Origin of the sequence: Colwellia sp. TT2012, from assembly GCF_001440345.1 — a bacterium.
Classification (GTDB): domain Bacteria; phylum Pseudomonadota; class Gammaproteobacteria; order Enterobacterales; family Alteromonadaceae; genus Colwellia.
Genome location: NZ_LJYX01000003.1, coordinates 1 through 96,256, shown reverse-complemented (window position 1 = coordinate 96,256; position 96,256 = coordinate 1). Strand labels below are relative to the sequence as shown.

The 96,256-nt window shown below is 39.1% G+C and carries 89 protein-coding genes and 1 pseudogene; 35 read left to right on the top strand and 55 right to left on the bottom strand.

What is annotated here, in order from left to right:
• Positions 1-647: 647 nt before the first annotated feature.
• The 5 genes from purD to dusB form a co-directional block, all read right to left on the bottom strand.
• Positions 648-1,943: a phosphoribosylamine--glycine ligase gene (gene purD / locus ASU03_RS01760; RefSeq protein ID WP_057830193.1), complete on the bottom strand. Its 1,296-nt coding sequence runs from the start codon at positions 1,941-1,943 to the stop codon at positions 648-650.
• Between the two features lie 38 nt (positions 1,944-1,981).
• Positions 1,982-2,836 (bottom strand): class I SAM-dependent methyltransferase, encoded by an 855-nt coding sequence (locus ASU03_RS01755; RefSeq protein ID WP_057830192.1) that lies wholly within the window; start codon positions 2,834-2,836, stop codon positions 1,982-1,984.
• Between the two features lie 448 nt (positions 2,837-3,284).
• Positions 3,285-4,886 carry a bifunctional phosphoribosylaminoimidazolecarboxamide formyltransferase/IMP cyclohydrolase gene (gene purH, locus ASU03_RS01750; RefSeq protein WP_057830191.1) on the bottom strand — a complete coding sequence of 534 codons (1,602 nt, stop codon included), beginning with the start codon at positions 4,884-4,886 and terminating at the stop codon, positions 3,285-3,287.
• A gap of 192 nt (positions 4,887-5,078) precedes the next feature.
• On the bottom strand, positions 5,079-5,366 hold the full coding sequence (gene fis / locus ASU03_RS01745) for a DNA-binding transcriptional regulator Fis (protein WP_011041412.1): 288 nt from the start codon (positions 5,364-5,366) through the stop codon (positions 5,079-5,081).
• Positions 5,367-5,407: 41 nt separating this feature from the next.
• Positions 5,408-6,445 carry a tRNA dihydrouridine synthase DusB gene (dusB, locus tag ASU03_RS01740; protein WP_057830190.1) on the bottom strand — a complete coding sequence of 346 codons (1,038 nt, stop codon included), beginning with the start codon at positions 6,443-6,445 and terminating at the stop codon, positions 5,408-5,410.
• Between the two features lie 892 nt (positions 6,446-7,337).
• On the opposite strand from dusB, the gene ASU03_RS01735 reads away from it, so the two are divergent.
• The 3 genes from ASU03_RS01735 (at position 7,338) to ASU03_RS01730 (ending at position 8,340) form a co-directional block, all read left to right on the top strand.
• A complete protein-coding gene (locus ASU03_RS01735) occupies positions 7,338-7,778 on the top strand; it encodes a hypothetical protein (RefSeq protein WP_157465787.1) in 441 nt (146 codons plus the stop codon).
• A gap of 123 nt (positions 7,779-7,901) precedes the next feature.
• The gene (locus ASU03_RS22025) at positions 7,902-7,985 is read left to right on the top strand and encodes a diguanylate cyclase domain-containing protein (protein WP_269432982.1); all 84 of its coding nucleotides are present in this window, start codon (positions 7,902-7,904) and stop codon (positions 7,983-7,985) included.
• 1 nt (position 7,986) lies between these two features.
• The gene (locus ASU03_RS01730) at positions 7,987-8,340 is read left to right on the top strand and encodes a GGDEF domain-containing protein (RefSeq protein WP_197411168.1); all 354 of its coding nucleotides are present in this window, start codon (positions 7,987-7,989) and stop codon (positions 8,338-8,340) included.
• Between the two features lie 214 nt (positions 8,341-8,554).
• On the opposite strand, the gene prmA is transcribed toward ASU03_RS01730, so the two are convergent.
• Complete coding sequence (prmA, locus tag ASU03_RS01725) at positions 8,555-9,436, bottom strand: 50S ribosomal protein L11 methyltransferase (RefSeq protein ID WP_057830187.1); 882 nt, start codon at positions 9,434-9,436, stop codon at positions 8,555-8,557.
• A 171-nt stretch (positions 9,437-9,607) separates the two neighbouring features.
• Between prmA and ASU03_RS01720 the strand changes: the two genes are divergently transcribed.
• The 3 genes from ASU03_RS01720 to ASU03_RS01710 all read left to right on the top strand — a co-directional run bounded on the left by ASU03_RS01720 (position 9,608) and on the right by ASU03_RS01710 (position 12,383).
• Complete coding sequence (locus tag ASU03_RS01720; RefSeq protein WP_057830186.1) at positions 9,608-10,099, top strand: putative 4-hydroxy-4-methyl-2-oxoglutarate aldolase; 492 nt, start codon at positions 9,608-9,610, stop codon at positions 10,097-10,099.
• Positions 10,100-10,238: 139 nt separating this feature from the next.
• Complete coding sequence (locus tag ASU03_RS01715) at positions 10,239-11,204, top strand: NAD(P)-dependent oxidoreductase (protein WP_057830185.1); 966 nt, start codon at positions 10,239-10,241, stop codon at positions 11,202-11,204.
• A gap of 291 nt (positions 11,205-11,495) precedes the next feature.
• Positions 11,496-12,383 carry a THxN family PEP-CTERM protein gene (locus ASU03_RS01710; protein ID WP_057830184.1) on the top strand — a complete coding sequence of 296 codons (888 nt, stop codon included), beginning with the start codon at positions 11,496-11,498 and terminating at the stop codon, positions 12,381-12,383.
• Positions 12,384-12,506: 123 nt separating this feature from the next.
• Here ASU03_RS01710 and ASU03_RS20525 read toward each other — a convergent pair whose 3' ends face one another.
• Positions 12,507-12,644 carry a hypothetical protein gene (locus tag ASU03_RS20525; protein WP_157465786.1) on the bottom strand — a complete coding sequence of 46 codons (138 nt, stop codon included), beginning with the start codon at positions 12,642-12,644 and terminating at the stop codon, positions 12,507-12,509.
• 694 nt (positions 12,645-13,338) lie between these two features.
• On the opposite strand from ASU03_RS20525, the gene ASU03_RS01705 reads away from it, so the two are divergent.
• Together ASU03_RS01705 and ASU03_RS01700 are read left to right on the top strand one after the other, a co-directional pair.
• On the top strand, positions 13,339-14,610 hold the full coding sequence (locus ASU03_RS01705; protein WP_057830183.1) for a S1 family peptidase: 1,272 nt from the start codon (positions 13,339-13,341) through the stop codon (positions 14,608-14,610).
• On the top strand, positions 14,601-15,647 hold the full coding sequence (locus ASU03_RS01700; RefSeq protein ID WP_057830182.1) for an FHA domain-containing protein: 1,047 nt from the start codon (positions 14,601-14,603) through the stop codon (positions 15,645-15,647). Before ASU03_RS01705 ends, ASU03_RS01700 begins: the two co-directional genes overlap by 10 nt.
• Before the next feature lie 78 nt (positions 15,648-15,725).
• On the opposite strand, the gene trpS is transcribed toward ASU03_RS01700, so the two are convergent.
• Both trpS and rpe read right to left on the bottom strand, forming a co-directional pair.
• Positions 15,726-16,733: a tryptophan--tRNA ligase gene (trpS, locus tag ASU03_RS01695; RefSeq protein WP_057830181.1), complete on the bottom strand. Its 1,008-nt coding sequence runs from the start codon at positions 16,731-16,733 to the stop codon at positions 15,726-15,728.
• Between the two features lie 41 nt (positions 16,734-16,774).
• Positions 16,775-17,455 (bottom strand): ribulose-phosphate 3-epimerase, encoded by a 681-nt coding sequence (gene rpe / locus ASU03_RS01690; RefSeq protein WP_057830180.1) that lies wholly within the window; start codon positions 17,453-17,455, stop codon positions 16,775-16,777.
• 308 nt (positions 17,456-17,763) lie between these two features.
• On the opposite strand from rpe, the gene ASU03_RS01685 reads away from it, so the two are divergent.
• Together ASU03_RS01685 and ASU03_RS01680 are read left to right on the top strand one after the other, a co-directional pair.
• Positions 17,764-18,444, top strand: coding sequence for a TorF family putative porin (locus tag ASU03_RS01685; protein ID WP_082627099.1), 681 nt, complete (start codon positions 17,764-17,766; stop codon positions 18,442-18,444).
• 427 nt (positions 18,445-18,871) lie between these two features.
• Positions 18,872-19,060: a DUF2970 domain-containing protein gene (locus tag ASU03_RS01680; RefSeq protein ID WP_057830178.1), complete on the top strand. Its 189-nt coding sequence runs from the start codon at positions 18,872-18,874 to the stop codon at positions 19,058-19,060.
• A gap of 11 nt (positions 19,061-19,071) precedes the next feature.
• Here the strand turns inward: ASU03_RS01680 and ASU03_RS01675 are convergent, their stop codons facing one another.
• The 9 genes from ASU03_RS01675 to ASU03_RS01635 form a co-directional block, all read right to left on the bottom strand.
• Complete coding sequence (locus ASU03_RS01675) at positions 19,072-19,890, bottom strand: Dam family site-specific DNA-(adenine-N6)-methyltransferase (RefSeq protein ID WP_057830177.1); 819 nt, start codon at positions 19,888-19,890, stop codon at positions 19,072-19,074.
• 58 nt (positions 19,891-19,948) lie between these two features.
• On the bottom strand, positions 19,949-21,397 hold the full coding sequence (locus tag ASU03_RS01670; protein WP_057830176.1) for an SPOR domain-containing protein: 1,449 nt from the start codon (positions 21,395-21,397) through the stop codon (positions 19,949-19,951).
• A 63-nt stretch (positions 21,398-21,460) separates the two neighbouring features.
• The gene (gene aroB, locus ASU03_RS01665) at positions 21,461-22,525 is read right to left on the bottom strand and encodes a 3-dehydroquinate synthase (protein ID WP_057830175.1); all 1,065 of its coding nucleotides are present in this window, start codon (positions 22,523-22,525) and stop codon (positions 21,461-21,463) included.
• Between the two features lie 36 nt (positions 22,526-22,561).
• Positions 22,562-23,080 carry a shikimate kinase AroK gene (aroK, locus tag ASU03_RS01660; protein WP_057830174.1) on the bottom strand — a complete coding sequence of 173 codons (519 nt, stop codon included), beginning with the start codon at positions 23,078-23,080 and terminating at the stop codon, positions 22,562-22,564.
• Positions 23,081-23,322: 242 nt separating this feature from the next.
• On the bottom strand, positions 23,323-25,401 hold the full coding sequence (locus ASU03_RS01655; RefSeq protein ID WP_057830173.1) for a type IV pilus secretin PilQ: 2,079 nt from the start codon (positions 25,399-25,401) through the stop codon (positions 23,323-23,325).
• 11 nt (positions 25,402-25,412) lie between these two features.
• Entirely contained in the window at positions 25,413-25,970 is a 558-nt protein-coding gene (locus tag ASU03_RS01650) for a pilus assembly protein PilP (RefSeq protein WP_057830172.1), read from the bottom strand.
• Positions 25,967-26,569 carry a type 4a pilus biogenesis protein PilO gene (locus tag ASU03_RS01645; RefSeq protein ID WP_057830171.1) on the bottom strand — a complete coding sequence of 201 codons (603 nt, stop codon included), beginning with the start codon at positions 26,567-26,569 and terminating at the stop codon, positions 25,967-25,969. Before ASU03_RS01645 ends, ASU03_RS01650 begins: the two co-directional genes overlap by 4 nt.
• Positions 26,569-27,144 carry a PilN domain-containing protein gene (locus ASU03_RS01640; protein WP_057830170.1) on the bottom strand — a complete coding sequence of 192 codons (576 nt, stop codon included), beginning with the start codon at positions 27,142-27,144 and terminating at the stop codon, positions 26,569-26,571. Before ASU03_RS01640 ends, ASU03_RS01645 begins: the two co-directional genes overlap by 1 nt.
• Entirely contained in the window at positions 27,132-28,211 is a 1,080-nt protein-coding gene (locus ASU03_RS01635; protein ID WP_057830169.1) for a pilus assembly protein PilM, read from the bottom strand. The genes ASU03_RS01640 and ASU03_RS01635 overlap by 13 nt, the downstream gene beginning before the upstream one ends.
• Positions 28,212-28,336: 125 nt before the next feature.
• On the opposite strand from ASU03_RS01635, the gene ASU03_RS01630 reads away from it, so the two are divergent.
• Complete coding sequence (locus ASU03_RS01630) at positions 28,337-30,892, top strand: penicillin-binding protein 1A (RefSeq protein WP_057830168.1); 2,556 nt, start codon at positions 28,337-28,339, stop codon at positions 30,890-30,892.
• Positions 30,893-31,025: 133 nt separating this feature from the next.
• Here the strand turns inward: ASU03_RS01630 and argA are convergent, their stop codons facing one another.
• From argA to argC, 6 genes are all read right to left on the bottom strand, one after another.
• The gene (gene argA / locus ASU03_RS01625; RefSeq protein ID WP_057830197.1) at positions 31,026-32,336 is read right to left on the bottom strand and encodes an amino-acid N-acetyltransferase; all 1,311 of its coding nucleotides are present in this window, start codon (positions 32,334-32,336) and stop codon (positions 31,026-31,028) included.
• A gap of 82 nt (positions 32,337-32,418) precedes the next feature.
• The gene (gene argH / locus ASU03_RS01620; protein ID WP_057830167.1) at positions 32,419-34,353 is read right to left on the bottom strand and encodes an argininosuccinate lyase; all 1,935 of its coding nucleotides are present in this window, start codon (positions 34,351-34,353) and stop codon (positions 32,419-32,421) included.
• Positions 34,354-34,355: 2 nt separating this feature from the next.
• Positions 34,356-35,618 (bottom strand): argininosuccinate synthase, encoded by a 1,263-nt coding sequence (locus ASU03_RS01615; RefSeq protein WP_057830166.1) that lies wholly within the window; start codon positions 35,616-35,618, stop codon positions 34,356-34,358.
• Positions 35,619-35,689: 71 nt separating this feature from the next.
• Entirely contained in the window at positions 35,690-36,631 is a 942-nt protein-coding gene (locus ASU03_RS01610; protein WP_057830165.1) for an ornithine carbamoyltransferase, read from the bottom strand.
• A gap of 82 nt (positions 36,632-36,713) precedes the next feature.
• Positions 36,714-37,496, bottom strand: coding sequence for an acetylglutamate kinase (gene argB, locus ASU03_RS01605; RefSeq protein WP_057830164.1), 783 nt, complete (start codon positions 37,494-37,496; stop codon positions 36,714-36,716).
• A 35-nt stretch (positions 37,497-37,531) separates the two neighbouring features.
• On the bottom strand, positions 37,532-38,584 hold the full coding sequence (gene argC, locus ASU03_RS01600) for an N-acetyl-gamma-glutamyl-phosphate reductase (RefSeq protein WP_082627096.1): 1,053 nt from the start codon (positions 38,582-38,584) through the stop codon (positions 37,532-37,534).
• A gap of 122 nt (positions 38,585-38,706) precedes the next feature.
• On the opposite strand from argC, the gene argE reads away from it, so the two are divergent.
• The gene (argE, locus tag ASU03_RS01595) at positions 38,707-39,855 is read left to right on the top strand and encodes an acetylornithine deacetylase (protein ID WP_057830163.1); all 1,149 of its coding nucleotides are present in this window, start codon (positions 38,707-38,709) and stop codon (positions 39,853-39,855) included.
• Positions 39,856-40,100: 245 nt separating this feature from the next.
• Here the strand turns inward: argE and ASU03_RS01590 are convergent, their stop codons facing one another.
• The 3 genes from ASU03_RS01590 to metB all read right to left on the bottom strand — a co-directional run bounded on the left by ASU03_RS01590 (position 40,101) and on the right by metB (position 46,175).
• The gene (locus ASU03_RS01590; RefSeq protein ID WP_057830162.1) at positions 40,101-41,480 is read right to left on the bottom strand and encodes a hypothetical protein; all 1,380 of its coding nucleotides are present in this window, start codon (positions 41,478-41,480) and stop codon (positions 40,101-40,103) included.
• 423 nt (positions 41,481-41,903) lie between these two features.
• The gene (gene metL, locus ASU03_RS01585; RefSeq protein WP_057830161.1) at positions 41,904-44,450 is read right to left on the bottom strand and encodes a bifunctional aspartate kinase/homoserine dehydrogenase II; all 2,547 of its coding nucleotides are present in this window, start codon (positions 44,448-44,450) and stop codon (positions 41,904-41,906) included.
• Between the two features lie 558 nt (positions 44,451-45,008).
• Positions 45,009-46,175 carry a cystathionine gamma-synthase gene (gene metB / locus ASU03_RS01580; protein WP_057830160.1) on the bottom strand — a complete coding sequence of 389 codons (1,167 nt, stop codon included), beginning with the start codon at positions 46,173-46,175 and terminating at the stop codon, positions 45,009-45,011.
• Positions 46,176-46,686: 511 nt separating this feature from the next.
• Here metB and metJ point away from each other — a divergent pair.
• Positions 46,687-47,016 carry a met regulon transcriptional regulator MetJ gene (gene metJ / locus ASU03_RS01575; protein WP_057830159.1) on the top strand — a complete coding sequence of 110 codons (330 nt, stop codon included), beginning with the start codon at positions 46,687-46,689 and terminating at the stop codon, positions 47,014-47,016.
• 352 nt (positions 47,017-47,368) lie between these two features.
• On the opposite strand, the gene ASU03_RS01570 is transcribed toward metJ, so the two are convergent.
• The 8 genes from ASU03_RS01570 to ASU03_RS01530 form a co-directional block, all read right to left on the bottom strand.
• The gene (locus ASU03_RS01570) at positions 47,369-48,274 is read right to left on the bottom strand and encodes a hypothetical protein (RefSeq protein WP_057830158.1); all 906 of its coding nucleotides are present in this window, start codon (positions 48,272-48,274) and stop codon (positions 47,369-47,371) included.
• Positions 48,274-49,131, bottom strand: coding sequence for an ABC transporter ATP-binding protein (locus ASU03_RS01565; RefSeq protein WP_057830157.1), 858 nt, complete (start codon positions 49,129-49,131; stop codon positions 48,274-48,276). Before ASU03_RS01565 ends, ASU03_RS01570 begins: the two co-directional genes overlap by 1 nt.
• Complete coding sequence (locus ASU03_RS01560; RefSeq protein ID WP_057830156.1) at positions 49,128-49,505, bottom strand: GntR family transcriptional regulator; 378 nt, start codon at positions 49,503-49,505, stop codon at positions 49,128-49,130. The genes ASU03_RS01565 and ASU03_RS01560 overlap by 4 nt, the downstream gene beginning before the upstream one ends.
• Positions 49,506-50,014: 509 nt before the next feature.
• On the bottom strand, positions 50,015-51,082 hold the full coding sequence (gene hemE, locus ASU03_RS01555) for a uroporphyrinogen decarboxylase (protein ID WP_057830155.1): 1,068 nt from the start codon (positions 51,080-51,082) through the stop codon (positions 50,015-50,017).
• Positions 51,083-52,303: 1,221 nt separating this feature from the next.
• Positions 52,304-52,600, bottom strand: coding sequence for a nickel-type superoxide dismutase maturation protease (gene sodX / locus ASU03_RS01545; RefSeq protein ID WP_057179475.1), 297 nt, complete (start codon positions 52,598-52,600; stop codon positions 52,304-52,306).
• Positions 52,601-52,643: 43 nt separating this feature from the next.
• Complete coding sequence (gene sodN / locus ASU03_RS01540; RefSeq protein WP_057830153.1) at positions 52,644-53,147, bottom strand: superoxide dismutase, Ni; 504 nt, start codon at positions 53,145-53,147, stop codon at positions 52,644-52,646.
• 26 nt (positions 53,148-53,173) lie between these two features.
• A complete protein-coding gene (locus ASU03_RS01535; RefSeq protein WP_057830152.1) occupies positions 53,174-53,356 on the bottom strand; it encodes a hypothetical protein in 183 nt (60 codons plus the stop codon).
• A gap of 25 nt (positions 53,357-53,381) precedes the next feature.
• On the bottom strand, positions 53,382-53,810 hold the full coding sequence (locus tag ASU03_RS01530; protein ID WP_057830151.1) for a DUF2753 family protein: 429 nt from the start codon (positions 53,808-53,810) through the stop codon (positions 53,382-53,384).
• Positions 53,811-54,100: 290 nt separating this feature from the next.
• On the opposite strand from ASU03_RS01530, the gene ASU03_RS01525 reads away from it, so the two are divergent.
• Both ASU03_RS01525 and ASU03_RS01520 read left to right on the top strand, forming a co-directional pair.
• A complete protein-coding gene (locus ASU03_RS01525; RefSeq protein ID WP_057830150.1) occupies positions 54,101-54,577 on the top strand; it encodes an acyl-CoA thioesterase in 477 nt (158 codons plus the stop codon).
• A gap of 14 nt (positions 54,578-54,591) precedes the next feature.
• Positions 54,592-55,479 (top strand): S1/P1 nuclease, encoded by an 888-nt coding sequence (locus tag ASU03_RS01520; RefSeq protein WP_057830149.1) that lies wholly within the window; start codon positions 54,592-54,594, stop codon positions 55,477-55,479.
• An 82-nt stretch (positions 55,480-55,561) separates the two neighbouring features.
• On the opposite strand, the gene ASU03_RS01515 is transcribed toward ASU03_RS01520, so the two are convergent.
• Together ASU03_RS01515 and ASU03_RS01510 are read right to left on the bottom strand one after the other, a co-directional pair.
• Entirely contained in the window at positions 55,562-56,818 is a 1,257-nt protein-coding gene (locus ASU03_RS01515) for a glycosyltransferase (protein ID WP_057830148.1), read from the bottom strand.
• Between the two features lie 162 nt (positions 56,819-56,980).
• On the bottom strand, positions 56,981-57,754 hold the full coding sequence (locus ASU03_RS01510) for an FKBP-type peptidyl-prolyl cis-trans isomerase (protein ID WP_057830147.1): 774 nt from the start codon (positions 57,752-57,754) through the stop codon (positions 56,981-56,983).
• A 169-nt stretch (positions 57,755-57,923) separates the two neighbouring features.
• On the opposite strand from ASU03_RS01510, the gene ASU03_RS01505 reads away from it, so the two are divergent.
• The gene (locus ASU03_RS01505; protein ID WP_057830146.1) at positions 57,924-58,907 is read left to right on the top strand and encodes a WD40 repeat domain-containing protein; all 984 of its coding nucleotides are present in this window, start codon (positions 57,924-57,926) and stop codon (positions 58,905-58,907) included.
• Positions 58,889-59,152, top strand: coding sequence for a SlyX family protein (locus ASU03_RS01500; RefSeq protein ID WP_057830145.1), 264 nt, complete (start codon positions 58,889-58,891; stop codon positions 59,150-59,152). Before ASU03_RS01505 ends, ASU03_RS01500 begins: the two co-directional genes overlap by 19 nt.
• 310 nt (positions 59,153-59,462) lie before the next feature.
• On the opposite strand, the gene ASU03_RS01495 is transcribed toward ASU03_RS01500, so the two are convergent.
• The gene (locus tag ASU03_RS01495; RefSeq protein ID WP_057179458.1) at positions 59,463-59,666 is read right to left on the bottom strand and encodes a YheV family putative zinc ribbon protein; all 204 of its coding nucleotides are present in this window, start codon (positions 59,664-59,666) and stop codon (positions 59,463-59,465) included.
• Between the two features lie 144 nt (positions 59,667-59,810).
• Between ASU03_RS01495 and ASU03_RS01490 the strand changes: the two genes are divergently transcribed.
• The 5 genes from ASU03_RS01490 to ASU03_RS01475 all read left to right on the top strand — a co-directional run bounded on the left by ASU03_RS01490 (position 59,811) and on the right by ASU03_RS01475 (position 64,441).
• Positions 59,811-61,736, top strand: a complete 1,926-nt coding sequence (locus tag ASU03_RS01490) for an ATP-binding cassette domain-containing protein (RefSeq protein ID WP_057830144.1) — start codon at positions 59,811-59,813, stop codon at positions 61,734-61,736.
• Positions 61,737-61,981: 245 nt separating this feature from the next.
• Complete coding sequence (locus ASU03_RS01485) at positions 61,982-62,770, top strand: tetratricopeptide repeat protein (RefSeq protein ID WP_057830143.1); 789 nt, start codon at positions 61,982-61,984, stop codon at positions 62,768-62,770.
• Between the two features lie 78 nt (positions 62,771-62,848).
• Positions 62,849-62,986 carry a hypothetical protein gene (locus ASU03_RS20985; RefSeq protein WP_197411167.1) on the top strand — a complete coding sequence of 46 codons (138 nt, stop codon included), beginning with the start codon at positions 62,849-62,851 and terminating at the stop codon, positions 62,984-62,986.
• Between the two features lie 111 nt (positions 62,987-63,097).
• Positions 63,098-63,784 carry a flagellin gene (locus tag ASU03_RS01480; RefSeq protein ID WP_057830142.1) on the top strand — a complete coding sequence of 229 codons (687 nt, stop codon included), beginning with the start codon at positions 63,098-63,100 and terminating at the stop codon, positions 63,782-63,784.
• A 420-nt stretch (positions 63,785-64,204) separates the two neighbouring features.
• On the top strand, positions 64,205-64,441 hold the full coding sequence (locus ASU03_RS01475) for a YheU family protein (RefSeq protein ID WP_057830141.1): 237 nt from the start codon (positions 64,205-64,207) through the stop codon (positions 64,439-64,441).
• 519 nt (positions 64,442-64,960) lie between these two features.
• Here ASU03_RS01475 and ASU03_RS01470 read toward each other — a convergent pair.
• From ASU03_RS01470 to nudE, 3 genes are all read right to left on the bottom strand, one after another.
• Positions 64,961-65,761: a DUF1338 domain-containing protein gene (locus tag ASU03_RS01470; RefSeq protein WP_057830140.1), complete on the bottom strand. Its 801-nt coding sequence runs from the start codon at positions 65,759-65,761 to the stop codon at positions 64,961-64,963.
• A 482-nt stretch (positions 65,762-66,243) separates the two neighbouring features.
• On the bottom strand, positions 66,244-67,065 hold the full coding sequence (cysQ, locus tag ASU03_RS01465; RefSeq protein WP_057830139.1) for a 3'(2'),5'-bisphosphate nucleotidase CysQ: 822 nt from the start codon (positions 67,063-67,065) through the stop codon (positions 66,244-66,246).
• Between the two features lie 56 nt (positions 67,066-67,121).
• Positions 67,122-67,673 carry an ADP compounds hydrolase NudE gene (gene nudE, locus ASU03_RS01460; RefSeq protein WP_057830138.1) on the bottom strand — a complete coding sequence of 184 codons (552 nt, stop codon included), beginning with the start codon at positions 67,671-67,673 and terminating at the stop codon, positions 67,122-67,124.
• A 125-nt stretch (positions 67,674-67,798) separates the two neighbouring features.
• Here nudE and yrfG point away from each other — a divergent pair, with 125 nt between their 5' ends.
• A complete protein-coding gene (gene yrfG, locus ASU03_RS01455; protein WP_057830137.1) occupies positions 67,799-68,470 on the top strand; it encodes a GMP/IMP nucleotidase in 672 nt (223 codons plus the stop codon).
• A gap of 263 nt (positions 68,471-68,733) precedes the next feature.
• Here the strand turns inward: yrfG and rplI are convergent, their stop codons facing one another.
• The 6 genes from rplI to ASU03_RS01425 all read right to left on the bottom strand — a co-directional run bounded on the left by rplI (position 68,734) and on the right by ASU03_RS01425 (position 73,056).
• The gene (gene rplI / locus ASU03_RS01450; protein ID WP_057830136.1) at positions 68,734-69,186 is read right to left on the bottom strand and encodes a 50S ribosomal protein L9; all 453 of its coding nucleotides are present in this window, start codon (positions 69,184-69,186) and stop codon (positions 68,734-68,736) included.
• Between the two features lie 18 nt (positions 69,187-69,204).
• Positions 69,205-69,432: a 30S ribosomal protein S18 gene (gene rpsR, locus ASU03_RS01445; protein WP_057830135.1), complete on the bottom strand. Its 228-nt coding sequence runs from the start codon at positions 69,430-69,432 to the stop codon at positions 69,205-69,207.
• A gap of 55 nt (positions 69,433-69,487) precedes the next feature.
• Positions 69,488-69,829, bottom strand: a complete 342-nt coding sequence (priB, locus tag ASU03_RS01440) for a primosomal replication protein N (RefSeq protein WP_057830134.1) — start codon at positions 69,827-69,829, stop codon at positions 69,488-69,490.
• 10 nt (positions 69,830-69,839) lie between these two features.
• Entirely contained in the window at positions 69,840-70,280 is a 441-nt protein-coding gene (rpsF, locus tag ASU03_RS01435; protein ID WP_057830133.1) for a 30S ribosomal protein S6, read from the bottom strand.
• A 192-nt stretch (positions 70,281-70,472) separates the two neighbouring features.
• Entirely contained in the window at positions 70,473-71,828 is a 1,356-nt protein-coding gene (locus ASU03_RS01430) for a hypothetical protein (protein WP_057830132.1), read from the bottom strand.
• Positions 71,829-71,979: 151 nt separating this feature from the next.
• Complete coding sequence (locus ASU03_RS01425) at positions 71,980-73,056, bottom strand: acyltransferase family protein (RefSeq protein ID WP_057830131.1); 1,077 nt, start codon at positions 73,054-73,056, stop codon at positions 71,980-71,982.
• A gap of 250 nt (positions 73,057-73,306) precedes the next feature.
• Here ASU03_RS01425 and ASU03_RS01420 point away from each other — a divergent pair, with 250 nt between their 5' ends.
• From ASU03_RS01420 to ASU03_RS01405, 4 genes and pseudogenes are all read left to right on the top strand, one after another.
• Complete coding sequence (locus ASU03_RS01420; RefSeq protein ID WP_057830195.1) at positions 73,307-73,741, top strand: transcriptional repressor; 435 nt, start codon at positions 73,307-73,309, stop codon at positions 73,739-73,741.
• Between the two features lie 166 nt (positions 73,742-73,907).
• A pseudogene (locus ASU03_RS01415) lies at positions 73,908-76,235 on the top strand (M1 family metallopeptidase).
• On the top strand, positions 76,235-76,759 hold the full coding sequence (locus tag ASU03_RS01410) for a DUF6702 family protein (RefSeq protein WP_057830130.1): 525 nt from the start codon (positions 76,235-76,237) through the stop codon (positions 76,757-76,759). Before ASU03_RS01415 ends, ASU03_RS01410 begins: the two are co-directional and overlap by 1 nt.
• A gap of 127 nt (positions 76,760-76,886) precedes the next feature.
• Positions 76,887-77,351, top strand: coding sequence for a chemotaxis protein CheX (locus ASU03_RS01405; protein WP_057830129.1), 465 nt, complete (start codon positions 76,887-76,889; stop codon positions 77,349-77,351).
• Positions 77,352-77,437: 86 nt separating this feature from the next.
• On the opposite strand, the gene ASU03_RS01400 is transcribed toward ASU03_RS01405, so the two are convergent.
• The 3 genes from ASU03_RS01400 to mpl all read right to left on the bottom strand — a co-directional run bounded on the left by ASU03_RS01400 (position 77,438) and on the right by mpl (position 80,111).
• Positions 77,438-78,085 carry a flavin prenyltransferase UbiX gene (locus ASU03_RS01400; protein WP_057830128.1) on the bottom strand — a complete coding sequence of 216 codons (648 nt, stop codon included), beginning with the start codon at positions 78,083-78,085 and terminating at the stop codon, positions 77,438-77,440.
• 28 nt (positions 78,086-78,113) lie between these two features.
• Complete coding sequence (gene def, locus ASU03_RS01395; protein WP_057830127.1) at positions 78,114-78,614, bottom strand: peptide deformylase; 501 nt, start codon at positions 78,612-78,614, stop codon at positions 78,114-78,116.
• 96 nt (positions 78,615-78,710) lie between these two features.
• Entirely contained in the window at positions 78,711-80,111 is a 1,401-nt protein-coding gene (mpl, locus tag ASU03_RS01390) for a UDP-N-acetylmuramate:L-alanyl-gamma-D-glutamyl-meso-diaminopimelate ligase (RefSeq protein WP_082627095.1), read from the bottom strand.
• A 114-nt stretch (positions 80,112-80,225) separates the two neighbouring features.
• Between mpl and ASU03_RS01385 the strand changes: the two genes are divergently transcribed.
• Positions 80,226-81,395, top strand: coding sequence for a 2Fe-2S iron-sulfur cluster-binding protein (locus ASU03_RS01385; RefSeq protein ID WP_057830125.1), 1,170 nt, complete (start codon positions 80,226-80,228; stop codon positions 81,393-81,395).
• A 51-nt stretch (positions 81,396-81,446) separates the two neighbouring features.
• Here the strand turns inward: ASU03_RS01385 and ASU03_RS20980 are convergent, their stop codons facing one another.
• The gene (locus ASU03_RS20980; protein WP_197411166.1) at positions 81,447-81,620 is read right to left on the bottom strand and encodes a hypothetical protein; all 174 of its coding nucleotides are present in this window, start codon (positions 81,618-81,620) and stop codon (positions 81,447-81,449) included.
• Positions 81,621-81,735: 115 nt separating this feature from the next.
• Positions 81,736-81,918, bottom strand: coding sequence for a hypothetical protein (locus ASU03_RS20975; protein ID WP_057830124.1), 183 nt, complete (start codon positions 81,916-81,918; stop codon positions 81,736-81,738).
• Positions 81,919-82,411: 493 nt separating this feature from the next.
• Between ASU03_RS20975 and glnA the strand changes: the two genes are divergently transcribed.
• The 4 genes from glnA to glnG all read left to right on the top strand — a co-directional run bounded on the left by glnA (position 82,412) and on the right by glnG (position 87,292).
• The gene (glnA, locus tag ASU03_RS01375; RefSeq protein ID WP_057830123.1) at positions 82,412-83,818 is read left to right on the top strand and encodes a glutamate--ammonia ligase; all 1,407 of its coding nucleotides are present in this window, start codon (positions 82,412-82,414) and stop codon (positions 83,816-83,818) included.
• Between the two features lie 272 nt (positions 83,819-84,090).
• Complete coding sequence (locus ASU03_RS01370) at positions 84,091-84,609, top strand: DUF4124 domain-containing protein (protein ID WP_057830122.1); 519 nt, start codon at positions 84,091-84,093, stop codon at positions 84,607-84,609.
• 170 nt (positions 84,610-84,779) lie between these two features.
• A complete protein-coding gene (glnL, locus tag ASU03_RS01365) occupies positions 84,780-85,895 on the top strand; it encodes a nitrogen regulation protein NR(II) (protein ID WP_057830121.1) in 1,116 nt (371 codons plus the stop codon).
• The gene (gene glnG, locus ASU03_RS01360; RefSeq protein ID WP_057830120.1) at positions 85,892-87,292 is read left to right on the top strand and encodes a nitrogen regulation protein NR(I); all 1,401 of its coding nucleotides are present in this window, start codon (positions 85,892-85,894) and stop codon (positions 87,290-87,292) included. Before glnL ends, glnG begins: the two co-directional genes overlap by 4 nt.
• Before the next feature lie 57 nt (positions 87,293-87,349).
• On the opposite strand, the gene ASU03_RS01355 is transcribed toward glnG, so the two are convergent.
• Positions 87,350-87,730 (bottom strand): MerC domain-containing protein, encoded by a 381-nt coding sequence (locus ASU03_RS01355; RefSeq protein WP_057179431.1) that lies wholly within the window; start codon positions 87,728-87,730, stop codon positions 87,350-87,352.
• Positions 87,731-87,901: 171 nt separating this feature from the next.
• Positions 87,902-88,789 (bottom strand): TIGR03899 family protein, encoded by an 888-nt coding sequence (locus tag ASU03_RS01350; RefSeq protein WP_057830119.1) that lies wholly within the window; start codon positions 88,787-88,789, stop codon positions 87,902-87,904.
• A 292-nt stretch (positions 88,790-89,081) separates the two neighbouring features.
• Between ASU03_RS01350 and ASU03_RS01345 the strand changes: the two genes are divergently transcribed.
• From ASU03_RS01345 to fadA, 3 genes are all read left to right on the top strand, one after another.
• Positions 89,082-91,304 (top strand): bifunctional diguanylate cyclase/phosphodiesterase, encoded by a 2,223-nt coding sequence (locus ASU03_RS01345; RefSeq protein WP_057830194.1) that lies wholly within the window; start codon positions 89,082-89,084, stop codon positions 91,302-91,304.
• Positions 91,305-91,583: 279 nt separating this feature from the next.
• Complete coding sequence (gene fadB, locus ASU03_RS01335; protein WP_057830117.1) at positions 91,584-93,752, top strand: fatty acid oxidation complex subunit alpha FadB; 2,169 nt, start codon at positions 91,584-91,586, stop codon at positions 93,750-93,752.
• Between the two features lie 15 nt (positions 93,753-93,767).
• Positions 93,768-94,928, top strand: a complete 1,161-nt coding sequence (gene fadA / locus ASU03_RS01330) for an acetyl-CoA C-acyltransferase FadA (RefSeq protein WP_057830116.1) — start codon at positions 93,768-93,770, stop codon at positions 94,926-94,928.
• Positions 94,929-95,006: 78 nt separating this feature from the next.
• Here fadA and ASU03_RS01325 read toward each other — a convergent pair whose 3' ends face one another.
• Entirely contained in the window at positions 95,007-95,930 is a 924-nt protein-coding gene (locus ASU03_RS01325) for a manganese-dependent inorganic pyrophosphatase (protein ID WP_057830115.1), read from the bottom strand.
• Positions 95,931-96,256: the final 326 nt, after the last annotated feature.

The following is a 96,256-nucleotide window of genomic DNA, read 5'->3' as shown; positions in this document are numbered from 1 at the left end:
ACATTAATGTGAGTGTCCACACAAATTGCATGATAACTAATTGTTAAAGAAAAGAGGTCTTAGTCGCATTCGCTAAGTACCTTCGCCCCTTGCTAACGTTGCCGTTTGCCCGAAGCAGGATGCGCATTGTACGCCTCCGAGTTTTGATGTCAACGTTTTTTTTAATTAAAAGTTAAGTATTTTAAAACACTTTAAAACGTTAGCTTAAGTTAGCTACTTTACCTTAATAAGGCTGAGATAACTTATCAAAACAGCTCTTTGGGTTACCCCTTGGAACTGGATGCGCATTTTAGAGACTTTTCACTTTTGATCAAGGGTTATTTTCAACTTCATGTCTGTTCGCGTATTTATTGCACATATCGCTTTCATATTGGCCTATAAAGCACGATCACATAGGATCCTTGGACATTTTTTTACACAAGGCTCAATTTTGACAAGGCTTTTAACCTACCACTTAGTGCGACTAAAGCTGCTGATATAGTGCAGTAATAAGCTTACTTTCTAGCAAATAACAAAAAAACCGACACTAAGGTCGGTTTTTGTATAGTTAACTAGATGATCATAAGGTAAATGAGTAGTAAGATCACTGAGGTGATCTTTCCTTCTTACCCTTCTCTACAATTACACTAGCTGAGTTTTAGTTTTACTTAAGTACTTTCTTGTTCGCGGGCAATAGCGCGGTAAGCGATATCTGTTCTAAACTCGACACCTTGCCAGCTAATTTGATGTAATAGTTCATAAGCACTTTGTTGAGCTTCTGTCACTGAATTGCCTAGTGCTGTTGCACAAAGTACACGACCGCCATTAGTCACTACCTCACCTTGTTCATTAAGCTTAGTACCGGCATGGAATATTTTTGCTAATACATTATTGTTAGTATCTAAGCCTGAAATTACATCACCTTTAGGGTAACTAGCTGGATAACTTTGTGCAGCAAGGACCACACCTACAGCAGCACGACTATCAAATTCGATGCTTACTTTATCTAATTCACCACGGGTCGCGGCTAAACATAATTCAACTAGATCTGATTGTAAGCGCATCATAATAGGTTGTGTTTCAGGATCACCAAAACGGCAGTTATATTCAATGACGTTTGGCGTGCCATCCTTTGCTATCATTAACCCTGCATATAAGAAACCACTGTAAGGTGCTCCCTCTGCTGCCATGCCTTCAACCGTAGGCATAATAACTTCGGCCATAATACGATCATGGATTTCAGGTGTAACCACTGCTGCTGGAGAATATGCCCCCATGCCGCCAGTATTTGGACCTAAGTCACCATTTAAGGCACGTTTATGATCTTGGCTTGTTGCCATTGGTAAAACATTCTTACCATCGACCATTACAATAAAGCTTGCTTCTTCACCTTCAAGAAACTCTTCAATCACTACGCGATGACCCGCATCACCAAAAGCATTACCCGCTAACATATCGGTAATAGCATCTTCTGCTTCTTTAACTGTAAGGGCAACAATAACGCCTTTTCCTGCTGCTAAGCCATCGGCTTTAACAACAATGGGTGCGCCCTGTGCACGAACATAAGCAAGTGCGGGTTCAACTTCAGTGAATTTTTCATAGCTACCTGAAGGAATGTTATTACGTGCTAGGAAGTCTTTAGTAAATGACTTTGAACCTTCCAGCTGAGCGGCTTTGGCACTTGGGCCAAAAATAGCTAAACCTTGCGCTTGGAAAGCATCAACAACACCATCAACAAGGGGTTGTTCAGGACCAACAATAGTTAAGGCAACGTCTTCACTTTGAGCAAAAGCAACCAAGGCAGCATTGTCACTAATATCGATAACAACATTTTCTAACTTTGCTTCGCTTGCTGTACCAGCATTACCTGGGGCAACAAACACTTTAGTAACCTGACTTGATTGAGCCGCTTTCCATGCTAGTGCATGTTCACGACCACCGCCGCCAATAACTAAGATTTTCATATGTTTTTCCTATATATTCTTATGCGCTAAACCAACACTTACTTGGCTGGTTTAACAAATTTTAAGGTCATGCGATCGCTTTCGCCAATCGCTAAATATTTTGCTCTGTCTTTTTCGCCCAATGCTAATGAAGGCGGTAACGTCCAGACTTTATATTGCGCTAAATCTTTTGGGTTAGCGTTAATCTCACTCGATGCGACAAATCTAAAACCGGCCGCCTTAGCTTGCTTGATTGTTTTTGTTTCTGAAACATAGCCTCGTGCTTTTTCGGCATCCGCGCCCACAGGTAATCTGTGTTCAACCACACCTAATATTCCTCCTGGTTTAAGGGCATTAAAAGCATCTTTAAATACTTGCTCGACACCAGCATCTTTCCAGTTATGTAGATTTCTAAAGGTTAAGATAAGATCGGCAGTACCTTGTGGTGCTAATTCACTTTCTTGACGTGGGGTAAAGTCGGTTAAAACCACTTCACTAAAAACAACGTTTGAAGCTAATTTTTTCACTAATTTTTTACGTGAATTACTATAATAGTCATCTTCACCCGTGTCTGGGTAATGGGCACCGTATAATTTACCCGTGCCTTTTAACGCCGGCGCTAATATTTCAGTGTACCAGCCGCCACCTGGGGTAATTTCAACGACAGTCATGGTTGGGGTAAAACCGAAAAAATTTAACGTTTCAATAGGGTGACGATATTGATCACGCGCTTTGTTTTTAGCGGTACGATGATCACCAGCAACTGCGTTTGCAAGTGCCTTTGCAGAAACGCTATTGTTGGCATTAGCTTCATGGGCATGAGTGTCATGCGCAGTTGCAGATAAACTTATTGCACTACAGCTTAAGGTTACTGCAATAGCGATTGATTTAAGCGCGTTAGTTTTAATTGTCATAACTATGGTCCTTGAAAGAATTATTAGTATTTAAGTCGATATATCTCATCTAACGATTAAGGTATTAATTAACGGCAATATTTATAACAGATATCATACCAATTACACTAATTAAGAATTCATTGTTAAATGGTCTAAAAATCCAATAACGTCGTTGCTTTCAATCCTAATAGCCAGCTATTAGTCAATCAAGCGCCTTGTTACTGAACTTTTACCCTCATTGAAAACTGTAACCTTAATTAATTTAAGTGGTATTAAACAAATAAGCAGCGTTGATTTTAATGTAAGTAAATAAATCAACACTGCTTTCTTTCATACTAAATCATCGAACCTAAATGAAGTTCCTTTAAGCGGCTCTGTTCAATTTCAAGAAAAAAGCACGGAGCTGACGAATGTCAGTGAGTACTTTTGACGCCTAAATTGGACTTAGCAGCGACAAGGAGCAATTTTAGTGGCGGAAGTGGCGCATTCCTGTGAATACCATGGCGATATTATGTTCGTCAGCTGCGGCAATAACTTCGTTATCACGCATAGAGCCACCTGGCTGAATTACTGCAGTAATTCCTGCTTCAGCGGCGGCATCTAAACCATCACGGAATGGGAAGAATGCATCAGATGCCATTACAGAGCCTTTAACTTCTAGGTTTTCATCTGCAGCTTTAATACCAGCAACTTTCGCTGAATATACACGGCTCATTTGACCTGCGCCGACACCAATAGTCATGCTATTTTTAACATATACGATGGCGTTAGATTTAACGTATTTTGCTACTTTCCAGCAAAATTGTAGATCACGCATTTCGTCTGCTGTTGGTTTACGTTTAGTAACGACTTTTAACTCGTCACTCGTTACGCTGCCGTGGTCAGTATCTTGTACTAATAAACCGCCATTAACGCGTTTAAAATCAAAACCAGTCGATTTGCTATGCCACTGGCCACATTCTAATAAACGTAAGTTCGGCTTAGCAGCAACAATTTTTGCTGCAGCCGCAGAAATGCTTGGCGCGATAATTACTTCCACGAATTGACGAGAAACAATGGCTTGTGCAGTATCAGCATCTAATTCGCGGTTAAAAGCGATAATGCCACCAAACGCTGAAGTAGGGTCAGTTTTATAAGCACCTTCATAAGCCGCTAGAATATTATCACCAATAGCAACACCACAAGGGTTAGCATGTTTAACGATTACACAAGCTGGTTCATCAAATTCTTTAACACACTCTAACGCGGCATCAGTATCAGCAATGTTGTTATAAGATAATGCTTTGCCTTGTAATTGAATCGCAGTAGAAATGGAGCCTTCTCCTGGGTTAGCTTCTTTATAAAAAGCAGCCTCTTGATGCGAGTTTTCACCGTAACGTAAATCTTGTGTTTTAATAAACTGGCTATTAAAAGTACGTGGGAATTTCACTTTATTTTCAAAGGAAGCAGTTGAGTCTTTCTCGCCGTACGCTGGTAACATTTTACCAAAGTAGTTAGCAATCATACCGTCATAACTAGCGGTATGCTCATAAGCAGCAATCGCTAAATCAAAACGTGTTTTATAGGTTAGTGAATCATTGTTGTTATCTAATTCAGTTAATACACGGTCGTAATCATGTGCGTTAACAACAATAGTCACGTCTTTATGGTTCTTTGCCGCAGCACGAACCATAGTTGGGCCGCCAATATCAATATTTTCAATAGCATTTTCTAATGAACAGTTTTCATCACTTACTGCATTAGCAAATGGGTATAAGTTAACCACAACCATATCAATTGCGCTGATATTGTTTTCTGCCATTACCGCTTCATCAATACCACGACGGGCTAAGATGCCGCCATGTATCTTAGGATGTAATGTTTTAACACGACCATCCATAATTTCTGGGTGACCGGTGTAGTCAGACACTTCAGTTACCTTGATGCCGTTTTCAGCCAATAATTTTGCGGTACCGCCAGTAGAAAGAAGATCAACACCTTTCTCACTTAAGCGACGAGCAAATTCAACAATTCCCGTTTTATCTGAAACACTTAATAGTGCGCGTTTAATTGGACGTGGAGTATCCATTTCTTTATTTACCTTTTTAGTTGTAACTTACTGCTAACTTAGTGCCGACATGCCGTTAACTTGCGAGGTTACATGATTATTTAAAGTGATTTAGAGTGATATAAAACCATTCCGTTAAAGAGAGAACGCCTTTATGTGGACTGGTATAAACATAAAAAGCACCCTAGGGTGCTTTTCAATATAAATTCGATATTAGTTCATACCGTATTTTTTAAGTTTCTTGCGTAACGTGCCGCGATTGATGCCAAGTAAGTTGGCAGCGCGTGTTTGGTTACCGCGAGTGTACATCATAACTTCTTCTAACATTGGCGCTTCAATTTCGCTCAATACAAGGTCATACATATCATCAACATCGTTACCATTTAATTGTGATAAGTAGTTACTGATTGCGATTTTAGCTTGGCTACGTAATGGAGACGTTTTAGTTTGTGTTTGGATATCGCCAGTGATAAATGGAGAAGAAACATTTTGTTCGAACATATGATATAACTCTTTCTTTTGTTAATAAAATAAAAATAAAACTACGACAACTTGTACTGCTCCTGGGAAGGAGCAGAAACAAAATCATCAAAAAATTTGCCTAACGTCGCCAATTGTTCATCGGTAGACGCTAAAGCATTAAAAATAGCTCTAAACGCTTTGCCTTGGTCAGTATTAAACGCGGTACTGAAACCATCGGAGGTCTCAACCAGATTATGTATATACCAAGAAACGTGTTTTCGGGCGATCATCACACCTTTGAAATCGCCGTAAAACTGATGTAACTCCATAACGTGGGCCAATACTATTGAACGTACTTCATCCAATGTAGGTGCAAGCATTTTATTGCCCGTTGCCAAGAAATGATTAATTTCTCGAAAAATCCACGGACGACCCTGTGCACCACGGCCAATCATTATGGCATCCGCACCCGTATGCTTTAAAACCTGTAGCGCCTTTTCAGGTGAAGTGATATCACCATTTGCCACTACCGGAATTGAAATAGCCGCTTTTATTGCTTTAATGGTGTCGTATTCCGCATTGCCTTTATAAAAGTCATTACGGGTACGGCCATGCACTGCGAGTGATGCTATACCACTATTTTCAGCAATTTTAGCTATTTCGATACCATTACGAGACTCTTCACACCATCCTGTGCGAATTTTTAGCGTAACCGGAATATCTACCGCTTTTACCACAGCCTGAACAATACGCTCAACCAGTGCTGGTTCTTTTAATAAAGCAGAACCCGCTAATTTCTTATTTACCTTTTTTGCTGGACAGCCCATATTGATATCAATAATTTGTGCGCCGTTATCAGCATTAACCTTGGCGGCAAAAGCTAATTCATCAGGACAACTTCCGGCAATTTGTACACTGCGAATTCCTGCGGCATCACTATGCAACATTCTCAATTTAGACTTTTCGGTATGCCACACTTTCGGATTTGACGAAAGCATTTCAGAAACTGCTAAAGCCGCACCCAATTGACAACATAATTGTCGGAAAGGTTGATCGGTTATTCCTGCCATAGGAGCAAGTATTACCTGCGAATTAAGTTGATATGTGCCTATTTTCATACTGCTGTTTTTTTGAGCTACCTTACAAAAGGGCGCTAAGTTTACACGGCTTTATTTCAATTGAAAAGCATAGAATTTGAACAATATTTGATTATTTTTACCTTTTTGATATTGACATTTATTAAAGTATTAATGTGAGCGTAAATCGTACAGTTTACTCACAAATTTGTTGACAAATACTACAAAAAAAGACAAAGCCAAATATGGCGAAACTTAGCTCGAATAACGCCTGCAACTGTGGCAGAGTAAAATAACACCACTTGGCAAACTTATTGCTAAAGCAATAATAATTATAAATATAATGACAAAGACTCTAAAGACTATTTTAAGAATGCCAATGAGCAATGTATTTGGCAAAGGTGACTACAGTGTTACCTTGCACCTTGCAGTGAAAAATCGCCGGTAAATCTGTTACTCGATACCGGTGGCAGTACCCTAGTGGTAAAAGCTCCGCTTACCCAGAAAATATTGATAAAAAGTTAACGGCTAGCCGCGCACTTCAAGAAGTTAACTACGGTGTTGGTGGCTGGAATGGCCCGGTTATTTATACCAGTATCAATATTAATGGACATTGCCATGAATCTGAACACCCGCAAAACATAGCAAAAAGTCAGAGCATGATGTTATCCCCACTTCACTTTATTAGCAGAGCAACAACTGAGCGCTAATAAGTTTGCCTTCTATAGTAAGCGCTCGGCTATCCATACAATGAAGACATCCCAAGCAAGGTAAATAAATCCCTAATGACGGTAAGGCCTGCTTGCGTTTATTAAGCCAATGACCACAATCGTCTAATCAAAGCATTATTGGCTTGCCGCGGTTAAAGTAATGGCCTTTGTTGCCTAATTATGACGAAATTAATTCAACACTTTTTCCCATGTTGATTACTGGTATGAATAACACGCTGGCCAAGAGCTATTATCAACTCAATAATTTACCCAGCGCTCGACAATATGCATTAACAGCACTGAAAGTAAATAAAAACATCACCATACTTAAACAAGGTGTAGATAGCTACAAACTGCTTTACCTGATAGAAAAGCAACGATTAAATATCAACTTAGCGTTAAGTTACCATGAAAAATATAGCGAATTAGAGGTAGAGCATTTAGAAGGTGAAAAGGCCAAGCACGTGGCGTTTCAACTAGCTAAATTGCAAGCTTTTGAACATGAAAAGCAAATTAAATTACTCAATGAAGCAAATGATTTTTTGGCTGCTGAGCAGGTATTAGCCAAGAACAAGGTTGCCAATATTCAACTGATTATTACTGCGATGACTTTAATTATCATTATGCTAGCTATTGGGGGGAACACGTTTATGGCAATCTCATAAGCGTGTTAAAGAACTGTCTGAATATGATGAGCTAACCGGTATTTACAACCGTAGACATTTTGCCCATGTTGCGGGAATGCATTAAAATATTGTAAAACGGCTCAACAAGACTTGAGCTTGATTATGTTCGATTTAGATCACTTCAAAAATATTAATGATACTTTTGGCCATATCTGTGGCGATTGGGCACTCAAAAAAAACGATTAGAGTGTGTAAAACTAACGGCCGTAAAAATGACATATTTTCTCGTCTTGGCGGTGAAGAGTTTTGCATATTACTGCCGAGCTGTGACATAGATGCCGCAGTACTGCGCGCCGAAGCTTGTCGAGTCGCCATAGAAAACACCATTACCGAAGAGTCTGGTAATAATTTTAGCATTACCGCCAGCCTTGGTGTTACCGATGTAAAAAGATCGGGCTTTGATTTAGAAAAATTATTAGCTGATGCCGATTTTGCTACTTATGACTCTAAACACTCGGGTCGAAATAGAGTCACTGTATATGAACCCGAAACGCCAGAAATAAGTGAATCATTAGAGGGTTCATGGCGTGTTGCTTCTTAAGCTGAGTCCTGTAACAAGCATTTTCAGGTGAAACGGGGATATATAAGAAAGCCCTGGCTCCCCGACAAGAAAACTCGGGGATGACGCTTGAGGAATAACATTTCGGGGATGGCGAGGTTTAGCTTGAAATAATCCCCGAAAGAAATGCTACTGGTGTTACGAAGTGTGGCTTGGAGAGCTCCCGACAGGAGCACTTCACGACTGACTCTAAAGCTTACTTACGTTGTCCGTTTAAGCGAACCCATTCTTCTTGTACGCTAATTGGCGCCATGTCACACCACTGGCCGTAAATTTCTTGTAGTGTTTGTGCTTGCTCTTCTAAGACACCTGATAACGCTAATAAACCTTTATCACCAACGAATTCAATGATAGTAGGCGCTAACTCGCGTAATGGTCCAGCGAGAATATTTGCCACGACGACGTCGGCTTTAAATTTAGGCTGATCTTTAGGTAGATATAATTCAAGTCTATCGGAAACATTGTTACGCTCCGCATTGGCAAGACTTGCTTGTAGTGCTTGTGGATCGATATCAATAGCAATAACTTTCTTGGCACCTAATTTTAGGGCCGCTATTGATAAAATACCTGAGCCACAACCAAAATCAACCACGGTTTTATCTTGAAGGTCTAAGCCGTCTAACCAAGTTAAACATAATGCTGTGGTTGGGTGTGTACCTGTACCAAAAGCCAGGCCTGGGTCTAACATAACATTTACCGCGTCAGGGTCGGGCACGTCGCGCCAGCTAGGACAAATCCAAAGACGCTGACCGAATTTCATTGGGTGGAAGTTATCCATCCATTCACGCTCCCAGTCTTTGTCTTCTAATTGTTCTAGCTTGTATTGCATTTTCTCTTTATCTGGGTGAATACCTTGCAAGTAATGGATGACTTTATCCATATCATGACTAGCTTCAAATAAGCCCATAACGACGGTATTCGACCAGTAGATAACCTCATCACCGGGTAGTGGTTCATATATGGGAGTGTCTTTGGCATCGAGAAAAGTAACGGCTTGTGAGCCACAGGCGGTGAGCCAGTCACTGTATTTTTCGGCATTATCTTCGTTTGCACTTAATCTAAGTTGTATCCAAGGCATCTGATATTCTCTACTGGTATTTGGTATTTGCTGCTACTTGTTATACTTGCCTTTGTCGTTAGTGCAAAGAGTAGATATAATTGGTAAATAGTAGCCATAAATAAGCTTGATGCTAGTTTATCATTCATTACTGCTAGAGTAGGCATAATTAATGATAAAACGGAAATTACCATGCTGGATTTACTGCCTGATCTCTTTGATCAATACCCTGAACAACTTTCCCTCGCGCAGGTACCCTTTAATGATTACGGTAAAAACATTATTTTTTCTGGCGAAATAGTCACCGTTGCTTGCTTTGAAGATAATTCCAAAGTGAAAGAGCTATTAGCGACCGATGGTACCGGTAAGGTATTAGTAGTTGATGGTAAAGGCAGTATGAAGCGTGCGCTATTAGGCGATATGATTGCAGAGAATGCGGTTAAAAACAATTGGCAGGCTGTGGTTATCAATGGCTGTATTCGTGATGCTGGCACTATTGCCACCTTAGCTATTGCGGTAAAAGCCCTTGGCTGTAACCCGATAAAAACAGAGAAGTTAGGTGTCGGTGACATTAACATAGCGGTTAATTTTGCCGGTATTGACTTTATTCCGGGCTGGACTATTTATGGTGATACCAATGGTTTAGCGGTTAGTGCAGCAAGGTTAACATTAGGTGTTCTATAGCGGTTCTAACACCTGGCTCTAAGCTAGCTATTGCCAAAGTATTAGCAATGAAAAGGTCAACTTAATACAGATTAAGGTTTTCTGTTTATTGCTATGTTAATGTGGGCAGATAAAGAGATGTAATAGAGTTGGCTTGTAAATGAAGTATTTTCCCGTTTTTCTTGATGGCAGTAAAATTAATGCCATGGTGGTTGGCGGTGGTAATGTAGCTGCCCGCAAAATTGAATTACTATTAAAAACCACCACAAAAATTACCATAATGTCGGCAAGCGTTACTGAAGGCGTTGCACGTTTGATTAGCGAAAATCAACTCACCTGGTTAAAACATAACTATCAAGCCGGTTTATTAGACGGCATTACTTTAATAATAGCCGCCACTGATAATAAAGCAGTCAATGAAAGTGTTTATCATGAGGCGGTAGCATTTAACATTTTGGCCAATGTAGTTGATCAACCTGCCCTTTGCACTTATATCACACCAGCGATTATTGATCGTTCCCCTATGATTATTGCCTTATCAAGTTCAGGCAGTGCTCCTATTCTTATTCGCATGTTACGCGAGCAAATAGAGAAAACCCTACCGCAGGGCTACGGGCGCCTGGCTGATTTCTCGTTAAAATTTCGTGATCATGTCAAAGCCCGCATTAAAGGTATACGCAATCGCCGCACTTTCTGGGAAAACACCCTGCATGGTGCAATCGGGCAAGATTTACTGGATGGTAAACAACACAAAGCTGAGCAGCAGTTAATTGCCAGCTTGAAAGAAAAAATTGCACCTCCGGCTGGCGCAATAATTTTTATCCATACCAAAGATGGTAACCCCGATGATTTAACCTTAAACGCTCACCGCGCTTTACAGTTTGCTGATGCTGTTTTTTATGACGATGCGGTAAATATAGAGTTGATTGAATATGTGCGCCGTGATGCAGAAAAGTATCCGCAAAGTATCAGCTCAACTATATTAGTAAATTACCAACATGCGTTAGAGCTTGCTGAGCAAGGCCAACAGGTTATTTACTTACTTGCTGGTAAAGAACAATTAGCCAGTAATACCGCATTAATTGCTAGTGGCATTAGCACTAAAATCATCACTAGCGGCAGCTAACGATTACTTAAATGAATAAATGACAGTACAACCCTCCCTTTAAAGCAGTATATTACACAAAAGTACTGTCCGGTTTTTTTACAGTCTGAATAAAAGCTCTAATTTAAAAAAACACAAACTGACCAAAAAATAACCACATAGCAACTATGGCGTGTTCTATGCAGCATTTACTGGTGAAAACTCAACATGGAGTGTATCGATTAGTGACCTACTTAATGGCCTAAGTTGCATTTGTCACTCATTACTTACTTTAAGGTGTACTTTAATTTTTATACTGACAAGGAGTAAAAAATGAACACACTTAAAAAGTTTATAACAGCTGTAATAATTTCTACATTAGGTTTTGCTTTTACCACTAGCGCCACACCAATAACTTCATGGAATTGGGAAGTTAATAGTGCTTTCAGCGACTTCGAGCCTAGTACTGATGTAACAGGCGAAATAAATAACGCTTGGTGGAATGCTGAACTTACTGATGATGCTCCAACGATTTTATATTGGGGCTGTGAAACAAAAGATTGTGCAAATGAAACTAATGCTAACAATGAAGATAAAGATATAAGCTCCCTGGATGTTTCAAGTGGTTCGGCTGGTATGCTTAGTGGTACAAATTTAGAGAATGGTGATTCAGTAATAACGGCTAGTCTGACCCATAAAAATAACGACATCTGGGGAGATAGTTTATTGACTGCAACGCTAAGTACAAAACTGTTCCTTATTCCATCTCCTAACGCCGCTGTTGATACTGGTATTCCTCCTATTCTGTTTGAAATAGTATTTAAGGAAACACCAAATGATAACGATTGTGTTTATGATGGTGTGTTAGGCATGCCTCTATGTCAAAATGATATTTTTGTTGTCGATGGTTTTGGTATCGATACTGGTGGAAATGTAGTATTCAACCCTTTTACTAATACTTTTAACCAACAATTTGGCTTAGGCATGTACACCTACAATATAGAGCTGATGATTGATACTCTGGCAACACTTCATGATGACATCTGCGCCCGAGTTGGGGACGGCGCTGCTGGTTGTATAGGCGTAACAACGCTTGAAGGGAACGACAATACCTTTAATGTTAATATGACAATTACCCAGGTACCTGAACCTTCAACCATATTACTAATGAGTTTGGCCTTATTTGGCATAGTTGCCAGCATGCGTAATAAACATATTTAACAAATATATGTTTATTAGCCAACATAGATAGTTAGGTAAATTAACGACACCTAAAGTAGACCTAAGTAAATTACATAAAAGCAGCCGCAATGGCTGTTTTTTTTACTTTTTTGAGGGCACCGTTCAGGCTGCTACAACACTTTTCACGCCAGCATCAAGTTGTGAGAAAGAAACTATGATGGCATTCGCGAAATACGAAAAATCAAAAATGTAGCGCCATACTTTCGCTGTCTTTTCTTTATCGCTACGCTGAAATATCATCGGTAATATTCCTTTTCCTCAACTTAATTTGCACCCATGCATGTGAAAATCATCTTTATCACTTCAGTAATACTCAACATAAAATCATAGGCTTATAATGTAGACACCCGTATTATGGAATAGAGCCTAAAGGTATTGTTGATGCGCCTAGAAATGAAATTTCTCTGTGCTGCTGAACTTGCATATTGCAGTAGAACGGGCAACTATACCCGTGACCATTCAATATGCCTATTTCAGAGTGCTTGAGCAATGTCAATTCAAGGCGCTGTGATGAATAAGGTTACTCAGGCGAATATGCTCAGGATAATTTCTCCTGCATTATCTAATAAGGGACTCCTGTACCGTCTGCATTCTCTAATCAGCTCCATCCATGTAACGTCATTATAATTCAAAGCAACGATGAAGTGCTGTTGCTCAAACGCTTCTTTGATGGGTTTAAAATAACTTTATACCGCGTTAAATAATCAAACCATAGAGTGACTATGCTTACATTATTTCCCTTGCCTAAAGCCATTTTAATTGCCACTGAAATCCTGCACTTTGATTGATAACGGGTATATAGAGGAAAAACCATACCTGGCTTCAATAAGATAAACAATGACATCAATCTAGTAAAATGATTAATGTTATTGATAGAGTGACAAATGCTAATTTAGTGTCACAATGGATTAATTGCTTATCAACAGGAAGATGAATGAAAACTCTTTTTACCTTAGTTTTTATACTATTAAGTCATACTATTTTTGCCGCTGAGCAAGCTGAAAAAATTTTCGCTCAGCTAACACCTTCCCTTTATCAAATAAAATTGATTGATAAAGCCAGTGGCGAGAAATCGTCGATTGGATCTGGTTTTCAGATCAGTGCAGACGGCATTATTGCCACTAACTACCATGTAATATCTAGCTATGCCCGTCACCCAGAAAAATATCGCATTGAATATTTAGACTACCAAGGAAAATCGGCGCAAGTCGACTTGGTGAGTGTCGATGTTATTAATGATCTTGCCTTAGTAAAACGTCAAGTTGACCATGATATGCCCTACTTCATACTTTCTGATAAAAAGCCGATTAAAGGTGAGCAGTTATTTGCTCTGGGCAACCCTCATGATTTAGGTATGATTGTGGTACCTGGTACTTATAACGGTTTAAAAAAAGAATCGTTCAATGAACGTATCCATTTCACTGGCTCTATTAATTCGGGCATGAGTGGTGGTCCTGTGGTTAACAAAGCTGAAAAGGTAGTTGGCATTAATGTAGCCACATCAGGTAACCAAATTGGTTTCTTGGTGCCACATGAAAAATTGGTGACTCTTTTCACCGACTATAAAAACAACCCACCGACAGATATTAAGCAACAAATGTCAGCACAATTAATGGCCAACCAAAATAAACTAATGTCAGCACTACTTAATAATACTTGGCAAAGTAAAGAGCTTGCCGGTAAGGCCATGATCCCAATTATTGACGTACCTTTTATTCGCTGTTGGGGTGATTCTAATGCCGATAAAAAAGATGCCCTTATTTTAGCGGCCATTGCTAATTGCTCTTTAGATGAAAATACTTACCTCTCGTCTCACTTTTTTACTGGCAGTGTCGAAATTGAATTTCGTTATATGCAAGCAAAGAATTTAAGTGATAATAAATTTTATCATTTATATCAACGGCAAATATCCCGAGCTGGTGCGGGTAATAGAGCAGGCAAAGATGATGTCACTGAGTATCAATGTCACCATGACATAATTACACCGGCAAGTACCGCTGGCTCAAGCCAAGAAATTAAAAATAAAAGTATTTTTTGTACACGTGCTTACAAAGAATTCCCAGGATTATTTGATGTCTTATATCTAGGCGCTAGTATCGATAAAAATCAACAAGCTTTAGTCAGCCACTTTACTCTAGCCGGTGTCAGCAAAAAAAATGCCCTGGCTTTTACTGGTAAATTTATGGAGGCAGTATCATGGAAGTAATTAAAGATACTGAGCATGGCTGCACAGCAACAGAGCCAATGACAAGTAATGACTTACCCTCCGAACAAGGTGAGATCATTATTGAAGAAATTACCCGTAATCATAAATTGCTGCATCGTCACCGACTCAAGCAAAGCGAAATTTCCATTGGCCGGGGTTATCACAATGATATTATTTTAACTGACCCTCATATTTGTCCGCAGCACTTATCGTTAAGTTTTTCTCAAGGTGCTTGGCGCCTTAATGATAATAACTCAGTAAATGGCACAGTATTAGAAGGTAGTAAATCAAGTAATAAAGATGACCATCAACAAGTAATTAATGATGGTGATGTTATTGTTTTGGGTAAAAGCCAATTAAGAATACTATTTAGTGATCATCAAGTAGAAGATACCATTGCCTTTAGCCCCTTCGAGTCGCTAATAGACTTCATCCGCCACCCTATTGCAGTATTTATCAGTATTGCTTTGTTTATACTTATAGCGGGAAACATTTCCTATTTAAACCAGCCAACTGAAACCAATATAAGCCAGTTGTTTGTTAGCGCTTTTAGTATGAGCTTATTATTTGCTTTATGGCCTGCAGGTGTGGCTTTAGTGTCTCACCTCACTAAGCATGATCCACGGATACTCGCTCAGCTTGGTATTAGCTTTAGCTTTTTTATTCTGCTGTGGCTTAGTGATCTATTGGAAGAAATTATTGCTTTTAACGCCTCGAGTAATTCATTACTCGGTTTGATTAGTACGCTAGTTCCCATTGGACTAGCTTTTAGCCTGTTTTGGTTAAATAGCTATATTGGCTTTCATGTTAGTGCAAAACGTAGAATTGTTGTAGCATTAAGTATTACTGCACTACTCTTTGGCGGTACTTACTTATTACAATACAGTAAAAAGCCTGAGTTTAATCCACATCCACAATATAATGCCACGATAATGGCACCCAGATATTTAATGGCGCCAAGCAATAACGTTGAAACTTTTTTAAAGCAAAGTGATGTTTTATTCGAACAAGCAAATAAAGCGGCACAGCAAGATTAAAAGTTAAAAACTTAACTAGATAAAAGGCTTATTTTCATAAGAAAATAAGCCTTTATATTAATTAGGTTAAACGGCTAGCTATGGACGAGGAATAAAACCAACCGCATCATATACAGAGCGAAGTACTTTACTCGCACGAGCAGAAGCTTTTTCAGCACCATTACGCATGACTTGCTCTAAGAAAGCTTGGTCTGCCCTGTATTCATGGTACTTGGTTTGAATTGGCTCTAACAAAGCGACTACCGCATTGGCGACATCACCTTTTAAATGACCATACATTTTATCTTCATAGGCTGGTACTAGGTCAGCAATGCTTTGTCCGGTAGCACAAGATAATAACGACAATAAATTCGATACGCCTGGTTTTTCTTCGCTATCAAAATATATGCGCGCTTGCTCATCAGAATCGGTAACTGCACGTTTTATTTTCTTGGCAATCTTTTTAGGATCTTCTAACAAACCAATGAAGTTACCCGGATTAGTATCCGACTTAGACATTTTTTTAGTCGGTTCAAGCAAGCTCATTACCCGTGCGCCATGCTCTGGAATAAAAGGCTCAGGCACAGTAAAAATATCGCCATAAATATTATTAAAGCGCGTAGCTATCACTCTTGCTAATTCTAAGTGTTGTTTTTGATCATCCCCTACTGGCACTTTGTTAGCACCGTAAAGTAATATATCAGCAGCCATCAAGACCGGATAAGTAAATAAGCCTGAGTTCATATTTACTTCAGACTTTTGTGACTTATCTTTATATTGCGTCATGCGATTTAATTCACCCATTTGCGTATAGCAATTAAGTACCCAGCTCAATTGCGCATGCTCAGGTACATGGGACTGAATGAAAATAGTACTTTGCTCAGGGTCAACACCACAGGCAAGATATAAGGCTAAACCATCTAAGGTTGCTTTACGTAAATCCTCAGCTTTAGGGCGAACGGTAATGGCATGTTGATCAACAAGCATGTAATAACATTCATGGGTCGATTGCATATTAACCCATTGCTTTAATGCGCCTAAATAATTACCGATAGTTAACTCGCCTGATGGCTGACAGCCACTTAATACAATAGGTTTACTAGTCATTTCTTATACCCTTAAAATACTAAATTTCAACTTATGTTTACTTATACTGACTGCGATACTGTGGCTAACTCTGCGCGCATTTCATCAATTGCCACTTTATAGTCAGCTTGAGAAAATATTGCCGAGCCAGCAACAAACATATCGGCACCCGCCTCGGCAATTTCTGCAATATTATTCACTTTAACACCACCATCAACTTGCAAACGTATATCATAGCCACTTTGTTTAATCTTTTCTTTTACCAAACGTAATTTATCTAATGTTGCCGGAATAAAAGATTGGCCACCGAAGCCTGGATTAACAGACATTAATAAAATAACGTCAAGTTTATCCATAACAAAGTCTAAACAATGCAAAGGTGTGGCAGGATTAAGGACTAGGCCGGCTTTACAGCCATGGTCTTTAATTAGCTGTAAGTTTCTATCAATATGATCACTTGCTTCCGGGTGAAAGGTGATTATATCAGCCCCAGCTTTAGCAAAGGCGGGGATGAGCGTATCAACTTGCCTAACCATCAAATGAACATCAATGGGCGCTTTAATACCGTAATCACGTAACGATTGACAGATCATGGGGCCGAAGGTTAAATTCGGTACAAAGTGATTATCCATGACATCAAAGTGAACAACGTCGGCACCGGCGGCTAAAACCTTAGCAACATCATCCCCTAAACGAGAAAAATCGGCGGATAAAATAGAGGGAGCAATTAAAAATGGTGACATTAGCGTACATCCTAAAAAAATATGCCGCTATTATACCCATGCTAATTGAAAATGCGAGTTACCCGCCATCGTTACCTCATATGCCGCTGCACTTTTTTTACACATTGACTAAAAAATCGCACCAATATTGCTCAACTCAGATATTAAGTAAGCAAGTAATTAAAATTAATTTAAAAGTAAAATGAACTAACCAGTTGATTTTAATAAAAAATATAATTATAATAATAAATATGATCTTTGTATATTTAGGCATAATGCTTGCACAGTATCTAGCAGACACTTTTTATAACAAACAACAAGAGCTACTTATGAAAAAAACAATAACAACCATGGTTATCACATCACTATTATCAGCTTCTGCTATTTCATTCCAAGCATCAGCTACTGAGGGCTTGTCAGCAAATTTTGCTGCTACTAACAACTACTTATGGCGTGGCTTAGAACAAACAGGTGGTGATGTTGCGATTTCAGGCGGTATTGATTACGCGGCAAGTTCTGGTTTTTATGCCGGTACTTGGGTATCAAACGCGTCTTGGGGTGACATGAAAACTGAACTAGACTTATACTTGGGTTTTGGTGGTGACATCAATGCAAATTTTTCTTATGATGTCGGCTATATTTACTTCGCATACCCTGATTCAATTGCTGATAAAAATGCCTTCTCTGAAATCTATGCAAGTATTTCAACGGGTGGTTTCACTTTTGGTTTAGCTGTATTAGCCGATTCAGAAGGTGGTGGCGACGGTGCAGAATTTGGTGATTCACTATATGCCAACATTGACTACGCTCTTACTTTAGCTAACGATGCAGAAGTTGCTTTTCACCTTGGTAATTACAGTGGCGATTTCTCTACTGACTCAACTGACATTGGAGTTTCAATAAGCAAAGACGGTTTCACCTTTGGGGTTTCAAAAACAGATTACGATGACGGTATGGACAGTGATGATATGAAATTCTACCTTGCTTATAGTATTGATATTGACCTATAAGGTATTGATTACTCATTTTGATGAGTAATGCACCTAAGAAACAGTCAAAGACATTAAGGTGAACCTAGGTTATACTGGTTCACCGGTTATAATGGATAGTACCCAAAAATGTCAAAACGGATGATGACAAACCCACACTTATCAAAATTTATGCACCTAACCTTTGCGTGCACTTTGACCCTGGTTACTTTATTTAGCTTAAGTCAATATAGCGATAAACAAATATCTCAAATACAAAAACTTAGTTCGTGTATGGCGGTTGCATCAAATCTGCCAATGAACCATGTAAACCACCCATGCCAAGCTAGTAATAGGTCAAATAAAAGCTGGTTATCCTGGTTATCTGGTAACAGTAATTCCACACATTTACACTTTTTAGATTTAGTTGAGCTTATTCATTATAGCTTCCATTAAGGCGTTCTTGGTCATGCAGAGCAGCTTAAAAGATACCTTTAAGAGTGTTGCTGCGGCATTTTTTGGCGTGCAAAGTGAACGTGCACGCAAACGCGATTTTTCCCAGGGAAAACTTAGTCACTTTATTATTGTTGGCCTTATATCTGTACTGATTTTTATCGCTTGCTTAATCGCCATTGTTAGCTTAGTGATACCAAATTAATTCGGACCAGCTTATTTATATAACGCCAGTAACTCTGCGACCTTTTTACGCTTAGTCGCATTTTGACTAATTGTGCGAGCTACCTTGACTGATTTTATCTTTACCGCATGTTCATAAATTTTTCGGGTCCAAATGGTATCATGATTAGAAATCACCACAGAAATAGTGCCTTTTTCGCTAACTTCTTCCGCGGCATTGGCAAGATCAGCTTGTTCATCTAAGCCAAAGCCATTGCCTGCATAACTGGTAAAACTTGCTGTTTTACTCAATGGTACGTACGGTGGATCACAATAAATCACATCACCATGTTCTGCTCGCGCAAAGGTTTGACGATAGCCTTCACAGACAAAGGTGGCTTTTTGAGATTTTTCAGCAAAATAGTTTAATTCAACCTCGGGAAAATAAGGACGCTTATATTTACCGAAAGGAACATTATAGCCACCTTTCTTGTTATAACGACATAAGCCGTTATAACCGTGACGATTCATGTATAAAAAAACTAGGGAGCGAAAGTAACTGTCTTTACTGGCATTGAAATCAGTACGCAATTGGTAATAGGTTTCGGCTTGATTATGCTCGGGATTAAAAAACTTGCGCGCATCCTCAATGAAACTGTCAGGTTTTACTTGGACAATTTTATAAAGGTTTATTAAATCTTGGTTAATATCATTAAGAATATATTCATCAAAGTCAGTATTTAGAAAAACCGAACCGGCGCCAACAAAAGGCTCGATAAGACGACGTTCATTAGGTAGCATTTTTGAAATAACATCACACAGACTATATTTACCGCCAGCCCACTTCAAAAACGCTCGATGTTTATTATTCATGCTACCGATTAAACCCGCGACTTCACTTGATAAATTTAAAGGCGGATTGTAGCTTGTATTAGCCCTTAAAGGTATTTATTTCACTGATTACCAATGAAATATCCTTAAGCCATGGTTCACGTATTAGCAGACTTGCTGGCAACAACTTTATCGCTGATTTTGCCATGGTTTTATTTGGATAAACCCTTGAAGTGACCACAATAAAACGCTGCTCTGTTAATAGCCTTTGATAGCTGAACAGGTTCTCTGACCGATGATTTTCGATAAATTCATGCCACAACTTACTATCGGAAAAACCAGCTAACTGAATAACATAACCATACTCATAGACTACCGCTTGGTTTTGATAGTAATGACTAGCAATTTTTGCCAGCCTAATCGGTTGAATTTGTTTTTCTTCGGCTTGCTCTATAATGACTTGCTTTTCGACTGTTGAGCCAGCCTTTTTGTTAGCAACGTCAATAGAAGGACTTGCTACTGCTGTGAGATTATTAAATGAGTTGACTAAAGCGTTGATGACATCACTGGCATTCGCAGGCACCTGCTTAGCATGACTTAAAACAGGTAAAGCCAATATGGCTCTATTAATCTCTTCACTGGACGCTGCCCCCCCGCTACCAACTTGAATTAACTCATCAGCCGTGACTAGTTTTTGTTTCTTTGCCATTTTTATAACTACTCGCTCGTTTACACTCGCTATTGAGTTCTTAGCGGGTAAAACGGTATCACTAACATGGAATTTATTAAGCTGTTTATTTAACGGGTTACTTTGCTTATTTAAGGTATCGGTAATTACTTGATAGCCCCAGATAAGTATAGCTAACAGCATTAACATGACTAAAAGTAAGCTTACTTTCTGCCAAAGTGTTAATGAACTAGTCGCTTTTTCATGGTGTATTCTTTTGTCATCTAAGCTAAGTACTTGCCCAGATGTAGCTTCAATAACTACCATTTTATGTTTAAATAAACTTTTATTTAGCGATAACTGCTTAGCTGCCTCGGTTAAACCAAAAAGAACGACATTAATTATTAGTTGGTCTTTTTTTGCTAAACTGACTAATTGTGATAATTCATACTTAAGCTGTAATGAGAGGGCGTGCGCATGGTCTATGACTATAGAGATAGCTTCACCTTGCTGTTTGGCAAATCGTAAAACACTAACTGCTAATGATTGCTCAGGATCAAATAGGGTATTTATAAACAACTGTTCAATCAAGCGACAGCGGATTTGAATATCGTTTAATTTTGTTGAGGCTGAGACAAAGGCAACATTAATATGACTCTCTTTTCCGGTAGAATGGTCATTAGAAAGGCTGACCAGATACTGGCTAGCTAATTGAGAGTATTGTTCGGTGTTGCTTGCTATAACTAATACTGCTTGTTTTGTATAGCATAAGTTATGCTCTATCCGTGTGGGAACACTAATAGCTGAGGGCACATTTGCAGACAAGGATATATTTTCTGCTAGGGTTGGAGCTGTTGGGGAAGTATTCTCTAGTGCGGACATACTTAATCCTTTCTATACTGTAAATTCTTCTTCATGCTAGCTAAGTCCATCAGAAGAAAATAATTATAGAATTTCTTGAAGTGTATCCTGGCTGACATCATCACGAATTTCAGACTGGCCTATCGCGGTTGGTATAATAAACCTGAGCTTACCGGCAATATTCTTTTTATCTCGGCGCATATGACGGATAAATTCAGTAAAACCCATATCCTGTGGGGCAATTACCGGTAGATCAAACGCTAAAATTAATTTTTCCATTCGTCGTAATTCTGACACTTCAAGCAAATTCATTGCTACTGCTAATTTAGCAGCAAGTACCATGCCAGTTGCTACTGCTTCACCGTGCAACCACTTGCCATAACCCTGCTCAGCTTCGATGGCATGAGCAAAGGTATGCCCTAAGTTGAGTAAAGCTCTGATGCCCGTTTCGGTTTCATCACTTGCCACAATATCAGCTTTACATTGACAACACTTTTCAATCATCTGCGCTAAAATCTGCTTGTCGGCCGACTTTATCCCAGAAATATTGTCTTCAATCCACTCAAAAAAGACTTTATCACCTAAAATACCATACTTAATTACTTCAGCCATTCCTGCATTAAACTCACGGACAGGCAGAGTTGCCAGACTGTCAATATCAATAAAAACAGCTTTAGGCTGGTAAAAAGCGCCAATCATATTTTTACCTAAGGGATGATTAACCGCCGTTTTCCCTCCAACCGAAGAATCAACCTGTGACAGTAACGTTGTTGGTATTTGAATGAAATCAATACCGCGTTGGTAACATGCTGCGGCAAAGCCCGTTATATCACCAATAACACCGCCACCTAGGGCTATTAAAGTAGTATCTCGACCATGCTCGTTAGTTAACAGGTGCGACATGATAACTTCAAAATTTGCTAAGCTTTTTTCAGCTTCACCATCAGGAAGAATCACTTCATCTACGGAAAAATCGGTTAACTTTGCTTTAAGTGCATCGATATATAAAGGAGCAACAATATCGTTTGAGACAATACAAACGCGCTTGGCCCGAATATGCGAAGAGAGCAGATCTACTTTACTTAATAGACCTGAATCAATATATATAGGATAACTACGCGTACCTAAATCAAGATTAAGAATTGCCATATTAGAATACTACCCCGAGTTCCACCGTGGAGAAATTTAAAAATCAAGTCGCTCTATGATTTTGTGCGCAACAACTTTGGCACTTTGCTCATCAGTTTGTACTATGATATCAGCAATTTCTTCGTATAGTGGGTTACGCTCTACAGCCAGATTTTCCAACACTGTACGAGGATCTTCAGAGGTTTGTAATAGTGGACGACGACGATCTCTTTGTGTACGTGCAACTTGTTTGTCGATTGTTGTTTCAAGATAAACAACGATACCGCGTGCAGATAAGCGATTACGAACACTAGCGCTTATGACTGAACCACCACCTGTTGCTAAAACAATACCTTGTTTCTCACTTAAATCCTCAATTACAGATTCTTCTCTTTTGCGGAAGCCTTCTTCACCTTCAAGATCAAAAACCCAAGCAATGTCTGCTCCTGTACGGCGTTCTATCTCCTGATCAGAGTCAAAAAACTCAAGGTGCAATCGTTCGGCTATCTCTCTACCGATAGTGCTTTTACCAGCACCCATAGGGCCTATAAGGAATATGTTACGTTTTTCTGCCATTAGATTTACTTAATACTCGTTGTGTTAACAGAACAGCCAAAAGCCTCTATTTCAATGAAAAAATGCTTTTGGCGAAAAAGAGGTCTCCCTCAGAAATTTCAAGGGCGTAATTATCGCAAGTGTTGGCTATAAAATGCAAGTAACAATAGTAATATCTTAGTTAAAAATTCAATTTTAAAATAATAAACCCATCAAACCACCTAATACGGCAGTATTTGATGGCTTTTATCTAATCCAAGACACTAGAATTCTTCAGTAACTATTCTAGGCGTAACGAAGATCAATAGCTCTTTTTTCTCGTTTACCTGACTTGTGGTTCTAAATAACCAACCTACATAGGGTATATCACCTAAAATCGGAATTTTAGTAACTGTACTTATAATTGCTTGTTGATAAATACCGCCTAGTACAATGGTTTCACCATTATTAACCAATACCTGTGTTCCTATACGCTGGGTATCAATCGCAGGAGCAAAGCCACTTCTAACTTCTGAAACAGTATCTTGAGTAATGACGAGATCTAATATAATTTTATCATCTGGAGTAATATGTGGCGTTACGGTTAAACTTAATACTGCTTTTTTGAATTGTATGGCTGTCGCACCACTGGATGATGCCTCTTGATAAGGAATTTCAACACCTTGTTCAATATAAGCTTCTTTCTGATTTGCGGTAGTTATGCGTGGACTAGCAATAACTTCACCTTTATTCTCTTTTTCAAGCGCAGAAAGTTCAAGATCTAAAATAGTACCATTGGCTAATCTAGCAATCTGAAAGGCGATTATGCCCGCTGGGTTTGCTACTGGAAGATTAACATTTAATCTATCGACTAATGAAGGAACAGAGCCACCACGAGCTGTCTCAATACCTTCTAATCTTCCGGATGTAGTGCCCTCACCATTGGTATTTGTTGCCCCCCAACGAATGCCTAGCTCTTCGTTGACACTATCTTTTACTGTAACCATCCTAGCTTCGATAACAACTTGACGAACAGGAACATCGAGAATAGTAACCATACGTTTAATGTCTTCAATACTTTTAGCAGTATCGCGAATCAATAAGGTATTAGTACGTTCATCGACTGAGACACTACCGCGCGCAGATAATATACTGGTATTATCATTTTTAATTAATTCAGCAAACTCAGCCGCTTTAGCATAATTTATTTGTACAAATTCTGAATATAAAGTGGCTAATTCTTCAACTTGTTGTTTTGCTTGTAAGGCTTGTGCTTCACGGGCAGCAAGTTCATCACTGGGCGCAACCATCAAGATATTGCCCTGCATGCGCTTATCCAACCCCTTAACTTTTAAAATAATACTTAACGCTTGATCCCATGGCACACCATCAAGTCGCAATGTAATATTACCTGTGACTGTATCACTGATAATTAAATTAAAGCCATTATAATCGGCAATAATTTGTAGCACTGTCCGTACCGGGATATCTTGAAAATTCAATGAAATACTACGGCCTTTAAAATCCTCAGTTTCCCCTAAATAACTAGGTGCTTTTACCGGTTTCTCTTTTACTGTCAATATAAACAGGTTTGCTTCCTGTTTCTGGCTAAAGATAAAGCCACTGCCAACTTCAATGACTAAACGCGCATTACGCCCTTCTCTAAACGTTTCAATACTAGTAACTAAGGTACCAAAGTCAGTTACATCTAATTTATAAAGTAAATCATCAATAATTTCAGTATTATGAAATTCAACATTTAATTTACCTAAGTTGTCATTAACATCTGCCGCTAACATACTATCTTTAAGGTAAATTAATATTTGCCCTTCATTTTCGCTATTTAATCTAAAGTCTATTGACTCTATATGATTGATATACGCTTCACCCGCCGGCATTAAGGCTTCAACCACATCAGCTGACTCACCAAAGTTAAATGTAATGGCAAACTCTTTGTCGTTAAGTAAGGTTACATCAAAAACTGCAAGTTTTTCCAAGTGAATTAAAGCGATAACTTTGCCGGTGCCTGCATCTAAATTAATACGTTTAACACCCGCATGATTAACAAATATTTCATTAAATTCCTGCCCATATGCTTTGGCATCAAAAGTGACTTCAACAAAAGCGGGTGTCATTGATGTTTGAATTTCTGGAAGAGTGGTAATATTTTCAGTAAAACTAAAAACTAAAACAATCTGATCGTTTTGTATGGTGTTATAAGAAACACCGACTAGTTCATTGTTATGTTCTGTAGCACTAACTGATATTGACAGTAAAGTAGTTGATAACAGTAATAGTGCCGCAAGCCAGAGCTTTTTAATAGCAGTAAAGCCTTTATAATTTTTCATTTGATTAAATAGCATTATTAATTCCTTTACTTATTTGACTCTGCAGATTGTACTATACTTAATTTTGTTTCACGCTCTATCCAACATCCGGCACCATCTGGGGCCAATTCAATTATTTTCACAGTTTTTGCACTCACTTGTGTGATACGACCATTGTATAAGCCTAGGTAATTTCCAGCAGCCACTCGATGTAAACTTAAATCTGAGGCTTCTAATAAAGCCCAGAGTTTACTTGCATCACCTAAGGTGCCGCGCATTGTTAAGTCACTTAAAGCATACTTTTCTAACGGTTGTTTTCGGCGGTTAGTATCAGGACTTAAACAGCCCGCCATTTGCTGCATTTTTTGCTGTATTGCTTCAGGCCTGGGTAATACAAATGGACTACGCAAATCATCGGCTGAATAAGCAATATGAGTAAAAGGATGTACCTCGGGCATCGGGTCAATGTAATTAGTTGTTGTTGCTTTCACTTGAGCCATATGAGCTTGTATTGCCGTGGTATCATCAAAACAGCCAGAGACTAAAGCGAGTGATACAATACCAAGTATTTTTATTGTTTTAGCCGTTAAACTATCAGTCGTCATTTGGCTACCTCCTGTTGATAACGGTAGGTTTTAGCTTGTAACTTCAAATTTAAATTTAGGCTATCTTTATCGTCTCGATCAATCTTAATTTTAAAATCATGCACTGTTACAATCCTTGGCAAACCGGCAATTTTACTGACAAATTGACCAAATGAATGGTACGAGCCGGTTACTTCGATATTTATTGGTAATTCAATGTATATTTCTTTACTAATTTCTGGTTGCCATTCTAATTTAACAAAATCAAGACCACTGGTGGTACCCACAAAAGTTATATCATCTAATAATCCAGGAATTTCATGACTATTTGGTAAGCTTCTAAGTTGAATGGCGAAAGTATCTTCAGCTTCTACCATTTGTGCTCTGAACAAATCTAAATTAGCCGCTACATGATATTTTGTTCGGTATGACTGTTTTAAGGTGACCTCTTCAGCAAAAGCACGATCAAGTTGCTTAATTTGATCACTGATTAAGCCCATATAACCTAAAATTGCGACGGTAACCGCTAAAAAAACAGCTAATAATAACTTGGCTGCAGCAGGCCACTGACCAATATTATCAAGTTCAAGATTATCAAATTGGGATGCATCAAACTTCATTATTTGCCTCCCTTTCTTGTTTTAACATCATCCATTAAGCCCTTTATTTTAACTTTCATGATAAAGCGGCTAAGTAACTTAGGTGAGCCATCGTCAGCCGTAATCGACTCGGGTGTAGCATCAATAAATAAGTCAGATAATTCAACCGCTCGAATCATATTAGCTAAATGGTTGTTCGATTCACTTTTTCCGATCAGGTGTAAAATATTACCCTTTTTTTCCATTTCAGTAATATAAATACCATTGGGAATAAGCTTTGCTATTTCATCAAGTACTTGCGTACCTACATTTCGACTACGCTGTAGTTGTTCAACAACTTCAATTCGTTTCTGTAACGATGCTTTTTTATTATTGAGGGTTTTTATTTCATCAATTTGAATATCCAGTTGGACAATTTCATTTTTAAGATACTGATTTTTACTATTTTGTCCATCAATGCGAGCTTGAAAATAAAAATTAATGATAAGTACTAGTGCTAATACGGTCAAACCAACGACGGCTAAAATACTGAAGTATTCTTTTTGTTGTGCCTTGAGTGCAGCTTCACGCCAAGGGAGTAGATTTATATGTGCCATGGCGTAAAACTCCTTAAAGCTAAGCCAGTTGCTACCATCAATTGAGCAGCGACCTTAGCAAGTTCGTCTTGATCGATTGAGTCACTGATTGACATATCATGAAAGGGGTTAGCAATAATGGTATGAATAGCCAGTTCTTCGGTAAGTAAACCTTCAAGTCCTTCTAATGCAGCTGTGCCACCAGAAATTAATAAATAATCTACTTTTTCTTGGCCACTAATAGTCAAAAACATTTGAATAGCTCGACGTATTTGTTGCATTAATACAGTGTGGAATGGAGCTAAGACCTCAAAGGTATAATTTGGCGGTAAATCATTTGTGGTTTTAGCCTCTTCAGCTTGTTCAAAAGATTTATTATAGTATGAAACAATTGAGCGAGTATATTGCTCACCACCAAACATTTGATCACGGCTATAAATATGTTTACCCGCATCAGTAGCAGAAAAAAGCGTTACCGTTGAACCGATATCTACTATCGCAACAACTTTATCTTTAGCATCCTCTGGCAATTGCGTTAAACAAAGATCATAAGCTCGACCAACTGCATATGATTCAACATCGATTACCTTAGCTTGAAAGTCACCTGCTTCGAGAGCTGCAACACGAGCCTCAATGGACTCAGTGCGTGCCGCACTGAGTAAAACATTAACTTTACTAGGATCAGACTCGTTAACATCAAGGGTTTCAAAGTCTAAACTGACTTCATCTAAGGGGAATGGAATAAGACTGTCTGCTTCAATTTCAATTTGGCTAGCAAGTTCCTCTTCAGTTAAGGCTACATCCATATAGATAACTTTGGTAATAACCGTTTGTCCTGATACCGCGGCAGCAGCGTCGGTAGCTTTAGCTGAGATTTTCTTTCTAAGTTTAGCAATAACAGCACCTACCGACTCAATATCTTGAATTTCACGGTCCACCACCGAACCCCGAGGCATGGGTTCAATGGCAAAGTCCTCTATTACAAATCCTTCACTTCCCTGACTTAACAATACCGCTTTGGCCGAATGTGAACCTATATCGATCCCCACCATCATTGAATTTTTCTTTTTCCACAGTTTGTCTAGCATAACAACCTACGATTCTATTTTTGTATTATTTTAGATGTAAAATACATATAAATACATTTATTACATGCTTTTACACGATATACTAGTATTATCTTACAAATTTATCCACTTATTGGTTTTCTGTTGTGTTTTTAATCAAAAAATTATTAAAAGTCAGTCTGATAGGCTTCATTTTGATATCTATCGCCTTCTATAGTTTATATCTATCAATGCGTTCAGACTTACCCAGTGTAGACTCATTAAAAGACTTGCACTGGCAAACGCCCATGCAAGTTTATAGTCGAGATGGTTTGTTAATCTCACAGTTCGGTGAAAAGAAACGCATACCCTTAACATTTGAGCAGGTACCACAACAACTTATCGACGCTCTATTGGCAACAGAAGATGACCGCTTTTATTTACACTTTGGTGTCGACCCCATCGGTATGGGCCGCGCAATACTTGGTAAATTAATGGGACAAGACAAAGGTGGTGCAAGTACCATCACCATGCAGGTAGCCCGTAATTTTTTCCTCACTCGAGAAGTAACATATACTCGAAAAATTCGAGAAATTTTCTTATCCTTCCACATTGAAAACTTGCTCAGTAAAAATGAGATATTAATGCTATACATCAATAAGATTGAGCTGGGTCATCGAGCCTTTGGTTTTGGTGCAGCAGCACAAGTTTATTACGGTAAAGAGATTAACGAACTTACCCTTGCTCAGATTGCCGTGCTGGCAGGTCTACCTAAAGCGCCCTCTACATTAAATCCTATTCGTTCGCCGCAACGCGCTAAAGCCCGTCGCGCCGTGGTTTTACAACGTATGCTTATCAGTGGTTATATTACCGACCAAGAATACCAACATGCTAAAACCGCACCGATAACGGGTAAGAAGCATGGTGCTGAAATAGAACTTAATGCCCCTTATGTTGCTGAAATGGCTCACCAAGAAGTACTTAAACGCTACGGCAAAGAAAAAGCATATACTGAAGGTTATAAAGTTTTCACTACGGTTACGGCAAAACTTCAAACGGCTGCCCAGCAAGCCTTAGTGAATAATTTATTGAACTATGATCAGCGCCACGGATTTCGCGGTCCTTTAAATTCCCTTAGACCAAAGCAAGTGAAAAAAACCAATAAACTTTCCGTTCAACAAGCCCCTTTATTAACCCAAGATGAAATTATCACTGCCCTTGCTCAAAGTAATTATTATCAAATGCTGGTACCTGCGGTAGTTACCGCCGTTGCAGAAAAATCTGTTGATATCCAGTTACGTAACGAAGTAACTGCGACCATTAACTGGTCTGGATTAGCCTGGGCACGACCTTATATTAATGATCAAAAACAAGGCCGACCACCCAAAGTAGCAAGCGATATTCTCCACTATGGTGATATTATTTTAGTCAGTAAAATGCCTGACAGTAGCTACCATTTAGGACAACTGCCAACAGCAAGTGCCGCCATAGTGTCATTATCTCCAGATGATGGCGCAATTAAAGCAGCGGTAGGCGGTTTTAGTTTCAAACAAAGTCAGTTTAACCGTGTTACCCAAGCAAAGCGTCAAGTAGGCTCAAACATTAAGCCATTTATCTATTCTGCCGCCCTTGAACACGGTTTTACCCTGGCATCATTGGTAAACGATGCGCCGATAAATCAGTGGGATAGAAGCTCAGGTGTAGTCTGGCGCCCCAGAAACTCCCCAGAAACTTATGCGGGTCTGTTAAGAGTTCGTTTAGCTTTAGCGCAATCAAAAAATGTAATAGCAGTGCGCTTACTAAAAAGTATTGGTGTTAACAATACCATCAAGCATTTAACTGCTTTCGGTTTTAATGCAAACGACTTACCTCGCAATGAAACCTTAGCACTTGGCTCTGCCTCATTAACACCTTTAGAAGTTGCTACTGGCTTTGCCACTTTTGCCAATGGTGGTTTTTTAATTGAGCCTTATTTAATTGAACGGATAGAGAACAGTGACGGAGAAATTATTTATCAGGCTAATCCTGCCTTAGCTTGTGACCCTTGCCTGCAAGCAAATGATTTAGACAAATCAGAACAGGAATTAAATTTATTGGCTAGCATTAACCTGTTTACAGAAGAAACGCCTGCACTTGCCATAAAACAAGCGACTCGCATTATCAGCCCACAAAATGCCTTTTTAATTACCCAAGCGCTTAATAGTGCTATTTGGGATGCAGATTGGTCGGTAAAACCTGGTTGGCAAGGAACTGGCTGGCGCGCTAGAACGTTGAAACGCCGTGATATTGCCGGTAAAACGGGTACTACTAACGAAGCAAAAGATGCTTGGTTTTCTGGTTTTAGTCGGCGTTTAATAACTACCTCATGGATAGGCTTTGATGATCCCCGTCATATCCTAGGCCAAACAATTTATAATAATAATTTAGGCAAGAATCAAACCACGGGTAAAGAGTTCGGGGCTAAATCAGCACAACCTGCTTGGATTGAATTTATGCGCATTGCCTTAGCAGATATTGAAGTTGAAGCCTTTGAGCCACCTGTTGATATAGTTTCAGTACGTATTGATAAAGCAACCGGAAAATTAACCACTAAAACTGATAGAACAAGTCAATTTGAGTATTTCCGTCTAGGACATGTACCCACTGACTATGTCACTGCAGATAATATTAGCGGAATATTATCTGGCGGTACGCAAAAAGAAGAGGAAGAAGAGTTGTTCTAATCCTAAAAGAGCAACCGTATTCCCTGTTGAAATAATAAAAAAGCAGCTAACTTAAAAGGTTAGCTGCTTTAATTTTGATTTTTGCATTGGCTTTAGTGAGGCTCTATAGCAATACTTTTAATAGCTTAGTCAATTATATATTTTTGATAAAGACTTGCGAATTACGCTGAAAATTATACATTTGTTTTTTTCCTTCAGGCAACCTTTCTAGAGATGTTTCGATAAAACCTTGCTCTCTAAACCAATGACCACTCACAGTGGTTAATAAAAATAGTGATGTTAAACCTTTCTTCTTAGCACTCAGCTCTACAGCATTAATAATTCTTTCGCCACGGTTACCATTTCGATAATCGGGGTCAATAACAACACAAGCAACTTCACCTGTTTCAGCTTCTGGATAAGGATATAAAGCAGCGCATGCGATAATGACATCTTCTTTTTTAAGCACCATGAAACACTCTATTTCCATCTCGAGCAGTTCACGAGAGCGTTTAACTAACACGCCCTCTTCCTCCAGCGGTTGTATCAATTCTAAAATTCCGGCGACATCATCAATAGTGGCGGTAGAAATTAATTCTTTATGATCTTTGGCAATCAAAGTACCGGCACCATCACGGGTAAATAGCTCCTGCAACAAGGCACTGTCACTTTGATAACTGACACAATGACAACGTTCAACGCCATTTTCACTACTCTCAATAATGGAGCGCAGCAATAATTGACGAACATGGCAGTCATTGTCATCCAACAGCGTTTTCACTGTACGGACACTACAACTGCGAATTAACTGGCCTGATTTATCAATAAGCCCTTCATCTTCAGTAAAGGCTATAAGCTTATCAGCTTGCAGTGCAATAGCGGTTTGTGTGGCGACATCTTCTAACGCAAGATTAAAAACTTCACCTGTCGGTGAATAACCAATCGGTGACAACAATACTATGGAACCATAATCCAATTGCATGTTAATACCGTCAGAATCTATGCGTCTGACACTACCAGTGAATTTATAATCTATACCATGACGAACACCCATAGGCTTCGCTATAACAAAATTACCCGTACTGACCCTAATTTGTGAGCCGTGCATAGGTGAATTAACGATACCAGTGGAGAGTAAGGCTTCAATGTGCAGACGTAATGAACCGGTAGCGTCTTTAACGGCAACTAACGTTTGCGCATCCGTTACCCTAATATTATTGACCACCTTGCCGGCAAGGCCCCGTTGCTTCATACGGTCTTCAATTTGTGGCCGCGCGCCATGCACCACCACCAATTTCACCCCTAAGCTACGTAATAACGAAATATCATGAATAATATTAGAAAAATTAGCGTGCGTGACGGCTTCACCACCAAACATCAAGACCACTGTTTTTCCGCGATGGGCATTAATATAGGGCGCGGCGTTTCTGAACCATTTTACGTAATTCTGATCACTATTATTCATGTTTTCCATTCTTTATTTGCTTAGTTTTATCACTAAAATCCGACTTACTTTCAGCAACATTATACTCATTGAAATCTTCCGTTTAAGGCTGGTTGAGTATATATGCCATCGCCACTTCATCCGCAGGATCTTTATGTGGACTAGGTTCACTGTCTTCAATAATATTTTCTGCGAGGGAGTTTTTATCAATTAAATTAAAACCAAGTTGTTCAAAATATTGCGGAATATAAGTTAACACAATAATTTTTGCTAATTCCATTTGATGGGCGAACTCTAGCAAGTACTGAACCAGCGCTTCACCTTGCCCTTTCTGCTGAGCACTTTCGTCCACCACAACTGAGCGAATCTCAGCAAGACCGGTTTGATAGATATAGAGAGAGGCGGTACCAACAACTTTACCCTCAAGTTCGGCGACAACAAAATTCTGAATATCGTGAATTATATTGTCACGACTACGTGGCAGAATCTCCCCTTTATCGGCCCAAAAATTTACCAGTTGATGAATACTATCAACATCAGACATTTTTGCTCGACGAACTGACATAGCTGCAGCACGTTGGGCATTTAAACGTTGCTTCACTTGCTTAAGCGCCACTTGAATTCTTTGCTTACCTGGTGCACCGACGACTTGCTCGTTCAAAATAGCTTCATTACCAGACTGTGTTGTCGCTAACGCTTTTTCAACTTGTGAACGGGAAGTACCGCCCAGTGCTTCACGCTTATTAAGGGTCGATTCAATGGTAAGGTGTTGATAGACATCTTGCTCAATTTTATCACTGAACGCTTGCAGTTGCGTGATGGTTAAATCTTCTAACGGCACAGCTTTATCGATAGCGGCGAGTACGACTTCACCAACAATATGGTGCGCTTCGCGGAACGGGATATCTTTGCCGACTAAATAATCAGCCAGTTCAGTGGCGTTGGCATAACCTTGTTGTGCCGCGGCAAGGGTACGTGAACGATTGACCTTTAAGCCATCCGCCACTAATACCGCCATTTCCATACATTCTTGCCAAGTATCTAACGCATCAAATAAACCTTCTTTGTCTTCCTGCATATCTTTGTTATAGGCCAGCGCTAAGGCTTTCATGGTGGTCAACATGCCTGTTAAAGCACCAAAAACACGCCCGGCTTTACCACGAATTAATTCACAAGCATCCGGATTTTTCTTCTGTGGCATTAACGACGAGCCAGAGCTAACTAAGTCGCTCATTTCAACAAAGCCCGCTTCACCTGAATTGTAGAAAATTAAATCTTCGGCAAAACGTGATAAATGCATCATAGAAATACTGGCTGAGGCCAATAATTCAATAACATGGTCTCTATCAGAAACAGCATCAAGGCTGTTTAGGGTTGCCGTTCTAAAACCTAAACGATTCGCCAATGCCTTTCTGTCAATGGGGTAGGCGGTACCTGCTAAGGCGCCAGAGCCAAGCGGCGAAACATCTAACCGATAAAGCGCATCTTTTAAACGACCGATATCACGATCAAACATTTCTACATAGGCTAAACACCAATGACCGAAAGTAATAGGCTGTGCTCTTTGTAAGTGGGTATAACCCGGTAGCACGGTATCTTTTTCACGCTCAGCCAAATTCATCATCGCTTGTTGTAAGTTCACTAAGGCAAATAATAAATCACCGCCAGTTTCTTTACACCAAAGTTTTAAATCGGTTGCGACTTGGTCGTTACGACTACGACCAGTATGGAGTTTTTTACCTAAATCACCGGTTTTTTCAATTAACTGAATTTCTACCCAGCTATGAATATCTTCGGCATCAGATAACAAAATTTGCTTAGGGTTTTCTTCAACAGAGGCTTTTAACTCTTCCAGTGCAGCCGTTAAACGGACTAATTCGTCATCGTTTAATACACCCACTTCATGAATCGCTTGCGCCCAAGCGATTGAGCCGACAATATCTTGTACCGCCATACGATAATCTATCGGCAGTGAGTCATTAAATTTCTTAAATTGTAAACTCGCCTTGCCTTTAAATCTTCCACCCCATAACGCCATAACTACTTCTCCAGATCTTTTAAGCTGCCATTTTGGCTTAGCGCGGTAATTCTGCTTGATAAACTGAACAAACGGATAAAACCTTCGGCATGTTTTTGATCGTAAACATCATCAGCACCAAAAGTTGCAAACGCTTCTGAGTACAAACTATTTGGTGAACGACGTTGAATCACTTGCGCCATACCCTTATATAACTTAACCACGACATCACCGGTTAATTTTTCAGCAAAAGATGCCGCAGAGGCAAGTTGCGCTTTAGCCAGTGGTGTAAACCAACGACCATCATAAATAACATGTGAAAATTCAAGACCAATTGATTCGCGATATTTAAGTGACTCTTTATCGAGAATAAGTGTTTCTAAGCCTTTATATGCCGCCATTAAAATGGTGCCACCGGGTGTTTCATAACAACCACGAGACTTCATACCCACTAAACGGTTTTCAACAATATCAATTCGACCAACACCGTGTGCCGCGCCTTTATCATTTAGATACATTAATGCATCATAAGCGCCAGCACCCTTTTCACTACCAGAGAAGTCTTTACCATCAATAGCAACTAGTTCACCTGCAATAAAACTTAATTGCACTTTTTCTGGCACATCAGGCGCATCCATTGGATCAACCGTCATGGTCCATACTTCTTTTGATGGCTCACACCATGGGTCTTCTAACTCACCGCCTTCATGAGAGATATGCCAAGCATTAGCATCACGACTATAGATTTTAGTTAATGACGCTGAACAGGGGATATCACGCTCAGCTAAGTAATCAAGTAGGTCTTCACGAGAAACCATATCCCACTCACGCCACGGCGCAATTACCGTTAATTCTGGCGCTAGGGCGGCAAAACAAGACTCAAAACGCACTTGGTCATTACCTTTACCGGTACAACCATGACAAAGGGCATCAGCACCAACTTTAAGCGCAATCTCTACGTGTGCTTTAGCAATAATAGGACGCGCCATTGACGTACCTAATAAATATTGGCCTTCGTACACTGAGCCAGTTTTTAAAATTGGGTAGATATATTCTTTTACGTATTCTTCTTTAAGATCAACTATATAACATGCTGATGCGCCTGAGGCTAGGGCTTTTTCTTTTACGCCCTCAAGCTCTTCATCACCTTGACCAACATCGGCACAAAAAGCGATAACTTCACAACCTTCATAGTTCTCTTTTAACCACGGAATGATAGCCGAGGTATCTAAGCCACCAGAATACGCTAATACTACTTTTTTAATTTTTTTCTTTGCTAAAGCCATTTTTATTCTCTCTTAAATTTTTAGATGTACTCGTTAGTATTATGACTAACTTAGTCTCAATTATTTCGTTATTAATGAGCAAGCAATGTTACTAACACGGCATTCTGTGCCCACATTCTATTTTCCGCTTGCTGGAATACTTTCGATAATTCACTATCGAATAACTCGGTAGTTATTTCTTCTTCCAAATGCGCTGGCTGACAATGCAATAGCATATTAGCTTGTGCTTTCGCCATCAAAGCGTGATTAACTTGATACGGGGCAAATTTAGCGAGAATTTCAGCTTTGTTATTAGCATCTTCATCACCCATAGATATCCAAGTATCGGTATAAATGACATCTTGTTTACCAATGGCGTCAATATCATTGGTAAGGCTAAATTTACTGCCTGACTCTTGGGCAAGTTGCTTGGTTTTTTCAATGATATCTGCTTGTGGCTCATGACCTTCAGGACAGAGCAAGGTAAAATCTACCGCTAAAATAGCCGCCATAAGCATTAATGAATTAGAAACATTATTACCATCACCAACATAGGCTAATTTTACCTGGCTTAAATCTGGGAAGTTTTCTGATAAAGTGACAAAATCAGCCAATGCCTGGCACGGGTGATAAACGTCACACAAAGCATTAATCACCGGAATACTGGCGTGCTCCGCTAAAACTTGAATAGACTTATGGCTAAAGACACGGGCAACAATGACATCAGCAAAGCAAGATAAATTTTTTGCGTAATCACTAACCCGCTCACGTTCACCCAACTTGCCATTTTGTTGACCTAAGTACAACGCATGACCTCCTAATTTATTGATACCCATGTCAAAGCTAACATGTGTTCTTAAAGAAGGTTTTTCAAAAATCATCGCCACTGATTTTCCCGCCAGCGCTTGGCTATAGTCCGCCGGGTGTTTTTTAATATTAATCGCTAAGTCGATTAAGGCTAATAATTGCGCTTTGCTGAACTGATCATCCGCTAAAAAATTGCTTAGTGGTGGTAATACGTTAGTGGTCGACATAAGGTTTTTCTCTCAATATTCCATTTTGACTAATTGATAGTAGGCTCATTAATGGCGCTCTTGGCTGAGGTCCTGTTAAGGATTAATTTGGCTGTATTTGTGTGCCAACACCAACACCATCAAGTAACTGGCTAATTTGCTCCGGCGATTGCCAGCTGGCAACCGCGATACTTCGTCGTAATTGTTGTGCGGCATACAAGGCAGCATTTACTTTTGCCGTCATACCACCAGCAATAACCCCTTGCTTAATTAGCTGTTGAGCTTGTTCAGCGTTAAGTGACGCTAAATACTGACCATCTGCGCCTTTAACACCATTCACGTCGGTGAGTAACAAAAGTTCGGCATTAAGCAGCTGACAAATAGCGACCGCCGCATCATCGGCATTAACATTCACTAAGTCACCATTATCTAGCGCACCAATGGAAGAAATTACCGGTAGGAAATTAGTTTTTAATAAGGTGTCTAATAACTTACTGTTATTACTTTGTGGCACACCCACTTGACCTAAATTTTGCCGGGATAACGTACAAGAGATCATATCGCCATCATTTAACGATAAACCCACCGCCGCTAAACCCATACTATTCGCGGTAGCGACAATAGCTTTATTAACCGTACCGGCCAGGACGCCACTTATTAAGGCTATTTGTTCTTTTGGCGTAACCCGCAAGCCCTGTATTTTCTCGGTAGTAAAGCCCGCTTGTGCTAACATTTCATCAACCACACAGCCACCACCATGAACCAAAACCACTTGTTTGTTTTTCAACTGCGCAATGGCACTGAATAAAGCACTGAGTGCGGATTCTTTTTCAAGAATGGCACCGCCAATTTTAATGACTAATGGTTTTAGTTCAGGGTTGTTCATTTTTATTCCTTGCTATACCTTAATACGTTCTTTTTCTAAGTATTGATTAACGAATACTCACTGACCAAGCCAAGTGAAATATTAAAACATTGTACGGCTTGCGAAGCTGCGCCTTTAAGTAAGTTATCAATGGCACAACTTACCACTACAACCTGCTTGTCTTCATCAAACTGCCAGTGCACATCAGCAAATGGTGTATAAGCGACGTTGCCAATTTCTGGCCAACTTGCCACTAACCTGACTAAAGGTGTATCACTATAAGCCTGTGCAAAAGCTTGTTTTATTTGAGCATTGGTAACGCCATCCTTAACTTGCAAGGTTACGGTTGCTAAAAGTCCTCTTTTATAAGGCGCTAAGTGAGGGATAAACACCACGTCTATTGCGGCTTCTTGTGAGATCTCAGGCTGATGCCTATGCTGTAATACGTTATAAGCTTTTAGGCTTACCTCGTTAAAATTAGTCGCTAGCGAGGCACTTCGTCCGGCACCACTAACACCACTTATACCATTAACGACCACCAATGAATTTTCTACCACTAAATTGTTTACAGTGAGAGGTTTTAAACAAAGCAAACTTGCCGTTGGGTAACAGCCCGGCACAGCCACTAAATTTGTCTTAGCAATATCATCTTGCTGCCATTCAGCTAAACCATATTTAGCCGTAGCTAAAGCATCGATATTGGCATGTTCAAAACCATAGTATTTGGGGTAATCATTGGCGTCTTTTAATCTAAAACCACCGGAAAGATCAAAAACTTTAACACCGGCATCAACAAAGGCTTGCGCCCATTTAGCACTGAATTCATGGGGAGTGGCAAAAAACACTACATCTAAATCAGCCGCATTGTTATCAAACCATGCTGGCGAGAATGCTTGCAATGGTAAATCACATACCCCTTGAAAACGACCATGTAATTCACTAAATAACTTTCCTTCTGAACTGCTATTTTCAGAAACAACTAGATGACAAATTTGTGCTCGCTTATGCTTGCCTAATAAACCAACAAGCTCTGCACCTGCATAGCCGCTGGCGCCAATAATCGCCACTTTTTGCATACTGTTATTCGAATCTGGTATAGCCGTTGTCATTTTTGAAGTAGCCTTATCAAAGCAGGTTATTTACACTGTATTACTAAAGTAACACCTCGTGGGTAGTTATGCAAACAAACAGCATAACTATTTAAGTAATCATTCCAATTTATAGGTTATTTATGACAAAGCTGCCTAATTTCAGCCAAAGTTTAAGCCAGTTAATCGCTTGTTCTTCTATCAGCTCCACCCAACCCAGTTGGGATCAGGGTAATAAAGAGGTCATCCAACTCTTAGCCACCTGGTTTGAGCAACTTGGTTTTACTATTGAAATTCAAGCAGTACCTGAGACCAGCAATAAATTCAACTTACTTGCTAAGTTAGGTAGTGGCGAAGGTGGTCTATTATTAGCCGGCCATAGTGACACTGTGCCCTTTGATGAAAACCAATGGCAATCAGACCCACACAAGGTAATTGTTAAAGATGATAAGTTTTTTGGTTTAGGCACTTGTGATATGAAAGGTTTCTTCGCCTTTATTTTACAAGTATGTAAAAACTTAAGCGCTGCTCAGCTGAAAAAGCCCTTATATATTCTGGCTACTGCTGATGAAGAAACCACTATGGCTGGCGCCCGATTTTTTGCCAAGAGCCAAGCGATAAAACCTGATGTTGCCATTATTGGCGAGCCCACCAATTTAGTACCCGTGGTTATGCATAAAGGTCACATGTCGCACCGGATTAGTGTTGAAGGCAAGTCTGGTCATTCAAGTCAGCCCAATTTGGGTGTTAATGCCATAGAAATTATGCATAAAGTCATTGGTCAGTTAATCGAATTAAAAGAAAATTTTCAACTAAATTACGAAAATAAGGCCTTTGATGTACCAGCACCAACCTTAAACTTAGGCGCTATTGCTGGCGGTGATAATGCCAATAGGATTTGTGGTCATTGTCATTTAGATATTGATTTACGCTCGTTGCCGGGCATGAGTGATGACGAATTGATTCACTGCTTAAGCGAGGCGCTCAAACCTTTGGCTGAACTCTATCCCGGTCGTATCTCTTTTGCCGAAATGCACCCGAGTTCACCCAGTTTTAAGCAAGAAAAACCCAGTACACTGATTGATATTGCCGAAGAGATTAGTGGTCATAGTTGTTGTGCGGTGAATTACGCCACCGAAGCCCCCTATATTCAGCAACTCGGCTGTCAAACTATAGTGCTTGGCCCTGGCTCTATTGAGCAAGCTCATCAGCCGAATGAATTTTTGGCTCATAGTGAAGTCGACAAAACTGAAAGATTACTAACCAGAATGATCCAGCACTACTGTTTATAGCCTTTAGCCATCATATCAGCGCAAAAGTGATACTTATAGATAAGAAAAAGGCAGTCATAACTTTACTATGACTGCCTTTTTTCAGTTTCTCCCCCCATAGGTGTTTCAAGAAAAAAGAATCTAGTGGTGTCACTTTGAAATTTCGATGCCATTCAAAGTGCGGCGATACGTTTACTTTTTACTTGCTTGGTCATTCCTTCACTTCCTTTTGAAAAAATAGGCCGTTACCATCTTATGATGGCATCCTATGAATCAACTTTATTCCACAAGTTTTGATTGGTTTTTAGCGAGAAAAATTCATTTGCATGCCAACAGCGAGGTAATAGGTCTAACTGCTTACGTTCCTGACAGTTTGAACTTAATAACTCTAGGATTTCATTCAACCTATCTTTACTCAAGGTTGCTAATTTCTTTGCCGTTTGAGTGAAATAAAGATTACTGTTATTTTTGATAATTGTATTTTGGCCATAACCGATAAAAGTAAGTTTACGTGTTGCCATTCGACAAATAGGTTGCTCTGCCTTTTCAGGGTAAAGGCTATTTACAATAGCATATTCATAGCAGCCGCCTTTTTCACCAAACTCCCCAAAGGGCATATAAACAATACCAAATCCTTGTGGGAACATGCCGGTAATTTTATATAAGGCATCAACGACATTTTGTGCACAGGCACCAATTTCAGCATTTTTATTTAGTACTTGAAAGACTTTCGGCAACAACTTGTAATTATAACTGGCCTTAGTCGATAAAATTATTGAGGTATAAATTTGTGGTACTTTTAAGATATTACCAATAGTGTTTTTAGGATTAACACTGGTTTTTAATAGCAACTTGATAAAGGACAATTTGTCCTGCTCATCGGTAATAAACTGCTCACGCTCTGCCTTGGTATTACCGACAAAAGTGGGTATGCCAATACCTTCACTCAGGTATTTAACTGTTGCACGGTAATTAATTTGCAGTAGTTCTTTTCGTTCTGCAATTTCAAGGATACGAAAAGGGTCTTGTTTGCCATCACTACCCAGAAGTATGGCTTGGGATTTAGGGTGGTAGTTACCCACATCTTGCAATAGTGCGGCCATAATCAGTGGGATTTTTACCTGCTCGGCAAAACGCTGGTGACCGGCATTGTTATGAGAGGCAAAATCCCTATATTGTGCCGGGCAAATGTCCCTGAGAAATGTAGTGATATAAGGTTCGACCATCTTGCCATCAAGAATTATATGGTCGAGTAAACGTAAACATAATACCGCTTTATAAATTGACTTGCTCTGTTCATGAAAAATGGCAATACGTTTACCTTCACTAGGGCTAATTAATTGAATGGTACCAAGAAACTGTGCTGATTTTCGGTTACTTTCAGCGTAATTGTCCCCTTCCGCTAACTCAAGAATAGTGAGGGCAAGAGACAGTAAACTAGAGTGGCGTTCTGTACGCTCCATTTGAGCTAGTTGTGATTCTTCCGGTGATGTTTTCTCATCGGAAGGTCGAAATTCTTCGTGGGTAAAGTAGTCGATAGCGCGATCTAACAAAGAATCTTTAACGCTACTGCGCCCGTAGACTTGTGCTAACAAATGATGAATTTGTCGGGTGTAATGTGTTTGGTGAAGGGATTCTTTAGCCATTGCATCGCTGAAGAGAATAAATAATAGCTATCATGCTAGTAATAATAGCCAAATGCAATAGTTACACAAGAGCAGTTACCTTGAACAGCAAGAAAATATTGGCTGGGTTCAATTTATTTATCAAAGTAAACGTGATTATTATTGCCGAGTATAGCTAAAGCATGAAACTAGGCATAAGTTAAATTGGCCCGATTTAGGCTATAAAAGTGGCCGTTATTCACCTTTGCACGGTCATGTTTTTACCCCATAGCTTACAGGTTAGATACTGGCGCGGCGAATCAGCCAGTATCTTTTTAACTGCACTAAGGCAATAGCTTGTTGCCATTGCCAACCTATTAGGCGGAAAAACACCTGAGACTGGTTACCATGGCCAATTTCACTCAGATTACTATTGAGTGATGCTACTGACGTGGCTAGAACTGATTAATTCATGCCTTTAATTTTGACTTGAGTGTGTTTGTGAGTAAGTTGCTGACAAATATTAACAAGATCAGAATGTAAACCGCCGGCAGTAACATCTCGCCCAGCTCCTGGTCCACGTATGATTAATGGATTATCTTTATACCAGTTGCTATTGATTTGAAAAATGTTGTCACAAGGGGTTAAGTTGGCAAAAGCATCACTTTGTGGCAATACCTCTAAACTAACTTTTGCACTAATACCTGTGGTTTCGTTATACTTAAAACGGGCAACATAACGGATACAAGCACCTTTATTATTTGCCTCCCTTAACGCTGTGGCAAAGTAGTCATCTAATTCATCAACTCTGGCTAAAAAGTCACTAGTTGATAATGATTGCAATGCTTCTGGTACTAAGTTTTGACAGTCTATATCTTCTAACGCCAACTCAAAACCCGCTTTACGCGCTAAGATTAATAATTTACGTTGTACGTCTCTGCCTGATAAATCTTCACGAGGATCAGGTTCGGTAATACCTTGTGCTAAGGCATTTAATAACAGCTCTGAGAATTTAGAACTGCCATCAAAAGTTTCAAATAACCAAGAAAGTGTCCCTGAAAAAATTCCGGATAACTCACTTATGCTATCGCCACTTTGACGTAAATCATCAATGGCATAGTTTATCGGTAAACCTGCACCTACTGTGGTGTTGCCTAGCCACAAGCTATTATTACTATCCGCGGTATTTACTAAATTATTATAATGCTCAGTGCTGCTTGACGCTGCCCATTTATTAGCGCCTATCACATGAATACCTAAAGCAAATATTTGCTCATACAATAAGCTAAAATCTTCACTTGGGGTGATATCAACAACAATTAAATCATCGTATGGATGATGGCTCAGCCAAGAAATAAGCTGTTCCGTGTCATAAGTTTGTGCGTCTTGAACAAATAATGACGTTGCTTGGTTTACATCAATACCATCATTGTTGATTAATGCTTTTTTCGAGGAAAGTAAGCCGACTAGGTGCAAATTTTCTAAGGCATATACTTTATTAAGTTGCGCGGGTAATAATTCTAAAAAACGTTGACCTATATTGCCCATTCCCGCAACAACTAGACCTATATGGCGAGCATCTTTGGTCATTTCATGGTGGACAGTATTCAATAATTCAATCGAACAAGCCTCTGGCAGAATAGCAATGACACTATGCTTATTATCACTGCCAACGATATTTAATGGTTTGGCTGTTTTTAAAGAACGTTTAAAACGAGCTTTAATATCGCCACGCTCTGCTACTTTATGACCCACGGTGGCAATAATAGCAACTGGCTTAAAGCTAACCTCAACATCATGACTAGCCAACCACTGACTTAATGCTTTTTGTTGTGTTTGGGTGATGACCATAAAGCCTTCTTTGTCATCCATACAAATAGGTGAAAATTCTGCATGCGCCTTGGCACCAGCCTCACCGATAAAACTCACTGATTGTGCCAGCAATAAATCATTAAGATAAGTTACCGATAATTCTTGTTTGGCTATTTGACCAAATTTACCAATTTCAGTGCCGATAACTTCTGGATCAAAACTACTGGCCACATGTAAATGGGTATGATGTTCACTGTGTGGATTAATCAAGGGCAATAATGTTTTGGCATGCAAAACAGGATTACCTAAACGGCCTAATTCCTTGGCAATACCATTAGGTAAGCGATGTAGTTTCCTGGCGTTAGGCACTACACGAGGATCGGCACTATAAATACCATCAACATCGGTCCATAAAGTTACATTACCGGCAGCGACTAAAGCAGCAATAATAGTAGCAGAGTAATCACTGCCATTTCGACCCAAGGTGCAGCTATTGCCACGCGCATCTTTACTGATATAACCCGTAATGACGGCTAACTTACCAAACTGACGTCTTTTTCTTAATTGCGCTGCGCTTATCGCGGTATCAACGACACAGTTTTGATCATTATCAATAACGAGAAAATCACGAGCATCTATGCTATTACTTGGACAAACTTGCTCATTAAGTAACGCTGATAGTAACCTTGCTGACCACACTTCACCGAAGGCTAAAATATCATTGTGATGCTGAACAATATCACCTGCTAGCCAGCTAGTTAATTGTGCTATATCTTTACTTAAAAGTAGTAATAATTGTTTAGTATTATTGGTATTTAATATCTCAGTAATTAATTGCGCTTGTTTTTCCGCTAAATCAGTGATGGCTTGCGTTAACTCATCACTTGTTTGCGAAGCTTGTGCAGTGATTGATTGTTCGACCAGAGCATAAATTGCAAATAAACTATCGGTATTTTTACCATTAGCTGATACCACGACAATATCGTTCAACTGACAATTCTTACGAATGATTTCAACAACACGTTTAATACATTTTCCCGTGGCTAAAGAACTGCCACCAAATTTGTGCACTTGAATAGCATGTTTAGCTAGTTTGTTTTCCGTAGTAAAGTCAGCGACCAATTCATGCTCAGCACTCTCTTGCCCTAGCACTGATTTATGTTCGTTAATTTTATTGAGCGTAATATTTTCTTGTGTCATCTCTCTGCCTGCTCAACTGCGAATTTATTTCACAATTGTTAATTTGTTTATTAATGTTGGCTTTGGACTAAATCAGTTAGTTTTTCCCACGAAAGATCAATATCTTTATCGCCAACAAGTTTCAATTACTGTCGGCTTGGTGCTAAATCAGTTAGTTTTTCCAACGAAAGTATTATCAATAGCTTCATACCCAACAAGTTTTAATTACTGTTGGTTTTGCGCTAAACCATGGCTAAGTCAGTTATTTTTCCAACGAAAACATCATCAATGTTTTCGTGCCCACAAGTTGTAATTGCTGTGGGCTTTGTGCTAGACCATGGTTAAGTCAGTTGTTTTACAACGAAAACATCATCAATACTTTCGTGCCCAACAAGTTGTAGTTATTGTTGGCTTTACGCTAAACCATGGCTAAGTCAGTTAGTTTTTCCAACGAAAACATCATTAATGTTTTCGTGCCCAACAAGTTGTAATTGCTGTGGACTTTGTGCTAAACCATGGTTAAGTTAGTTATTTTACAACGAAAATATCATCAATACTTTTGTAGCCAACAAGTTGTAGTTACTGTTGGCTTTGCGCTAAACCATGAGCTAAGTCAGCTATTATATCATCAATATCTTCAATACCAACAGATATGCGTACTAAAGATTGAGTAATCCCCGCAGCTAACTGGTCAATTATCGCCATACCCGCATGGGTCATGGTTGATGGGTGACTTATTAAACTCTCAACACCACCTAAAGATTGCGCTAAAGTGAACAATTCAAGATTATCGAATAACTTTTTCACCGCTTCGACGCCACCTTTCACTTCAAAACTTAACATAGCACCAAAGCCAGATTGTTGTTTTTTGGCGATATCATGACCTGGGTGATCAGCGAAACCGGGAAAATATACCGCATCAATGGCATCATGATTTTTTAGGAAGTCAGCCACTTGTAGAGCATTTTCTTGATGTTGCTTCATTCTTACTGGTAAAGTTTTTAAACCACGTAATGCTAAGAAGCTATCAAAGGCACTGCCAGTAATACCAATACAGTTTGCCCACCACGCTAGCTGTTCACCTAGCTCGGCAGTTTTGGTGACTAAGACACCACCAACAACATCACTATGACCATTAATGTATTTAGTGGTTGAGTGAAAAACAATATCAGCGCCCAAGGTTAAAGGCTGCTGCAATGCGGGGGATAAGAAAGTATTATCAACTGCTACTAAAGCACCTACCCCGTGGCATGCTTTAGTTACTACTTCAATATCCACTAAGCGTAATAGTGGGTTGCTTGGGCTTTCAAGTAATACTAATTTGGGTTTCTGGGCTAAGGCATCAGCCAGTGCTTGTTGATCATTTTGGTCAACAACGATGAGTTTGAACAAGCCGCGTTTAGCTAAGTGAGTAAATAATCTAAAACTGCCACCATAACAATCATGTGGAATAACAACAGTATCATCCGTTGATAACAGCTGACAAATTAAATGCACTGCTGCCATGCCGGTACTGGTAACTATACCAACACTGCCTTGCTCTAATTTCGCAATCGTTTCCGCAAAATTAGCTCGGGTTGGATTACCGGTGCGAGAATAATCAAATTGACGTTTATCATTAAAACCTTTTAATGAATACGTACTGGATAGATGGATAGGAGCAACCACAGCACCATGGTGCTGATCGGTATTGATACCGGCTCTTACTGCCGAAGTAGTAATATTACTTGTTTTAGCCATCGACATTATGTTTCTCCATTAATTAAGTAAGTATTCAAACACAGTTTTCTCTCGCCGGCTTTACCGATAATTTAGCCGATATATAGCACATTTACGTTTAGATGTTTGGACGTCTATAACTCTAAACATTTTAATTAATTGGGTCAAGTAATTTTGGACATCTAAACTTCTACTTGACTGGTTTTATTGAGCAGGTAAAATCTACCCTAATAGAATTTCGAATACACAATACCAACCGGACTAATTTATTGCTCACTTAGCGATAATTAAAAGGCTTAGAGGCAAGGCTTTGATTGAAGAGAATGGTTATTCCCTTTGTCAATAACAATAACACCGCATATGAGCCTTTTAAAATCGCCCCAAGGGAGCTCATTAGCAAACTGATAACAGCAAAAAATGAATGAAATATAGAATAACTATGTTTAACCCATTTTGTTTGTTTTAAGCGCGCTATTGTAGCTCTAAGTTGACCAATTAATTAATCCGATTGGTATTATAACAAGACCGAGGAATATCCATGGCTCAGTGGAATGAAGAGTACATAAATCCCTATGCCGAACACGGTAAAAAAAGCGAGCAAGTAAAGAAAATCACCGTTTCGATTCCTTTGCGCGTGCTTAAAGTATTGACGGATGAACGCACTAGGCGTCAAGTAAATAACCTTCGCCATGCCACTAATAGTGAATTGTTATGTGAAGCGTTTTTACATGCTTTTACTGGCCAGCCCTTACCTGACGATGAGGATTTAGCAAAGGATAATAATGAGATGTTGCCTGCCAGTGTCAGGCGTTTACTCGAAGCAAAAGGTATTACTGACTTTAGCGCATATGAAATCGAAGAGGAATAACTATTTATCTTCAAAATAGTAGCTAAAAAAAGGGCTCTGTTGTAGGACACTGTTGTCGCATTAATCAAATTAGCTACAGCCATTATGTAGAGACGTTTGCAAAGGATTTACGCTTAAATCCTTAATGTGCTGGCAGCCCTTTAGTTATAAGCCTTTGGGCAGGTAACAACAGAGCAAAAAAAAGGTACTTGTTAAGTACCTTTTTTATGGCCTGCTTTATTAGCCATAATCTGCGTAAGCTAGGCTGTTAACAAAATCTAATGATAAAAAAGCGATATTTACTGAGTAAATATCGATTTTTATTTGTTTATTATTCGTTTATTAATAAACAAGCTAGGATAATTCCGCTACTTTAACTTTCTTGCTTATTCACTCTAAACCAATAAGTTGCAAATAATAAGCCTGCGGATACCAATACCGTGCGGTAATCAATTTGTGCTATCAATAATTTTAGTGCTACCGAGCGAGACTGCTCTTGCGCTACCGACATATCAACAAGGTGGTCTGGCGTTATAGAGAAGTAATCCATCAAGAAATGCCCAAAGAAGGGTTGCGATAGATGTAAATAATTCACCACAATGGCTTCAATCACTAATAGCGTAACAATAGGTAATACTGCCCATAAAAATGGTGCTTTATTAGCATAAATTGAGGCCAGCATTAACCAGCTATATAACGGCAGTAACCAAATAGCCATAGGCACAAGTGTTAACCAAATATAGCCGACACCACTCAATATATTAGCGCTAGCCAACATGCCCCATAAAGAGATATCAAAACCTATTGATAATATGATGCAAGCCACAACGGCAAATACTAGCATAAGTACCATGAGTAAGGTCGCCGCAGCGAAAAAGATCACCGGAATAACAATAGCTCCTGTTAACAGTTTACTGGCAATGGTCATCTCATCAGAAACAGGTAACGAACGCCAAAACATTACCGATTGGTCGCGCCGTTCATCAAATAAGCAGGTAACAAAGTAATAAACTTGCACAATAAAACCAATGGCAATAAAAGGACTAAATAAGGCAATGGCCGAAACAAAGAAGAACTCACCTAAGCGATCGGATTGTTGAAATTTCGTTATATGCTCAAGCTCTACTAGTACCGCTTGCATATCAATGCCAGTTAAAATCAAACTAAGTAACGGAATAAAAATAAAGACGCCGGCTAAGGTGACTGGCACCCAAGTCAACATACCATTAAATTCCCATAACTCTTTTTTAATTGAGGCTTTCATTATTGAAACATTCATTAGCAAGTCTCCTTATTCATTACACCAACAAAAACATCAGCCAAACTAGGTACACTAACCTTGCCTAAGCCCTGTAAAGTAGCTTTATCTTGATTATCAAATAACATGGTAGTCAGCCCCATCATGCTATTTTTAAATAACGGTTTTAACTCATCCGCTTGTGGGACATGCTCGTTGCTTACCGATACCAGATTAAAACGCTGTCTTATCTCATCGGTGCTCTGAGCAAGTACAATCTTGCCTTTTTGTATAAAAGCAACGTCCGTTAAGATATGTTCAATTTCTTCAATTTGATGGGTAGTGATAACAATGCACTTATCTTCAGTATAAAAATCTTCCAGTAAGTGACTATAAAACTGACGGCGAGTCAAAATATCTAAACCCAAGGTTGGCTCGTCTAAAATAAGCACCTTGGCATCAATTGCTAAAATAAGTGCTAAGTGCAATTGCGCTACCATACCTTTAGATAATGCTTTCACCTTATCTTTTAACTCAATATTGGTTTTAGCCAAAAACGCTTGCGCCTTTTCAATAGAAAAATTTGGGTGGATCTCTTGCATATAACTTAAAGCTTGTGACACTTTCAACCATTTTGGTAAAATAGCCACATCAGCAATATAAGCGACATCCTTAAGCATGTTTACCCGGTCTTTTCTCGGGTGATGACCTAAGACACTGATATCACCTTCAAAATCTGTCAAGCCTAAAATAGCTTGTAAACAAGTAGTTTTTCCTGCGCCATTTGGGCCAACTAAGCCCACAATTTGTCCGGCATTAACGGATAAATTAATCCCTGACAATACTTTTTTATTACCATAGGATTTATTTAAATTTGAAATTGAAATGAGTGAGCTCATACCTTACCTTCCACTGGGTTATTCACATTAACTGACAGTAACTGCTCTGCTGACAATTTAAGTCGTGAAATTTGCATTAGTATTTCTGGCCATTGGTGCGATAAAAAGCTATCACGCTCTCTATTTAGCATCAACTCTTGTGCTCCAGGTATAACAAACAAGCCTTTACCACGTTGTTTCTCGACAACTTTTTCGTCCTGTAACATTTGATACGCCTTTGAAATAGTAATTGGATTCAGCTGATATTCAGCCGCCACTTTCCTTACTGAAGGTAAAGCTTCGCCTTCCTTGATATAACCATCTAAAATACGAGTGATTACTTGCTGATACAGTTGTAGGTATATTGGTTTATCTGGATCCCATTGAGGTGTCATGCCCTTTTCCTTGAATAATACCAAAAAGATATTAGTGTTATACATCACCAGCACACCACAACACAAGAACAGCTTGCAGTTATTTTATAAAAACGAGGGTGTCTGATGGTGTTAACAGCTAAAGGATACCTAATAACCTATTGTTATTTAAAAATAAATGCAGTTAGGCATTGTTTTCTTTAAAGAATGTAACAGTATATGTAAATTAGTTTAAATGGCAAAGCACTTAAGTTGGCAGCAGGTTAGGTTGAAAAAAACACACAGTTAATGAGGGTAATTAGGCCAAGCTAACGAGCTTAGCTAAACGTTGCCAATAAAAAAGCCGCGCTAACTTACCCTAGTTTAAGATAGGTTAAGTTAACAACGGCTTTATTGTCTTTAATATAAGCGCAGGTTATAGGTTTACTCTAACTACAGTTGCTTATATATTTACTTATACCCGTGACCATTCAAGAGGCATGTTTCAGAGTGCTTGAGCACTTTGAATGGTAACGGATATATACCAAGGATCACTTGTGATAAGGCTTACTTAAACGATGCACTGATTCGATGAAGTGACCCGCATGCTCAGGATCTACATCAGGATGAATACCGTGGCCTAGGTTAAATACATGACCTGTACCACCGTCACCAAAACCTGCTAGAATTTTTGAAACTTCTTGTTCAATACGTGGCAATGGCGCGTATAACATTGACGGGTCCATATTGCCTTGTAGAGCAACTTTATCACCAACACGTGCCTTAGCATTTTCAATATCAATGGTCCAATCTAAGCCAACTGCATCACAACCTGTCGCTGCGATAGATTCTAACCACATGCCGCCATTTTTAGTAAATAATGTTACTGGTACTTTACGACCTTCATTATGGCGAGTTAAACCAGCAACGATTTTCGCCATGTATTGCAATGAAAAGTAGTTGTAATCACGTGGCGATAATACGCCGCCCCACGTATCAAATACCATCACTGATTGTACACCAGCCGCAATTTGCGCATTTAAGTAACTAATGACTGAATCAGCTAACTTATCAAGCAATAAATGTAAGGTTTGTGGCTCAGAAAACATCATTTTTTTGATTTTAGTGAAAGCTTTCGAGCTGCCACCTTCAATCATGTAAGTGGCTAATGTCCAAGGACTACCTGAAAACCCAATAAGCGGTACTTCACCTTTCAATTCTTTGCGAATAGTACGCACGGCATTCATGACATAACCTAACTCATCTTCTGGATCAGGGACGGCAATTTTATCAATATCGGCTTTACACGTAATTGGACGCTCAAATTTAGGACCTTCACCTGTTTCAAAGTACAAACCTAAGCCCATGGCATCAGGAATAGTTAATATATCACTAAACAAAATAGCCGCATCTAAGGGAAAACGACGTAACGGTTGCAATGTTACTTCACATGCTAGCTCAGCATTTTTACATACCGACATAAAGTCACCGGCCCCTTTACGTACTTCACGATACTCAGGTAAATAACGACCCGCTTGACGCATCATCCATACCGGCGTGTAATCTACTGGTTGCTTTAATAGCGCACGTAAATAGGTATCATTTTTTAATTCTGTCACCAATAGTTCCTCTTATTTTTTTGCTTTGTCCTTGCGCTAGCTAATGACTTAACAATAACGTACTTGCAATGACTGGCTTAATTTTTTGCCACGCCGCTTTATTTTCCGCAGCCTAGCGAATGGATTTTATGGTGCCCAGTTTAGCACCGACCTGGCTTTTGATCTATGCGCTAAATCAACACGCCGAAAAAACAAAACGCCGCGGAGTCGCAAAAAAAGACCTCAGCAGGATAAAAGTTCAATTTATTTAACTTTTTTTTAAAAGCATTAATATCAGCTTGATTTTTACCAATGAACTTTGAATCAATAGCTTAGCAGCATTGACTCATTGGACCAGTTTAGTACGAAAAAAGTCGTCGAGCTTATACTCTATTAAAGTTGTTGCGGTAGTAAAAATGCTTTGCTATAAAATGCCTGCGCTACAGAAAAACAATAATAAAAACAAAAACAAAAACAATAAGAATAAAATAAATTCAGCCAAAATTAATAATAATAATAAAAATATTGGCTAGAAATTAATAATAAGAAGCTTGGTAAACAAGACCAATATGCGAGAATTTCAAGCCTTTCTCTTTGAGAAAGGCTTTTTTATTGGCGAAAAACCCTTTCGCTGCTTTATTAAAACTCCCGCGAAATAATTCCTTTAAATAATTCCAGTAAATCTTCAACTGAGTAGCTTACAGCAGCAGTTAAGGATGTCGGTATACCATTACCTACTGATGCTATGCACAAATATGTAGCTAAACAGTTAAATCTCTCGAAATAGACTGTCTCAGCAAGTTTTTGCTCACTACTTAAGGTTGCACAAGATAATTTAACTCAGGTAATATTTGCCTGAATCAGTAAAGCCGTGCCTGATGTACAAAGCTATTTAGACAAAGCCCCTAAAGTGGCTAAATCATCAATGAGTTCATTATTTTAAAGTGCGGGAGTAGCGAGTAAAAAAGCCGAAAGTGTAGATTACTTAACTGCTGTCTTTGACAAACCAGGTATCTCTAGTGATAAGGTCCCTAGTTTAATCAATAGCGTAGTAGTTATTTAGAAAAGAGTAGTTATAAAGATGCTGCGGCTTCATTAAAGCAGGGTGTAAACTTTCTGTAGGTGACATAGCTTATACCCGTTGCCATTCAAGCTGTTTGTTTCAGAGTGCTTGAGCCATTTCACTTCAAGGCGCTGTGATAAAATAATAGTTACTCTAGGAGAACTAATAAAGCCTATGGCTTATTTAGGCGGAAAAACCCACAATATCTTGCCTTGTATTTGCGATTTTCCCACGGGACCAAGCTTCTCAATCGGCAGGCTACTTTTATGATGGCCTTTAAGCCAAAACAGACCATTTCTATCCACTTTCGCTAATGACTTAACTATATGGCCATAGCGGGGGTGAATTACCTTCAGTAAACAGCCTTCTTTTAAGTTAAATATTCTCAACCAGGGCACGACAAAAACATAACTGTTCTCCGGTATACGCGGTGACATACTCACCCCGGTAACTTTGCAAAAATGAAAGCCAAACATAATGTGTTCCTAGTAATAAAGATGCTTCAGCACGGTAAAGTCGTTAAGCTTGTAACTTAGGATATACCAGCGTTTCGGCTGGTGGATAAGGGCAAACAGCAGTAAAGGTAGTCACTTTTTTAGTTGCCCAGAATATTTCAGCAAAACGATTTACTTGCTGCAATAATGTCAATGCAGCCTCTCTACTAATATGCTGTTTTACTTGTGAGCTGGCGAGCATTATGCCGTGCACTAAATCATGCAACTCAGGGTATTGCGTTAATTGTGGCGTTTTAATGTAATCACCCCATATTATGGTTATTTCTTCTTTAACTTTTAAACCATGCTGTTCTTTTTGATTTACCAATCGTAAAAACTGCGCCTGTTCATCCAAAGTTAGCGATGGCTTAGCTTTTAATTCATTGAGTAAATCAACCAATCGAATCATGGTCAATGCGGCAATTTGTGCACTGATAGGATCATAAATTTTGCAAGGTATATCGCAGTGAGCCATCACCACGGGAAAGTTTAATTTTTTATCTAACTTGGCAATAAGGTTATATAACATCATCATCTCCTGCTGGTATTTTCAGCTTAGCTTTTAGGGGCGGTAATTTCTTTAAACACCACAACCACTGCGGCAATAATAAAGGGGACTAACCAAAGTAAATGTATTAAACCTGCACCAGGGGCGCTGTGATCATGTCCTGGGTGGGCAAATAATGGCTTACTTAGTAGTAATGCCAACAAAGCAAAAAAAATAACTGTTCTTTTCATCATCATATCCTTAAAGGTAAGTGAACTAATGCATTACCGGTTGGCTAGCATTAACGGCCATGGCCATTTTATTAAGCGATGACAAACAGCCATCGCAAGCGGGGTATTTTTTACTAAAAGCCAACAGTGGCATTAGCGTTATTTTCAATGAACGCAACGCCACAAACTGTAAATCTTCGCTATTTTGTGTCTGCTGTGATAATTCAGCCATGCGTTGATGGGGGATTTGTAAATAACGAAAGGCCATTTTAGGCTGGTCCTGTTCTTCATACAAAACAGCTAAGTTATGAAAAGCACTGATCCATGCCATTAATAGCTCACAATCTTCAATATTTTCTTGCCACAGTTGCTCTAAGCATTCTATGGCTTGGTGATAATATTCTTCAGCGAGTAATAACTGTTGTTTATTAAAACTATCGTTCCCTTTTAACAGTAGTATTTGCCAGACTTCCATAACCCTTCCAAACAACCAATACAAATGATAATGGTTCGCATTCTAATTCTTTTGTTTGAACCTGTAAAGACAATATTTGTTATACTTTTAAATTGGCATAGTTAATTTAACCCGTATAAACTATTTTAATAAAGCTGACAAATATGCAGCTAAAGGTTATTAAATATAACGTTAGATTACTTCTGTAAAAAGCCTGATAGATAATCTTTGCTAATTGATGCTGAACACTATATTTGAGCTATCCCCTTTAGAACACCCTATTCAACTTATTAACGATAAAGAGCATACTTATGAATACACCCCAACGCGACATTACCCTACGATTTTTAGCCGAACCACAAGATGTCAATTTTGGTGGCAAAGTACATGGTGGCGCTGTGATGAAATGGATAGATTTAGCCGCTTATGCTTGTGCTGCGGGTTGGAGTGGTCGCTACTGTGTTACCGCCTACGCTGGTGGAATACGTTTTATTGCCCCTATTCATGTCGGCAGTTTAGTGGAAGTAGAAGCGAAAGTTATTTATACCGGTAATTCGTCTATGCATATCGCCATAGAAGTTAACGCTTGCGACCCTAAATCATTAAACCGTCGATTAACTACTCACTGTATTGTTATCATGGTCGCGGTTGATCAAAATGGCCAATCAGAAAGTGTGCCGAAGTGGCAACCAAAATCAGAAGCAGATAAGAAGCAGTATGCTTCAGCGGTAAAATTGATGGAAATGCGCAAACAAATTGGTGAAGAAATGCAAATCTTCATCGATTAGCCTATTAAACCATCATGTTAAAAAAACTGTTATGGTCGTTATTCTTAGGCGGTATGTTACTGTTCAGTCAACCGAGTTTTGCCCTGGCAAAGTTCGGTCATAAAATAGTATGCCAGCTTGCCTTTGAGCACTTACCTTGGGCGAAACAGCAGCGCATTAGCCAACTACTGCAGGCCGTGCCGCAAGAGCAGCAAACCATTATTAATCACTATAATCGCTTGGAAAAAAGCACGCCACTCACCTTTGCTAATGCCTGTACTTGGGCAGATGCCATTAAGAAACATAAAAAAAAACACCCGCGATTTAAAAAATTTAATCGCTGGCATTACCTAAACGTAGCACGTAATTTAGACGTAATTACTAAGGCCGTTTGTAAGAAAAACTGCTTACCGCAAGCCATAATCACCCATCAACAGCAGCTGAAATTTTCGCCAATATCCTGGCAGTCAGCGCAAGCCTTATTATTTTTAGGGCATTGGCTCGGCGATATTCATCAACCTTTACATGTCAGTTACGCCAGCGATTTAGGTGGTAACAAGGTTAACTTAGCTAAGAATAAAACTCCTTGCAAAAATTTACATGGCTATTGGGATGCTTGTTTGATTAAAAAAGCTAAGCGCTCAAGAAAACAGTGGCTGGCTCACTTAAACGCTCAGTGGCATAAGAATCATACGCCAGCGTACCAAGCTAAACAGGTATGGCAGTGGGCTAATGAGTCATACCAGTTGGTACGGACTCCCGCATTTCAATATTGCCAACTCAATAGCCAAAATATTTGTCTGCGCCCTAAAGGAAAAATAAAACTAAACGACAATTATGCTCAGCATTATTTACCGATAATGGCACAACAACTACTGAAGGCCGCGCAACGCCTTAATCGTATACTTGAGGTGTCTTTATAGCTCCCTGCTCTCAACAATTGATGCCGACTTTAGTTACAGTCCGCATGATAGCTTGATAAAAGCTAGTGACTCTTTTCCCTTATTAATCCTCAGCAGCTTCTGCCAAAACTTTCAACTGGGTTTTAACATCAATCCACTGCGCCATATATTGCGTACTTTTATGGTGATGATGGTTAAGCATGCTACCAATAAAGTTCATTTGCCGATGTGAACTAAGGTTAGCCTCTAGTTGCGTAAAACGATTGGCTAGCTCGGCTAATATGCTGTTTTGTTGATACATTAGCTGGGCATTTTTTTGCCCTAACTCACTGGCACTTTGCCAAGCAAGCTCATTTTGGTAAAGTCTTACCGCTGCATCAGCTATCGCTTGTGGCTCATTGGCTATTGCGCCCGCCCAAGGTAGATCGGTTTGCATGCTTTCTGCACCAATATCTGTGGTCACTGATGGCGTAGCACAATACATGGCCTCGGCTAACTTGCCTTTAATACCGGCACCAAAACGTAACGGTGCTAAACAGACTTTTGCGCTTTGCATGGCCAGTACCGCATCATCAACCCAGCCTTTGACTAAGAAAGCTGATTTTTCATCATGTAAGTCAGTCGCTTTTGCCGGTGGATAAGCGCCATAAACATTTAACTTTGCATTGGGTAACTGTTTACGTATTAGCGGCCATATCTGCTGTTTTAGCCATAATACTGCATCCCAGTTGGGCGCATGACGAAAGTTCCCTATCACCATAAAATCTTCGCGCTGGTCATAACTTGGATTTTTTTGTGTTAACTGTGCCTCACTTAACATAAACGGGCAATAGTGAATTAAGCTGGCATCAACTTTAAAGAGGCGTTGTAGTAATGCCACTTCCACACTTGATATCATTAAACTGATATCAGAGCGAAATATTGAAGCAACTTCACGTTTTGCTAGCTCACTAGTAAGTAAATCTTCATCGGTAATGTTACGTTTTTGTTTATAGGCTTGGTGGCGGCCGTTACGTAAACAAAACAAATCTTCGGTATCTAGGATTCGCAGCGCTTGTGGGCAAAACTCACTAACACGCCAGCCAAATTGCTCTTCCATCATAAAACGGTCAAACATTACCGTATCAGGCTGTAGGTTTTTAATGAAATCATCAAAGCTAGTGCAATTGAGACTGATGTTTTCAATGGCAATATTTAAGGCGTTTAAATCAACCATGTGGTCAGTTTGTTGCGCAGGGCTAGCAAAGGTAATGTCATAGCTTTGCCCATGGAAGAAGTGGATTAACTGCATCATACGGCGACCTGCCGCAGAAGAGTTAGGCTCGGGCCAAACATAGCCAATAATTAGGAGTTTTTTCATAGCGGTATTTTATCGTGAGCCGTTATGGAAAGCCAAGCGATAAAACTAAAATCTAATGTAACTCTAAACAAAAAAACCACCAGTAAATCATTACTGATGGTTTTATATTTTTACTAGTAAGTCGGTGAATAGCTAAGCAAGCTTAGGCAACACTAACCTTAACTAGTGAGCAGCGTGATCGTGACCATCTGTTTTTGGTGTTGGTTCATCTTTTTGAATTTCTAATAATTCAATTTCAAATTCTAACACTGAGTTACCCGGAATATTGGGTGGATTACCGTTAGGGCCGTATGCTAAATCTGATGGAATAGTGAATTTAAACTTAGCGCCAACCGTCATTAATTGTACACCTTCAGTCCAACCTTTAATGACGCGGTTCAGTGGGAATACTGCTGGTTGGCCACGGTCGTATGAACTATCAAACGTTTCACCGTTTAAGAAGGTACCTTTATAGTGAACTTTTACCGTATCTGTTGCCGCAGGTTTTTCACCTTCGCCAGCGGTTAATACTACGTATTGAATACCTGATTCAGTGACTGTTACACCTTCTTTTTTAGCGTTATCAGCAAGAAACTTAGCACCTTCAGCTAAACTAGCTTCAGACGCGGCAATACTTTCCGCTTGTTGCTTTTCTTTCATGCTAGCATCAAGGTTCATAAGTAAGGCTTGAATTTCTTCTTTTTCGATAACTGCTTTACCATCAATACTGTCAGTAAAACCACGGACAATAAGCGTTTTATCTAAAGTTAAACCTAATTTATTATGCTCTGCTAAGTTACGTTGCATGTACATACCAATTGAAGCACCCAAACCGTAAGCTTGTTTTTGCACTTCAGTATCTAATACGGGTGCTTTGACTTCTTCAACCGCTTTTTCATTACAACCAACAACGGCCACTAACGCTAGGGCTACTAGGGTAGGCTTAAATAATTTCATTTATATCTCCATTTATACAAAACAATTGGAGAATTCCCCAATTAACAAGCTAAAAATTGTGATGTTACCGTTAAAAGTTTAACTTTTTAAATTTATAAGATAACACTAAACAATTTTAAAAAAGACCTTATACTAACGATAAATGCGTAAATAAAAAAGACTTAATATTTTGTTAAAATGTAATTGGATTTTTCCTGTGATCTTAATGACAACACTCATGGCCTGTAAGCCCTTAACGCAAGCGCCAATAGAGCGTTGGCAGCAGTCTGTTGAAGGCGCCTATGCCGGCAATATTTCTAACGATGCCAAATTCTCGGTTATTTCGTCCATTCACCATGGCTTGAGTGTTTGGGATTTAACAAAAAATGAGCGACTTTATAACTGGGCACAAGAGCAAAATAGTAGTGATAATTTAGTACTCACCATCGATATCAGTGACAACTCGAGTCATGTTCTCACCGCCAATAGAAAAAACTTTGCCTTGTGGAATCTAAAAAATGGCAAGTCAGAGGGTTACTGGCAAGTACGTGAGTCAAACATTAGAGATATTGCCATCAGCAATGGCGGTGATTATTTACTTATCGGTAAAAGTAACGGTACTGTCGTGCATGTTGCCGTTGATACCGGCAGACGCTTAGAGTTTCTTGGTCATAAAGAAAAAGTGAATACCGTAGATATGCTGCCCAATGGGCGTGTGGCTATGTCTGGGGGTAACGATTTCATCGCCTATGTATGGGATACCCAATCAGGACAAGTGGTTTATCAATTTAATCACAGCTCTCGGGTGTCGAAAGTTGCTTTAGATGCTAAGGCCCGTTACGCCTTTAGCGCCGACAGTATGAAGTCTGCTTATATATGGGACTTAAAAACAGGTAAACGTATTAGTACCTTACAAGGGACAAAACGCCATGAGGTGTTTAGTACCGTGCGTTTTTCACCCGATGGTAAAACTATGATCACAGGTGCAGCCAGCAGGAAGGTCAGTGTTTGGGATATTGCTACCGGCAAACGCCTTGCGTATTGGTTTGTTACACCAAAAGAAGCAAAAAGACCTACCGGGGCGGTTGTGTATAGTGTCGCATTTGGCGATAATAACAACCTATTAACGATAAGTTCCTCAGGATATGTTGAATCATGGCCAATGCCGAAATAACCCTAAGCGCTAACAACCCGAACACTAACTATGTCCAGCAACTCGAAGAGCGTGTTGACGCTCTAGAGTCACGCAATGTTTTTCAAGATGATGTTATTGACCAGTTAAGTGAAGAACTCGCTGCCCATCAGCATGAGATTGCAGAGCTTAAACAGCAAATTCAACTAGTGGCTAATCGCCTTAAAGATGCCGGTAGCTCATCGGGTGATGCAGACGATGTTGAACCACCACCACCGCATTACTAAGCTTCAGCCATCATTCCCGAGTGTCTTGTCGGGAATCTAGTCATAAATAAAGCCTATACCCAAGCCACTTCAAATTGCTTGTTCAGGACTACTGAGTAATTCATGAACAAGGCGCATCTTTTTATTAATGGTTATTCCCTTAAAAACAGATGCAACGCAATGCATGATTGACTCAGAAGCCCCTAAATGGTTGGTTTAGAAACGTTGGAGGTGGCTTGGGTATACTCCACAGGGAGCCTCGACCAGACACCTCGAGGATGACAGCAAATTATTTTTTCAGTCGTTTGAGCCATTAACCTTATAAAATAGCCTATGGCTTAAACACACCAATCACTTGTTCATTTGCACGAATAACCTTTTCGACTTGTGCTTCGGTTTGCACCATTTGCTCACCACAACTAACACAGGTTACTTTTTCTACGTTATTTTCTTTGGTTAGTGCCAGGGTATCCATAGCTTTACATTTTGGACAAACTGCGCCGGCGATAAATCTCTTTTTTAGGGGGTTGCTCATTTTTACCTACTACCTATTACACTAAATCCAGAATTATCGCTATTTTACCTTGAATTGTAGTCATAGGAAAAGCGACAATGCACAGGCATTTTTTTAGCTTGTCTTTTCCCTGCAACGCTATGCCATTTTATCGAGGAATTACCATTGATTATAGCCACAGACCTAAGTTTAGATAGAGGGGCTAAAAACCTAATTAAATCATCTAGCTTTACTATTCACCCTAACCATAAAGTAGGCTTAGTAGGCAGCAATGGTTGTGGAAAATCTTCTCTTTTCGCCGTACTCTTGGGTGAGTTAACGCCCGACGCTGGTGATTTATCTATGCCAACAAGTTGGGATATAGCGACAGTAAAACAAGAAACGCCGTCTTTAGCTCAAAGTGCCCTTGATTATGTCATGGATGGCGATAAAGAATTTCGTCAGTTAGAGCGAGAACTTGAGCAAGCACGCATCGATGATAACGGTAACCTTGAAGCCACCATTATTAATAAAATTGATACCATTAGCGGCTACAGCTTACCTGCCCGTGCGGGTGAGTTATTACATGGCTTAGGTTTTTTACAATCGCAACTCGATAATCCAGTGAAAGATTTTTCGGGTGGTTGGCGCATGCGCTTAAACTTAGCGCAAGCGCTAATCTCTCGTGCTGATTTGTTATTACTCGATGAACCGACTAACCACCTAGATTTAGATGCGGTTATTTGGCTGCAACGTTGGTTAAAGCGATTTACTGGTACACTAGTACTGATTTCACATGACCGAGACTTTCTTGATACAGTGATTGGTCAAATACTGCATATTGAGCACCAGCAGGCTAAATTATACAACGGTAACTATACCTCTTTTGAACGCCAACGCCGCGAACATTTAGCGCAACAAGACGCACAATATCAAAAGCAGCAAAAAGAAGCCGCCCATCTAACCGCTTTTGTTGATCGTTTTCGTGCTAAAGCCAGTAAAGCAAAACAAGCACAAAGCCGATTAAAACGCTTAGAGAAATTACCAGATTTAGCCCCCGCTCATGTTGATAGTCAATTTACCTTCAGCTTTGAACAACCAGAAAGTTTGCCCTACCCACTATTATCCCTAAAAAAAAGCCAGTGTGGTTACCCTAAGTCTGACCAGAGTGAACAAAAGATTATTTTAGACAGTGTTAGCTTAACCTTAGTGCCAGGCAGTCGCATTGGTTTATTAGGGCGAAATGGCGCGGGTAAATCAACCCTGATCAAATCACTCGCCGGAGATATTGCTTTACTTAGCGGCGAGCGATATTGTGCACAAGAGCTAAAAATTGGTTATTTTTCTCAGCACCAATTAGAGCAATTGCATCTAGCATCGAGCGCGGTTGATCATATTCTGAGAATTAAGCCGAGCTTAGGTGAGCCACAGGCGCGTACCTTTTTAGGTAAATTTGGCTTTAGCGGCGACCAAGCACTTGCTCCCGTGAGCAATATGTCTGGCGGAGAAAAAGCACGCTTAGTACTTGCCTTAATTGTTTTAGAAAAGCCGCAGTTATTACTATTAGATGAGCCAACCAACCATTTAGATTTAGAAATGCGTCAAGCCTTAGTCATGGCATTACAAGACTTTGAAGGCGCCATTATATTAATTGCCCACGATAGGTTTTTATTAGAATCCTGTGTTGATGAGTTTTATCTTATTGCTAACGGTCAAGTCAGTGATTTTAGCGGCGATATTGATGATTATCAGCAATGGCTTAATGAGGATAAGAAACAAGCGGTAAAATCAATTAAAAGTGGCCAACAAAGTAGTGATAAAGGCTTAGACAAAAAACAACTACGCCAGCAACAAGCTGAGCTACGCAAAAAATCGGCGCCTTTACGTAAAGAAGCCGATAAGTTAGAGAAAAATATTCATCATTGGCAGGAAGAGTTAACTAAGGTAGAGGCGTTATTAAGTGATAGTGATATTTACCAAGCAGAGCGCAAAGTTGAATTGACCGACTTACTGAAAAAACAAGCGCGTTTGACAACTGATATTGAAGATAATGAAATGGAGTGGCTTGAAGTTGCTGAGCAGATTGAAGAGATGATGTCAGTGACAAATTAACCGGAAAACAATTAAAATATAGACAAAGTGCTCTTAAGCGAAGAGCACTTTACCATCATTCATAACTCGTTAAATAGAGTTTTGAGTCTGACAATAATCCCGGCATTGATAATTTCCGAAAGGTGATAAAAGATGAATTATAGCCATAACGGCAAAAAATCATGGGAAGAAACAGTTCTTTAATGTAACTCACAGAAGTTCTAAGCTACACTTATTCATAATAATAATGCCGACCAAGGAAAATTATGTTCCCTAAAGCCAGTGCAATCCTCAAAATACACTTTAGCGTAAAAAAAATACTATCAGCAATGATCTTACTCGTTAGTTTCTCTACCTTTAGTCAGGGCAATGATCTTGAGCAAGGTATTTATGAGTTTAATCGTGGTAAATTCCAAGCTGCTATTAGCCAGTTTCGCCCGCTCGTTAACGAAGGCTATGCACCCGCTCAATATCAAATGGCCTTGATCTATCAATTCGGTTACTCTGTGCCTAAAGATGGCATGAAAGCTCTTGAGTTATTTCAACTTGCTGCTGCGCAAAACTATCCCGATGCACAATTTGAGTTAGCCTTACTGTATAGCGAAGGCAAGCTCGTTAAAAAAGACCTGAAAAAATATTTTGAATTGACCCATAAAGCAGCAAAAAAAGGTTTAGCTAGTGCTCAATTTAACTTAGGCGTTGCCTATGCCAATGGTACAGGCACAAAACAAGATGACTTTAAAGCCTCACGTTGGTATCAAAATTCCGCCAATCAAAACTATGCCCTTGCTCAATATAATTTAGCCCTACTTTATAGTGAAGGAAAAGGCGTAGAAAAAAGCACGCCGATGTCTTTTGTCTGGAATACCATGGCATCATGGAATGGTTATCCCAATGCTGAAAAAAGCCGAATAATGGATGAACGAGATTTATCTAGACTTGAAATTATAGAGAGCTTGGAAAAAGCTAATCAAATTTATAAGAAAATAAGAGACCAACTAGCACTGCAAGAAAAAATGGCAGAAGAAATGGCAGAAAAACAACGCTACTATTGATCTAAATCAGTTTAGTGATTGGGTAAATTAATTACACTAAGTACATCAATAATTACTTAGTAAATTATGGAGCTCAATATGAACTTATTATCAATGTTAGCTAACGATCCTGTAGTGATGTTCGCTTTAGGTGGTTTAGCTATTCTTCTCGCTATTTCTGGTTATTATATTTATTACTTTATTACGCATATTCAAGAGGATAGTAAGAATCTCTAAGCCTAGTTATGATTACATCACCTAGGCTCCCCCGCCGACACAAGCTAAATAGCTCTCTCTTGCTATACTACTTGTTAGTAAGATTCAAGTTTAGCTTGTTGAGGTGTAGTTATGTTGTCGGTAAATCAATCATCAGCCAATTTAAGCTTTATTGATAAGCTCAATCAACAAAGAGAAGAGCAAGCGGAAAAACTCGCCTCGGGAAAACGTATTAATAAAGCCGCTGATGATGCCGCTGGTTTACAAATTGCAAATCGGCTTACTAGTCAAATTAATCAAAATCAACAACTGAGCTTTAACGCCCAAGACCAAGCCAATATTAATAATATTGCAGCTGGCGCTTTGTCAGCGATTAATGATGGCTTGTTGCGTGCACAAGAGTTATCTATTCAATCAGGTAACCCCCTTTACGCGGGTGATGCCATACAGGGTGAATTGGACCAAATTACCGAGCAAATAAATACCCTTGCAAGTGAGGTATTAGGGCAAGATAACTTTATCAGTGGTCTCGATGCTAGCGACCCTTCGACCACACAAACAATTATTCAAGACACCTCACAGCAAGTACATGAAAGTGCAAGTGCCTTAGGTGCAGCAACGAATGCTTTGGCTAGCCAAGTAGCTATCTACCAAACCAGTATTATCAATGTTAGTGCTGCACGCTCTCAGATTGAAGATACCGATTTTGCCGCAGCAACGAGCGAACAAGAACAAAATGCCGTGCTTTTACAAAGTGCCATCATCACTAAGAAAAATGAAGAAGAACGTAAAGGCATACTCTTTAATAAATTAATCTAGTGGAACAGCGTCCAATTTTACTTGCCACTGCAACGATACGTTAATTAAAGCATAGTGTTATACGCTCACCTATTGAACATACCAAGTTTGCTGCCACCACCACAAAAACGAGCGAACAAGAACAAAATGCCGTGCTGTTACAAAGTGCCATCATTACTAAGAAAAATGAAGAAGAACGTAAAGGCATACTCTTTAATAAATTAGTCTAGCGCAAGAATATCCAATTTGACCTTCACCACCACTAAAACGAGTGAAAAACAAAAGTGCAGTGCTTTTACAAAGTATTAAGCATCACTAAGATCACTAATAAAAATAGAGAAAAATGGTAAAACTATACTCTTTAATAAATTAGTATCGAGCAATAGTGCAAATTCAGCGGTACAATAGCACTTCATTATTAAAAAGCCTGAAGACCCCTTGATGATTATCCCCTTAGAACAACTATCAAACGAAACCTTAGTTGCTATTATTGAAGACTTCATTTTACGTGAAGGAACTGAATATGGTGCTGAAGATGTTAGCCAGCAAGCAAAGATTGAGCAAGTAAAAAAGCAGCTTGCACAAGGTAATGCGGTGTTAGTTTATTCAGAGCTTCATGAAAGTGTCAATATATTGCCCAGTGAGCAATTCACAGCAGGGATGGAAGAAAAAGGCTAATTTACGTTCAAGTTAACCAGTATTTAACTCGCTCATCTATACTGAGTAAAGCCTTAATTAGCTTCGAGGAAGTATCGACTTTATGATGATGATATTTAGAATCGTTAAGCTGGTTATGCTTTTTCCGCCTTCAGCTCAATGCTGATTTTTCTGACAATAAAACTAAATAAATTATTGGCTACGGTGATCATGATGCTGCACCCTATGCTATTGAAAGAGCAGAGCGACTCGATGACGGCATCATCAAAGATATCATTACCGAAATTGCTGATGAATTAGACATTAGTGTTACCTTGATCAAAACGCCTCAAACGCTACTTAGAGAGTAACACTATTCATCTGGTGTTAATTACTAATCCTGCTTGGCTTAACAATAGTGAAAATCTGCAGTGGAGTGACACTATTTTTATTGAAAGAGATAAATTACAAATAATTAGCAAAAAGCCAGTGACTTAGCACTGGCTTTTTAGTTTTTTATTCTTACGGCTGTTGTTAATAACTCCGTAGGTCCAGTTTTAACTAGCCTTTAGCATTAGTGCTATCAAAAATTTTATCTGCCGAGGCGGCAACAAATCCTGTATACAACTCACCATTAGCCATTGGATAACGTTTAGCAAATTCATAGAAACAACTTGGAATTTCCATGGTTTTATCGGTAAACTTCACTGGCGCCTTATCAGCAAGAGTCGATGATTGCTCTAACATCACTTCTTTATCACCCTTAATTTCACCACCATTAGTATTAAGTGCATAACCAGCGTCTTTAAGGGTAGCGTTTACTGTTTCAATATCTTGGTAGTTAGCTAGGTGGTTTATGCTGACAGTAAAGTGATTGGCACGATAACCCCAAGCGGCTAACCACGCGGCATACTCACTAACATCTAACAAGGTTGCATAGTCTGTGGAGCTAATTTCCCAAAGACGACCTGAATAAAGAAAGTCAGCACGGTCACTAACATCTTCGGGTAATTGATCGATTAAGCCAGTGATAATATCTTGTACTTCACTAGAGAATTCTTCTACGCGTAGCTCACTAATAAAGACCTTAGGCATAGTACTGTCAGGATGTTCAAAATGTTTTGCCGTCAATTTTTTTGCTGAGAAATCATATTGACCACCTTCGGTATAACCGAGTTTCAGTAGGCCTTTCGCTAATTGCAGCAAGTTAATTTTAGGGTGATTAAAAGTACGATAAGCAACATGATCATTGATAACATCATTACCTTTACCTAATAATTGGTGAATGCTTTTTGCTGACGGAGTCACACTAAGATATTGTTGCCAAATTTCATTAAAAAGTGCGGTTACTTGCGCTGCCATGGTTTGTCCTCTTACTTATTGAGTAGTTTTAATTAAGTAGTATTAATTAAATAAGATTAATTGAATATTCAAGGTTGATAACTCCAGCTATTAACCTTACGGGTAAAGGTATCGATACAGGTAAAATTAATAGCTGAAAAAATAGCAGATAGCAAAATGGTCGGAAAAATAACACAGTGATATTTTGGCTGACAGCAGTGGCTATCCACCAAAGATTTAGATCTGATCGATACTTTTAAAAAAGCAAGGACGGTGCCCTGCTTGATGGCGAGATGTATGTGTTTTTAATACGTTTGATAACATAGCTAAAACAAAATGACCTATATGATGATAGTATCGTAAGTTAGCACTCAGCTGACTTCGACTAAGGGCGCTAATTTAGCATAAATCTTAGGCAAAACGAACTACTTCGTTTTAACTGTATTTTAGCCCTTCGTCACTTAGCATAAATTATAATTAGCCTCAGCTTGTTTAGCTACTTGTTATTCATATACTTTTCTATGCGCTTTAATGATTTTTTGCCACGCAAAGTCTCTGGCGCCTAAACTAACAAAATCTGGGTTAAGTAAACTTTCCCGCTTATTGTAACTAAGCGGATTAAACTCACTATCGAGAATATCACCACCCGCTTGCTCTAAAATACACTGACTAGCCCCGGTGTCCCACTCACCCGTAACACCAATACGTATATAGCAGTCAGCTCCACCTTCCGCGATAAGGCAATTTTTTAATGAACAACTGCCCAAAGAAATATAGTCAAAATCATAGTCATCATTTAAATATTGCCTTATCGGCTCTAGCTGTTGACGACGACTAATCGCAACTTTAATACGGCGATGTTCTTCATAGTCAGCCACTTTAATGGCATGACTTGCTTGGCAATTATCTTTAAAAGCACCAAGATTTTTTTGGCCATAATAAGTAAGGCAGTGATCCGGGGCGTGAATAACACCCATTGTTGGCCAGCCATTTTCCACCAGCGCAATATTGACAGCAAAGTCGCCACTACCAATAATAAATTCACCGGTACCATCTATCGGGTCGAGTAACCAATATCGTGACCACTTTTTCCGTTCGCTAAATGGCACGGCTCCTACTTCTTCTGAAATAATAGGAATATCAGGGGTCAGTGTCTTAAGCTGGTCCATTAAAATATCATTGGCGGCAATATCAGCACTGGTAACTGGGCTTTCGTCAGCTTTTGTTTCTTCGGTATAGTTGCCTTGACGATAATATTTCATTACTTCTACGCCAGCTTTTTTTGCACTCTCTAAAGCAATATTTAATAATTTATCTTGGCTCATCGTTATACCCCGTTCATCGTTGCTTTAGCACCTGATAACTATCAATTCATTGTAAGTTAATTTTCAAGAAAATCTCGTACTAACATTAATGCTGCAATACTGCGTGCTTCGGTAAAATCAGGTTGTTGTAACAGTTCTTTATAGTCTTTAATCGGCCAAGATACCACTTCTAATGGTTCTGGCTCATCACCTTCAAGCTCAGCACTATAAAGTTGCTTAGCTAAAAAAATGGTCATTTTTGCATTAAAAAATGCCGGTGCCATCATTAATTCACTAACCTGATATAATTGCTCACTGCCGTAACCAATTTCTTCTTGTAGTTCTCTATTGGCAGCCTGCTGAGGCTGCTCACCTTGATCAATAAGGCCTTTCGGGAAGCCTAATAAATAACTATGGGTGCCAGCACAATATTCACGAACCAGTAATAAGGTCTCATCATCAAGCATAGGTACTATCATGACAGCGCCACGACCAGAGCCAATCATGCGCTCATATTGCCTTTTTTCACCATTACTAAAAGTGAGATCTATTTGCTCAATAGCGAATAAGTTACTTTTAGCCACTTGTTGGCGATGAGTGATGGTAGGTAATTGATTTTTATCAGCCATAAAGCTAGCTACTTTAGTTATTTTTGTTCATTAGATATCACTATAATGACACGATAAACAATACTTTTGGAATAGCAAAATGCTAATATTTATTGCACTGATATTTATTCTGAGGAATGGCCAATATGGCAAACATTAATTGGTCACAAATTTCTACCGTGTTAATTGATATGGATGGCACCATTTTAGATTTACACTTTGATAATCATTTTTGGCTAGAACACCTACCTTTACGTTACAGTGAAAAAATGTCGATATCGATAGAAGCAGCAAAAGCTAAGCTAAAAGCTGATTACTTAGCGGTTGTCGGTACTATTGAATGGTATTGCCTAGATTACTGGTCACAGCAAACCCAAATGCCTATTAAAGAACTCAAACGCGAAATTCAACACTTAATTCATTTACGCAGTGATGCCAGAGATTTTTTATTAGCACTCAGAGCCAGTGGCAGAGACGTTGTTTTGGTGACCAATGCTCACCCTGAAGCATTATCATTAAAAATTGAACGTACCCAGTTAGACCAATATTTTGATACGCTATACTCTACCCATGAATTTGGCGTCAGCAAAGAGTCGCCGTTATTATGGCAACGCCTGCAAGATAAACATGGCTTTGATTGTGATAGCACACTATTTATTGATGACAGTATCGAAATACTCAAGTCTGCTCAGCAGTACGGCATTAAGCACTTACTGGCCATTGCTAATCCTGACAGTAAGAAAGCAGCAGCTGTTATTACTGATTTCCCCGCCATAACCAGCTATCACACATTAACCACCGAGCTTATCGCCAGTTAGAGCTCACAGAGGTATGCTTAAACATGCATATCTCGGTGCACGCAGGCAATACTTGGTTAACCTGAACTCGCTTAATAAGATTACTATAGGAGTTTTTTTATTTACGCCCACGTTAAATTCACTGTCAATCAAGCGCCTTGCTACTGCTAATTTTTCCTTCACAATAAAAAACACCGCAATCTCAATGAGAGTGCGGTGTTTTTATTTTTGCAGTTGAAACTAAGCTAATGCCTGTTTCGCGCGACTAAAGTCGCTCCTACAAATTATGCTTCAGCGATAACTACAACTTTGATGTTAGTATCAACATCAGTGTGTAAGTGAATAGCGATTTCGAATTCACCTGTTTCGCGAATAGCACCTAATGGTAAACGTACTTCAGCTTTAGTAACTTCAACGCCAGCTTCAGTGATCGCATCAGCGATATCACGAGTACCAATAGAACCGAATAATTTACCTTCGTCACCAGATTTTGATGCGATAGTAACTTCAGCTAACTCAACAATTTTAGCTGCACGAGCTGTCGCCGTGGCTAAAACGTCAGCTAACTTAGCTTCGATGTCAGCACGACGAGCTTCAAAGTGCTCAACGTTAGCTGCTGATGCAAATACTGCTTTACCTTGTGGTAATAAGTAGTTACGTGCATAACCTGATTTAACAGATACCTTGTCACCAAGGCCGCCTAACTTGGCGATTTTGTCTAGAAGAATTACTTCCATAATAAACCCCTTTTAAGCTTACTTGTGTAAGTCAGTGTATGGTAACAATGCCAAGTAACGAGCGCGTTTAATCGCACGAGTTAATTGACGTTGATATTTAGCAGCAGTACCAGTGATACGGCTAGGAACGATTTTACCACTTTCAGTGATATAGTTTTTTAAAGTAGCAACATCTTTATAATCGATAGAAGTTGCGCCTTCCGCGGTAAAGCGGCAAAACTTACGACGTCTAAAAAAACGAGACATAATATTCTCCTGACTTAATTTCCTTACTCTACTCTTTAAAAAGAGTAAAAGAAAATCAGTCTAAATTAATCATTTGTATTTGCTGAGCATGTAAGACTAAAAGTGGGTTACCATTTCTAGATTCGTGACGGTTAATAAAACCACTCACTTTTACAGTTTGTCCAGCAACTAATTTACGCGTTAAGTGTGATAATTCACCTGTAGCAACAACCTGTATTCTGACAAATGCTTGTCGGTTCAAACCCGCTTCATTTTGTATAGACTTATGGTCTATAGAAAATTGACTATGAACAATACCTGCTGGGCTGGTTGACTGTCTTGGGGCTTTCACCACCGTACCACTCAACACTAGGCAATTCTCTTGTAACGAACCTTGCAAGGAACTTTGCGAGAGCATCACAAATTACTTATTCGCTAGCCGCTTCTTCAGACTTCTCTTCGGTAGAGACTTCTTTAGCTTCAACTGGCGCAGTAGTAACTTCTTTCTTAACATCACGACGGTCATCACGACGATCGTCACGACGGTCATCTTTAGCAGCAGCCATTGGCGATGCTACAGTTACCGCTGTTTTAGTACGCATGATCATGTTACGAAGAACAATCTCGTTATAACGGAAAGCTGTTTCTAATTCATCAATAACTGACTGTGGCACTTCAATGTTCATAAGAACATAGTGTGCTTTGTGTAGTTTCTTGATTGGGTATGCTAATTGACGACGGCCCCAGTCTTCTAGACGATGGATTTTGCCTTCAGCAGCATTGATCAAGTCTGTGTAGCGCTGGATCATACCAGGCACTTGTTCACTCTGATCAGGGTGAACCATAAATATGATTTCGTAATGACGCATTACGAGCTCCTTACGGTTGTAGCCTCATTTTCTGGCTCAGCCAACACCAGTTGAGGCAAGGAACAAAAGTTCAGGCTGAATTAAGGAGGCGTATTGTAGGGAAAACAAGCAGAAAAAGCAAGTAATAACTAACTTATACTCATTAGCATGCAGTAGCAGACTATAGATAGCGGTACCTAGGTTAATATTACTTTATTCAATGAGCTCAATATTGACAATTTCTGAGCGATTTAAAGTGATTTTAAAACGCTGTAGCGATTCTTCACCTTGGGATAAATGCCGTAAAATTAGATTAATTTGATAACGCCGCTCTACCCCTTGGCTAGAAATTTTTTGCCCTTCTAGGGTGTATAAGCGACCCGCGCCTTTTTTTAAAAAACGCACAAAAGGCGTTAAATTAAAAAAGGTTTGCTGCTGAATTTCATCATAACCAGGTAAAAACTCTTTCGCCATGACCTTATTATCACAACGAAAATGCAATAATTGCGCCGCTTGTTTATTTTGCTGACGACGTTGCTGAAACATGTCATTAACGGTTTTAGGCAAGTCTTTACTACTTATGTATTCTAACCAAAGAATTTGACTTAAGATGCGTTTTTTGGTGACGCTATGGGTAAATAAGTTTTGCCACTTGGGCCGGCCTTTTTGAATTTTTCGCCAAATCAAACTGGTTAAATCTTCTTTAAATGTTTCTCGCAGACCATAAATCAGCCCGAGAAAAGCCACTAAAGCCACCGTAACTTCAGTAAAATTAGAACGAGCATTTAACACCAGTACCATGACAAAAGCCATGATAACTGCCGTGATGACACCACGCACTAAACGCTTTAAGTTAACATTTAAATAACGGGTTTGCCGTTGAAAGACTACGCCATATTCTATCAATCGTTGTAATAACCGCATCTTATTGGTTATACGGTTAGCGTCATCAAGGGTGACTTGCGAGTTGTACTTATTGTCAACACGATAGCTATTTTCAGCTTTACATAAGCTCAACAACGACTCTCGCTCAAGGGTGAATTCTGAGCTTTTCGGTCCCAAAGTCAGCAGCTTTAAAAATGATTGTTCTATATGCCAACTTAAATAATTGTCAGCATTTTCAAAAAAGGAAATGAGTTTATTATCTGAGGGGGTATAACGCCTTAACTTTTTGGTCAATAACTGGGTTTGCTCCGCCAACTCAATGGCCGCAGGATAAAATTCTTCTGCAGATTTTAACTTGAGTGTTTGTTTGATATCAGCATCCAGTGCTTTGGTAACCTGATAAGAATATAAATTAAGGTTTAGTCGATAATCGCTTTGTTCACCTTTATTTTGGCTAATAAAACGACTTCTCACTAAAGGCAGGTGTAATTTATCCGCGTAGTAAGCGCTATGGTTTTTAATATTGGAGTAAAAGAATTCTTCTTCATTGAGCGTACTCGGATTGATGCCCATTTCAACTGGAAGTGAGAAGTAAAGGTCCATACGCTGATATTCTTGCGGCAATAATTGATGACTAACTTTGAAAGATAAGTTTTCATCTTGGCTCAGCTTAGCTTTATTCACTCGTTAAATAACTCCTTATTTTTACTTTACTCATGCCATGATTGATGGTGTAAAATCATTAGCTAAGCATAGCAAAAACAAGGATTTTTGATAGCCTTTTAACGCTTAACTTCAATGATAATTTATGAAATTAAGCACGGGAACTTTATCACTAAATTTTAATAAATATTTGGCGTTGATAGAGTTTTAATGACACATACCAGAAAAATATCACATGTAAAAAAGCAAAAATAAATGATGCCAATTTCGGCGTAAATAGCGCACTAAGTTGCTGATATAACCAGGCATACAGTGAGACATCCGCTAACTGAATATTTAAGTAAACTGTCACTACTAAAAATGACAATACATAAACAAACAAGGGATTAGTACCATAAACCAATAGCGGCTGGGCAAATTTCACCTGCTTCATGATATCAATTAACCAGATAAAGGCGGCCAGTAATAGACAAGCGAAGCCGGTGGAATAAATAACATAAGAAGGTGTCCATAAAGACTTATTAATGGGGAGAATTAAGCTCCATAACACCGCGAAGCCTATCGCTAAGCCGCCAATCAGGGTTAACTTAATAACACTGCTTTTTTTATCTTTAATACTGGTTAAATAACGCGTTAATTCAAAACCAAGTAGCATATTCACTATGGCAGGAATAGTACTTAATAAGCCTTCTGGCTCAAAAGCAACACCGCGCATGGTATACATATGATTAGCGCCTAGCACCGCCAAATCAAACTGACGAATAATATTACCTTCCAGGGTTAAAGCGCCCTCACCGACACTCAAGAGTAATGCCCAGTAGCCCAATAACATAACCGCTGACACAATAAATATGCCGCGGCGCTTTAGTATAAGTACTAAACAAGCCGCCACAGCGTAGGCTAACCCTATGCGTTGTAAAACCCCCATCACTCGCCAATCTTCAACATTAGTGCTAAAGGGAATAACGTTTAACATAAAGCCAATGAAAAACATGATAAAGCCACGTTTAATAATTCGCTTAAATTGCTTAAGGCTCGCCGAAAAGTTACTCTTTTTAAAAGAGAAAAACATGGCTGAACCAATGATAAATAAGAAAAAGGGGAAGACTAAGTCAGTTGGCGTAGCGCCATGCCACTCGGCATGTAATAAGGGCGCATAAACATGCGACCAGGTTCCCGGCGTATTGACTAAAATCATTAAAGCGATGGTAATGCCTCTAAAAGCATCGAGCGCGAGATAACGGGTCATGGTAATTTCCTAGCAAATTAATCATCAAACAACGCCAAAAAGACAGCGCTGTCTTTTTGGCGAATAAACCTCATTGTAATGGAAGGCTATTTAAATGGCGAATGGTTTATAACGACATAATAAACCTCCCGCTAACAAGCCATGCTAGCCATCCGTTCAGCCTAAGATAAAAATATTTACGCCCTGATAAATAGCTATGCTACACTGGAAAAATAATCAGCTCTTAGACAATATATATCTAAATATCACCATGACGGCAGAATCTTTATTACAACAAGCACAACTCGTTTGCCAAAAAAAAGGCGCTCGTTTTACTAAAGTTAGAGAACAAGTATTTTTATTGCTAGCCAATCATCATGGGGCTGTTGGCGCCTACGATTTATTAGCAGAACTAAAGGAAATAGATGCTGCGGCCAAGCCCTCCACCATTTATCGTGCTTTAGATTTTTTATCTAAGCAGGGCTTTGTCCATAAAATAGAGTCGATTAATGCCTTTATAATGTGTCATCACTTCGGGGAATGTAATCATCCAGTGCAACTATTAATTTGCGACCAATGTGGCCATGTCGAAGAAATACAGTCTAATAACTTTGATTTAGCGTTGCGCACTATGGCTGATGCAAACGGTTTTACCGTTAGTCATCAAATTGTTGAAGCTCACGGTAGTTGTAAAAACTGTACTTAAGTCTAATCCCCCCCTAATCTTTACACTGATCCTAATTAATCTACTTCTTATCGCAAATATCGCTTTGTCAGTAACTCAGTAACAAGGTGTTGCTGATTGAGATATAAAACCCAGCTCCGTATTAATACATCCCATAAAAGCGTGTGCCACTCTACCTTATAAAAATATGAAAAATTCAACGTCTACTGCCTTAATAGGCCTAGTACTGGCATTTTCTGGCCTACTGTCAGCTAATAGCCAAGCAAATAAAGCGCCCTTCGATGATAAGTTCCGCCAAATGGAGCAGCTATTACCTAGCCCTAATATTTACCGTACCGCTTCAGGTGCGCCAGGCCATAAATATTGGCAGCAGAAAGTTGATTACGACATTGCCATTACCCTTGATGACAAAACTCAGCGCTTAACGGGCGCACAAACGATGGATTATCAAAATAACTCCCCTGATACCTTACGCTATTTATGGTTACAGCTAGACCAAAACCGCATGAAATGTGATTCAGCTTACAAAGCAACCAATACCGCCCCGAGTAACAAGAAAGTCACTTTTAAAAACTTTCGTGCCATGGTTGCAGCACCAGCCTTTGATGGTGATTACCAAACAACCAAAGTAAGCGCTAGTAATGGTAAGGCATTACCTTATATTATTAACGGCACTATGATGCGTATAGACCTGCCTAAGCTATTAAAGTCAGGTGCTAGTGTTGAGATAAATATAAACTGGCATTATCAACTGCACGAGCAGAAAGTATTGGTGGTAGTTCAGATTATGAATACTTTAAAGAAGATGATAACTACCTTTATGAAATTGCTAGTTGATTCCTTAGAGCTGCAGCTTATTACGATACAATGGGCTGGCAAAATAAACAATTTTTAGGGCGTGGCGAGTTCACTTTAGAGTTTGGTGACTACGACGTAAAAATCACCGTCCCTGCCGATCATATCGTTGCGGCCACCGGTGTGTTACAAAATGCAAGCGAAGTATTAACCCGCAGCCATCGTAAACGTTTAAAACAAGCAAAAACAGCTAAAAAACCGGTTTTAATCATTACGCCAGCAGAAGCATTAGCGAATGAAAAATCACGTAGCAGCAAAACAAAAACATGGCATTTTAAAGCCAAAAACATCCGTGACTTTGCCTTCGCCTCCAGCCGAAAATTTATCTGGGATGCCCAAGGTTTTCACCCGGGTAACAGCAACACTATGGCGATGTCATTTTACCCTAACGAAGGCAACCCACTTTGGCAGAAATATTCTACCGAAGCCATCATCCATACGATGGAGCAATATAATAAATATACCTTTGATTACCCGTACCCCATTTCTATTTCAGTAAACGGCCCAGTCGGTGGTATGGAATATCCGATGATAACCTTCAATGGTCCTCGTCCTACTTTGGATAAAAAAACCGGTGAAAAAACCTATTCTCGTCGCACTAAATACGGCTTAATTGGTGATATTATTCATGAGGTAGGCCACAACTACTTTCCAATGATTGTCAATTCAGATGAACGTCAGTGGACCTGGATGGATGAGGGCTTCAATAGCTTTTTAAAATTTCTTGCCGAACAAGCTTGGGAAGAAGGCTACCCCTCTCGACGTGGTCATGCCGCCAATATTACGAGTTACATGAAAAGTAATAATCAAGTACCCATTATGACCAATTCAGAGTCAATTTTACAATTCGGCAATAACGCTTATGGCAAACCAGCAACGGCATTAAATATTTTACGCGAAACCATTATGGGTCGCGAGCTGTTTGACTTTGCCTTTAAGGAATATGCCATGCGTTGGAAGTTCAAACGCCCAACGCCAGCTGATTTTTTCCGCACCATGGAAGATGCTTCAGCGGTTGATTTATCCATTGATAATATCTATTTGTATCGACCAAACAGTCAAAATCCGGATATAGAAGCCGCATGGGAGCGCGCTCAAGATAACCTGCAGCCCGAATTTATTAGCGATTCACGTAATCAAGGCCAATGGCTTCGTACTCAAGACAAGCCAGAACTATTAGATTTCTACAATGAGCATGACAAGTTCACCGCCACCAATGTCGATCGCAATAAATATAATAAGGCCCATAAAGAATTAGAGCCTTGGCAGCTAGAGCTATTGGTTAATGATAGTAAATTCTATATCATCGACTTTTCTAATCATGGCGGTTTAGTGATGCCAATTTTACTTGATATTACCTATGCGGACAGTACCACTGAGCATATATATACCCGCTGAAATCTGGCGCCGAAACAGTAAAAAGGTATCCAAGTTATTAATACGTGATAAAGAAATCACCGAGATTGCCTTAGATGCAAACTGGCAAACAGCTGATGTTAATATCAATAACAATTATTGGCCCGCGCGCCCTATTCAATCTCGTTTTGACCTTTATAAAGCCAAGAAAAAAGATATGATGCGTGATTATAATAAAAAGCTAAAAGAAAGCTCAGACGATAAAATCAATGACGAAACAGAGCAAAAAGAAGAAGACCTATAATGCTTAAAGTACTGAGCAAGCTTTTAATTGCTCTAAGCTTATACTCGGGACTAGTGGCAGTTGCCACTAGTCCCACCTATTTTTTTGGACTAAGTGATTTAACCGCCAACCCCAAAACTAAACACCTGGAAATAATCCATCAATTTACCAGTCATGGCATTGAAAATGCCATTGCTGAGCTTAAACAGATTAATTTTTCAGCAGAACATAAATATTACAACTTATATATTCAACAGTATTTTGAGCAGAAATTCTCGCTAGAAAGAAATAAAATACAAATCCCTTTAACTTGGCTGGGATTTGAAATAAGTTCCGGTAAAATCATCGCCTACCAAGAAAGTAAACAGCAAAATTTTTTACCTCAAATAGTGGTAAAAAATGCAATACTCATCGATACTTACCCTAAGCAAGTGAATACAGTTAATTTTCAAGGTAAAGATCTTAAAGGTGTCGCATTTTTTGGCAGCTTAACTTTCGATTATAGAAGAAAAGAGGCTATAATCGTTGCGCAAAGGGATCACTAGCTAAACTGCCTAGGGAATTAACGGCTTAAATTATAAAACTATTACGTTATTTGATTTACATTTGTAAAATAAGCATGCAAAATCAAAGTAAGTACTTTATTTAAAACAGTTAAGATTCGGAATCTTCATGAATGTAGAGTTTATCAACCCATTTTTATCTTCAATGCTTAATGTCATGTCGACTATGGCTCAAATGGAATTAATTCCAGAAAAACCACGGCTTAAAAAAAATGAAGTCGCCATGGGTGATGTCTCAGGTTTAATTGGTATGGTTAGTAAGCAAGCAAAAGGCTCTCTATCCATTACTTTTGAGGCAGGGCTAGCTTTAGCCACAATGAAAAATATGGTCGGCGAAGCACCCGATGAAATTAATGAAGAGATTACGGATTTAATTGGTGAAATTACCAATATGGTTACCGGTGGCGCTAAGCGTTTACTAAGTGAAAAAGGCATTGAGTTCGATATGGCCACACCTATCGTTGTTTCTGGCCCAAACCACACCATTCATCACCAAGCCAAAGGCCCTGTTATTATTATTCCGCTAAAAAATGAATTAGGCAAAGCTTATATTGAATTTAGTTTTGACGAGTAAGTCTAACGCTTACATAATAATTGCGTAAACCACATTGCTCGAAAAAAGCGACAGACTATTAAAGCCCGTCGCTTTTTTATTTCAGTTTAGCTATAACCCCAACGCGGCATAATATCTTGATCTATGCCTAGATGATCTAATACTCTAGCCACCATAAAATCAATGAGATCTTCAATTGATTTTGCTTGGTGATAGAAGCCTGGCGAGGCCGGCATAATAGTGACCCCTTGCTGAGATAGGCTCAGCATATTTTGTAAATGCAAGGTCGAGAATGGCGTTTCTCTTATCATTAGAATTAACTGACCACGTTCTTTGATCACCACATCTGCCGCTCGCTCAATCAAGTTATCACTCATACCATAACAAATAGCAGCCATGGTTCCGGTCGAGCAAGGGCAAACAACCATTTGTTTGGGCGCAGCAGAGCCTGATGCAACGGGAGAGAACCATTGCTCTTTACCAAAAACCGTTATTTGTTGTGCTTTTGCTTGATATTTGTCAGTTAGAAATTGACTAGCGGCGTCTGGAGAGCTAGGGATTTTGACTCCCGCTTCCGTATCTAAGACAATTCGCCCGGCACTTGAGCACAGTATATATAATTGATAATTTGCCGCAATTAAACATTCAATTAAGCGTAAGGCATAACCGGCACCTGATGCACCGGTAATCGCTAATGTTATTATGCCATTAAAGTCACTTTGCCCCATAACGGCCTTACTTGATTTATTTGTCATTAACTGTCCACTTACTCTTTCAATAAAGTTAGCTGTTCTTAATCATTTTTTTGACTTTCTTGAGCGCCACTTGTTTTTTAAGTGGCGATAAATAGTCAATAAATAACTTACCTTTTAAATGATCAATTTCATGTTGCATAGCAATGGCAAGAAAATCATCACTGGTAATGGTAATTTTTTTACCTTCACGGTCTAACGCTGCAACGGTAACCTTGGTAAAACGCTCAACCTCAGCGTAATAACCAGGCACAGATAAACACCCTTCTTCGCCTTTAGCTTTTTCTTCACCACTGACAATCTCTGGGTTGACTAAGACTAAGGGCTCGTCACGATTTTCCGAAATATCTATAACCACTACGGCCTCACCACGACCAACTTGTGTTGCCGCTAAGCCAATACCATCATCAGTATCGTACATGGTCTCAAATAAATCATCGATTAAACCCTGAATTTTAGTGACATCCGCAACCGGTGTTGCCGGTTTTAATAGCTTATCATTAGGGGCGGTAAGTATGGTTAATACTGTCATTTTACTTGCTTCTCTTTTTACGAATATGGTTAAACTACTATTATACCAAACGGGTTGGTATGATACGGAATGGCATTACTTAAACGGCTGGATTATTTATACGGTTATCGTCGCCAAACGATTCAATAACTTGTCATGTATACCGGCAAAACTACCGTTACTCATCACAACAATAATATCGCCCGCTTGGGCTTGTTGCGCTATATTATCCACTAATTTTTCGATATTATCTTCGACTTGGCAAGGTGGCTGGCACTGTTTGATCATGTCATCCAATGACCATTTTACTTGCTCTCCTTGATAGATAAACACCTGATCAGCATCGATAAGTGACAGAGGCAGTGCCTCTTTATGTATCCCTGATTTCATGGTGTTTGATCTAGGCTCGAATACGGCTAAGATACGCCCAACTTGAGTTTGTTGTGTTATTTTAGCACGTACAGCTGCTAATGTTTTTGCTATGGCAGTAGGATGATGAGCAAAGTCATCATAAACACTAATGCCATTGACTGTACCGCGCAGCTCAAAACGACGTTTAGTATTAATAAACTCTGCTAGCGCTTCAATAGCGATGGAGCTTGGTACACCCGCATGACGGGCCGCTGCTATTGCCATGACACCGTTATCAATATTAAAATCGCCAATGAGATCCCACTTAACTACGCCCTGTGTAGTACCGTCAAATTTAACGATAAATTCACTGCCTTGCGCATTTAACTTTTCAACTTGCCAACCCTTTTCAAGGTGAGTATCGTGCTGAGCAAACTCTGTTGCTGTCCAGCACCCCATGGCTAATGTTTCACTAATGGCTGGGTCATTGGCGGGTGACAAAATCAAACCATTACTGGGTACCGTACGGATAAGGTGATGAAATTGTTTCTGAATATCACTGAGATCATTAAAAATATCACCATGATCAAACTCTAAATTATTGATCACTAACGTACGCGGACGGTAATGCAAAAATTTAGAGCGTTTATCAAAAAAAGCACTATCGTATTCATCCGCTTCAATGACAAAAAAAGGCGCATCACCTAGTCGAGCTGAGCAAGGAAAATTTTGTGGCACACCGCCAATTAAAAAGCCAGGCGATAAATGTGCATATTCTAAAATCCACGCCAGCATACTTGTGGTAGTGGTTTTACCATGAGTACCAGCAACGGCAATGACCCAGCGGTCTTGTAGTACATTATCTAGCAACCATTGTGGACCAGAAATATACGGGATATTACGATCTAACATATATTCCACCATGGCATTACCGCGGGACATGGCATTGCCAACAATAACCATATCAATATCATCGCTGAAATTTTCTACCTGGTAACCAGAGTTTAACTCAATACCAAGTTGCTCTAGCTGAGTGCTCATTGGCGGATACACATTTGCATCAGAGCCACTGACTTTAAAACCGAGTTGCTTAGCTATAGCGGCAATACCACCCATGAAGGTACCACAAATGCCTAATATATGAAGATGTTGATTTTTTTTGCTCATAGATATAATAATCAAGGATAAAGAAGCGCTATAATTGGCGATATCATACCTTAATTACTAAGCTTTAGCTGTAAACAGGCTCCTTAAACTTAGTAGAGTAGAGTAAATTAAAAAATGGCCCTATCAACCGTGACAAAACAAATATTCCAATTAATTTGTCAAAAAATTCTAATAGAAACTCATGATGTAAAGACGTTTATTTTTGCTTACCCAAGATCACAAAATAAGTTATCTTTTCGCTACTACGCGGGCCAGCACCTCAACTTTACTTTTAAAATGGCCGGAAAAATACAATCTTGCTGTTATACCCTGTCTTCTTCACCGACAACAGTCGATTACCTTAGCATCACGATAAAGCGCATCCCACAAGGAAAGATATCTAACTATTTCCATGACCACTTTAAGGTAGGTCAGAGTATTTCTACCCAAGAGGTAGCTGGCAATTTTTATCTTGGCGAGTCTGTTCCGCCAAAGGTATTATTGTTAAGTGCTGGCAGTGGCATTACCCCAATGCTTGCCATGCTACGTTATATGGTCGCTAAACAATGTAAAAATCAAGTGGTATTTATTCATAGTGCGCAAAAAGAAACCGACTTGATTGCTCACACTGAAATTGTAAGCTTGGCTAAGCAGCATGGTAATTGCCAAATAATTTACACCCTTACTCAAGTTGCTAGTCCACAATGGTATGGTTTTCAAGGGCGATTAAATGAGCACATGCTGCACAATATTGAGCAACTTAGTCATTATCAAACCTTCGTTTGTGGACCAAAATTATTCAGAAAATCTGCTCAACAGCTATTAGCAAAATTAGGTTTACAGCCTAGCAATTACCATTACGAAAGTTATGGTGAATATGAATATTCGAAGCCAAGTGTTAGCTCAACTAATACAAATGTCCTTGCTATTAATGCAGTTGTCAATTCTGCTAATACAAGTGTCAATTTTGCTAAGAAAAGCAATACAATGCCCAATACGATAACTGAAAATAAAATAGTAAAACCAACGGACAAAAACGCTAAAATATCGATTTTCTTTAACCGTTGGCATAAAAAATGCGAAGGTAATAAAGAAGATTCACTACTTGAGCAAGGGGAAGCGGCCGGTTTAATATTACCTTATTCATGTCGGGCTGGTTGTTGTGGCAGTTGTAAAGCGAAATTAATAAGCGGGCAAGTCAAACAACATTCAACCAATGGCTTAACTGCGGTAGAAAAGCAACAAGGCTATATTTTACTTTGCAGTTGTAACGCGTTAACCGATGTTGTGGTGAGCCATGAATAATTGAGACGTTTAGCGTTTTAAAGCGCTAAAAATCATAGCTAAAACTGACTACTAAACGGTAATTGCTTTTAAATGGTGGCTATTGCCACCAGAGGCTGCATCAAGCATTTGTATATTATATGAAGCATCGAAATCAATATCGCTTGATACTTCAAAGGAAAAATCCGTACCTAAGGTTAAGCCAAATGAATCTTCACTATGACTGGCATCATCTTGCATATCCAAAATTTAATTTTTTGCTCACTTGGACTGACATTAACATCTCAAGTCGTTCAACTTACATCGTGTTACCCTGGCCTAAATTAATATAGCCATCCCATAAGTCTCTTTCATTTTTGTCCTAAGAGGCTATAGATAAAAGGCTATTTAAATCATAGTGAGTAGTAACACCATGTTTAACTAAAGATAATTCACCCTCTTTTAGCACTAAATAACCTTCCGCTATAGTGCCATCAAACATACCAAAACTTTGCCATTGCTTACTACGTAACTCAGTTACATCGTGCCAATCTATAGTCTGCATATTAAGTCCTCACTATCGAACTCTAATTTCAGCTTACACGGAGACTATCAATTTCTTCATAAATGCTCTCATTCATTAAAGGCATGAACTTTATAAAAATCCTCAAAAGTCAGCAATATAAATACAAAAAACACCCATTAACATGACTATAAATATCAATAAATGCGATCTTGGCCTTATATTTGAAACATAACAGGTGAAATAAGTATAAATTCTTAGAGGCAACTAGCTAAATATATTCTATAGTAGATTCTTACATGACTTATCGGTGCACCAAAAAAGAGCAATACGAGCACAGTTTCGGTGCATAGCGTAAGGTTAAAACAATAAAAAAGCTTATTAATCAATGAAGTTAACCTTGGCACGATTTTAGCTTATTCAATGAACAATAATAGATGAATATTGATGGTAGCGAACCTTATAACTTCATCCATGTTAAAACTTACTCGGCTATTTCAAAAATTTATAAAATTAACCTCACTGGAGAGACAAAATGTCACAAGCAGTATTCGACTTAATTAAAGAACACGATGTCAAATTTATTGACCTTCGTTTTACTGATTCAAAAGGTAAAGAACAACACATTTCAATTCCGCATCACCAAGTAAATGAAGACTTCTTTGAAGACGGTAAAATGTTCGATGGTTCTTCAATTGAAGGCTGGAAAGGCATTGATGAGTCCGACATGGTTATGATGCCTGATGCATCAACGGCAGTACTAGACCCATTTACTGAAGCGGTAACATTAAATATTCGTTGTGACATTTTAGAGCCTAGCACTTTGCAAGGCTACAGCCGTGATCCACGTTCGGTAGCCCATCGTGCTGAAGAATATTTACGCAGTACTGGCATTGCTGATACGGTATTAATTGGTCCTGAGCCAGAATTCTTCGTTTTTGATGATGTACGTTTCCACACTGATATGAGTGGTTCTTTCTACAAGATTGATGATAAAGAAGCGGCTTGGAACTCTGGTACCAAATACGAAGAAGGTAACATGGGTCACCGTCCTGGTGTTAAAGGCGGTTATTTCCCCACAGCTCCAGTCGATTCTTCTCAAGATTTACGTTCAGCCATGTGTTTAGTGATGGAAGATATGGGCTTAGTGGTTGAAGCGCATCATCATGAAGTAGCTACTTGTGGTCAAAATGAAATTGCTTGTCGCTTTAATACCTTGGTTAAAAAAGCAGATGAAGTACAAATCTATAAATATGTAGTACATAACGTTGCTCACGCTTACGGTAAAACAGCTACTTTCATGCCTAAGCCATTAGTGGGTGATAACGGTACGGGTATGCATGTACATCAATCACTTGCCAAAGATGGCGTTAACTTATTCTCTGGTGATAAGTACGGCGGTTTGTCTGAAATGGCGATTTTTTATATTGGCGGTATCATCAAGCACGCTAAAGCATTAAATGCTTTCACTAACGCTTCAACTAACTCATACAAGCGTCTTGTCCCTGGTTTTGAAGCACCTGTTATGCTGGCATACTCAGCAAGAAACCGTTCTGCTTCAATCCGTATTCCTATGGTACCTACACCAAAAGCAATGCGTATCGAAGTTCGCTTCCCTGATCCAACGATGAACCCTTACTTAGGCTTCACGGCAATGTTAATGGCTGGCCTTGACGGTATTAAAAATAAAATTCATCCTGGCGAAGCCATGGATAAAGATTTATACGACTTACCTCCAGAAGAGGCGGCACAAATTCCACAAGTTTGTTCATCATTTGAAGAAGCCCTTGATGCCTTAGAAGCGGACAACGACTTCTTAACCGTAGGTGGCGTTATGGATATCGATATGATTAATGCTTACATTGGCCTTAAGCGTAAAGAAATTGAACTATTAAATGCGACTACTCACCCGGTTGAATTTGATATGTACTACAGCGTTTAATTTCGCCTAACACTATCTTGGTAGCGCTTGACGCTCATTAGAAAAAAGCTCACTTAGGTGAGCTTTTTTATGGGTTAAATAGCAACATCGGAACATAAAAGTAACAAGTTTTTCATAATGCACCTTAAAGTGTTACTTATTGACAGATAAAATAATAAAAACATTTTTTTGTATAAATTATAGCTATATACTTATATTAGCGTACATTATGGAACGATGCGGATGTTGATGTTGATGTTGAGCACCCAAGCACAGGAACAATTTAACGAACTATGATCAAGTTATTGCTATTTTCACTATTGGTAATTACATTAGCTGCTCCTGTGCACCCAAGCACCGCCAAAATTTATGTCTGGCGTAATGAAAAAGGTGTATTAGTTTTTTCGGACTCTCCCCGAGCAGGTGCTGTAGAAGTCATAACTAAGCCGGGTAATATCATTCAATCAAGCACCTCTATTGAGACTAAAGTACTCGATATCTCGCCGCAAGAGACCATCGAAGAATACGAAATAGTTATCAATACACCTAAAAACAATGCCACAATCCGTGATAATACTGGCTCTATATATATTGGCGGGGGTATCAAGCCAAGATTTAAATCTGGGCTAGAAGTACAATTACTTCTTGACGGCAAGCCTCATCAAAATCCACAAAAGCACTCTATGTTTTCTCTAAGAAATATTGATAGGGGTGAACATAAAATAAAAATGTTATTACTTGATGAAGAAGGCAAGGTTATTGCATCATCAGCATCAGTAACGTTTTATATGCATAGAGCTTCAACTAACTAAGTTAACCATTTAACTATCAGCCCCACGCTATCAAAGAGCTAGCAAGAGATCTAAAAAAGTTAACTATTGCTAGTTCAACAAAATAATACTGCATATAAAACATTTCTTTAGTAAAGTTGCATTTAACGCACCAAAGTAGTGCGATATGATGTATCTCCCTGAGGTTTTTTATGCACAGTCGAAGTTATATACAAGAGCAGAAGTTATCCTATCAGCAATCTCTCGCTAATCAATTGGTGACTGCCGTCATTATTCTCAATGCAGAACTAGCCATCGTATATGCAAACCCTGCTGCCGAGGCACTACTAAACAAGAGCCTTTATCGTTTATATAATACCTCAGCTGAAAGCATTTTTGCCAAGACCAGCATTAATAGCACTCGTTTAAAACAACTCATTGCCACCGGTCAAGAGTTTACCGACAGCGATATAGTAATTGAACTCAATGAAAGTCATCGCTTTACCGCAGAAGTTACCGCGTCTTCGGTCGAGTTTGCACAAACCCCTCATGTATTACTTGAATTCAAACAAATAGACCAACAAAAACAAATAAGCCTAGAGGTTTTTCAGCATCAACAATGGCTTGCCGCCCGCGACCTAATAAAAGGCCTAGCCCACGAAATTAAAAATCCACTTGCGGGTTTACGTGGTGCAGCACAATTATTAAGTAAAGAAGTCAGTGAGGAGCAACAAGAGTACACCAGCATGATCATCGAGCAAGCTGATAGACTGACAAATTTAGTGGATCGTTTACTTGGTCCAAATCAATTACCGCAAATAAAAGCACATAATATTCACGGTATACTCGAAAAAGTTTGTCAACTGGTAAGTTATTCAAATGGACAAAAATTTCATTTATTTCGTGACTATGATCCCTCACTTCCCCAGGTTGAATGTGATCAAGAAAAACTGCAACAAGCAGTACTTAATATTGTTAATAATGCTATTCAAGCGATTGATGAAATACATGACATTACCATAAAAACACGTATCGCCAGCAATAAGACCATTCATGGTAAACGCGTTAAGTTAGCCGTTCAAATTAGTATTATTGATAATGGCCCTGGTATTCCGAGTAAAATTCAAGATACTTTATTCTACCCTATGGTGTCTGGACGTTCGAATGGCACAGGATTAGGTTTGTCCATTGCGCAAACCCTGATCAATCAACACCAAGGTAAACTATCGTGCCATAGCCGCCCTGGTCATACTGAATTTACTATTTTACTCCCCTTGAAACAGCAGCCGTTAAATCAAACACCTTTATCACAAGAGAATGAATTATGATCACAGAACAAGTGTGGATAGTTGACGACGATAGCTCCATTAGGTGGGTGTTAGAAAAAGCCTTTGCCAAAGTTAATATGAGTTGTGCCGCCTTTGAAAGCGCTGAAAATTTATTAATTGCCTTGGACCATGGCCAACCAGAGGTGATTATTTCTGATATTCGTATGCCGAATATGGATGGCATGGAGTTATTAAAAAAAATAAACAAACAGCATAATCATATTCCCGTGATCATTATGACGGCACATTCTGATTTAGACAGTGCCGTTAATGCCTATCAAGGGGGTGCCTTTGAATATTTACCTAAGCCATTTGATATAGATGAAGCTATTAACCTTACTAAACGTGCGTGTACACATGCTAGAGAGCAAAATGAAAAAAAGCAACAGCAAAAAAATGTCCCGTTAGCGGCGGGGTTAATTGGTGAAGCGCCCGCGATGCAAGAAGTATTTCGTGCCATTGGCCGATTATCTCGCTCAAGTATTAGTGTATTAATTAATGGTGAGTCCGGCACGGGTAAAGAATTAGTTGCGCAAGCACTACACTCCCACAGTCCTCGAGTAAATGCCCCTTTCATTCCATTGAATATGGCCGCTATTCCAAAAGATCTCATTGAATCTGAATTATTTGGTCATGAGAAAGGCGCTTTCACCGGTGCAAATGCAGTTCGACAAGGTCGATTTGAACAAGCCCATGGCGGGACACTATTTTTAGATGAAATTGGCGATATGCCACTAGAAATTCAAACTCGCCTTTTACGGGTACTCTCTGATGGACAAGTCTATCGGGTAGGAGGACATTCACCTGTCCAGGTTGATGTTCGAATAATTGCCGCTACTCATCAAAACCTTGAAGAACGAGTAAAAAAAGGAGAATTTAGGGAAGACCTATTTCATCGTCTCAATGTTATTCGAATTCACTTACCTAGCCTTAGAGAGCGTAAAGAAGATATTCCACAACTAAGCCAACATTTTTTAACGCAAGCTGCTAATGAGTTGAGTGTAGAGGTTAAAACATTAAGTAAAAAAGCCAGTGCCTTTCTCAATAACTGTCATTGGCCAGGCAATGTTAGGCAATTAGAAAATATGTGTCGGTTTTTAACGGTAATGGCAAGTGGTCAAGAAATACTGATTGAAGATTTACCGAATGAATTAACCAAAATTTCTACCCCTTTAAAACATGAAGTAAATGCGTGGCAGGATGCGCTCAGCGACTGGATGGACCAAGAATTAGCCCAGGGAAAAAATGCAATTCTCGATTATGCTCAAATTGAATTTGAAAAAATAATGCTCGAACGAGCGTTAGTATTCACCCAAGGCCATAAACAAGATGCAGCAAAAAAACTGGGCTGGGGAAGAAATACTTTGACGAGAAAATTGAAAGAATTTAATGGCTAGTAACTAATATTATTAATAATAATATTAGTTACTTAGGGTGACACACAATTACTGTGCTTAACTATTACAAGCCTCATCTTCACATCGTTTACAGCTGTTGCACAGTTTGATATTGATAAAATGAGCAGCAATGATGAGGCTAGCCCCACCAATGATAAAGTACGGCTCCAACTCTTGAGAGAAGTCATGTTTTATCCAATACAAGGCAACGCCTAAATAAAGCAAATAGAAAGGATAAAGTCGTTTATGGTAGCGTTTAAAGCCAGAAAATAAGGCAATGCTACCTAGTGCAGCGGTCATCAGCAGAAAAACATGCTCCCAAGCGTGGTCAGCTAGAAAGCTTAGCCCCATTAAAGGCAACATAGGCAATAAAATAGGTAATAATATGCAATGTAATGCACATAAGGAAGTTGCTGTAATGCCTATTCTGTCTAACATGATTATTCCGCGAATCTCGATTAATTTACCTTCATTGGCCAGTTCCGGCCCTCAAAATGAGATACTATCACAATTGATATAATATAACATTAGTAAATTAACGCTAAGGGTGCAAATCTAAAACGCCCCTGATAATCACAGCAAGATACAGTGCCGAAAATTGTCTTTGTTTTAAGCACTATTAATGACAAAGTATTGCGTTAATTTACTTTTTAAATGCTCAAAGAAATCATCATTACTTTTATCACTAATCAAGTGAGCAAGTTCAGCCCCTAGTGGTGTAAACTTATAAAATTGCAGGCAAATATTGCTTTTTTTTGCGGTTAACTTTAACGGTAAACCGTTATAAGTAAATTGTAGCACTTCGCCTTTATTTATTAAGCTCGATTCACTTTCCTGTAAATATATAAGGTGATTCTCTGATAAAGCTAATAAATCAGCGTAATTCAAACCATAATGGCTTAAGTTACAATATAGCTGTCGCTGCTTAGAAAAAAAATTAAATAAACCCGGCTGTTGATAAGCACCCGTGATTAACCGTATGCTCTTTTTATTGGGATCTTTTATCGCTAATGCGCAAGCTTTCGCTAATAATTTCGCATCAAAAATACTCATATCACGAAAAACCTGTAAGGCCTTAAATGAGAATGCGCCTGGCTTTGTCAGTTCTCCTGCTAAAATTTTAGCCCATAGATCTTGCATTGTGGGGTTACTTACCTCTTCGGACAAAGTAATATAGCGAGTAAACCAGTCCAGATCAGTTCTTTGTCCTATTTCAAAATCCGCACAATAGGCTAACGTCTTTTGCATAATATTTTCAATATTTTTCTGCTTACGTAATTGGCATAATCTAGCTCGCCTAGCTGTTCTATCTTCGATGAGCATTTGTTTATCTTCAGGCAATAAGGCACCGTCTATGGCGAATTTTTTTGCCAGCTTAAAAAATTGCTGAGAAACAGCGGCTTCATCTGGTGTGTGACTCAATTTATTCGTTGTCACTATTAAAGTATCATCCGCATCTTTTTCAGGTACCAAAACTGTTGATTTTTCTTTATTCACTTTGCTAACTCCTTCTCGCAATATATTAAGATAAAGTAGCTATAATTCACCTGATGGTCAATACTTAGTGGCTTGAATCATTGAACTACATGATAAAGTACTGTTAAGCGGACAGCAATCCATTCAATTTATTATAACTTACCGAAATAAATAAATTTTTTTTGTAAACAGGCTTTTAATCTCCCCTTCAATAGTGTAAAAAAGTAGTATTAGGTTATAGTTAAGCTAAATAAAATACATTTCAATTTTAACTGGGATATTTGTAATAAATATGCTTAGTTATGAGGGCAGTATGCAAGCATCCGAAAATTCAAACGATGATTTTTTATTCATTGATGATAGTAATGAAGACGAGATTTTAGCGTTTGGCAGTGATGAAACTTGGCAGATTTTAATTGTTGACGATGATCCGGAAATTCATTCAGTTACTCAATTAGCATTGTCCGATTTGATTGTATTAGGCCGCCGCCTTGAGTATTTACATGCTTACTCAGGTAAAGATGCCTGTCAGCTCATTAAAGATCATAAGGATATTGTTCTTGTATTACTCGATGTCGTTATGGAAACGGATGATGCTGGCTTAAATGTAGTAAAATACATAAGAGAAACATTACAACGAAAAGATATCCGCATTGTTTTGCGTACAGGACAACCTGGCTATGCTCCCGAAGAAAGTGTAATCAAAGAGTATGATATTAATGACTATAAGACAAAAACCGAGTTAACTCGCCGTAAACTGGTAACAACCGTTTTTGCCGCCATTCGCTCTTTTCAACAAATAGCCACGGTTAATGAAAACCGTTTAGGCTTGGAAAATATTGTCTCAGGCGCCACCGAATTGTCTTCTCAACACTCTCTATCTACCTATAGCCAAGGCGTTTTGTCGCAATTAAAAACCCTGATAAATGAAGATATTTCGGCCGTTTTTTGCGCTAGAGGTCAAGGCATTATCGACAATATTGATGACTTAAGTTTTTATGTACTTGCGCAAATAGGATTTGATGATAGCTTAATTAACCAAAAGCTAGAAATGCTACAAAATGAGCAAGCCAGTAAACAAGTAAAAGCTTGTTTCTTGCAACAAAAGCACCAATACCTCGATGACAGTCTGAATTTATACGTTGCTAAAGGCGACTATCGTTCGGTTATCCACGTAATACTGTCCAGTCCTTTAACTGAAACACAAACGCAACTACTCAATGTTTTTTTATCCGGTGTAGCTGTCGGTTACGAAAATGTCCATTTGTTCCAAAAGCTCACCAATGCCGCCTATAAAGATTCGCTAACCAATTTACCCAACCGTTTAGAGTTCGTACGCTTACTTGACATCTTTGCACAAAGTGAACAAAAAAACCAAGTTGCAGCCTTAATTGACATTAATCATTTCAGCGATATCAACGATGCATTAGGACAAGATATAGGTAACAAACTTCTTTCTGCTATAGGTCAGCGCATGCAAAGTATCGATTGTGACTGCCAATTTGCCCGTGTCGGTGCAGATGTTTTTGGCATTATTGGTCCTGCTGATTGTTTAACTCCTGAGAGTTTAATGGCTTTATTCCATCAACCATTTAAGGCCGGTGAGCAACATCTTCCTATCAATGCTTGTTTTGGCCTTTGTACCAAAGAACATGCACAAAGCAGTGGTGTTCAAGTTTTAAATCAAATTAATATTGCTTTAAATATTGCAAAAAAGAATCCTCTCGAGCACTTTTCTTATTATCACCCCGATATCGAAGATCAAATGCAGTGGCGATTAAATATGATCAGCCAACTACGCAAAGATTTTGCCAATAACTGCCTGGAACTTTGGTATCAGCCACAATTATCATTAGGTACCAGGAAAGTCATAGGCGCTGAAGCCTTACTTCGATGGCGTACAACTGATGGAACATTTATTTCTCCTGCTGTTTTTATTCCTTTAGCTGAATATTCAGGTTTAATTATTGAAATTGGTGACTGGGTGATTAACCAAGCATGTAAACAATTACAAACGATGGAGAATGACTTCGCCGACATTAGTATTTCAGTCAATGTCTCGATACCTCAGTTTCGACAAGATAATTTTGTTGATAATGTTATTAACACTATGACTCAATATAAAATCAGGCCAAATAAACTTGAATTAGAAATTACTGAAAATATTTTAATGGACGAACCACAAATAATCATTGATACCTTAACCAAGTTAAAAGCCCAAGGGATCAGCATAGCATTAGACGATTTTGGTACTGGCTTTTCATCATTAAGCTATTTACAAAAATTGCCTCTTGATAGACTAAAAATTGATCGTGCCTTTGTCACTGATATTCACAAAGAGGGTCAGTCCATTATTGCTGAAACCATCATAATTTTGGGTCAAAAAATGAAACTTAAAGTAATTGCTGAAGGTATTGAAGAAATTGAGCAAGAAAAACGCCTAATTGAACTTGGCTGTGATGAAGTCCAAGGTTTCTATTACGCTAAGCCAATGCCAGCAAGTGATTTCATTAACTTTCTCCAGCAACAAAGGTAATACCTATAATAGACCATTAAATTGGCACTACCTTTTTAAGCGTAAACAATCTATTAACATACCCAGTCATATTTCGCTGGGTATTTTTTTGCATGCATTATTATACTTTTTCCTAGTAAACAAACAGCCAATTAAAACAACCGTTTTAATTTTATTGCATTTAACTTTTATTCAAGGCACACTCAGTCAGCTATTATTAGTTATCTAAGTTTTTATAGAGTTAAAAAACTAGATCAATCATCAAAAATCAACACCACTTTTAGGTGAAGGAGACGAAGCATGATATATCAAGGCAACAGCCTTTCAGCCCAATTACTCGAAGACGGCATTGTCGAACTTAAGTTCGATGCTCAAGGATCAGTAAATAAATTTGATCAAGCAACTTTTGAAGAATATATTGCAGTAGTTGCAGCAATTAACAACTGCAGTGATGCTAAAGGCGTTATGGTTACCTCAGGTAAATCAACATTTATTGTTGGCGCGGATATCACTGAGTTTTTAACTTCATTTGGTCAGCCAGAAGATGAATTAGCCGCTTGGGCAAAGAAAGCATCTGATGTTTTCGATTCATTTGAAGATATTCAATTACCTACCATTGCCGCCATTAATGGTGTTGCATTAGGCGGTGGTTGTGAAATGGCTCTTGCCTGTGATTACCGTGTTGCAGATACTACCGTAAGCATTGGCTTACCAGAAGTTAAGCTCGGCCTTATGCCTGGTTTTGGTGGCACTGTCAGACTACCTCGACTTATCGGTTTTGATAATGCAGCAACTTGGATGTCAACTGGTAAAGCATTTAAACCGGCGGCGGCACTTGCACAAGGCGTTATTGACGCAGTTGTTGAACCAGAAAATTTACGCAGTGCTGCTATTAGCATGCTTAAATTGGCGATTAATGGCAAGCTAGATTGGCGTGCTAAACGTCAGCCTAAATTGGAAGCATTAAACTTATCTCCGACAGAATTAATCATGTCATCGACCACATGCAAAGGCATGATTGCTGCAAAAGCTGGCAAACATTACCCTGCACCAATGGTGATGATAAATACCTTGATTGCTAGTGCTAACTTAGATCGCACTGGTGCAATGGCTGCGGAGAATGCAGGTTTTGCCAAATTAGCAAAAACTGATGCAGCAACCGCACAAATTGGTTTGTTTATGGCAGACCAAGTCATTAAAAGTAAAGCCAAAAAAGCAGGTAAACTGGCAACTAAAATTGTCAAAAAAGCCGCGGTATTAGGTGCAGGCATTATGGGTGGTGGTATAGCCTATCAATCAGCCTATAAAGGCACGCCTATCGTTATGAAAGATATTAATGACCAAGCACTTGATCTAGGTTTAACGACAGCAACGGGCATCTTAACTAAACAAGTTGAACGTGGTCGTATGGATGCTAAGAAAATGGCTGATGTGTTAAATAACATCACGCCAAGCTTAAGTTATGACAGTGTTAAAGATGTAGATATTGTTATTGAAGCCGTTGTTGAAAACCCTAAGATAAAAGGCATAGTGCTAGCTGAAGTTGAAGGCGTAATCAGTGACGATGCTATTCTTACTTCTAATACCTCGACTATCTCAATTGATTTATTAGCACAAAGCTTAAAACGTCCGCAAAACTTTTGTGGAATGCATTTCTTCAATCCCGTAAATAAAATGCCATTAGTTGAAGTAATTCGCGGTAAAGATACCTCGGATGAAACGATAGCTGCTGTCGTAGCATATGCCGCGAAAATGGGTAAGTCGCCGATTGTTGTTAATGATTGCCCAGGCTTTTATGTCAATCGTGTTTTGTTTCCATACTTTGCTGGCTTTAGTCAATTAGTACTTGAAGGTGCTGACTTTAGCGCTATCGATAAAGTAATGGAAAAACAATTTGGTTGGCCAATGGGTCCAGCATATTTGCTTGATGTAGTTGGTGTTGATACGGCTGATCACTGTACCGGTGTTATGTCAGCTGGTTTCCCTACCCGCATGAAAAAAATTGCCAATGACCCCGTTAGTACTCTTTATGCTAATGAGCGTTTTGGTCAGAAGAATGGCAAAGGCTTTTATGATCACATGAAAGATAAACGTGGTCGTCCAATAAAAGTACCTGCTCCTATTGCATACGAATTACTTGGCCAACATTGTGCTGATAAAAAAGACTTCAGCAGCGAAGAAATTATTGCTCGCATGATGATCCCTATGGTTAATGAAGTGGTACGTTGTTTAGAAGAAGGTGTAGTTGATACTGCAGCTGAAGCTGATATGGGCTTAATCTATGGTGTTGGTTTTCCACCATTTAGAGGTGGTGCAATTCGCTATTTAGAAACACTTGGTTTAGATAACTTCATCGCAATGGCGGATAAATATGCTGATTTAGGTGAAATTTATCAAGTAACTGATGGCCTACGTGAGATGGCAAAATCAGGTAAATCTTATTTCACCACCGATGTTAAATCAACTTAAGCCGAGGAGAATAAAATGAACGAAGTTGTAATTGTAGACTGCATACGAACTCCAATGGGTCGCTCTAAGGCCGGCGTTTTTCGCAATGTACGTGCTGAAGCATTATCAGCACACCTAATGAAACAAATTTTAGTACGTAACCCAGCATTAGACCCAGAAGACATTGAAGATGTTATTTGGGGCTGTGTAAAACAAACTAAAGAACAAGGTTTTAATATTGCACGTAATGCATCATTACTTGCTGGTTTACCAAAATCGATTGCTGGTGTTACGGTTAACCGTTTATGTGGCTCTTCTATGGAAGCGTTGCACCAAGCGACTACTAGTATCATGGCTGGTCAAGGTGATGTATTCCTAATTGGCGGTGTAGAACACATGGGTCACGTACCTATGATGTATGATGTTGATTTTGATCCTGCGCTAAATAAACATATTGCCTTAGCCTCTGGAAATATGGGCTTAACTGCTGAGTTATTGGGTAAACAACACGGTATTACCCGTGAAATGCAAGATGCTTTTGGTGCACGTTCGCATCAAAAAGCCCATGAAGCACACTTGGCTGGTCGTTGGGACAATGAAATTGTTGCCACACAAGGTCATGATGCTACAGGTGCACTAACGTTAGTTGAGCATGATGAAGTAATTCGTCCTGACACAACGGCTGAAAGCTTATCAGCATTGCGTCCAGTGTTTGACCCAGTGAATGGTACTGTTACTGCGGGAACGTCTTCTGCTCTTTCTGACGGCGCTTCAGCAATGTTAATTATGTCTGCTAAGAAAGCAAAAGAACTAGGTTTAACAGCTCGCGTTAAAATTCGTGGCATGGCCGTTGCTGGTTGCGATCCTGCAACTATGGGTTATGGCCCTGTTCCTGCAACGAATAAAGCTTTAAAACGTGCCGGTCTATCAATTGCAGATATTGAGTTATTTGAATTTAACGAAGCTTTTGCTGCCCAAGCACTTTCTTGTGTAAGAGCATTAAAAGTTGAAGATAAAATGGATCAAATTAACTTAAATGGCGGCGCTATTGCCCTGGGTCATCCTTTAGGTTGTTCAGGTACGCGTATATCCGGCACCTTGATTAACTTAATGGAAGGCCAAGATGTCAATATTGGTTTAGCCACTATGTGTATCGGCTTAGGTCAAGGTATAGCAACAGTATTTGAACGTGTTTAGCTTTAAATAACTGACATAAAAAAACCCAGCAACTGCTGGGTTTTTTCTTTTAAGCAATTAATAATTACTTAAGAATAGCTACTTAAGAAAAATTTCTTGCAACGGCGGAACTACTTGTTTTTTCCGGCTTAACACACCGTCTAACCAAGCTTTGCCATCGTGTAATGCAACACCAAAGGCTTGTTCAGCTAAGGTATCGCTATCACTGGCGACTAATAGCTCAGAGCCTTCTTTCATAATATCAGTCAAAAGTAAAAAGACACTATGACGGCCACCTTCAACTTTAAGTTTTGCTATATCAGCATGCAACTCATCTTTGATGTCATCAAAAACGGATAAATCAATGACTTCAAGTTGACCAATGCCAACCTTATGACCATTCATATTAAAGTCTTTAAAATCACGTTTGACTAAAGTTCGAATAGGGGTTCCTGCAACGGCAGACTTAATCCTAAACATGTCCATGCCTAGTTCTTTAAAGTCTTCTATACCGGCAATTTCTGCTAAGGCTTCGACACATTTTATATCTGCCGTGGTACAGGTTGGCGATTTAAAAATAACAGTGTCACTTAAAATGGCGCATAACATGGCTCCCGCTATATTTTTAGGGATCTCTACATTATGAAAATCAAACATCATCTTAATGATTGTATTGGTACAACCCACCGGACGTACCCAGATTTCAAGTGGTGAAGTCGTGGTCAAATCACCAAGTTTGTGATGATCAATAATCCCTAGAATAGTTGCTTTTTCTATATCATCTGGAGCGAGTTCAAGATCACTGTGATCGACAATATATACGCCCTCTCCTGCATAACTAGTCTTTAGCTCTGGCTGTTCAAAGCCAAACTTATCTAAGATAAATAGTGTTTCTGGGGTAAGTTCACCTAAACGCGCAGGAACAGTCTCCTCACCTAAGGTTGTTTTTAAATATGATAAAGCGATAGCAGAACAGATTGAATCTGAATCTGGTATCTTGTGTCCTACAACGTAATTTGGCATAAAAGTGCTCTCCTTTAAATTAGTGACATTCTACCAAAGTAAGTATTGAAGTGGCATAGTTAATTTGGCCACCTACTGGGAACTTGTTCGCGCCTTAAAAAATGCCCGTACCCCGTAAGCGGGAATTTATTCACGCAGGGAGCTTGTTCGCGCTTCGAAATTTATTCGCGCTTATTTGTAATGGTTTCAAATCCCAGATAGCAAAAAGACCGATTCTTATCAATCGAGCTTCTCAGTGCCTAAGCACAAATAGAAGTTTAGCAATGTCCCGCTACGCTCGCACATGGGCTTACCTGCAACATAAGTCACACTACCATCGGCGCAAC

What these genes read in the sequence shown, in the direction of transcription:
- purD (WP_057830193.1), bottom strand. Translation starts at nt 1,943, where the DNA reads ATGAAAATCTTAGTTATTGGCGGCGGTGGTCGTGAACATGCACTAGCA.
- ASU03_RS01755 (WP_057830192.1), bottom strand. Translation starts at nt 2,836, where the DNA reads ATGACAATTAAAACTAACGCGCTTAAATCAATCGCTATTGCAGTAACC.
- purH (WP_057830191.1), bottom strand. Translation starts at nt 4,886, where the DNA reads ATGGATACTCCACGTCCAATTAAACGCGCACTATTAAGTGTTTCAGAT.
- fis (WP_011041412.1), bottom strand. Translation starts at nt 5,366, where the DNA reads ATGTTCGAACAAAATGTTTCTTCTCCATTTATCACTGGCGATATCCAA.
- dusB (WP_057830190.1), bottom strand. Translation starts at nt 6,445, where the DNA reads ATGAAAATAGGCACATATCAACTTAATTCGCAGGTAATACTTGCTCCT.
- ASU03_RS01735 (WP_157465787.1), top strand. Translation starts at nt 7,338, where the DNA reads ATGAATAACACGCTGGCCAAGAGCTATTATCAACTCAATAATTTACCC.
- ASU03_RS22025 (WP_269432982.1), top strand. Translation starts at nt 7,902, where the DNA reads ATGTTCGATTTAGATCACTTCAAAAATATTAATGATACTTTTGGCCAT.
- prmA (WP_057830187.1), bottom strand. Translation starts at nt 9,436, where the DNA reads ATGCCTTGGATACAACTTAGATTAAGTGCAAACGAAGATAATGCCGAA.
- ASU03_RS01720 (WP_057830186.1), top strand. Translation starts at nt 9,608, where the DNA reads ATGCTGGATTTACTGCCTGATCTCTTTGATCAATACCCTGAACAACTT.
- ASU03_RS01715 (WP_057830185.1), top strand. Translation starts at nt 10,239, where the DNA reads ATGAAGTATTTTCCCGTTTTTCTTGATGGCAGTAAAATTAATGCCATG.
- ASU03_RS01710 (WP_057830184.1), top strand. Translation starts at nt 11,496, where the DNA reads ATGAACACACTTAAAAAGTTTATAACAGCTGTAATAATTTCTACATTA.
- ASU03_RS20525 (WP_157465786.1), bottom strand. Translation starts at nt 12,644, where the DNA reads ATGATATTTCAGCGTAGCGATAAAGAAAAGACAGCGAAAGTATGGCGC.
- ASU03_RS01705 (WP_057830183.1), top strand. Translation starts at nt 13,339, where the DNA reads ATGAAAACTCTTTTTACCTTAGTTTTTATACTATTAAGTCATACTATT.
- ASU03_RS01700 (WP_057830182.1), top strand. Translation starts at nt 14,601, where the DNA reads ATGGAAGTAATTAAAGATACTGAGCATGGCTGCACAGCAACAGAGCCA.
- trpS (WP_057830181.1), bottom strand. Translation starts at nt 16,733, where the DNA reads ATGACTAGTAAACCTATTGTATTAAGTGGCTGTCAGCCATCAGGCGAG.
- rpe (WP_057830180.1), bottom strand. Translation starts at nt 17,455, where the DNA reads ATGTCACCATTTTTAATTGCTCCCTCTATTTTATCCGCCGATTTTTCT.
- ASU03_RS01685 (WP_082627099.1), top strand. Translation starts at nt 17,764, where the DNA reads ATGAAAAAAACAATAACAACCATGGTTATCACATCACTATTATCAGCT.
- ASU03_RS01680 (WP_057830178.1), top strand. Translation starts at nt 18,872, where the DNA reads ATGCAGAGCAGCTTAAAAGATACCTTTAAGAGTGTTGCTGCGGCATTT.
- ASU03_RS01675 (WP_057830177.1), bottom strand. Translation starts at nt 19,890, where the DNA reads ATGAATAATAAACATCGAGCGTTTTTGAAGTGGGCTGGCGGTAAATAT.
- ASU03_RS01670 (WP_057830176.1), bottom strand. Translation starts at nt 21,397, where the DNA reads ATGTCCGCACTAGAGAATACTTCCCCAACAGCTCCAACCCTAGCAGAA.
- aroB (WP_057830175.1), bottom strand. Translation starts at nt 22,525, where the DNA reads ATGGCAATTCTTAATCTTGATTTAGGTACGCGTAGTTATCCTATATAT.
- aroK (WP_057830174.1), bottom strand. Translation starts at nt 23,080, where the DNA reads ATGGCAGAAAAACGTAACATATTCCTTATAGGCCCTATGGGTGCTGGT.
- ASU03_RS01655 (WP_057830173.1), bottom strand. Translation starts at nt 25,401, where the DNA reads ATGCTATTTAATCAAATGAAAAATTATAAAGGCTTTACTGCTATTAAA.
- ASU03_RS01650 (WP_057830172.1), bottom strand. Translation starts at nt 25,970, where the DNA reads ATGACGACTGATAGTTTAACGGCTAAAACAATAAAAATACTTGGTATT.
- ASU03_RS01645 (WP_057830171.1), bottom strand. Translation starts at nt 26,569, where the DNA reads ATGAAGTTTGATGCATCCCAATTTGATAATCTTGAACTTGATAATATT.
- ASU03_RS01640 (WP_057830170.1), bottom strand. Translation starts at nt 27,144, where the DNA reads ATGGCACATATAAATCTACTCCCTTGGCGTGAAGCTGCACTCAAGGCA.
- ASU03_RS01635 (WP_057830169.1), bottom strand. Translation starts at nt 28,211, where the DNA reads ATGCTAGACAAACTGTGGAAAAAGAAAAATTCAATGATGGTGGGGATC.
- argA (WP_057830197.1), bottom strand. Translation starts at nt 32,336, where the DNA reads ATGAATAATAGTGATCAGAATTACGTAAAATGGTTCAGAAACGCCGCG.
- argH (WP_057830167.1), bottom strand. Translation starts at nt 34,353, where the DNA reads ATGGCGTTATGGGGTGGAAGATTTAAAGGCAAGGCGAGTTTACAATTT.
- ASU03_RS01615 (WP_057830166.1), bottom strand. Translation starts at nt 35,618, where the DNA reads ATGGCTTTAGCAAAGAAAAAAATTAAAAAAGTAGTATTAGCGTATTCT.
- ASU03_RS01610 (WP_057830165.1), bottom strand. Translation starts at nt 36,631, where the DNA reads ATGTCGACCACTAACGTATTACCACCACTAAGCAATTTTTTAGCGGAT.
- argB (WP_057830164.1), bottom strand. Translation starts at nt 37,496, where the DNA reads ATGAACAACCCTGAACTAAAACCATTAGTCATTAAAATTGGCGGTGCC.
- argC (WP_082627096.1), bottom strand. Translation starts at nt 38,584, where the DNA reads ATGACAACGGCTATACCAGATTCGAATAACAGTATGCAAAAAGTGGCG.
- argE (WP_057830163.1), top strand. Translation starts at nt 38,707, where the DNA reads ATGACAAAGCTGCCTAATTTCAGCCAAAGTTTAAGCCAGTTAATCGCT.
- ASU03_RS01590 (WP_057830162.1), bottom strand. Translation starts at nt 41,480, where the DNA reads ATGGCTAAAGAATCCCTTCACCAAACACATTACACCCGACAAATTCAT.
- metL (WP_057830161.1), bottom strand. Translation starts at nt 44,450, where the DNA reads ATGACACAAGAAAATATTACGCTCAATAAAATTAACGAACATAAATCA.
- metB (WP_057830160.1), bottom strand. Translation starts at nt 46,175, where the DNA reads ATGTCGATGGCTAAAACAAGTAATATTACTACTTCGGCAGTAAGAGCC.
- metJ (WP_057830159.1), top strand. Translation starts at nt 46,687, where the DNA reads ATGGCTCAGTGGAATGAAGAGTACATAAATCCCTATGCCGAACACGGT.
- ASU03_RS01570 (WP_057830158.1), bottom strand. Translation starts at nt 48,274, where the DNA reads ATGAATGTTTCAATAATGAAAGCCTCAATTAAAAAAGAGTTATGGGAA.
- ASU03_RS01565 (WP_057830157.1), bottom strand. Translation starts at nt 49,131, where the DNA reads ATGAGCTCACTCATTTCAATTTCAAATTTAAATAAATCCTATGGTAAT.
- ASU03_RS01560 (WP_057830156.1), bottom strand. Translation starts at nt 49,505, where the DNA reads ATGACACCTCAATGGGATCCAGATAAACCAATATACCTACAACTGTAT.
- sodX (WP_057179475.1), bottom strand. Translation starts at nt 52,600, where the DNA reads ATGTTTGGCTTTCATTTTTGCAAAGTTACCGGGGTGAGTATGTCACCG.
- sodN (WP_057830153.1), bottom strand. Translation starts at nt 53,147, where the DNA reads ATGTTATATAACCTTATTGCCAAGTTAGATAAAAAATTAAACTTTCCC.
- ASU03_RS01535 (WP_057830152.1), bottom strand. Translation starts at nt 53,356, where the DNA reads ATGAAAAGAACAGTTATTTTTTTTGCTTTGTTGGCATTACTACTAAGT.
- ASU03_RS01530 (WP_057830151.1), bottom strand. Translation starts at nt 53,810, where the DNA reads ATGGAAGTCTGGCAAATACTACTGTTAAAAGGGAACGATAGTTTTAAT.
- ASU03_RS01525 (WP_057830150.1), top strand. Translation starts at nt 54,101, where the DNA reads ATGAATACACCCCAACGCGACATTACCCTACGATTTTTAGCCGAACCA.
- ASU03_RS01520 (WP_057830149.1), top strand. Translation starts at nt 54,592, where the DNA reads ATGTTAAAAAAACTGTTATGGTCGTTATTCTTAGGCGGTATGTTACTG.
- ASU03_RS01515 (WP_057830148.1), bottom strand. Translation starts at nt 56,818, where the DNA reads ATGAAAAAACTCCTAATTATTGGCTATGTTTGGCCCGAGCCTAACTCT.
- ASU03_RS01510 (WP_057830147.1), bottom strand. Translation starts at nt 57,754, where the DNA reads ATGAAATTATTTAAGCCTACCCTAGTAGCCCTAGCGTTAGTGGCCGTT.
- ASU03_RS01500 (WP_057830145.1), top strand. Translation starts at nt 58,889, where the DNA reads ATGGCCAATGCCGAAATAACCCTAAGCGCTAACAACCCGAACACTAAC.
- ASU03_RS01495 (WP_057179458.1), bottom strand. Translation starts at nt 59,666, where the DNA reads ATGAGCAACCCCCTAAAAAAGAGATTTATCGCCGGCGCAGTTTGTCCA.
- ASU03_RS01485 (WP_057830143.1), top strand. Translation starts at nt 61,982, where the DNA reads ATGTTCCCTAAAGCCAGTGCAATCCTCAAAATACACTTTAGCGTAAAA.
- ASU03_RS20985 (WP_197411167.1), top strand. Translation starts at nt 62,849, where the DNA reads ATGAACTTATTATCAATGTTAGCTAACGATCCTGTAGTGATGTTCGCT.
- ASU03_RS01480 (WP_057830142.1), top strand. Translation starts at nt 63,098, where the DNA reads ATGTTGTCGGTAAATCAATCATCAGCCAATTTAAGCTTTATTGATAAG.
- ASU03_RS01475 (WP_057830141.1), top strand. Translation starts at nt 64,205, where the DNA reads ATGATTATCCCCTTAGAACAACTATCAAACGAAACCTTAGTTGCTATT.
- ASU03_RS01470 (WP_057830140.1), bottom strand. Translation starts at nt 65,761, where the DNA reads ATGGCAGCGCAAGTAACCGCACTTTTTAATGAAATTTGGCAACAATAT.
- cysQ (WP_057830139.1), bottom strand. Translation starts at nt 67,065, where the DNA reads ATGAGCCAAGATAAATTATTAAATATTGCTTTAGAGAGTGCAAAAAAA.
- nudE (WP_057830138.1), bottom strand. Translation starts at nt 67,673, where the DNA reads ATGGCTGATAAAAATCAATTACCTACCATCACTCATCGCCAACAAGTG.
- yrfG (WP_057830137.1), top strand. Translation starts at nt 67,799, where the DNA reads ATGGCAAACATTAATTGGTCACAAATTTCTACCGTGTTAATTGATATG.
- rplI (WP_057830136.1), bottom strand. Translation starts at nt 69,186, where the DNA reads ATGGAAGTAATTCTTCTAGACAAAATCGCCAAGTTAGGCGGCCTTGGT.
- rpsR (WP_057830135.1), bottom strand. Translation starts at nt 69,432, where the DNA reads ATGTCTCGTTTTTTTAGACGTCGTAAGTTTTGCCGCTTTACCGCGGAA.
- priB (WP_057830134.1), bottom strand. Translation starts at nt 69,829, where the DNA reads ATGCTCTCGCAAAGTTCCTTGCAAGGTTCGTTACAAGAGAATTGCCTA.
- rpsF (WP_057830133.1), bottom strand. Translation starts at nt 70,280, where the DNA reads ATGCGTCATTACGAAATCATATTTATGGTTCACCCTGATCAGAGTGAA.
- ASU03_RS01425 (WP_057830131.1), bottom strand. Translation starts at nt 73,056, where the DNA reads ATGACCCGTTATCTCGCGCTCGATGCTTTTAGAGGCATTACCATCGCT.
- ASU03_RS01420 (WP_057830195.1), top strand. Translation starts at nt 73,307, where the DNA reads ATGACGGCAGAATCTTTATTACAACAAGCACAACTCGTTTGCCAAAAA.
- ASU03_RS01410 (WP_057830130.1), top strand. Translation starts at nt 76,235, where the DNA reads ATGCTTAAAGTACTGAGCAAGCTTTTAATTGCTCTAAGCTTATACTCG.
- ASU03_RS01405 (WP_057830129.1), top strand. Translation starts at nt 76,887, where the DNA reads ATGAATGTAGAGTTTATCAACCCATTTTTATCTTCAATGCTTAATGTC.
- ASU03_RS01400 (WP_057830128.1), bottom strand. Translation starts at nt 78,085, where the DNA reads ATGACAAATAAATCAAGTAAGGCCGTTATGGGGCAAAGTGACTTTAAT.
- def (WP_057830127.1), bottom strand. Translation starts at nt 78,614, where the DNA reads ATGACAGTATTAACCATACTTACCGCCCCTAATGATAAGCTATTAAAA.
- mpl (WP_082627095.1), bottom strand. Translation starts at nt 80,111, where the DNA reads ATGAGCAAAAAAAATCAACATCTTCATATATTAGGCATTTGTGGTACC.
- ASU03_RS01385 (WP_057830125.1), top strand. Translation starts at nt 80,226, where the DNA reads ATGGCCCTATCAACCGTGACAAAACAAATATTCCAATTAATTTGTCAA.
- ASU03_RS20975 (WP_057830124.1), bottom strand. Translation starts at nt 81,918, where the DNA reads ATGCAGACTATAGATTGGCACGATGTAACTGAGTTACGTAGTAAGCAA.
- glnA (WP_057830123.1), top strand. Translation starts at nt 82,412, where the DNA reads ATGTCACAAGCAGTATTCGACTTAATTAAAGAACACGATGTCAAATTT.
- ASU03_RS01370 (WP_057830122.1), top strand. Translation starts at nt 84,091, where the DNA reads ATGATCAAGTTATTGCTATTTTCACTATTGGTAATTACATTAGCTGCT.
- glnL (WP_057830121.1), top strand. Translation starts at nt 84,780, where the DNA reads ATGCACAGTCGAAGTTATATACAAGAGCAGAAGTTATCCTATCAGCAA.
- glnG (WP_057830120.1), top strand. Translation starts at nt 85,892, where the DNA reads ATGATCACAGAACAAGTGTGGATAGTTGACGACGATAGCTCCATTAGG.
- ASU03_RS01355 (WP_057179431.1), bottom strand. Translation starts at nt 87,730, where the DNA reads ATGTTAGACAGAATAGGCATTACAGCAACTTCCTTATGTGCATTACAT.
- ASU03_RS01345 (WP_057830194.1), top strand. Translation starts at nt 89,082, where the DNA reads ATGCAAGCATCCGAAAATTCAAACGATGATTTTTTATTCATTGATGAT.
- fadB (WP_057830117.1), top strand. Translation starts at nt 91,584, where the DNA reads ATGATATATCAAGGCAACAGCCTTTCAGCCCAATTACTCGAAGACGGC.
- fadA (WP_057830116.1), top strand. Translation starts at nt 93,768, where the DNA reads ATGAACGAAGTTGTAATTGTAGACTGCATACGAACTCCAATGGGTCGC.
- ASU03_RS01325 (WP_057830115.1), bottom strand. Translation starts at nt 95,930, where the DNA reads ATGCCAAATTACGTTGTAGGACACAAGATACCAGATTCAGATTCAATC.